Below are 114,807 nucleotides of genomic sequence, written 5' to 3' on the forward strand. Positions count from 1 at the left end.
TCGTCGGTCCTTCCTGCCGAGCCATCAGGCTCGACTCATCGGACCGAGATCAGATCCACCGGAACACCGACAGTCCCCTGGTCCCAGCTCCGAGAGATCGAAATCCGCCATCGGCCGGCTCAATTCATGTCGTGACAACACCGCGAACCGGGAGAGGGACTTGAACGCGCCGGCAAGTTCCGGATCGTCGGCGAAGGTCAGCGTCAGCTCATACGAAGGCATCGGCTCGGCGATCGCGACCAGCGGCGCATACATGTTGCACACTACGGTTCGTTCAGTGCCCGAATAGGCGATGGTGCACCGAAAGAAGTTGCCGAACAGGCTAGTCGAAGGCGGAGGGGAGACGACCCCTCCGGCTATTCGTGCCACTGCGTAGCAAACATTGCGGAACTCGCTCTCGTCCAACCGGTCCAACGGTGGTTCTCCGAGATGCCGGAAGCCGGTTATTCCACGAGGTAGGCGCATCAGAACAGTCTTGCGTATATGTTACGTCGGCCTGAGCCATGGCTGCTATCTCCGAACCAGAGGAAGTGTGGCGGCCTCGGCGGTGTAGCGTTTGCCTCCGCCCAGTGGCACCAAGATAAGCGCTGGCCTGGCGGATGCCCTCTGTGCAATTCCGCACCATCATCCAGAGGGAGTGCGGTTCGGGGCTATGCCCGAACACTGAGCCGTCAGGATGGCTGGTTACGGAACTCGTCCCAGTGGAGGCGTAACCACTTCTTCTGCTTCTTGTCTGGTTCGATTGCGAATCCTCGGCCGTGGAGTTCGGAGTAGATCGAAAACTGTCGGAGTTCGAAACTGACGTCGATTCGACTGTCTCCGTTGACCGCGATCAAGCCGCGATCGAACAGCGTGTGAAGGTCTCTGCGGAGTAGGAGGCCGCCGTGAGGGTCATGGTGCCCAACATGGGCGTAGCTGTACAGGTGGCAGGCGTCCAACGCTGGTTCGGGTAATGGTCCAGAGAACGCGCAGACGGAGCCGAATCGGCGTAACAGTTCGGCGCGAAACCCTGTTTGACCGAGACGCACTCGCACTGGCCGAATCGTGTGGCCACCGCGCAGTTGCGTCGCAGTGGCCTCCAGCGGCACCAGTGGATTACCGAAGTCGGACGAGAGCCGCACTGCCGTGAGAAAATGGGACCACTGCAGTTCGCGAAAGCTGTTCTGAGACTTCGGCTTGACGCAAAGCGCACGCAGCTCGTCGGCGCGCAGGGATCCAGGCAGGGGAACCCAACTTTGGCCATGATTGGAACGGAACGTCTCGACCTCGACAGTTTCGATCACGGGGTTGTCGAAGGTGTCCTTGCAGTCGTAGCAGCGATAGACCGGAGTCAGTGTGGTGCGACGCTCCAGATTGGTCTTTCCGCATGTTCTACAACGCGAGATATCCTTTGTGCCGCGACCGCGCTCGATAGATTCGATTACCGAAATTCCGAGCAGCTCGGACTCATCCCACAACGCGATGATGTCGCCGACTTTGACGCGCTGGTGGTTGGGAACGCGGTTGTCCCAGCTGTAGTGGTTGGCCGCATCGTCGTCGTAGCGGGTGTCGGCGCCAAGACGACGGTAGTCCTGCTTCAACAGCGCGAGCCACGCTCGTCGGCCGGCTTGCTCGTCTAGTTCGGACAAACTCCCAGTACCTCTGGCGCAACCGAAGCGTCTCCCGTTTGAAACGCACCTAATTCGTACTGGTCAATCGTACATTGGGGCGCAGGCGGTAGGGCGACGAAACGCCGTGTCAGGGGTACGCGCCCAAGAACCCACGGCGTCCAAGAGGTGTTGCTTTTCGGTGTCCGGCTGCTGCTGCGCGACAAGCGAATTGCCGATACGGCAGCTGTCAGACCTGTCGTATGAGCACATCGAACTTGGGGGCATCGGGCCACGTCGGGCGGAGAGTGCCGATTCGGGACCAGCCCCACCTTGCATATGTGCGGTAGGCGCGCTCGTTGTCCGGTCGGACCAGCAGGGTCGCGCGCTGTTCGGGCCTGCCGCTGAGCAATTCGTCGTGTAGTGCGCGTGCGACTCCTCGGCCCGTGAACTTCTTGCGCACCATGATCTCGCTGAGCGCGAAGGTGCGGTCGCCGCTCTCTGCGGTGAAGGGGGCCAGGTCGCCCGCGTCGAGCTCGAGTCCGGACCACCATCGAGTGTCCGGGCCGAGCGGCCAGCCCCATGCTTGTCCTGCCGGCTCGTCGCCGATTCGGGCGATGACCAACTCGAAGCCCCGGCCTCGGCTCGGGTCGGTGTAGGTGTCGAAGCGGTGCATGAATGCTTCGGGCGCTTCGAATTCCTCGCCGGATTCGATGGCGTCGATGTAGGAATCTCGGAAGATCTGCTCGACTTGGTCTCGGACCGCTCGTGCTTCGGCGGCCGTGTAGTGCTGGAAAGTCAGGCCGTCGATCGAAGGTGGGGCGACACTCATGAGACGCCTATCGCTCGGCGCTGGAGGTTGTCGTAGCGCCTGGCGAATTCGTCATCGGGGATGCTGTCTGTGATCGCGCGGACCGGGGCCAGCAGTCGTAGGGTGCGGGTGGAGGATACGGTGCTCTCCAGTTCGGTCAGGACGGAAAGGCCGTGGGCCACGGCATTGTTGATGTCGCCCGTCCTGCCGAGTGCTGCGGCCAAACCCGCGCGGTAATTGGCGCGGTTGCGGATTCCGGTCTCCGCTGTGTCTTCGTCGGCGACCAGCAGGGCCAGTGCCTTCTCGGGCTCGCCGAGGTCGCCCAGCCCGCGGGATTCTTGTGACCGAATCTCGCTCGCGTTCACGAATCGTAGCCATCGCGGGCACTCGGAAAGCGGTTCGTGGGCGATGGCGGCGTCCAGTTCGCGCCACGCGGTCGCAACTGCACGATCGAATGCCACCCTGTCGCGCAGGATTGCGTGGGCCAATGCTTCGCGGATCGCGATCAGGGCATGGATTCGGCCGGGCGGTCGGCCACGGGTGAGTTGGCGTGCGCGCTCCAAATGGGCGAGTGCACGGTGCGGGCTGCCATCCCCGGTTCGGCTGAGTGCTATCGATTGATGTGCGGCGTTCAGGCATACGTGGACTGTCAGATCGTTGTCACCGGCCTGATTGGCCAGCGCGAACGCGTCGGCGCAGCACTGGCGAGCGAGTGGGTGGAGGTCGGCGTCATAGGCCATCCAACCGGTGATCGTTGCCAATTCGCCGGCGGCACTCATGAACAGGCATCCAGCCCGATCGGAGAAGGCGCCGGTTTCGAGCAGCCGCTTGGCGATCGCGAGGTCTCCGAGGCCGGTCATCACAAGAGGGGTGCCGCCGACTGCCTGCTCGCGCCGAGCGAGTTCAGTCACGCGTTCGGCCAACCGGCGGGCGTCGCCTACCCCCACAGTGTGGGAAAAGCGTGGCGCGTCGGCGGCTGCCGTCAGGGCAGCGACACCCATGAACACTCCGAATTCGCGCCGCTTCACCTCGTCCTCGATTCCGTAGGTGCTCAGCTCCTCGTGCTCACCCAGGTTATCGGTTGTGCAGGTCGGAATCTCGGTGTCGCGAACACGATGCGGGAGTTCGTCAGGTGCGACGGCGACGGTGAAGCGATCCTGTTGCTCATCGGTGAGCCGAGACAACTCCACGTCCAGCGCTGCGGCCGAATCGCCGCGCACCGGACGCTCATGAGTTGCCCTCTCCCACTTGCGAATGGTCGGCGGTTGAAACCCCAGTCGTTCCGCGAACTGTTCCTGCGTAAGTCGAAGTGCGACCGTGCGAAGTGCACGTACCTCCGCGCCGGTCCATGTGCTGACGATCATCATTGCCCCCGATCGACACCCTCAACGGCCAGTAGCGGAAGCGTATTACTTCGGTGCGGTTCCATGCCTTCGGTTTGCGTCGTTTCTCCGTGAAGCTCGAATCGGCCCCGCCGCCGGGTCGATGTCCGGATATCTGTGACGCCATCCACAACCGGCGGTGATCCTCGGCGGCGGGTGCTTGCCAACGAAAACCGAAGGAGCCGAATGTATCTCATTGTGACCATGGGGAGGTCGGTATGACGCTTCCTACCGCTTATGTCGCGTCGGGTGAACTGCCGAAGGGGCCGCCTCGCGCTCTCGGCTATATCGACCGGACCTTGCCGGGGTGGCCGGCGAATGAGCAGCTGGTGCTCGCGCATGCGGTGAAGTTGGGGTACGCGTTGGTGCGGGTGGTGTTTCGGACGGCTGGGGATATCGATGATCCGATCATGCGGCTGCTCGATCGGATAGGTGGGTACAACGTGGCGGCGGTTGTGGTTCCGAGCGTGGAGCATCTCGGGGAGCGGCTCCGAATTGTCTGCGCCGCATGTGATGTGGAGGTGGTTGAGCCGGAGGTTACCTATGCGCGGGCGCGCCCCACTATTCCTTCGGAGCCGGCTTCGCGTGATCCGAGGGGCGAGTCGGGTGATTGAGATGTCTGGTGGGGCGTTGGTCACATCGGTGGTGACGGTTGTCGGTGTGGCGGCATTGGCGGTGGCCGGAGTTTCCTGTGCTTGGCCGGATATCGGGGGCGATCAGCGGTTCGGCGAAAGCGCACATCCTGCTGTGAAAGCTGTTGTACGCCCCAATATTCTGTGGTTCTCGTTGACGCACGCCGCCCGGTCATCGGCGCCGACAGTGGTGGAGGCGCACGAGGATATGCAGCTGCACTTGGAATGTGATCCCGGCTTGTGCGCCGTGAAGGCGGTAGCGATGAGGACTCTCGTGGCCGCCGGGCGGGTGCGGCCGGACCGATCCCGGCGGCTGTGAGAGTCGGCGGCCTGCTTCGCGCACGGCGGTGCGCCCGGCCGGTGGTCGGGTGTCAGGCCGCGCTGGTGTCGGGTGGACGTGAAAGCGACTGCAACCAGCGCTCGTGCTGTTCGCGCTCGCGTTGTCGGCGTTGTAGTCGTTCCCGTTCGTCGCGTAGGTGGATGCGCGTGAGTATCGCGGCTAGGAGTTCGTCGGGGTGGTGGCGGTGGTTGATGCGGGGTGTCCGACTGGGGTCGATGTGTTCGGGCGCGATCCAGGCGGTCCGGCCGGGGAACGGGGAAAGCTCGTTCTGTGCAACGGTTTTCCAGCCGCCGGGTCCGTCGTGGATCAGGGCGTGGCAGGCGTCGCAGGCTAGGACGAGGTTGGTGATATCGGTGGGGCCGCCTTTGGCGTAGTCGCGGATGTGGTGGGCGGCGCAGAGGCTGGCGGGGGCGTCGCAGCCGGGGCGGGAGCAGCCGCGCAGGGCGGCGATCAGCGCCAGGCGTTGGGTCGGGGAGGCGAGTCGTTTCATGCGGCCGAGGTGCAGGGGGAGTCCGGCGTGGTCGAAGATCGCCAGGTAGGGGCGGGATCGTTCGGCCAGTCGCAGCGCCTCGCGGATCGGCACGCCGCCGCCGGTGGCTGTGGTCGCGGAGCCCGAATCCTTCTCCAGATCTTCGAGTTTCATCGTCAGCACGGTGGTCACCGGCATGCCGCGGTGGCGGCCGAGGTCTTCGGCGATCAGGCCGGAGCGCAGGATCGCGGTGAGTGCGTCGTGGTTGCGTTGGGCGGCGCTGCGGTGATCGGATCGCGCTGCCTCGGCAAGCATCGCCGGGTCGGCGGTGTCGATCTCGACGGCGGGGCTGTTCGGGTCCTCCGGGTTGCAGACGCCGGGGCGTGCGTACTTGGCCAGCAGTGGGTCCAGTAGGGCACGCAGCACCGGGTCGATGTCGCCGCGCACGGGGGACATGCCGTCGGGGCGTTGCCGGCCCACGACGATGCCTCGCATTCGTGCGCGGTCGTGGTCGGTGGTGAGGCGGCCGTCGGGGTCCAGGTGGGCCAGGATTCGGTCGCCGACCTTGCCGATGTCGTCCGGCGAGCCGGATCGCGCGAACTCCGCCAACAGGTGTTCTGCGGCTTCGCGATCCGCGTCGGCTACGCCTCGGGGCACTCGGTTCATGACCTGCGCGATCCCGCGCACGTGATCGGCGGAGACCTCACCGTGTGCCAAAGCTGCTGCGGTGCACGGCAATTGCGGGTCTCGCACCTGGCCGTCGAGATCGTGGAAGGTTCCTACCCAGCGCACCGCGTTGACGCGGCTGCCGGCGTCGGCGCTGGATATCCGTAGCGTCTCCATCAGGAACCGCTTCACCGTCTTCGCGCCGGTCCGGGACGGCAGGGATCGCTCGTCGGCTTCGATCAGCAGGCGATGGTGCATCGCTGCCAGTCGGCGCGTGCAACTCTCCACATCCCGCATCGCCTGTATCAGTTGTTCATCCGACAGCGGTATCAGTGCTTGTTCGGACAGCTGGGAAACCACAGCGAGCAGCGGTCTCGCGACCTGCTCGACGTCCTCCCCGGCGTTCGAATACATGTTCGAATTCTATCAAGAAGGGGTGGGGTGTGCACCCCTTCGGTCTGTGTGGATTTCGGAACACATTCTGAACAAGTGACCGAAAGGGCTTGTGTCGCAGATGGATTCACACACGAAAAGGCGCAAGAGCTCGAAGTCATCGACAACGCTCAGTGACCCCAACCCACGTCTCAGAGCGGAATAACCCGGCAGTCGTTGCCGCATTCGCCCTCGGCAGCCACCTGCCCGGGTGCGGCGACGCGGTGCAGGATCGCCCGCGTGGGCGCGATGACGAGCTGGTCGTCTTCCAGCGTGCCGAGACCGTCGACGATCAACGAGTAGCCCGTCGGTTCTCGCGGCGCCCACACCAGGCTGACCGCCGGGCGGGCCGCGACGTTGTTCCGGGTATGGCTGCCGGGCGCGGCCACGTGCAGTCGGCCGGAGTGTGGAACCGGATGCGCCGGCACGACGCGGGGAAGAGAATTGTCGCCGATGGTGATGAGGTGGGCGAGGTCGTAGTCGGCGATCACCCGCGCGAGCTCATCCGTTTTCACCTCGGGATTCATGTATCGAGCGTACTGCGGGAACGGGCGGCGAACCGCTCGGTGAAGCGGGCCAAGCCTTCACGCGAGCTGCGTCAACAGCACTACCCCGAGCGTGCACATCGTCCCCGCCACGAAGACGTCGAGCACTCGCCACGCGGCGGGTAGCGACAGCACCGGCGCGAGGAGCCGAGCCCCGTAGCCGAGCCCGGCGAACCACACTCCGCTCGCGACCATCGCGCCGACACCGAAGGCCCACCGCAACGATCCGTGCCCGGCGGCGACCGAGCCGAGCAGCAGCACGGTGTCCAGATAGACGTGCGGGTTGAGCCAGGTCATCGCCAGGCAGACCAGGATCGCGGTGCGGAGGGATGCGGTGGCATCGCCGGTGGTCGCGAGGGCGGCGGTGGCGGGGCGCAGTGCGCGGCGGGCCGCGGGAGCGCCGCAGGCGATCAGGAAGCATCCGCCGGCGAGTCCGGCGACGGTCAGTGCTGCCGGATACGCGCTGACCAGCGCACCGAGACCGCCGACACCGCACACGATCAGAATGGCGTCGGAGACGACGCAGATGACGACCACGGCCGCCACGGCTTGCCTGCGTACACCCTGGCGCAGGACGAACGCGTTCTGCGCGCCGATGGCGACGATCAGGGATAAGCCGGCACCGAATCCGGCGAGGGCCGCCGAGAAGATACCGCTGTTCACGCAGCCGACGGTATGGGTGTTGACGTAATCAGTACAGCTAAAGGTTCTTAACTATCATTAGCAACCGTGATGTCCGAACTTCCGGTAGATCAGGTCCGCACACTGCTCGCCGTCGTGGACGAAGGCACATTCGATGCCGCCGCGGCCGCGATGCATCTGACGCCCTCGGCGGTGAGTCAGCGGATCAAGGCGCTCGAACAGCGAACCGGCCGCGTGCTGCTGATGCGCACGAAACCGGTGCGGCCCACCGAATCCGGCCAGGCGGTCGTGCGTTTCGCGCGGCAACTGGCCGCCTTGCAGGACGCGGCGCAGCGAGAGTTGGGGATCGCCGGAGATGCCGAGTCCACCACGCTGTCCATCGCGGTCAACGCCGATTCACTGGCGACCTGGTTCCTGCCAGCCCTGTCGCAGGTGCCGCAGGATCCGCCGGTCTGCTTCGATCTGCATCGCGAGGACGAATCCCACACCGCCGCACTGCTGCGGGAGGGCACGGTGATGGCGGCGGTGACATCGCTGGCCGAACCGGTGACCGGATGTACGGCACGGCTCTTGGGTCTGGCGCGGTACCTGCCGGTCGCGAGCCCGGAATTCGTCGAGCGTCATTTCGCGGCAGGGCCTCTGGAGCAGCGGCTTCCCGAGGCGCCGGTCATCGTTTTCGATCGCCGGGACGAGTTGCAGGATCGCTACGTCCGCACCGTCACCTCCGGCAAGGCGGGTGCGAGCCGGCTCCGGCATTACGTACCCACCTCGGAAGGCTTTCGCGACACCATCGTCGCGGGGCTCGGGTGGGGATTGGTCCCCGAAACGCACGCCGACCCACTGCTGCGTGCGGGCGCTTTACGGAATTTCGCACCGGAGCAGTGGGTCGATGTGCCGCTCTACTGGCAGCAGTGGAAGTTGGACGTGCCGGCCCTCGCGCTGGTCGCGCAGACGATCGGCATGGCGGCGGCCGACTATCTTCGACAGTGAAAAGAATTCACCCGCAGTGGTTTCCGTGTTGGAATCCGAGCCCGTGCGGCTTCGTCAGTCGATCAGCTGCGGTGCCACCGTCCGCGAGCCGTCCGCGGCGAGAACGGCTTTCGGCGATGCCGAGGTGAGCAACGCGATCCCGACCGCGAGCAACCAGATGATCGTGAACCCGGAAACCGTTGCGGTAGTGCCCCATCCGTTCGCGGCGTAGAAGTTCACCGGAGAGTTCCCGAAGAACATCGACGGTGCGAACGCCACGTTCACCACTGCTAGGACCGCGGCCGACCGCCCCGCCCACGCGGGCAGAATCCGCGTGCGCAGAATCGTGACAGCGGCCGTGGTCATGAACAGGGCGGTCAGGAGCCGGCTGACCGTTCCGTACAGCACATAGGTGCCGGACACGGTGACGGTGGGATCGATCGGTTCGGTTGCCTGGATCGTGGCGCCGATCTCGAGGCCCATGGAGACGAAAGCGACTGTGGCCCAGATCAAACCGGCGGTCGAGGCCAGTGAGCCGAGCCATTCGTAGCGGCGATCGGCGGCCTTCACCAGGTGCCCGAAGGTGGACATGAACACCACCACGCCGAGGAGTCCGACGAGGCCGATCAGGCCGCGGGTCAGGATGTTCCAGTCCGGGGGCGGGCCCTCGTAGACGAAGTAGAGCGGCAGTTCGACGAGCATGAGCGCGGCGCCGCAGACAGCGGCGATACCCGCCGTGCGGCGGAGGGTTTCGGTGTGCACGGAGCGTCCTTCCGATCGGCGGCAATAGTAAGTATATGGCTTATACTATATCGACCATACTAAACTCCGGAAGGATGATTATTCGACGACGGGATGCGCGCTGATGACCGATCGGGAGGTGCCCGACCATCTGGCCCGGCTGTGGCGGCTGCCGGTGGACACCAAGCTCGGCCGTCCGGCCGCACTCGATGTGGACCGGGTGGTGGCGACGGCGATCCAACTGGTCGACCGAGACGGTCTCGCCGCCGCGACGCTGCCGAAAATCGCTGCGGCTCTCGGTGTTACGCCGATGTCGCTCTACCGCCACATCGGATCGAAGGACGAACTGCTGGGCTTGATGTCCGATGCCGGAATGGGTGCGCCACCCGAATTGCCCAGCGGCTCATGGCGTTCGATGCTGCGCGCCTGGGCGTTCGCTCAACTCGAGCGGCACCGCGCCCGTCCCTGGCTCACCGAACTGCCGATCACCGGACCGCCGAGTGGACCGAACACTGTGGCCTGGATGGACGCCGGGCTGTGCGCACTGCGCGACACCACGCTGGACTGGCCGGCGAAGGTCGGGGCCATCATGGTGGTCAGCGGATACGTCCGCGAGGCGTTCGTCACCGCGCGCCAACTCGAACACGCCATGGCGGCAGCCGATCTCGACCCGGCCGGCGCCCTGCACGACTACAGCCGCAATCTGCGCGCACTGGTGGATCGAGAGCGGCTGCCCGATATGGCCGCACTGCTGGACTCGGGACTGTTCGACGCCATCCAGCCCGCCGAGGCCGACCCCGCCTCCGAGTTCACTTTCGGTCTCGACCTGGTCCTCGACGGCGTGGCGGCGACGATCGCCGCGAACAGCCGGTAACGGCGAACGGCCCGGCACCGTGCAGGTGCCGGGCCGCGAATCAGCTGCCGATCAGCTGCTGCCGAACCACCCCGGCGGAACGACCTGACGGAAACCGTTCCAGCCGTTGCCGTGCCGGTCCCACGGGTTGCAGTCGTCGCCGCGGTGGTGGCGGTCCCAATCGCCGCGGCGGTCCCAGTCGCCACGGTCCCGGCCGTCCCACGGGCCGTGCCCGCGACCCGGATGTGCGATCTCGGTGGCCGCCGGGGCGCTCACGACCTCGGCCTGGGCCGGAATGGCAAGCGCGGCAAGCGGCGCGGCCACGATGGCGCCGGCAACGGCGATGCGCGCCGCCGTGCGCTTGGTGCGATGTTCGGTTCTGGCAATCACGGTGAATCCTTCCAATCAGTTACACCGCACGCAGTCTCTCGCAAATCGGACACCGCGTCACGGGTGGTGGCACGAGGTTCAGGGCGGAATCGGCCGCGAGGATGACGGGGACTCAGGGTTGACCCTCAGTCCTGCGATTCAGCTGCTGCCGAACCACCCCGGCGGGTAAACGGGCCTATACCAGGAGTAGTACGGCCGATACCACGAATTCCAGCCGTACAGATAGTCCAGCGGTATCGGATCGAACGGTGTCACCTCCGGGTAGTACCAGCCGACCGAACTCGGCTCGCTCACCGGCGCCTGCGCCGAACCCTGCCCGGCGGTCGCGGTGACCATGCCGATCAGAATCAAGCCCGCTATCGCCGTCCTCGCCAGGATTCGGCGTACCCGGACGGACGTGGCAGTCGCGAACACGACCAGCCCCTTTCAACTCGCTTGTCCCGCAACCCTCGCCGATTTCGGCGCGAACGTCACGGCCGCGATACGCCCAGGGCTGAGAAGAGACTCAGCTCACATCACGCGCCCCGCCGTCCGGATTCGCGCGGTCGATGTGCCAGCTGCGGATCCGCCGCGGATGAATGCGAATGATGGTGTGCGCGAACCAGTCCGGCGCCACCGGAGGCGTCTCCACATCGAGGATCTCGCCGACGCCACGGATCTCCATTCCACGCCCCCAGCCGGGCTTCACCTCGGCCGGATCGTCCGGCGTCATATCGTCGACGACCAGGCTCACATTCGGATTACCCCGCACATTGCGGTAGCGCTGCGCGCTCGGACTCGGCCCGCCGATATCGATCGTGCCGTCGTCGTTCACCCGAAATCCCACCGGAACCAGCTGTGGCCGCCCGTCCGCCGTCACAGTGCCCAGCCGGCCCAGCGACTGGGAGGTCAGATAGGTGCGTTCGGCCGCGGTGAAAGTCATGCCGCCACGTTAAGAGCTCGAGTGTGGTTGAGGTCAAGTGGTCCGCGGGCTCGGCTGGTCGGCCGCTTTCGTGAGGTGGAAGTGGGTGACGTTGTCGCCCTGGCGGGCGGGGGACGCGGTGTAGCCGGGAAGGCTGCCGAGGCCGTCGTAGAGGCGTTCGCCGGCGCCGAGGAGAGTGGGGACGAGAGCCAGGTGGAGGTCGTCGACGAGTCCGGCCCGCAGGAAGCGGCGAACGGTCGCGGCTCCGCCGCCGAGGCGGACGTCCTTGCCTCCGGCGGCGGAGAAGGCTCGTGCCAGCACGTTTTCGGGGGTGTCGTCGACGAAGTGGAAGGTGGTGCCGCCGTCCATCTCGAGCGCCGGGCGCGGGTGGTGGGTGAGGACGAAGACCGGGTGGTGGTAGGGCGGGTTGGCGCCCCACCAGCCGGTCCAGGAATCATCGGGCCATTCCCCGCGAACGGGCCCGAACATGTTGCGGCCCATGATGGTCGCGCCGACATTCGCTTCACCGGCGGCGAGCTGTTCGTCGTCGATTCCGGTGCTGCCGCCGTCCTGGCCGATCATCCGCCGGCCGGTGCGGGTGACGAAAACCCATTCGTGCAGGCGTTCGCCGCCGACGCCGAGCGGATGATCCGGACCTTGGTCGGGACCCGCGACGTACCCGTCCAGTGAGATCGAGAGATTGTGGACACGAAGACGGGGCATGGCGGGTCCTCTCGCGAAGTGCTTGCTGATTGCAATTGCTCTGCACTCTACCGCCGGTGCTTGTCAGCTGCAATCAGTTGTCAGGCCGTGTGCAGGCCCGCCGACCACGCGAATGCGGTCAGCGTGGGGTCGAGTGGCGCTGCGGTGAGCCGATTGCCCAGTGTGGACAGCGTGTAGGTGCCGATCCCCAGCACCACCTCGAGGGCCTGTTCGGTGGTGTAGCCGTGGAAAGGAAATCGCTCGCTCGTTCGGCGGGGACGTTGCCGGCGGTTTCGACGACGGTGAGGGTGAACTCCTGGAGTGCGGCCAAGCGGGGATCGGGGAGGGGTCGCTGTTCGCGCAGCGCGGTGATCAGTTCCGGGTCGGCGCCGATCTCGGTCAGCTTCGCGGTGTGCATGGCGACGCACAGGTGACATTCGTTGCGCGTGGCCATCGTCATCACCAGCACCTCGCGCGACAGTTGGTCGAGGGTGCTGCCTTCGAAGAGCGCGTTGAGTTTCATGAAGCCGTCGAGCAGTCGTGGCGACGTCGCCATTTTCCCCACCGCGGCGGGGAGGTAGCCGAAGTGCGCGGCGGTCGCGGTCATCGTGCGACGGGCCTCGGCGGGCGCGGAGTCGAGGGTGTGGGTGGGGAAGTGCATGCGTCGATCCGTTCGAGTTAGACAACCAAGTTGCCTAAACAGTAAACCGGGTTGTCGAATTGAGCAAGCCTGGACGGCCGCCGGGGCGGAGCCGGTCAGCTCCCGAACCACCCCGCGACGTCGAGCCGGAACGATTCCGGCGGGACCATCGTGCGCAACGCGGCCTCCATATCGCGCACGCGCTGGGCGCCCAGTTCGTGCACCCAGCGGCGTCGCAACCGCTCGAAGATCTCGGCCGACTGCCGCAGCGCGTCGATTCCGCGCGGGGTCAGGCAGACGATCTTGCACCGGGCGTCGTCGGGATCCTCGACACGTTCGGCATAGCCCAGCGCGGTCAGCTTCTCGACCGTCTTGCCCGCCGCCTGCTTGGAGACGCCCAGCTTGCGGCCGATATCGCTGGCCGTCGCCCCCTGCACTCCGATCGCCTGCATCGCGAATCCGTGGGCCGGGCGCATATCGGGATGCCCCCGCTCCGCCAGCTCGGCATGCAATTCGTCGATGAGCGAGCGGAACCCGGCGAACAGCAGTAGCGGCAGCTCGAACCCGGGGCTGTCGACCGGGGCCCTCCCGCGTTTTCCGACAACCATGTTGACGAGGGTAGTCGCCGTGAGGGAGGCCGACGCGAGGCGCCACCCGTGGGCGCGTGTCACCGGTCGCGGCCGGTCCGGTGGTGTTCAATACACCTGGAGTGCTCCGGAACGAGTGCCCGCGTTGTTCTGCCGAATGCCCGGAGGCGCGATGACCACACGGCCACACCGGATTCCCGCCTGTCCTCCCGCGCCGCGACATGCTCGGGGCCTCGCACGCCGGCTCGCGCCAGTGCTGGCTCTCACCGCGATCCTCGCGGCGTGCAGTGGACCTGGCGCCGATGTCTCCGAATCACACGCTCCCGCAACGGTTTCGACGGCTCCACTGAGCTCGGTCGCCGTGGTCACGCACGGCAGCCCCGGCGACGCGTTCTGGAATGTGGTGAAGAACGGCGCCGAGGCGGCCGGTAAGGATCTGGGCATCCGGGTCGAATACAACTCCTCGGGGGATCCGGGGGAGCAGGCCAAGCTGGTGGACAACGCGGTGGCCCAGCATGTGGACGGATTGGTGGTGTCGATGGCCAATCCGCAGGCGCTGCGCCCGTCCGTCGAGCACGCCGTCGCGGCGGGAATTCCGGTCGTCACGATCAACTCCGGCGAAGCCGAGAGCGCGGCTGCCGGTGCGATCGGGCATGTCGGCCAGAGTGAGCGACAGGCGGGAACGGCCGCCGGCAAACGCCTGCGTGAGGCCGGCCGGGCCAGGATGCTCTGCGTCATCCACGAGGCCGGCAATATCGGCGCCAACGACCGCTGCGCCGGCGCGATCGACGGATTCGGCGGAAATGCCACCACCTTGCAGGTCGACATCAACAACCCGGCCGATGCGCAGTCGCGGATCAAGGGAGCGTTGGAGGCCGACCACGCGATCGACGCGGTGCTGACCCTCAATTCGCAGATAGCCGCCCGCGCGGTCGACGGGGTGCGTGAATCCCATTCCCGCGCCGCCGTCGCCACCTTCGACCTGAATTCCGATGTGGTGAGCGCGATCCGGGCCGGCACCCTGCTGTTCGCGGTCGACCAGCAGCAGTACGAACAGGGATATCTGCCGGTCGTGATGCTGCAGCTGTATCGGCGCAATCTCAACACCGTCGGTGGCGGGATGCCGGTGCAGACCGGACCCGCCTTCGTGGACAAGACCAACGTCGACGCCATCGCCGCCCTCGTGGCACAAGGCACGCGCTGAGCAGGGAGCTGTCATGACCGACACCGCAACGGTTTCCGAAGCCACCGCCCCCGCCGCGATCCGGCCGTCGCTGCTGAACCGGCTGATCGTCCGCCCCGAAATCGGCGCCGGTCTGGGCGCGCTGGTGGTATTCGTTTTCTTCGCCGTGATCACCGACCGGTTCCTCAGCCCTCTCGGGGTGGCCACCTGGCTCGACGACGCCTCGACGCTCGGCATCATGGCCGTCGCGGTGGCACTGCTGATGATCGGCGGCGAATTCGATCTCTCCGCCGGGGTGATGACCGCGTCGACGGCCTTGGTGACCGCCATGCTCGCGGTACACGCCGGATGGAATGTCTGGCTCGCGCTGGGTGTTTCGCTGCTCTTCGCGCTCGCGGTCGGCGCGCTGAACGGGTGGGTGGTGATGCGCACCGGCCTGCCCAGTTTCATCGTCACACTGGGTACTTTCCTGGCTCTGCAGGGCCTCAACCTCGGCGTGACACGGTTGGTCACAGGGACCGTGCAGGTGTCGGGCATCCGTTCGGTGCCCGGATACGCCTCGGCCGGTTGGGTTTTCGCCGCGACGACGAATCTCGGTGACGCCCGCATCCAAGCGTCGGTGCTGTGGTGGATCGCCGTCACCGCGGTGGCGACGCTGGTGCTGGTGCGCACCCGCTTCGGCAACTGGATCTACGCGGTCGGCGGTTCGCTGCCCAGCGCTCGTGCCGTCGGTGTCCCGGCGGCGCGGACCAAGATCCTGCTGTTCATGGGCACCGCCTTCGCGGGCTGGATCGTCGGCTCCTGCAATCTGCTGCGGTTCGCGAGTGTGCAGGCGAACCAGGGCGTGGGACTGGAATTCCAGTACATCATCGCCGCGGTCGTCGGCGGCTGCCTGCTCACCGGCGGATTCGGATCGGTGCTGGGCGCGGCCATCGGCGCGCTGATCTTCGGCATGGCCCGGCAGGGAATCGTGTTCGCGCGCTGGGACAGCGACTGGTTCATGCTCTTCCTCGGGGTGCTGCTGCTCGCCGCGGTTCTGGTCAACGACGCCTTCGCCAAGCGCGCGGAAAGGTTGCGCCGATGACTCCTCAGCACACGGCGGCGCAGACCACAGCCGCGCCGCTGATCGAGACGGTGAACATCGGGAAGAGCTACGGCGGCGTCGTCGCCCTGTCGGATATCTCGATGGTCGTTCGCGCCGGGGAGGTCACCTGCGTCCTCGGCGACAACGGCGCCGGGAAGTCGACCCTGATCAAAATCCTCGCCGGCGTTCATCGCCACGATGCCGGTGAGCTGCGCATCGACGGTGAGCCGACCCGGTTCTCCTCGCCACGCGAGGCGTTGGACCGCGGTATCGCCACCGTCTACCAGGACCTGGCGGTCGTACCGCTGATGAGTGTGTGGCGCAATTTCGTCCTCGGCTCGGAACCGACCCGCGGCGCCGGGCCCCTTCGCCTGCTGGATCGAGCGACCGCGCGCGAGATCACGCGAACCGCGTTGTCGGACATGGGAATCGAGATTCGCGATCTCGAGCAGCCGGTCGGCACGCTGTCGGGCGGGCAGCGGCAGTGTGTGGCGATCGCCCGTGCGGTGCATTACGGCGCGAAGGTCCTCATCCTCGACGAACCGACCGCCGCGCTCGGCGTCAAACAGTCCGGCGTGGTGCTGCGATATGTCGCGCAGGCCCGTGATCGCGGCCTCGGAGTCGTGCTGATCACGCACAATCCGCATCACGCCTATCCGGTCGGCGACCGATTCCTGCTGCTGCGGCGCGGCCGCGCACTCGGCGGCTACGACAAGTCGCAGATCGACCTGCCGGAGCTGACCCGGCAGATGGCCGGCGGCGCGGAACTGGAAGCGCTGCAACATGAATTGCGTCGTCCGCTGCCGGAGTGAGCGGCGGTCGGCGTGGCGGGCGCGAGCGCTGGACTGTCGGTGGGGGTCCGGTTACCCTCTGCCTGGCCCGACGTCGAGAAGTAAGTGAGAAGCGTAGTTGCACGGCACGGTGAAGTGGTTCGACAGTGAGAAAGGCTTCGGTTTCATAATCCCGGATGCCGACGGGGCGGAAGTTTTCGTCGAATACACCGAGGTTCACGGCGACGGTTTCCGGCGATTGGTGCAGGGCCAGCGCGTCGAGTTCGACGTACGCCACACCAAGGCGGGCCCGGAAGCCGAGGGCGTCCGAATCGAGCCGATGCGCCGACTGTGGCCCGACCCACACGAACTGTGACCTGTCGGGCAGATCACTATTCCCGAAAACGAGTTAACGCGCCTTTCTGAGCCCTCGATATGTTGATCGTCAGTTTGTACGACTGAATTGAAACAACGAAGAGGTATTTATGATCCCCGTTATCATCGACACCGGTAGTGCTGCTGTGAACGGCCTGTTCGACACCCTGGGCGCCGCCTTCCACGGCCTGGTCAACACCCTGTGGACCGGCTCTTTCGGTGGCTGATCACTGATTTCGGTCGCATGATGCGACCTCGGGTCGACCCCGGACCGCAGTGTCCGGGGTCGACCCATTTCTGCGGCCGGGCGACCGCACACGCACGATTCCCGCCGCTCGCCGCGACGCGACGAGCGCGGCCCGCCGCGCTATCACGGGACAATTACAGCGTGCCCCACGCGAAAAGCTGACTTTTCGCTCCGGGTGCGGTTTCCCTCCCCCGGGGTGACCACTGTGGTGGCGCGACGGCGCAGTCCGTGGCAGGCTTGATCACTGAGACCGGCCCGACCGTGAAGTTGGTCGGTTCGGCTCGTCTACAGAAGGTATGAAATGGCGCAAGGCGTAGTGAAGTGGTTCAACAGCGAGAAGGGCTTCGGGTTCATCGCTCAGGACGACGGTGGTCCCGATGTGTTCGTGCACTACTCGGCTGTGAGCGGTAGTGGATTCCGGTCCCTCGACGAGGGGCAGCGCGTGGAGTTCGAGATCGGCCAGGGCCAGAAGGGCCCGCAGGCTCAGAACGTAAGCGTTCTCTGATCGAGTCCGCTGACTGCGCGCCACTTTACGTAGCGTGAACTGTCCGCGACTTACACTGGGGCCCCGTATCTTTCGAGATGCGGGGCTCTTTCGCGTCCGGGGCCCGATGCGCTGCGGCCCGGGGTCGGCGGCGGTGTGAGGGCGGCTGCCTACCGGGCGGTACACCGGCGCCGAAGCGCGACCATTAAGCTGGTCCGCGGTAAATGCCGACCTCTTTCCCCAGGAGTGCCCCACAGTGAGCCAAAATGGCCGTCCTGTTGTTCTGATCGCCGACAAGCTCGCCCAGTCGACCGTCGATGCGCTCGGTGACGGTGTCGAGGTTCGCTGGGTCGACGGCCCCAATCGACCCGAGCTGCTGGCCGCCGTGCCCGAGGCCGACGCGCTGCTGGTCCGTTCGGCCACCACCGTCGACGCCGAGGTGCTCGAGGCCGGCAAGAACCTCAAGATCGTCGCCCGCGCCGGCGTCGGCCTCGACAATGTCGACGTGCCCGCGGCCACCGAGCGCGGTGTCATGGTCGTCAACGCGCCGACCTCCAACATCCACACCGCCGCCGAGCACGCCGTCACCCTGCTGCTGGCCGCCGCCCGCCAGATCCCGGCAGCCGACGCCACCCTGCGCGAGCACACCTGGCAGCGCAGCAAGTTCAACGGTGTCGAGATCTTCGGCAAGACCGTCGGCGTCATCGGCCTGGGCCGCATCGGCCAGCTGTTCGCGCAGCGCCTGGCCGCTTTCGAGACCAAGGTCATCGCGTACGACCCCTACACCTCCCCGGCCCGCGCCGCCCAGCTGGGCATCGAGCTGCTGAGTCTGGACGAGGTGCTCGAGCGCGCCGACTTCATCTCCATTCACCTGCCCAAGACCCCTGAGACCAAGGGCATGCTGAACAAGGAGACCCTGGCCAAGACCAAGAAGGGCGTCATCATCGTCAACGCCGCCCGTGGCGGTCTGATCGACGAGCAGGCCCTGGCCGACGCCATCACCTCCGGCCACGTGCGCGCCGCCGGCATCGACGTGTTCGAGACCGAGCCGTCGACCGACAGCCCGCTGTTCGAGCTGCCACAGGTCGTCGTGACCCCGCACCTGGGCGCCTCCACCGCCGAGGCCCAGGACCGCGCCGGAACCGATGTCGCCAAGTCGGTGCAGCTCGCCCTCGCGGGTGAGTTCGTGCCCGGTGCGGTGAACGTCGCCGGTGGTGCGGTCAACGAGATCGTCGCCCCCTGGCTGGACATCGTGCGCAAGCAGGGTGTGCTGCTGGGCGCCCTCGCCGACGAGCTGCCGGTCTCGCTCGAACTCCAGGTGCGCGGCGAGCTGTCCTCGGAAGAGGTTGCGGTGCTGGAACTCTCGGCGCTGCGCGGTGTGTTCTCCGCGCACGTCGAGGACGCGGTCACCTTCGTCAACGCCCCGTCGCTGGCCGCGGAACGGGGTCTCGAGGCCTCCGTCACCACCCACAGCGAGAGCCCGACCCACCGCAGCCTGGTCGACCTGCGCGCCGTATTCGGCGACGGCCGCACCCTGAACGTCGCCGGCACCCTGACCGAGCCCGCTCAGGTCGAGAAGATCGTCAACATCAACGGCCGCAACTACGACATGCGCGCCGAGGGCCTCAACCTGGCGATCCTCAACTACGACGACCGCCCGGGTGCCCTGGGCAAGATCGGCACCAAGCTGGGCGAGGCGGCCATCGACATCAAGGCCGCTCAGCTGAGCCAGGACATCGACCAGGAAGGCGCGACGGTCATCCTGCGCGTCGAGGAGTCCGTCCCGGCCGAGGTGCAGTCCTCGATCGCCGAGGCCGTGGGTGCCGCGAAGGTCGTCCAGGTCGACCTGAGCTGAGACGTTCCGGGCCGGAATCGGCTCGGCCGCAGTACGTTACAGTGCGCGCGAATCCAACCGCCATGGCGCGGACCGGGATTCGCGCGCATTGTGCGTTTCGGCAGATGTGACCGGTTGTGTGCCGGTGAGATTCGTGCTGGTGATTCGGGGAGCCCGTGCCGTCGGATCCCACTCATTGGGAGCGGCTTGCCCTGGTTATCGGGGTGATTCGGGGGACCGATAGTGTGACGGTGTCGGCGATCCGGCCGGGCGCAACGCCGCCGATCGACCGCCCTTGGCTGATTCGGCCGCATACGTGTTGCGAGCCGCGAGCAGGAACGAACGGAGCGTTGTCATATGAAGCTGGCTGTCATCGCCGGTGACGGTATCGGGCCCGAGGTCATCGCCGAGGCGCTCAAGGTACTCGACGTGGTCGTGCCCGGGGTCGAGAAGACCGAGTACGACCTGGGCGCCAAGCGCTACCACGCGACCGGCGAGGTGCTGCCGGAGTCGGTGCTGCCGGAGCTGAAGCAGCACGATGCCATCCTGCTGGGCGCGATCGGTGATCCCTCGGTCCCCAGCGGCCTGCTCGAGCGCGGTCTGCTGCTGCACACCCGCTTCGCGCTCGACCACCACGTGAACCTGCGTCCGTCGAAGCTGTACCCGGGCGTCACCAGCCCGCTGTCGGGTGATCCGGAGATCGACTTCGTCGTCGTGCGCGAGGGCACCGAGGGTCCGTACACCGGTACCGGCGGCGCGATCCGCGTGAATACCCCGCACGAGGTGGCCACCGAGGTCTCCACCAACACCCGCTTCGGCATCGAGCGGGTGGTGCGCTACGCCTTCGACAAGGCCCAGCAGCGCCGCAAGCACCTGACGCTGGTCCACAAGACCAATGTGCTGAGCTTCGCCGGTTCGCTGTGGCAGCGCACCGTCACCGAGGTCGGCGCGGAATACCCCGAGGTCGAGGTCGCCTATCAGCACATCGACGCCGCGACGATCCACATGGTCAACGATCCGGGCCGCTTCGACGTGATCGTCACCGACAACCTGTTCGGCGACATCATCACCGACCTCGCCGCGGCGGTGTCCGGTGGCATCGGCCTGGCCGCCTCGGGCAACATCGACGCCTCGGGCACCAACCCGAGCATGTTCGAACCGGTCCACGGCAGCGCACCCGATATCGCCGGCCAGTCCAAGGCCGACCCGACTGCCGCCATCCTCTCGGTTTCGCTGCTGCTGAACCACCTCGGCCGGTCCGAGGAAGCCGCCCGCATCGAAGCCGCGGTAGCCAAGGACCTCGCCGCCCGCACCGGCACCGCCTCCACGGTCGAAATCGGCGACCGCATCGCCGCGTCCCTCTGAGCTTGTTCCGAACGATCCTCCTGTCGCCAAAACAACGGCGCGACAGGGGGATCGTGGCATGTGCGCGACTTCGACGCGACGTGTCGGAATTGGGGGCCACGAATCGGCGCACAGGAAGAGCGCGTAGTTGCCGTCGCAAAGCAGCCGGGACATGACCCGGTCCTGTGCGCTCGAGGGTTGCGCTGCTGGTTGCCGTCGACCGCCACCGGCTAGCATTGAGCGCAACTGATGCAGGCCATCGACGTGCGCAAAGACCTGGAGGCGGTATGACGGCGGAGCACATCGGGGGTGCCGTCGGATTCGGTCCGTACACCGTGCTCGACTTGCACGAACAACCGGAAGACGGCAAAGGGCTGGAACTCGAGGACGGGTGGTTGATCGAGGTGGCGGCGGGGGCTCGGCACAACTGGATTGCGCGCACCTTGGCGCGGATCGTCGAATCTGCGGCGGGCGAAGCCGAGGTCGTTGTGCTGGAGGGCGGGGAGTGGGAGATCAGTACGCCCAATGGCGTGCGTAAACCCGATGTCTTCGTCATCCCGCGTGAGGTGGCGCGAGCGGCGGTGCTGGATGAGACGCCGAAGTTGATCCCCGGCACCGAATTGTTACTCGTAGTGGAAGTGGTGTCGCCCGGCAGCGGTAGCGAGCGCACGGATCGGGTGCGCAAGGTCCGCGAATACGCGGCACTCGGGATCCCGCAATATTGGATCATCGAGCATCAGCCGCATATTCGAATTCATCGCTCCGTGCTCGGCGATGACGGCTACCGATGGGAGCCGACAGTCCCCGAGGGAAGCCGGTTCAGCGCGGATGTCGAGGCGGACAAGGTTTTTCGCATCGAGTTCGATCCAGCCGCGCTGATCGAGATTTGATCCTGCGGCCCGTACCAGGGGCGGGCGTCGACCGGGACCGCTCGATCCCGGCGTTCCGGCTTCGCCCCTAATCGGTGCCGAGGCCTCTCAGGTTGTAGGTACAACCTCGAAAGTTGTTGGCGGCGTGACATTTCCCCACGGCCGCACTCCGTACTGTGACGGAAAGGGGTGCGGCCGTGGGGAACCCGGATGTCAGCGGTTGCGGACGATCGGCACCACGGGGACGGCGGCTGCCGCGACGATCGCGGCGACCAGATAGGTCGCCGGGAAGCCGGCGGCGGTGATGAGAGCGCCGAAAATCGGTGCGACAGCGGCAGATGCCAGGTTCTGGCCGGTGTTCTGGATGCCCAGGCCGCGGCCGCTCCAGTACGGGCCGGCGATTTCGGCGACGGCGGTGAACGCCAGGCCGTTGTCCGCGACGGTGATCACCGACGCGGCGAACAGGATCGGGATCGCCGCCCACCACCAGTGCAGCCAGGCGGCACCGGCCAGAGCGGCCATCGAGACCACGGCCGCGATCGCCACGGTGTGCAACGGACGCAGGCGGCTGGCGACACGGTCGGACCAGATACCGGCGCCGATGCGCCCGGCGGCGCCCAGAATCTGGGTCGCGGTGACGATCGCCCCGGCCACCGGCAGCGACAGCCCGGCATCGCGATGCAGCCACAGCAGGGCGAACGTCCACAGGGTGGCCTGCGGAACCACCAGTAGCACCGAGACCGCGTGGATGCGCCACAGCGTGGAATCACCCCGATACGGGTTGTCCGGATGCGCGCCGGTGCTCGCCGGGCGGGGCGGGTCGACGATTCCGATCAGACAGCCGATCGCCGCGACACCCGCCATCGCCGCCGGAACCAGAATCGCCGTGGAAAAGCCGTGTGCGGCAGCGACAGCCGGTATCGACATCGCGGCGACCGCGACACCCAGCGGCTGTGCGGTCTGGCGGATACCCATCGCGAGCCCGCGCTGATCGACCGGGAACCAGCCGACGATCACCCGGCCGCTCGCGCCGTTGGTACTGGCAGCGCCCATGCCGGCCAGAAACAGCAGTACGCCCAGGATGCCGTAGTTCGTCACCGTCGCAGCAGCCACACCTGCCACACACATCACGACCGGACCGGCGACCAGGACGGTGCGCTCACCCGCCCGGTCCACGATGTATCCCCAGGCGATCAGCGTGCACACCAGGCCGACCGTCGGCATCGCGACCAGCAGACCCGCTGTGGCCAAGGGCATTCCGCGATCGGTCAGCGCCGGCAACAGGAACGGGGTGCCGTGCACGATGACCGCGCTCGAGGACTGAGCGAAGACTCCGAGCGCGAGCATGGTCCACCGCCGGGTCGCGCGCACGTCTGTCACGGTGGTCATCGCCCTCACCTCGAATCTCATATTTTGGGATCAGAGTCTTACTCTGTGAACCGGCTCTTACCGTACACCCAGGATGTGGCGGGTAGGCAAGTCGAAATTCGTCACATGCGCCCGTCGCAGACCGGGTGGTCGGCCGCGTTCGGGCAGGTGGATAGACTCTTCGCCATGCGTCTAGGTCGTGTTGCCAGCCCCGATGGGGTCGCGTTCGTGAGTATCGAAACCGACGGTTCCGACGAGATCGCTCGTGAAATCGCCGAGCATCCGTTCGGTACCCCGACATTCACCGGCCGTACCTGGCCGCTGGCCGATGTGCGACTGCTGGCCCCCATTCTGGCCAGCAAGGTCGTGTGCGTCGGAAAGAACTACGCCGCGCATGCGGCGGAGATGGGCGGAGCGGCGCCGGAGGATCCTGTGATCTTCCTCAAGCCGAACACCTCCATCGTAGGGCCGAACCTGCCGATCCTGTTGCCGCCCAATTCCTCTCAGGTCGACTACGAGGGGGAGCTGGCGGTGGTGATCGGCCGCCCGTGCAAGGACGTGCCGGCCGCCCGGGCCGCCGACGTCATTCTCGGCTACACCGTCGCCAACGACGTGACCGCGCGTGACCAGCAGCGCCACGACGGACAGTGGACGCGCGCCAAGGGCTACGACACTTTCTGCCCGCTGGGACCGTGGATCGAAACCGAACTCGATCCGGGCGATCTCGAGATCACCACCGAACTCGACGGTGAGGTGCGCCAGCGCAGCCGGACTTCACTTCTGCTGCACGACATTCCGACGGTGATCGAGTGGGTCACCAAGGTGATGACCTTGCTGCCCGGCGATGTCATCCTCACCGGAACGCCGGAAGGTGTAGGACCGATGACGGATGGGCAAACCGTATCCGTGACGGTTCAGGGTATCGGCACCCTCACCAATCCTGTTGCCGCCAAACGTTGATCGAGAGAAGGAACATGACTGACGTACGGGTCCGATTCTGCCCGTCACCCACCGGCACACCGCATGTCGGCCTGATCCGGACCGCGCTGTTCAACTGGGCGTTCGCTCGCCACCACGGCGGCACCTTCGTCTTCCGTATCGAAGACACCGATGCCGCACGCGATTCCGAGGAGTCGTACCACGCGATTCTGGACGCGCTGCGGTGGCTCGGGCTGACGTGGGACGAGGGGCCGGAGGTCGGCGGGCCCTACGGTCCCTACCGTCAGTCGCAGCGGCGTGAGCTTCATCTCGATGTCGTCCAGAGGTTGCTGGCGGCCGGTGAGGCCTATGAATCCTTCTCCACCCCAGACGAAGTCGAGGCCCGTCACCGGGCAGCCGGACGCGATCCGAAGCTCGGTTACGACAACTTCGACCGCGATCTGACCCCCGAGCAGATCGCCGCCTACAAGGCCGAGGGCCGCCCCGCGGTGGTGCGCTTGCGGATGCCCGAGCACGATCTGGTGTGGAACGATCTGGTTCGCGGGGAGATCACTGCCAAGGCCGGGACGGTGCCCGATTTCGCGCTCACCCGCGGCACCGGTGATCCGCTCTATACGCTGGTGAATCCCGTCGACGACGCGCTGATGAAAATCACACACGTGTTGCGCGGGGAAGACCTGCTTTCCTCCACTCCGCGGCAGTTGGCGTTGTATGCCGCATTGCAGCGGATCGGGGTGGCGGAGTTCACTCCGGAGTTCGGTCATCTGCCCTTCGTGATGGGCCAGGGCAACAAGAAGTTGTCCAAACGTGATCCGGAGTCGAATCTCTTCGCGCACCGGGATCGCGGATTCATTCCTGAAGGTTTGCTGAATTACCTGGCTTTGCTCGGATGGAGCCTCGCCGAGGACCGCGATGTCTTCTCCATGGCGGAGATGGTCGATGCGTTCGAGATATCGAAAGTAAATTCGAATCCGGCCCGCTTCGACCAGAAGAAGGCGGATGCGATCAACGCCGAACACATTCGTTTGCTGGATACCGGGGATTTCGCCCGTAGGTTGCGGGAGTTCCTCACCGCGCACGGTCACATCGGCGCCGAAGTGGACGACCGAGTTTTCGCCGCTGCGGCGGAGTTGGTGCAGACCCGGATCGTGGTTCTCGGTGATGCGTGGGATCTATTGAAGTTTCTGTTCGTGCCGGCCGAGGAGTTTGCTGTCGACGAGGCCGCGGCGCAAAAGAATCTGGGGCCCGATGCGGTGCCGGTGTTGCAGGCCGCCGTGGCGGCGCTCGACGGTGTTTCCGGATGGACGCCGCCCGTGCTCGAGGAGGCGCTGAAAAAGGCTCTGGTCGACGATCTGGGGCTCAAACCGCGTAAGGCCTTCGGTCCCGTGCGGGTGGCGGTCACCGGCTCGCACATCAGCCCGCCGCTGTACGAATCGCTGGAACTGCTCGGCCGTGAGGTGACCATGCGGCGGCTGCGGGCCGCGCTGGCGTAGCCGGACCGGCCCCGGTGCCCGACCGATCGGGGGCCGGGGCCGCGCAGGCCGTGAAAAACGGCTCTGACCAGACGATTTGTATAAATACGGGAGGGGTTTGGTACTCTTCTTCTCGGCCCGGAACGAGGGCCTCGAACCGGCAGGGGAGAGGCTGAAAGCCCAGGTCATTGGGGTATGGTGTAATTGGCAACACAGCTGATTCTGGTTCAGCCATTCTAGGTTCGAGTCCTGGTACCCCAGCGGAGAATGTTGATTCGCTTCGTTCGGTCGAGTCGGAACAGCATCCCCGGCGATTTGGTCGCCGGGTCTCGGCCGGTTAAGCTTGCCGAGCCTCCTCGATCGAAAGATCCACGGAGTCTCCCTTCGGGGAAGTCCTCTGGCCCCGTCGTCTAGCGGCCTAGGACGCCGCCCTCTCAAGGCGGTAGCGCGGGTTCAAATCCCGTCGGGGCTACATTCGAAAGCCCTCCAGCGCGAGCTGGAGGGCTTTTCTCGTTCCCGGGTGCGGATCAGTCCTGCACCGGCCAGGTGGATCCACCCGGCGGCATGGCGGGCATACCGAGCTTGCGGTGATCCCAGCTGCGCACCCGTTCCGGCACCACGCGGATCGCGACGCGCTTGTTGAGCATCGCCTCCACCATCGGGCGCAATTCCTCGGTGTAGGGGCCGGTGTAGCGCTCCCAGACGCTGACGCCGACCTTGAACAGCGCCTCCGGGTCCTCCACGATCTCCGCGCGGCCCTCGATCGACACCCCGCGCAACTGGTCGTAGGTGTCGCCCGCCTCGACCAGCACGGTGACGCGGGGATCGCGCCGCAGATTCACCGCCTTCTGCGACTTACCCTTCGTCTCGAACCAGATTTCACCGTCGACCAGGCCGTACCACATCGCCGTGAGATGCGGCGTTCCGTTCTTGCCCAGGCTCGCCAGCGTCATGATGCGGCTGCGTTCCAGGAATTCGGTGATCTCCGTCTCGGACATCACGATCTGTGCGCGTTGGTTCACTCCCATGCGGTCACGATACTTTACGGCGTATGGCCAGGATCACAGCTCGTGATCGGGATCAGAGCCGCTTGTGCAAGGCATCGGCGGCGGCGACGAGGTCGGCGGCCCAGCGCGCGCCCGGGCGCCGGCCCATGCGATCGATCGGGCCGGATACCGAGACCGCGGCGATCACCTGGGACGACCCGTCGCGCACCGGCGCGGAGACGCTGGCCACACCCGCGGACCGTTCGGCGGCGCTCTGTGCCCAGCCGCGGCGGCGGACCTCGGCCAGGGCGCGCTCACCGAAGACCGCGTCGGCCAGCACGCCTCGTTGCAGTTCCGGATCGGCCCAGGCCAGCAGGACCTTCGCGGCCGATCCGGCGGTCAGCGGCAGGCGGGCGCCGACCGGGACGGTGTCACGCAGGCCGGAGGTGGGCTCGAGCGCGGCCACGCAGATGCGGGAGTGCCCGTCGAGCCGGTAGAGCTGCACGCTCTCGCCGGTGATCTCGCGCAGCCGGGGCAGGATGACGGCAGCGGCGTCGAGCAGCGGATCCTCGGCGGTGGTGGCCAGCTCCGACAGCGCCGGACCGGGCCGCCAGGAACCGGCGGCGTCGCGGGCCAGCATGCGATGGGTCTCCAGCCCCACGGCCAGCCGATGCGCGGTGGCCCGGGGCAGTCCGGTGCGGGTGCACAGCTCGTTGAGTCCACACGGTTGTTCGGCCACGGCGTAAAGCACGGCCATGGCTTTGTCGAGCACCCCGATACCGCTATGCTGTCTCATAGAACGATATTAGCGTCTCGCATAGTGAGATTGGCAAGTCCGATCGAACCGGCGAGTACGCACCTCCGGTGGACCTTGGATAGGGGATCCACCTGCGAGTTCGCGATGGCGAAGCCGTCGCAGATAACACAGAGAGGTGGTTGTCATGGCCGAACGGCCACGCACGCTGGCGGAGAAGGTCTGGGATCAGCATGTCGTCGTACGGGGTGCGGGGGAGGGTGCGCAGCGCGAACCCGATCTCATCTACATCGATCTGCACCTGGTGCACGAGGTCACGAGCCCGCAGGCCTTCGACGGGCTGCGGGCGGCGGGGCGCCCGGTGCGCCGGCCGGATCTGACCATCGCGACCGAGGACCACAATGTGCCGACGGTCGATATCGATAAGCCGATCGCGGATCCGATCTCGCGCACCCAGGTGGAAACCCTGCGGCGTAATTGCGAGGAATTCGGCGTGCGGCTGTATCCGATGGGTGATATCGAACAGGGCATCGTGCACGTGGTCGGTCCGCAGCTGGGTTTGACGCAGCCGGGCATGACCGTGGTGTGTGGTGATTCGCACACCTCGACCCACGGTGCATTCGGCGCGCTGGCGATGGGTATCGGCACCAGCGAGGTCGAACATGTGATGGCGACGCAGACGTTGTCGCTGCGGCCGTTCAAGACCATGGCGATCAATATCGATGGCGAGTTGCCGCCCGGCGTGACGAGCAAGGACGTGATTCTGGCGGTCATCGCCAAGATCGGCACCGGCGGCGGGCAGGGTTATGTGCTCGAATACCGCGGCGAGGCCGTGCGCGCCATGTCCATGGAGGCGCGGATGACGATGTGCAACATGTCCATCGAGGCCGGTGCCCGGGCGGGCATGGTGGCCCCCGACGAGGTCACCTACGAATTCCTGAAGGGCCGCGAACATGCCCCCACCGGCGCGGACTGGGATGCGGCGGTGGCGGCGTGGGAGGCGCTGAAGACCGATCCGGATGCCGGCTTCGACGCCGAGGTGCACCTGGACGCCTCGACGTTGACGCCGTTCGTCACCTGGGGCACCAACCCCGGTCAGGGCGCCCCGCTGGGCGATGTGGTGCCGAATCCGGAGGATTTCGCCGACGAAAACGAGCGAGCGGCCGCCGAGAAGGCTCTGACTTACATGGATTTGGAGCCCGGAACTCCGCTTCGTGAGGTGCCCGTGGATACGGTTTTCGTGGGTTCGTGCACCAACGGCCGGATCGAGGATTTGCGGGCGGTGGCGGACGTTCTGAAGGGTCGCAAGGTCGCCGACAGCGTGCGGATGTTGATCGTTCCGGGCTCGATGCGGGTGCGCGCCCAGGCCGAATCCGAGGGTTTGGGCGAGATTTTCACCGCGGCGGGCGCGGAATGGCGCCAGCCCGGCTGCTCGATGTGCCTGGGAATGAATCCGGATCAGCTTTCTCCCGGTCAGCGCTGTGCTTCGACATCGAACCGCAACTTCGAGGGACGCCAGGGTAAAGGCGGCCGTACGCATCTGGTTTCGCCGCAGGTCGCGGCCGCGACAGCGGTCCGGGGCCGGTTGTCGGCGCCGGCGGATCTGAACTGACCGGCCGGAATTCACCTCAGGACTACAGGAGCAACTATGGAACCGTTCAAGGTGCACAAGGGGATCGGCGTGCCGTTGCGCCGGTCGAATGTCGATACCGACCAGATCATCCCGGCGGTCTATCTGAAACGGGTGACCCGAACGGGATTCGAGGACGGCCTGTTCGCCGCCTGGCGTTCGGATCCGGGCTTCATTTTGAACACCAGCCCGTTCGACCGGGGAAGTGTGTTGGTCGCCGGACCGGATTTCGGTACGGGATCGTCGCGAGAGCATGCGGTTTGGGCATTGATGGACTACGGCTTCCGGGTGGTGATCTCTTCCCGCTTCGCCGACATCTTCCGGGGCAACGCCGGTAAGGGCGGCTTGGTGGCCGCGCAGATGTCACAACATGATGTCGAATTGCTCTGGAAGTTGATCGAAGAACATCCCGGCCTGGAATTGATCGTCGATCTCGAGGCACGCACTGTGGCCGCTGGAACCACCGTGTTGCCCTTCGATATTGACGACTACACCCGGTGGCGGCTGCTGGAAGGTCTGGACGACATCGGACTGACACTTCGGCAGGAAGAGGCCATCGAGCAGTTCGAAAAGGCAAGGCCGTCTTGGAAACCGACCACCATTCCAGCGGCTATTTCACGGGACTGAACAGTCTCGAGTGTTAGCTGAGAGCAACCAATCGAGGTTGCTGCGCGTGTGCCACGCCACATGAAATTTGGCGTGGCACATAGACTCTTGCCCATTCAGGGTTTACCGTGGTACCTAGTCGGTCCGACGACGGGCCATTAGTCTGCGGAGGATTCAATGAACAAGGCGGAACTGATCGATGTTCTGACCGAGAAGTTGGGTACTGACAGGCGCACGGCCACTGCGGCAGTCGAGCACATTGTCGACACGATCGTGCGTGCGGTGAACAAGGGTCAGAGCGTCACAATCACCGGATTCGGTGTATTCGAACAGCGCAAGCGGGCGGCACGGGTGGCGCGTAATCCCCGAACCGGCGAGACGGTGAAGGTGAAGCCCACTTCGGTGCCCGCGTTCCGCCCGGGTGCGCAGTTCAAGGCGATCATCTCGGGCAAGCAGAAGATCGCGGCGGCCGGTCCGGCCGTGAAACGCGGTGTGGCAGCGCCGGTGTCGGGTGCGGCGAAGAAGGCCGCCAAGAAGACCACGGCCAAGAAGACCGCCGCGAAGAAGACCACGGCGAAGAAGGCGGCCCCGGCCAAGAAGACGACCGCCAAGAAGACGGCCGCGAAGGCGCCTGCGAAGAAGGTGACCACGGCGAAGAAGACGGCTCCGGCCAAGAAGGCTCCGGCCAAGAAGACTACGGCCACCAAGGCGACAGCCAAGAAGACCGCGGCCAAGAAGACGACCGCGGCCAAGACCGCGGCCAAGAAGGCTCCTGCCAAGAAGACCGCTGCCAAGCGCACGGCGACCAAGCGCACCACGCGGCGATAGCGAGTGACGCGACGACAATGACCCCGGTCCTTTCGGTCCGGGGTCATTGCGTTGTCGGGTTCGACGCGTTTACGGGTCGACCGTGTTTTCTCGGATTCAGTGGGTACGCAGGGACCGATCGAGATGATCGGCGGCGACCAGCCGTCCGTCGGCGATCGACAGCACCCAGACGCTGCCCTTGCGGTTCCGGGCCGGCGGCAGGGTGAGACCGTCGTCGTCCGCCCAGCGCTGCAGCAGATCCGGAATGACCTTGCCCTGACTGCACACGAGCGGAACGATGTCGGGCGAGACCAGTTCCCGCAGCCGGTCCACACCGGCCTGCGGTGCTGCGGCATAACCGCTTTCCGACAGCAGCGGCTCCAGGGTGATATCGAGGCCGAGGGCCTCGGCGACCGGCGCGACGGTCTGCACACAGCGCAGCGGAGGCGCCGAATGGACCGCTCCCGGCCCGAAGGCGAGCAGATTCGGCGTCAGCACCTCGACCTGTGCGCGACCGGCCTTTTCCAGTGGCCGTTGGTCGTCGGGACCGGTGAATCGGTCGCGGCGGCCCGCTTTCGCATGCCGCACCAGCACCAGGGTCGCGGTGTCGGGCGGCAGGCGCAGGAAATTGCGGATGATTCGGCGATCCATCGGGTAGGAGAGTTGGTCCATCACCCGGTCCACCCGGTGCCACCGCAGCTGGTCGACTTCGGAATTGGTGACGAACTCGCCGCCGACGGGTGTGGCCGCCCAATAGTCGACACGCTTGAGTTTGCGATGTCCGGGCACCGGATATGTGACCCGACCGAGATAGCGCCCCAGACGGCAGTTCAGGCCGGTTTCTTCGGTCACTTCGCGCACGGCCGCGACCATCGCGGTTTCGCCCGGGTCGAGCTTTCCTTTGGGCAGCGACCAATCGTCGTATTTCGGCCGGTGTACGAGGGCCACCTCGACCGGTCCGCCGTCGCGGGGCCGCCGCCACACCACGGCGCCGGCGGCGATGATGTTGGCGGTCACCCGCGGATCCGAGATGGTGTCGCCCGAGCCGCTCTCACCTGTACCCACCTCGTCGTAGCTGATCGAACCGCCGGTGTCGCCGAGGCGATCGAGGGCGGTGGCGCCGTCGTCCGGGGACCGATCGAAATCTCGTGTCGCCGAGGATTTCACTGCTGATCCGGCCTCCGCAGTCGCATGAGGAACTCCTGATGGTCGCGCACCTGCACGCCGCGGCTGTCGGCGTCGGGGCTCGGCTGGGCCGCCCAGCTGCCGTCGGGCTGCAGCACCCAGCACCGGGTCGCGGGATCGAGTGCGGAATCGAACACCACCGCCAGCCGCTCGCGCAGCTTCGGATCCTTCACCTGCGCCATGACCTCCACGCGCCGGTCGAGATTGCGGTGCATCATGTCGGCACTGCCGATCCAGTACTCGTCCTGGGCCTGGAAATGCAGGATGCGCGAATGTTCCAGGAAGCGGCCGAGAATCGAGCGCACCTCGATGTTGTCGCTCATCCCGGGCACACCGGGCCGCAGCCCGCAGATGCCGCGCACCACGATCTGCACCGGAACCCCGGCCTGGGACGCGCGATAGAGCGCGTCGATGATCTGCTCGTCGACGATGGCGTTGGCCTTGAGGCGAATACGGGCCGGCACGCCCTGGGCGGCCAGCTCGGTCTCGCGGCGGATCCGCTCCACGATGCCCGAGCGCACGCTGCTCGGCGCGACCAACAGGTTGCGGTAGTTGGCCTTTCGCGAATAGCCGGTCAGCGAGTTGAACAGGTCGGTCAGGTCGGCGCCGATCTCCGGTGCCGCGGTGAGGAGTCCGACGTCCTCGTAGAGCCGCGCGGTCTTCGGGTTGTAGTTGCCGGTCCCGATATGGCAGTAGCGGCGGATGGTGGCACCCTCGCGGCGCACCACCAGACAGGTCTTGCAGTGCGTCTTCAGGCCGATGAGGCCGTAGACCACGTGCACGCCCGCCTGCTCCAGCGCGCGTGCCCATTTGATGTTGGCCTGTTCGTCGAAGCGGGCCTTGATCTCGACCAGCGCGACAACCTGTTTACCGGCCTCGGCGGCGTCGATGAGCGCGTTGACGATGGGAGAGTCGCCGGAGGTGCGGTAGAGGGTCTGCTTGATGGCCAGCACCTGCGGATCGGCCGCCGCCTGCTCGATGAAACGCTGCACGCTGGTGGAGAACGAATCGTAGGGGTGATGCACCAGCACGTCGCCCTCGCGCAGGGCGGCGAAAACGTTTCGCGGCGTTTCTCTTTCGCCGAACGCGGGCGGTGTGGCCGGAACGTAGGGCGCGTCCTTGAGCAGCGGCCGGTCGACGCCGTAGACCTGCCACAGGCACGACAGGTCGAGCAGACCGGGCACCTGGATCACGTCGCCGGGGTCGACGTCGAGTTCGCGCAGCAGCAGTTCGAGCATGTGCTCGGTCATATCGTCGGAAACTTCCAGGCGCACCGGCGATCCGAAGCGGCGACGGGCCAGTTCCCGTTCCAGGGCCTGCAGCAGATCCTCGTCGCGGTCCTCGTCGACCTCGAAGTCGGCGTTGCGGGTGATGCGGAACGAATGGTGTTCCACCACTTCCATTCCCGGGAAGAGCTGATCGAGGTGGGCGGCGATCAGATCTTCCATCGGCAGGAAGGCGGCCAGCCGGGGGACAGCGGTGATGTCGGAATCTCGGCGGGCGCCGGGGGTTTCGTTGAGGGTGCGGCGCACCCGGACGAAGCGGTCGACGTTGTCGGGCACCTTCACACGGGCGAAATGCTCACCGCCGGTCTCGGAATCCTTCACCGTGACAGCCAGATTCAAACTCAGGCCGCTGATGTAGGGGAAGGGATGGGCGGGATCGACGGCGAGCGGGGTCAGCACCGGGAACACCTGGTCGAGGAAGTAGCCGGACAGGCGGCGGCGTTCGTCGTCGTCCAGATCGGCCCAGCCGATGATGGCGATACCCTCGTCGGCCAGTGCCGGGCGCACCTGGTCGAGGAAGACCCGCGCATGGCGTCCGGCCAGTTCCTGGGTGCGCTCGGCGATGAGGGTGAGTTGTTCGGTGGGGGACAGGCCGTCGGCGGAGCGGACCGAGAGTCCGGCCTCGGCGCGGCGTTTGAGGCCGGCCACCCGCACCATGTAGAACTCGTCGAGATTCGAGGAGAAGATGGCCAGGAATTTGGCGCGTTCCAGCAGCGGTTCCGAGGGGTCCTCGGCCAGGGCCAGCACGCGGGCGTTGAAATCCAGCCAGCTCAGTTCTCTATTGAGGTAGCGATCGGCGGGCAACTGTGCCGCGGCGGCCGTGGTGGGCGGTGGCGTGGCCGCCGGCGGGGCCGCCGGTAGCCGGGGCTGTTGCGGGACGGTCTCCGTTTCGCTCACGCTCACGATCATTCCTTACGGCTCGGGTGGTGTCGCGCCCGACACCACCGTTGTGCGGCCTCTCATCGAGGCCTGGCGATCATCTAGCACACATGTGACGGTGCGGCACACCTCCGAATGAGGTTCTCGTGAACACCTACCGGCCAGCCGATGTCGCGCACCAGCGCCGCGGTGGCCGTGCCGACCCCGAGCGACAGCGCGCGGTCGAGATCCTCGGCGGTGTCGACGTCCAGGCGCAGACCGGGCCAGTGCCCGCCCACCTCGACCGCACCCGATTCGCGGTGGCGGCGCGCGGAATCTGCGCCGAAGCGGGGCATCAGGGGCGCGGAATCGGCCGTCGCCGACGGTGCGAGCGAATCCGGCGCGTGGGTGTGGCCCGCCGCGCGGACGAGCAGGGCCGCGGTGCCCCGGCCGGTGTGGTCGACGATCACGGAGCGGCCGCTGCCGGGGGCGGCGGCGAGCATCGATCGCAATTCGTCGGCGTGCACGGCCGGCAGATCGGCCTGCAGCGCAAGCAGATCGACGGCCCCGTGGCGCTCGCGCACGGCGGCGGCGGCCGAGGCCAGTGCGGTGTTCAGGCCGTCGCTGTCCGCGAGCGGCCGTGCGGTTTCGGCGGGCGCCGGTGTATCGGGGAGGGCCGGCGCGGACGGGTCCGGATGGACCGTCGCACCGAGCTCGCGCACGACCGTCGCGACGCGCTGGTCGGGTGTCACCACCGTGACCGAGCCCAGTCCGGCGGCCAGGGCGGCGGCGACCGTATCCGACAGCATGGCCAGCACCAGCCGCGAGCGTTCACCGGCCGGCAATCGGTCGGCGAGTCGGCTCTTGGCTCGGTCGAGGTGCTTGACCGCGATCACGGCGTGGACGGCATCCGGACGCATGCGTTCATGGTCGCACGTTCCGGGTGGTCGCAGGCTGCGAGCAGTGACCGATCGAACACGCGAACCCCCGAGTACCGGATACTCCCGCGGCGGCGAGTGGCATATTGAAACGATGACGAGGGCGGCAGTGATGGGTGCGGGATCCTGGGGTACCGCATTCGCGAAAGTGCTCAACGACGCGGGTACCGAGGTCACGATGTGGGCGCGACGGTCCGAGATCGCGAAGGCCGTGGCGACCGAACATCGCAATCCCGCCTACCTGCCCGACGTGTGGCTCGACGGGATCGCGGCGACCGACGACTACCGGGTGGCCCTCGACGACGCCGACATCGTCGTGCTGGCGGTTCCGTCCCAGTCCTTGCGTCCCAATCTCGCGCACTGGCGCGCGGCGATCCGCTCCGACGCGACGCTGCTGAGTCTGGCCAAGGGCATCGAGACCGGAACCCTGATGCGGATGAGCGAGGTCGTCGCGGAGGTGACCGGCGCGGATCCCGGGCGCATCGCGGTGCTGTCGGGCCCGAACCTGGCCCGCGAGATCGCCGCCGAACAGCCGGCCGCCTCCGTGGTCGCCTGCTCCGACGCCGCACGCGCGGAGGCGGTGCAGCATTCCTGCGCCACCGGCTATTTCCGGCCCTACACCAATACCGATGTGATCGGCTGCGAGATCGGCGGCGCGTGCAAGAACGTGATCGCATTGGCCTGCGGGATCGCCGCGGGCATGGGACTGGGCGACAACTCCGTCGCCAGTCTGATCACCCGCGGGCTCGCCGAGATCATTCGACTGGGTGTGGCCCTGGGTGCGAATCCGGTCACGTTCGCGGGTCTGGCCGGCGTCGGCGATCTGGTGGCAACCTGCACCTCGCCGCTGTCGCGCAACCGGTCCTTCGGCCATGTGCTGGGCGCGGGCGGGTCGATGCGGGCCGCGCAGGACGCGACGCACGGGCAGGTCGCGGAGGGTGTGAAGTCGTGCACCTCGATCCGCGCGCTGGCCGAGACCCACCATGTGGAGATGCCGCTGACCACCGCGGTGCACCAGGTCTGTCACGAGGGGCTCGCGGTTTCCGATGCCGTCGGGCAATTACTCGGTCGGCGGATCAAACCGGAATGAATGATTTCGGTCCGGCCGGGGTACGGTTCGGACTATGACAAACCGGATCAGGGTTGCGGTGGTGTTCGGTGGCCGCAGCAACGAGCACGCGGTGTCGTGCGTTTCGGCCGGCATGGTGCTGACCAACCTGGATCCCGAACGCTACGAGGCGGTGCCCATCGGCATCACCCGCGAGGGCGCCTGGGTGCTCAGCGGCGCCGATGCGCGCGCACTCGCCATTCGCGAACGCGCGCTGCCCACGGTGGACTCGACCGGCACCGTGCTGACCCTGGCCGCCGATCCGAGCCGCTCGGGCGCCCTGGTCGCGCTCGACGGCGCCGAAGCGGTGCTCGGCGTGGTCGACGTGGTGTTTCCGGTGCTGCACGGGCCGTGGGGTGAGGACGGCACCCTGCAGGGGCTGCTGGAGCTGGCGGGGGTGCCCTACGTCGGCCCCGGCGTGCTGGCCAGCGCCACCGGCATGGACAAGGAGTTCACCAAGAAACTGCTTGCCGCGGAAGGACTTCCGGTCGGCACGCAGGTGGTGCTGCGCCCCGGCGCCGACACCGTGAGCGAGGCCGACCGGGACCGGCTCGGCCTGCCGGTGTTCGTCAAACCCGCGCGCGGGGGTTCCTCGATCGGCATCACCAAGGTCGAGGACTGGATCGATCTCGATTCGGCGATCGTCGCGGCTCGTCTGCACGATCCGAAGGTGATCGTGGAAGCCGCCATCGTCGGACGCGAAGTCGAGTGTGGCGTGCTGGAATTCCCGGACGGCCGGGTGCAGGCCAGTGTGATCGCCGAGATCCGGATGCCGGGCGACGACGTTTCCGAGAGCGAAACCGCTTCCGGCACACCGCAATTCTACGATTTCGACACCAAATACCTCGACGACGTGTGCGAGTTCGATATTCCGGCCAAGCTGGACGACGATATGTCGCAACAGATCCGGGAGCTTTCGGTGCGGGCGTTCCGGGCGCTGGACTGCCAGGGGCTGGCTCGGGTCGACTTCTTCGTCACCGAGTCCGGACCGGTGATCAACGAGATCAACACCTTGCCCGGATTCACCTCGATCTCGATGTATCCGCGCATGTGGGATGCCACCGGAATCGACAATCGCACCCTGATCACCACGCTCATCGAGACGGCACTGACCCGGGGCACCGGACTGCGCTGAGCGGCGGCGCGGCCCGCGTAATCTGGGTGGGGTGATGCTCGCGATGACTCTGCCCGGGTTGGCGCTGCTGATCATCGCGGTCGCCTTCGCCGAGGTGGGCTACCGGAAGATGACCGGCCGCGCCGCGCTGCCGTGGATGCGCGATTCCACCGGGCCGAGTGCGGCGGGTATCGGATTCGAGCAGTTCGACGCGTTGTTCGACGCGGGCAAACGGCACGAATTCGAGGAGCGGCAGACGGTTCTCATGCACCGGGAGAATACGGGGGACGGGACTCCCGGTGAGATGGAGATAGATCTGAGCACCGGCCGGGCCCGCCTGCCGCGCGCCTGATCCGCGTCACCGCCCGGACCGGCCGACCTGTGCGGCAACGGCTTTCAGTTCGGAACAGGGTTCGGATCGAGCGGCTTCGCCGGCACGGTCTTGGCGATCGTATTCGAAATCTCCTGCAGCGGAGAGGGTCCCGCCTTGGCGGGCATGGTCACGGCGACATAGGTGCCGCGGTCCACCGCGTACCAGGTGCCCGACGTCACGCCGCTGGTCTGATCGCGCACCTCGAACCAGTTCACGCCGTTGACCACCTGCAGGGCGGACGCCTTGTTGAATTCCAGGGGCCGGTCCAGGCCGCAGCGCAGCACGATCGGATCACCGCCGCCCGACAGCTGCCAGGCCGCGGTCGCGGGCGGAGCCGGTTGGGCGAGTTCGGATTTGGTGTAGTCGTCGCCGAGTGACTCCGGCAGTGCGGCCAGCAGCGCGGTGCAATCCTGGCTCGACGCGGCCGGCGCCGGTACCGAGCCCAGCGCCAGCGGCTCGCGACCGGCGGACTGTCGCGACATGGCCGCGATGACGAGGACGACGACGATCAGCGCCACCGGAAGTGCGACGGCGGTCGCGATCAGCGCCGGATGCAGCTGCGGGCCGGAGTCGTCGGAGGCCTGCTCGGCGGTGGATTCGGTGTCCGACGAGGCATCGCGGTCGGAATCGCCGCGTTCGGTGGGTTCGGACTCGGCCGGCTGCGACTTCGAAGACTCGGCCTCATCGGACTCGCGGGTCTCGGCCGCGGCCGGCGCGGAGTTCTCGGGCCGGTCGGTAGCGGGTTCCGGGTCGGCCGCGGCCGGGAGGCCGGGCTGGGACTCCGGTCGGTCGGGCTGCGGGGTGTCCGCTGTCGGCCGGTCCGTCTCGCTACTCATCCGGGATTCGTCTCCACTTGTGCCGGGCTGGCGTCGCGCCCGGCTGATTGTCTGGGAATACGTGTTCGAGGGTATCGAACGGCCGTCGGCGCGCTCCCGCGGCATCCGGGCGCCGCCGCGCCCGAGGGGAGGCCACAGCGGGCCGGTGCGGCAGCCCGGGCACAGGGTAGCGTCGGAGTGTGGTGTCCCCGGTGACGTGACCGGGTGTGAAGAAGGAGAGCGACATCACCGAGAGCGGCCCGCGCACCGTGCGCGACCTGGGCGAATTCGCATTGATCGAACGGATGAACGCCGGGCGTTCGTTCGGTGGCGGCGTCGAGCTGGGGCCCGGCGACGATGCGGCGGTGGTGGCGGCCCCGGCCGGGCGCTACGTGGTCAGTACCGACATGCTCGTACAGGATCGGCATTTCCGGCTGGACTGGTCGCGGCCGGAGGACATCGGGGCGAAGGCGATCGCGCAGAATGCCGCCGACGTCGTCGCGATGGGTGCCGCGCCCAGCGCGTTCGTGGTGGCGCTGGGCTGTCCCGCCGAGACACCGGTGGCGTTCGTCGACGGATTGGTCGACGGTATGTGGGCGGAGGCGCGGCGGGCCGGGGCCTCGATCGCCGGGGGCGATGTGGTGCGCAGCCCCCAGGTGGTGATCTCGGTGACCGCGTTCGGTGATCCGCGAGGCCGGACCGTGCTGCGCTCGGGGGCACGCGACGGCGATATCGTCGCGGTCGCCGGCCGGCTCGGCTGGTCGGCGGCGGGACTGGCGGCCCTGTCGGCCGGTGCTGCCGGCGCCGAGGGGTTCGCCGATGTGATTGCCGCCCATCGGGTTCCGCGACCGCCGTACTCCGCCGTGCTGGAGTTGACGGACGCCACCGAGATCACCGCGATGACCGATGTCTCCGACGGACTGCTCGCCGATCTGTCCCATATCGCCGAATCCTCCGGGGTGGCGGTCGATGTCGACTCTGCGGCCGTGGCGGATCCGGCGCTGTCGCCGGTCGCGGATGCGCTGCACGCCGATCCGCTCGGCTGGGTGCTCACCGGCGGTGAGGACCATGCCTTCGCCGCCACCTTCGAGGCCGGTACCGCGATCCCGCCGGGCTGGCGGGCGATCGGCCGGGTGTGCACCGGCTCCGGCGTTTTCGTCGACGGAGCGCGGTGGCCGGGGCCGCTGGGCTGGGAGTCGTTCGGAGGGGGCGAACAGCATGCGGTCCGATGAGGCGACGGCGGGTGGTCGGCGTGACGACGCCGAGCCGCGGCGACTATCTTTTCCCGACATGGGCGCGAAACCACTGCCGCAGATCATCGATACGGGCTGGGCCGAGGCATTGGAACCGGTGGCCGACCGGATCACCGAGATGGGCGAGTTCCTGCGGGCGGAGAATGCCGCCGGACGTGGATACTTCCCCAAGGGAGAGAACGTCTTACGCGCCTTCACCCGCCCCTTCGACAAGGTGCGCGTGCTGATCGTCGGACAGGACCCGTATCCGACCCCCGGTCATGCGATGGGCCTGAGTTTCTCGGTGGCGCCGGATGTTTCGCCGGTACCGCGCAGCCTGGCGAACATCTTCTCCGAGTATTCGCGCGACCTCGGCCATCCGACCCCGTCGTGCGGTGATCTCTCGCCGTGGTCGGATCAGGGTGTGCTGCTGCTGAACCGAGTGCTGACGGTCTCGCCCGGCCAGCCCGCATCGCATCGGGGCAAGGGCTGGGAAGCGGTGACCGAGCAGGCAATTCGCGCGCTCGTGGCCCGCGAGCAGCCGCTGGTGGCGATTCTGTGGGGCCGCGACGCCTCGACGTTGAAGCCGATGCTCGGCGATGTCCCGATCATCGAATCCGCCCATCCCTCACCGCTGTCGGCCTCGCGCGGTTTCTTCGGATCGAGGCCTTTCTCCCGCACCAACGAATTGCTCGGTACATTGGGGGCCGCCCCGGTCGATTGGCGCTTGCCCTGACCGCGGCGTAACAGTTCGAGCGAAACAGGAGCAGATGCATGCAGATCACATCCGTGCGCGGTGCCGTAGTCGCCGTCGCCGCCGGTGCGGCGGTCCTCGGCGCACCCGCGATAGCGCAGGCCGCGGGCCTGCCGCTGGAGCCGGCCACCCCGCAGGAAGAGGTCACCACTACTCAGCACGCGGGACCGGTGCTGGCCCTGTGGGATCCGCAGACGGGTTCGTCGTCGCTGTCGTCCAACGTCAATGCGCGCGGTCTGTGCATCTTCCAGAGCATCAGCGCGCAGGGCGGACTCGACTGCTTCAACGGCGCCCAGTAATCGGGCGGCGGGCGATCATCCGGATCTCGCTCGCCAGGGAGAACGGTTCGATTCGGCGGGCCTCGTCGGCGGCGAATCCGAACTTTCGATAGAAATTCCGGGCGCGTGGATTCTCCTCGAACACCCATAACGCGGTGTCGGTGTCGGGGAGGAGAATCGCACGCAGCAATTCCTGCGCGATTCCGGTGCCGTATCGGTCGGCTCGGACGTAGAGCGCATACAGTTCCCGATCGGCGACGCGCGGTTCGTCGCGAGGCGGGCCGGCGTGTGCGAATCCGAGGACGCGATCGCCGGGGGCGCGGGTGTCGTCGAGGGCCAGCACGATGGTGTGGGTCGTTCGGTCCGCCGCCGCGCTCTCGTCGATCGAGTCGATGAGCGCGGCCCACCGGGCGGCACGGCGGTCGACGTCGAAGGCGGCGAGCACGTGGTCGGGCACCAGGCCGCGATAGGCCTCCCGCCACGATTCGATATGGCAGATCGCCAGATCACGGGCGTATTCGGTGGACGCCGCCGCGATCCGCGGGCGGTGCGGGTTCACCATCGCGTCCCGCCGGGTGACGACATGACGCCGGGTGACCACATGACAACGCCCCGGTCACCCTGTGGGTGCGCCGGGGCGTCGAAGATGTCTACGCAGCTCAGCCGCGAACAACCTTTCCGGCCTTCAGGCAGGAGGTGCAGACGTTCATGCGGCGGGTGTTGCCGGGGGCAACCTGCGCACGAACGGTCTGGATGTTCGGGTTCCAGCGACGGTTGGTGCGCCGGTGCGAGTGCGAAACCGACTTACCGAAGCCGGGGCCCTTGGCGCAGACGTCGCAGACGGCAGCCATAGTCGCGAGCTCCTTCATGTCATGGGGGACCGCTGTCGGGGAGACAGCCTGTCCGGAAACTTTATCCTCAATGCCTACCAGCGCTACCGCCGGTCAACGCGACCGGGCAGCGGCCGCGTGAGGCAACCCTGCAAGAGTAGCGGCCGGTCGTATTCGATGTCCAATCGCCCCGGGGGGCGCCGCGTGCGCCGATCCGCGGACGCGTCGCCGGCGCCGCCGGATCCCCGTCCTCACCGGGCTTCGCGTGTCGAGGCTGTCGGTGTGGACGACTACCCTGGCTGGCGGGTTCGACGGTGTGATCGCGGTGGCGGGAAGGACGGTGACGTGCGCGGGGTCCGGGAGAGGCTCGATGCGGCCGCACTGCGGCAGTGGGGCGCGCTGTGTGTGGAACACCTGCTCGCCCATCGCGAGGAGATCAACGCGCTGAACGTCTTCCCGGTGGCCGATTCCGACACCGGAACCAATCTACTCATCACCATGCGCGCCGCGCTCGCCGCGACGGAGATGCCCGGCGATGCCGATCCGCCCGACGACGCCGATCCGCCCGACGATGCCGCCGATCTGCTCGCTGCCACGGCCCGGGCCGCGACCGCCGCGGCGTGCGGAAATTCGGGCATCATCCTGTCGCAGGTCCTGCGGGGGCTGGCCGAATCGGCCGATCGCGACGGTCTCACCGCGGCCACGCTGCGTACCGCGTTGCGCCGGGCGGCGGTACTGGTCCGGGGATCGCTGAGCGAACCGGTCGAGGGCACCATGCTCACCGTGCTGGAGGCGGCGGCGGATCGCGCCGAGGACTGTGCGGAGGAGACGGTCGCCGCGGTGGCCGTGGCCGCCGCCGACGGCGCGGTGAAGGCGCTCGGCGAGACCCCGTCACAACTGGTGGTGCTGCGTGCGGCCGGTGTGGTCGATGCCGGGGCGCGCGGGCTGCTGGTCCTGCTGGACGCCCTCGTGGAGGTGTGTACCGGGAGCGCACCGGCGCGTCCGGTCTACCGGGTGACCGATTCTGCCCCCGCGCAGCGGGCCGCCGGGCCGGCGCGACGCGATGCTCCTGATGTCGATTCGCCGACCGCGCCGACGAACGACACTGCGGCACAGGCGGATTCGCCGGTTCGCCCCGAGGAGATCCGGCCGGAGGCGCTCGCGGGCGGCGGCTCCGCCGCGAGTCGCGGGGCACCGGCGGGTTTCGATCGCGCGCACATCACGAGTGTGCGATCGCGAACGAACGATGCTGCGCTGCCGATGATCTCGCCGCAGAGCGAATCCGGCACGGAAGCCGTCCGGCATGCCGGGGCGGAGTCGGGCCGGCGAAATCGGGCGAGCGTGCCGCAGTACGAGGTCATGTACCGGATCGGCGAGACCGATCCGGCGCGCATCGACCGGCTGCGTCGCGACCTTGCCGCGCTGGGAGATTCGGTGGTCGTCGTCGGCGACGGCGAGGGCAGCTGGTCGGCGCACGTGCATTGCGCCGATGCCGGCGCCGCGGTGGAGGCGGGTCTCGCCGCCGGCGCCCTGGGCAATATTCGGATCGAGGGGTTGTTCGGCACGTCCGTTGCCGCGCAGGGACAGTCCGATCGAGGCATTCTCGCGATCGCCACCGGCGCCGGGGCGGTGCGTCTGTTCGAGGACTCCGGTGCCGTGGTGCTCACCGGTGCGGTGACCGCCGACCGGCTGCTGGCCGCCATCCGCGCGATGCCGCAGCGGGAGGTGCTGGTGCTGCCCAACGGGGCGCTGCCCGCGCCGGAGCTGGTGGCGCTCGGTATGGCCGCCCGGGACGGGTGGCGCGAGGTGATGATGCTGCCCAGCGGCTCCATGGTGCAGGGGCTGGCGGCCCTCGCCCTGCACGACAGCGGCAGCCTGGCCGTCGACGATGCGCTGACGATGTCGCAATCGGCGGCCAGCACCCGGTGGGGTGCGGTCCGCGTCGCCACCGAACGCGCGCTGACCATCGTCGGCACGTGCGAACAGGGCGACGGTCTCGGCCTGGTCGGCCACGACGTGGTCGTCATCGATCCGGACCTGCGCCGGGCCGCCCGCACCCTGCTCGATCGCATGCTCGGGCTGGGCGGGGAACTGGTGACGCTGCTGCTGGGCGCGCAGGCGCCCGCCGGATTGGCGGACGAACTCACCACACACATCACCACGGAATTTCCCGGCGTCGAAGTCGTCACCTACGACGGCGGACAGGCCGTGGACCTGGTCCAGATCGGGGTGGAGTAGATGGCGACACTGAGCGACCGGCTCGACCATGTGCTGGGGGTGAAGGCGGCCGAACCGCTGGCCGACGCCTTCGATATGCATATCGTCGAGGATCTGCTGCGCCACTATCCGCTGCGCTATGCCACCCAGGGGCAGCCGCTCACCGAGGAGGCCCCCGAGGAGGGCGCCCACATCACGGTGGTGGGCCGGGTGAGCAAGACCGAACTGCGGCCGATGCGGCAGCGCCGCGGCAAACTGCTCAAGGTGGAACTGGACACCGGCTCCGCGAAACCGGTGGAGATCACCTTCTTCAACGGCGACAAGGTGAGCTACCTCGTCAAACAGGGCGTCCGGGCCATGATGTCGGGCACCGTGCACTGGTGGCGGCCGGATCGCTGGAACCTGTCGCATCCGTCGTATCTGATCCTGCCCGAGACCGCCGAATCGGTGGACAGTCTCACCTCCGTGCGCGGCGGCGGCGCGCTGCGCGGTCTGGCGGAGAGCGCGAAAGGCGCCGGGGGAGTGGATATCTCGTTCTTCGAACGGGAATACATTCCGGTGTATCCGGCGACCGCCAAGGTGCAGAGCTGGGACATCCTGGCGTGTGTGCGGCAGGTGCTCGACCAACTCGATCCGATCGACGATCCGCTGCCGCAGGATCTTCGCGAAGACCACGAACTGCTCCCCGTCTCGGATGCGCTGCGGCTGATCCATCTGCCCGAACGGAAATCCGATATCGACCAGGCCAGGCAGCGGCTGCGTTTCGACGAGGCGCTGGCACTGCAGCTGGTACTGGCCCAACGCCGCCACGACGCGGCCGGGCGCACCGCGCGGCCGTGCGCGCCGCGTTCCGACGGCATCGCCGCCGAATTCGAACAGCGCCTTCCGTTCGAGCTGACGGCCGGCCAGAACAAGGTGATCGCCGAGATCTCCGGCGACCTGTCGCGCCCGCATCCCATGCACCGGCTGCTGCAGGGTGAGGTCGGTTCCGGTAAGACCATCGTCGCCCTGCACGCGATGCTGCAGGTGGTCGACGCCGGACTGCAGTGTGCGCTGCTGGCACCGACGGAAGTCCTTGCCGCCCAGCACTATCGGTCGCTGCGGACCATGCTCGGCGATCTCGGTGCGGCGGGCGAACTGGGCGCCGCCGACCGGGCCACCAAGGTGGTGCTGCTGACCGGTTCGATGTCGGCGAGTGCGAAGAAGGCGGCACTGCTGGACGTGGTGACCGGGACGGCCGGCATCGTGATCGGCACACACGCGCTGATCCAGGACGCGGTCGAATTCTTCGACCTCGGCATGGTGATCGTCGACGAACAGCACCGCTTCGGCGTGGAGCAGCGAGATGCCTTGCGCGCCAAGGCGAAAGACGGCATCACCCCGCATCTGCTGGTGATGACCGCGACGCCGATTCCGCGCACCATCGCGATGACCACCCTCGGCGATCTGGAAACCTCCACCCTGACCGAGCTACCGCGCGGACGCTCACCTATCACCACCCGAGTAGTGCCCGCCCGGATGAAACCGGCGTGGGTCGAACGCGCCTGGGAACGGATCCGCGAGGAGGTGGCGGCGGGCCGGCAGGCGTATGTGGTGTGTTCCCGCATCGGCGACGAGGAAGACGACGGCGCAGCGAAGAAGGGCGCCAAGTCGAAAGGCAAGAGCCGGAAGCAAGCCGACGACGACACGGGCGAGGCGCCGACCACCCACGCCGCGATCGACGTGTTCGAGACGCTGCGCACCGGGCCGCTGGCCGACCTGCGGCTGGGCTTGTTGCACGGGCGGCTGCCGACCGACGACAAAGACCGCGTGATGCGCTCGTTCAACGACGGCGATATCGACGTGCTGGTCTGCACGACGGTCGTCGAGGTCGGCGTCGACGTGCCCAACGCGACCGTCATGGTCATCGTGGACGCCGATCGGTTCGGCGTCAGCCAGCTGCATCAGCTGCGCGGCCGGGTGGGCCGGGGCAAACATCCGGGTCTGTGCCTGCTCATCACCGAAACCTCGCCGATGGGCACGGCCATGGCGCGGCTGGAGGCGGTGGCCGGCACGCTGGACGGCTTCGAACTGTCGGTGCTCGATCTGCGACAGCGCCGGGAGGGCGATGTGCTGGGTTCCGCGCAGTCGGGTACCGCGCGCAGTTTGAAACTGCTCTCGCTGCTCGACGATCTCGACGTCATCACCACCGCCCAGGTGCTGGCGCGGGAGGTCGTGGACGCCGATCCGGGGCTGACCGACCATCCGGGCCTGGCGAATATGATGCATGCCGCCGTCGACTCCGAGCGGCTGGAATATCTGGCGAAGTCCTGATCACCGGACCGCGGGCGGATACGGCAGATCGACGCTGGAGTTCTCGGTGACCGCCAGCGGGCGGCCGATCTGCGGGAACGCGCGCTGCGGACAGGCGGGCCGCTCGCACACCTTGCATCCGGCGCCGATCGGCACCGCGGCGGCCGGTTCGTCGAGTTGCAGGCCTTGCGAGTACACCAGCCGATCGGCGTATTCGATATCGCAGCCCAGCCCGACCGCGAATTCCTTGGTGGCGGTGCCGAAGCCGTGCGGACTGGGATAGGTCGTGCGCGCGATCCACAGATAGCGCCGGCCGTCCGGCATGGCCGCGACCTGCGTGAGGATCCGGCCGGGATGGGAGAACGCCTCGTGCACCACCCACAGCGGGCAACTGCCGCCCACCCGGGAGAAGTGAAACGCGGTGGCGGACTGGCGTTTCGAGATGTTGCCCGCGCGGTCGGTGCGGACGAAGAAGAACGGCACCCCGCGCTGTCCCTGCCGCTGCAGGGTGCTCAGCCGATGGCAGACCGTCTCGAAGCCGACCTCGAATCGCAGCGAGAGCAGGTCGATGTCGTAGGACAGTTCCTCGGCCGAGCGCAGGAACTTTCCGTACGGCAGCACCACCGCACCCGCGAAATAGTTGGCCAGCCCGACCCGGGCCAGGGCCCGCGATTCACCGACGAGCGACGGGGTGGCGTCGAGAACCTCGTCGAGCAGATCGCCGTGCAGCAGGAAGGCCAGTGTGGTGGCGATCTGGAATGCCCGCTGACCGGGGCGCAGCCGGCGCGCGAGGATGAGGGTGCGCGTCTCGGGGTCGTAGCGCCGCTTCGGGATGGCCGGATCGGCGCCGTCGCCGCGGACCAGCACGGTGACACCGGCCCGCTCCTCGGCGACGCGCGCCAGTTGGCGATCGATCGATCCGATGGTCAGACCGCATTCGTCGAACAGCCGTTCGGCGGCCAGATCCAGCTGGGGAATGTGGTTGTGGTGGTCGTAGAAGAAGTCACGCACATCTTCGTAGGGCATCGGGACACCGGGCGCACCGGTGGGGGTGGCGACCTTCGACGACAAGAGATCGAGCTGATCGGTGGTAGCGCGCAGACGGCGATGCATGGCGACGATGGTCTTGGCGACCTCCGGTAGCCGGGTGGCGAGATCCTCGACCTCCGCGGCGGGCGGGGCGGTACCGCCGGCCGCTTCCACGAGCACCTCGTGCAGGTCCGAGACCAGCCGCGCGTCGGAGTCGGCGGCGAAGAACTGCACATCCAGATCGAAGGTCGAATTGAGTTTCAGGAGAACGGGAATCGTCAGAGGCCGCTGGTCACGTTCGAGCTGATTGAGATAGCTGGGCGAAAGCTCCAACGACTTGGCCAGGGCGGCCTGGGTCATCCGTCGTTCTTCGCGCAACCGCCGTAACCGGGCACCCGCATACATCTTGCGCACGCCGCAGATGCTACCTTCACGCCTTCGCAATCATTGCAATTTCGCTACTAGGCGCGCACAAAAATCTGCTGCTGCAAGGAGTTTTGATCAACTTCGATGATGCGTAGCGTGCGAAGTATGCGGCCGGATCCGGTAGGCACACGATAGTGGAAGTGCTGCTCGGAGGTGGTGAACTACCGGGTGGAAAAGGTTGCCGGAAAAGCTGCTGGGCCCCGAATTTTTCCGGCGGGCCGTCCGGCCGGCGACTCGCGTCCGGGCGAGTCGCCAACCGTGCGGCAGCAGCGCGTCACATCCAACTGCGCATCACGGCATCAGCGCACCAGCGCGGCCGCCTCGACCATATTGCGCAGCGACGCCTCCACCTCGGCGCGGCCGCGGGTTTTGAGGCCGCAGTCCGGATTCACCCACAACCGTTCCGCCGGAACGGCTTTCATCGCCTCACGCAGTGAATTCTCGATTTCGGCCACACTCGGAACCCGCGGTGAGTGGATGTCGTAGACACCCGGCCCGATACCGAGCGCGTACCCGGCGGTGGTGAGATCGTCGAGGATCTCCATATGCGAGCGCGCCGCCTCCACCGACGTGACATCGGCGTCGAGTGCCGCGATCGCGCCGATGATCTCGCCGAATTCGGAATAGCACAGATGGGTGTGGATCTGGGTATCGTCGCGAACCCCGGCGGTGGCCAGGCGGAACGCGCCCACCGCCCAGTCCAGGTACGGCTGCTGATCACCGCGGCGCAGCGGCAGCAGCTCGCGCAGCGCGGGCTCGTCGACCTGGACGATACGGATTCCGGCGGCCTCCAGGTCCACCGTCTCGTCGCGAATGGCCAGCGCCACCTGCCGCGCGGTCTCGGCCAGTGGCTGATCGTCGCGCACGAACGACCACGCCAGAATCGTGACCGGACCGGTGAGCATGCCCTTGACCGGCTTGCCGGTCAGCGATTGGGCGTAGGTGATCCACTCGACGGTCATCGGCGCGGTGCGAACGACATCGCCGTAGAGGATCGGCGGGCGCACGCAGCGGGTGCCGTAGGACTGCACCCAGCCGTGGTCGGTGGCGGCGAATCCGTCGAGTTGTTCGGCGAAGTACTGGACCATGTCGTTGCGCTCGGGTTCACCGTGCACGAGGACGTCGAGCCCCAGATTCTCCTGTAGCGCAATCACATCCGCGATCTCGGCGCGCATCCGCTCGCGATACTGCGCGTCGTCGATCGTGCCGGCGCGCAGCTCGGCGCGGGCGGTGCGGATCGCGGTGGTCTGCGGATAGGAGCCGATCGTGGTCGTGGGCAGCAGCGGCAGGCGCAGCTGTGCGCGCTGCAGCTCGCGACGGCGCTGCGCCGGTGCCCGCTGCGCGCGATCGTCGCCGAGGCCGGCGAGCCGGGCCCGCACGGCCGCGTTGTGCAGGCGCGGATCGCGGCGACGGCTCTCGATCGCGGCGCGCGATGCGGCGAGCTCCGCGGCGACCGCGTCGGTGCCGGCACCGACCGCGTGCGCCAATATCCGCACCTCGTCCATCTTCTCGGCGCCGAACGCCAGCCACGATCGCAGCACCGGATCCAGGCCGGACTCCGCGGCCAGCGAATACGGCACATGCAGCAGCGAACTCGAGGTCGAGACCGCCAGCGCGCCGACCGAACCCAGCAGGGTCGCCAGCTCACTCAGCGCCGTTTCCAGGTCCGTGCGCCAGATGTTGCGGCCGTCCACCACTCCGGCGACCACCAGCTTGTCCGCCAGGGCGGGAACCGCCGCGACCTCGGAAACGGTGGTGCCGGAACGGAAGTCCAGCGCCACGCCCTCGACCGGCGTGGCGGCCAGGGCGCTCAGTGCCGGGCCCGGGGAGCCGAAGTACGTGGCCACCAGGATGCTCGGCCGCCGGTCCCCGGCGCTCACTTCGGCGTAGGTGGTGCGCACGGTGGCGAGCTCGGCCTCGGAGAGGTCGCGCACCAGGGCCGGCTCGTCGATCTGGACCCAGGCGGCGCCCGCGTCGGCCAGCCGGTCCAGCAGCTCGCGGTAGAGCGGGATCAGCTCGGCCAGCCGGTCCATCGGCGCGACGCCGTCGACACCCTTGGACAGGGCGAGGAAGGTCACCGGCCCGATCACCACCGGACGTGCCGGGATGCCCAGCTCACGCGCCTCCCGCAGCTCGCCGAGCAGGGCCGAGGGGTCGAGGGCGAACCGGGTGTCCGGGCCGATTTCCGGCACCAGATAGTGGTAGTTGGTGTCGAACCACTTGGTCATCTCCAGCGGTTCGATGCCCTCGGCGCCGCGCGCGGCCGCGAAATAGCGGTCCAGCGGATCGCCGATGCCGGCGACCCGCGGCGGCAGCGCGCCGAGCATGACCGCGGTATCGAGCATCTGGTCGTAGAACGAGAAGGTGCCCACCGGTACCGCGTCGAGTCCGGCGTCCTTTGCCGCCGACCAGCTCTGCGCGCGCAGTTGCCGGGCGACGCGCTCGAGTTCGGCGGCGTCGATCCGTCCGGCCCAGTAGCTTTCGACGGCACGTTTGAGTTCGCGCCGCGGCCCGATGCGCGGCAGGCCCAGAACCGTTGCGGTGAAACGAGTATGCGTTGTGACAGTCACGGTGTTCTCCAAACTGGAAGCCACAGATCACCGCCGCACGACGGACGAAGCCCCGAAAAACGCTGCCGCACCGGGGTATCCGGTGTGCCACGGGTCCGCCCGCCCGATCCACGAGGCGGTGACCGCCGGATACGGCGTACCCGGCACAACCGGCAGGTCTTCGGACTCACAGGCATCGGTCGTGCGGACCGGTCCGGAGAGGGCCCCGGATGTCGCCTACTGGCCGTCGCTTCCCGGAATGGATCCAGTGCTCATGACGGCGGTCGTTCCTGTTCACCGCTGCGGGACAGTCCCGGATTCTCACCGGGTTCCCTCTCGCCGGCCCGCGAGGACCGGTTTCGACGCTGCGCGCGACGCTCGGGGCTCCAACTCGTCGGCGGCAGCGAACCAGCTGCGTTCCCGAGCGTAATCCACCGCGAGCGGCAGGGGAAACGCCGCCCGCCCGGCCGGATATGTTTCCGCTGGAAGAACACAACTTCGCAGACTCGCCGATCCGGTTTGTGAGGATGGCTGCGAAGCCGTATTCACTGTCCGGCCCCGCTCGCCGGGCAGGTACCTTTATCGAATGTTCTCCAAAGTGCTGGTCGCCAACCGCGGGGAAATCGCCATCCGTGCCTTCCGCGCCGCCTACGAACTCGGCATCGGCACCGTAGCGGTTTTTCCCTACGAAGATCGCAATTCGGTGCATCGCCTCAAGGCCGACGAGTCGTACCAGATCGGTGTCCCCGGACATCCGGTGCGCGCCTACCTCTCGATTCCCGAGATCATCAGCGCCGCCAAGTCCGCCGGCGCCGATGCGGTCTACCCCGGCTACGGCTTCCTGTCGGAGAATCCGGACCTCGCCGCGGCCTGTGCGGCCGAGGGCATCACCTTCATCGGCCCCTCGGCCGAGGTGCTCGAACTGACCGGTAACAAGGCGCGGGCCATCGCGGCGGCGAAGGCGGCCGGGCTCCCGGTGCTGAACTCCAGCGCGCCCTCGGCCGATGTCGAGGAGCTGCTGCGGGCATCGGAGGAGATGGACTTCCCGGTGTTCGTGAAGGCGGTCGCCGGCGGTGGCGGTCGCGGTATGCGCCGGGTGGCGGATCGGGTGCAACTGCGCGAGGCCATCGAGGCCGCCATGCGCGAGGCGGAGTCGGCGTTCGGGGACGCAACGGTCTTCCTCGAGCAGGCGGTGATCAACCCGCGGCATATCGAGGTGCAGATCCTGGCCGATCAGCACGGCAACGTCATGCATCTGTTCGAGCGCGACTGTTCGCTGCAGCGGCGGCATCAGAAGGTGATCGAGCTGGCGCCCGCGCCGAATCTGGAACCCGCACTGCGGATGCGTATTTGCGCCGACGCGGTGGCGTTCGCGCGCCGGATCGGGTACTCGTGCGCGGGCACCGTGGAGTTCCTGCTCGACGAGCGCGGCCATCACGTGTTCATCGAGATGAACCCGCGGATCCAGGTCGAGCACACGGTGACCGAGGAGATCACCGATGTGGATCTGGTGCAGTCGCAGTTGCGCATCGCGGCCGGCGAGTCGCTGGCGGATCTGGGGCTGAGTCAGGACAGCGTGTCGATTCACGGTGCCGCGCTGCAGTGCCGGATCACGACCGAGGATCCGGCCAACGGATTCCGTCCCGACACCGGCCGCATCACCGCCTACCGATCGCCCGGCGGCGGTGGCATCCGGCTCGACGGCGGTGCGAATCTCGGCGCCGAGGTCGGCGCCCACTTCGACTCCATGCTGGTCAAGCTGACCTGTCGCGGCCGCGACTTCGGCGCGGCGGTGGCGCGGGCCCGGCGCGCGGTGGCGGAATTCCGCATCCGCGGCGTGGCCACCAACATCCCGTTCCTGCAGGCCGTGCTCGACGATCCGGATTTCCGCGCCGGACGCATCACCACCTCGTTCATCGACGAGCGGCCCGAGCTGCTGACCCAGCGCGGTTCGGCCGACCGCGGCACCCGCATCCTGCGCTATCTGGCCGACGTGACCGTGAACAAGCCGCACGGTGAGCGGCCGACGGCGGTCTACCCGCACGACAAGCTGCCGGCGATCGATCTGAGTGCGCCGCCGCCGGAGGGCACCCGCCAGCGTCTGCTCGAACTGGGACCCGAGGGTTTCGCGCGGTGGTTGCGGGAGCGCGACGCGGTCGGCGTCACCGACACCACGTTCCGCGACGCCCATCAGTCGCTGCTCGCGACGCGGGTGCGCACGCGCGGATTGCTGACCGTCGCCGGGCACGTGGCGCGGATGACCCCGGAACTGCTCTCGGTCGAATGCTGGGGTGGCGCGACCTACGATGTGGCGCTGCGCTTCCTGTACGAGGACCCGTGGGAGCGGCTGGCCGCGCTGCGGGAGGCGATTCCGAACATCTGCCTGCAGATGCTGCTGCGCGGGCGCAACACCGTCGGGTACACGCCGTATCCGGAGCAGGTGACGCGGGCGTTCGTGCGAGAAGCGACCGGTACCGGTATTGATATCTTCCGGATCTTCGACGCACTGAACAATGTGGATCAGATGCGGCCGGCGATCGACGCGGTACGCGAGACCGGCACCGCGCTGGCCGAGGTCGCGATGTCCTACACCGGTGATCTGTCGAATCCGGACGAGAACCTCTACACCCTCGACTACTACCTGAAGCTGGCCGAGCAGATCGTCGAGGCCGGCGCGCACGTGATCGGCATCAAGGACATGGCCGGGCTGCTGCGGGCGCCGGCCGCGCACACGCTGGTGACCGCGCTGCGCAGCAACTTCGATCTGCCGGTGCACGTGCACACCCACGACACTCCGGGCGGGCAGCTCGCCACCTACCTGGCCGCCTGGCAGGCCGGCGCCGACGCCGTGGACGGGGCGAGCGCGCCGATGGCAGGCACCACGAGCCAGCCCGCGCTCTCGGCGATCGTCGCCGCGGCCGCGCATTCGCCCTACGACACCGGGCTGAACCTCGATGCCGTCTGCGACCTCGAGCCGTACTGGGAGGCACTGCGAAAGGTCTACGCGCCCTTCGAGTCCGGGTTGCCGGGGCCGACCGGGCGGGTGTACCACCACGAGATCCCCGGCGGGCAGCTGTCGAATCTGCGGCAACAGGCCATCGCGCTCGGGCTGGGCGACCGGTTCGAAGAGGTCGAGGCCAAATACGCGGCCGCCGACCGGCTGCTGGGCCGGCTGGTGAAGGTCACCCCGTCCTCCAAGGTGGTCGGCGATCTGGCCCTGTCGCTGGTCGGATCGGGCGTGGACGTGGACGATTTCGCCACCGACCCCGCGCGCTACGACATCCCGGACTCGGTCATCGGTTTCCTGCGTGGCGAACTCGGCACCCCGGCGGGCGGCTGGCCCGAACCCTTCCGCAGCCGCGCCCTCGAAGGTCGCGGCCCGGCGAAGCCGGAAGTGCCGCTGACCGCGGAAGACGCCGCGGCACTGGACGGTTCGTCACAGCAGCGCCGAGAGACGTTGAACCGATTGCTGTTTCCCGCTCCGACCGCGGAATTCCTGGCGCATCGGGAGAAGTACGGCGACACCACCGGATTGTCGGCGAACCAGTTCTTCTACGGTCTGCGCCACGGTGAGGAACACCGCGTCGAACTGGAGAAGGGCGTCACCCTGCTCATCGGCCTCGAGGCGATCTCGGAGCCGGACGAGCGCGGCATGCGCACGGTGATGTGCATTCTCAACGGGCAGCTGCGTCCGGTGCAGGTGCGCGACCGCTCGATCGCCAGCGAGGTTCCGGTGGCGGAGAAGGCCGACAAGAACAACGCCGGCCACATCGCCGCACCCTTCGCCGGTGTCGTCACCCTGACCGTCGGCGAGGGCGATACGGTCGCCGCCGGTGACACGGTCGGCACCATCGAGGCCATGAAGATGGAGGCCGCCATCACCGCACCCCGCGCCGGAGTCGTCGCCCGGGTGGCGATCGGCACGGTGCAGCAGGTGGAAGGCGGCGACCTGCTGGTGGAACTGCGCATGAACGAGACATCGGCCGAATGACGATGCCGGTCATCCACATTCGTGCGCGGGGCGAGGGCCGGCCGTGATCGGTCACGGACCGGCTCGCGCATGCGCTCGGCTTGCCGTGGCGGGGGGATCGCGGTGACCCGGATCGTCGCGGGCACGGCCGGTGGTCGGCGACTGCGGGTTCCGCCCGCGGGGACCAGGCCGACCTCGGACCGGGTGCGGGAAGCGCTGTTCAACGCGCTTTCCGCGCGCATGGATTTCGACGGCATCCGGGTGCTCGACCTCTATGCCGGGTCCGGCGCCCTCGGTCTGGAGGCGCTGTCGCGCGGTGCGTCCCATGCGCTGCTGATCGAATCCGATCGCAAGGCGGCCGCGGTGATTCGCGGCAATATCACGGATCTGGATGTGCCCGGCGCCGAATTGCGCCTGGGCACAGTCGCTTCCGTGCTGGCGACAGCACCCGCCGAACCGTACGACCTGGTGCTGTCCGACCCGCCCTACGCGGTCGCCGACGCCGCTGTCGAGGCCGACCTGCGGGCGTTGTCGGCCAACGGCTGGTTGTGCGGGGACGCGCTGATCGTCGTCGAGCGGTCGGCGCGATCACCGGAAACGGCATGGCCCGCAGGCTATTCGGCGTTGAAGTCGCGCCGATACGGCGAAACTCGCGTCGATCTGGCGGAATACCACGGATAATCCCGGCCTCGGGCTCGGTCGACGGTCGTTCCGCCGGCAAGGCCTGCCGCCGCGGTGGCTCCCGCCGCCACGGCGACCGACTCAGCCGCGGCGTTCGGCGATGCGGGCGAGCAGGCGTTTGTGCACGGCCGGCGGCAACATGCCGGTGACGTCGCCGCCGAAGGTCGCCACCTCCTTGACCAGGGAGCTGGACAGGAAGCTCAGCGCCGGGTTGGTGGCCAGGAAGTAGGTGTCGACGCCCGAGAGGTGCTTGTTCATCTGGGCCATCTGCATCTCGTATCCGAGATCGGTGGCATCGCGCAGACCCTTGACCATGGCGGTGATGCCCTGTTCGCGAGCGAAATCGACCAGCAGCCCGTACCAGGATTCGATCCGTACGTTGGGCAGATCGGCGGTCGCCTCGCGCAACATCTCGATCCGCTCGTCGACGCTGAACATGCCCTGCTTGCTCTTGTTGATCATCACGGTCACGACGACCTCGTCGAACTGCGCAGCCGCGCGCGAGATGACGTCGATATGCCCGTTGGTCACCGGATCGAAGGACCCGGGACACAGTGCTCCAGCCATGCAGCGACGCTAACAGGTCGGGGCGGGCCGAGCCGATCGTGGTCGTCACAGCGCACGCAGCCGCAGTGGCGTCGGCGGCGGGAGGGGCGCGGGGCGGATGTAACCGCGGGGGCGCTGCTCGCGGGACCGGCTCAGCGCAGCGTGCACGCGTTCCGCGGTGCCTCCCGTACTCAAACCGCGCCAGGTGGTGCGGACCGGCTGAAATCCGTAGCGCCGCAACACCGCATCCGGCGGGCGGCGCGACAGACTGCCATGCGCCCCCGCTCTGCTCGGGCGGTGCCCATCGACCTCGAGCACCACCCCGGTTCGGCCGAGATACAGGTCGGCCGTCCCCAGCACTCTCCCGTCCTCGGCATGGATCACCCCACCCGCGGACGCCGGCGGGAAGCCGAGCAGCCGCAGCAACACCCGGATCCGGGAGTGGTCGACTCCGGCGCTGCGCGGATCGAGGAAACCGACCACGTGCCGGGCGCCGTCGACGCCGCGCCGGCCCCGGGCGCAGGCCATTTCGCGCGCCAATGCCAATGCGGTGATGCCGAATTCGCGAGCGAGGGCATCGCCGACGACGACCGCCGATTCGAACGGAAGGGTGCGAGCCAGATCGACGACCGTGCGGGCGGGACTGGTGACCAGCAGCCCGTGCCGTTCGGCCACCACGGCGACGGGCGCGCAATGCACCTGCAGATTCGGTTTGATGCGCCCGCCGTGGCGTCGATTGCGTGTCACGTGCACGCGGTCCAGCAGTGCTGGCGACATCGGCGCACCCAGCACGACCGCCGCCGATTGGTGGCTCACCACGGCATCGGCCGCCATCTCCGGCAGCAGTGCGGCCACCGCCAGCCGGTGCCGTGCCACGCCGTCCAATTCCGCGAGGAGCGAGGCCTCGGCGTACGCCCCGCGCCGCACCCGCCGCCAGCTCCCGATCGCGCACCGCCGCCGGATCTCGTCGTCGCCGACCCCCGCCGAGACCGCGTCTCGGCGCCGGTGCAGTCCGGCGACCCCGCCCTGGACCGTTGACCGGCTTGCGCGGCACAAGGTTTCGGCACGCGTGTCGCGGTGCGTCATTGCGGGTCCTGGTACGGCCGGGTGCGGCGCGGGCGAGGGAGAAGAGGACAGGGGACCGGTACCCGCGGGCGCGGGGAGGTGGCCGAGCGCAGACCGGCCCGCCAGATGATGGGGCTTCCCGGACAGTGGTTCTCCGAACGGTGGTGCATTGCCGAACCTCCCACGATGAGAACTCGCAACGACGTTTGCTGAGTTAGGACGTGGGGTACGGAGACTCGGTTCCTTGCACAGATGACCAGGTTGCAGCCGCACCCCGTCCAGGAAGGCCCGGCGATCGGAACACCGCGATCAGAACAGTCAGAACACCCAGAGCCGCAGCGTGAGGAAGCGCAGGGTGCCGACTCCGGCGGTGATGCCGATGACGGCGATCGCCTCGGCGACGTCGTCGAGGCCGGGCGCCGCGATGTCGAGCACCGCCAGCGCCCCCGAGGTGATGGCGAGTCCGGCCAGCGCCAGTCCACCGCCCTCGAGTTGGGCCGCGAGCCAGCCGACCCGGTCGGCGGCGTGGAAGGTGAGGCGGCGGTGCAGTTCGTTGGCGAGTGCCGTGCTGACGATGGATCCGGTCAGGTTGGCCAGCTGCGGCCCGCCGCTGTAGCAGGCCAAGAAGAGCAGGAAGTAGCCGATATTGCTGAAACCGCCGACCAGCGCGAACCGGACGAGTTGCGACAGCCAGTGGTCCCCGCGCAGATAGTCGGCGAAGCGCGAGGCGAGGCGGCCGGCAACGGGCGGGGACTGCTGGGGCTCCGGCGTCTCGGTCGGCAGTTCGCTGCGCACGATGGATACGCCCGGATCGGGCTGTGGGTTCACCCACATACCCGGAGGTGCCGGATAAAGGACAACCATTGTCGTTCCGATCGCACAGTGCCGGACGCCGAGGGTGACGGGTTCCGGCTGGTCTACCGCTCAGTAGAAAAAGATAGCACCAAGCGGAGAGATTTCCTCCACTTGATTTGTGTGGGATAGGAAACACCATCCGACACACCGAAGGTGATCTGGGCAGACACGCGGGATGCGGGCACACTGGGCCGAGAGCAGTAGTTCGGCACGAGAGTGGGGTCAGCAGGATGTATCGCGTATTCGAGGCACTCGACGAACTGGTCGCGATCGTCGAAGAGGCGCGGGGTATCCCGCCGACTCGCAATTGCATCGTGCCTCGCGGTGATGTGCTGGAACTGCTCGACGACGTGCGTGAGGCGCTGCCCGGCGAACTCGACGACGCCCAGGACGTGCTCGACCACCGCGACAAGATCGTCTCCGATGCCCGCAATACCGCCGACGCCACGGTGACCGGCGCGAACGACCAGGCCGAACAGACCGTCGCCGGCGCCCGCGAGGAGGCCGACCGGCTGCTGGCCGACGCCAAGGCCCACGCCGACCGGATGGTCGCCGAGGCCCGCGCGCATGCCGATCACCTGGTCGCGACCGCGCAGGCCGAGGCCGATCGCATCGTGACCGACGGCAAGGCCGAGTACGAGGCGCTCACCGGCCGCGCCCGCACCGAATCGGAGCGGATGATCGCGGCGGGCCAGGCCTCCTACGACCGATCGGTGGCCGAGGGGCAGGCCGAACAGGAGCGCCTGGTCTCGCAGACCGAGGTGGTGCGGGCCGCGCACGCCGAATCCGCGCGCCTGATCGACGCCGCGCAGACCGAGGCCGACCGGCTGCGCGAGGAATGCGATCACTATGTCGATTCCCAGCTCGCCGATTTCGAGGAGACGCTGCACTCGACGCTGCGGACGGTGGGCCGTGGTCGCCAGCAATTGCGTTCGGGGACCGGCATTCCGGACTACGCCGCCGACTTCCGGCGCTGATCTGCCCGCGCTCGTTCCGGGATTTGGGGGGATCGGCGCAGTTCGCGTACTGTGGAGTGGTTGCCCAAACCCCCTCGAAACGTGAGTGAGTGTCCGATGTCCGCCCAGTCCGGTCCCGGTTCGCGTCGTCGTCAGACCGACGCGGATTTCGTGCTGGACACCCGCAGTCTGGGGCGCGCCCCGGGCTCGATCCGGCGGGTGCATCGGGTCGTCACCGCCCCCGAGAAGATCGGCTTGGACCTGATCGCGATCCCGGCCGGTGCCGAGATCGACCTCGATCTGACCCTGCAGGCGGTCTCGGAGGGCGTGCTGGTCACCGGTTCGGTGTCGGCGCCCATCGAGGGGGAGTGCTCGCGCTGCCTGGAGTCGTTCACCGACGATCTGGAACTCGAGATCACCGAACTGTTCGCCTATCCGGACAGCGCGACCGAGCAGACCACCGAGGAAGACGAGATCTACCGGCTCGTCGACGACATGATCGACATCGAGCCGGTGGTCACCGACGCCGTCGGTCTGGAATTGCCGCTGCAGCCGCTGTGCGAACCCGATTGCGCCGGGCTGTGCCCGGAATGCGGTGTCCGGATGGCGATTGCGGGTCCGGATCACACGCATGAGATACTGGACCCTCGCTGGGCGGGGCTTGCGAAATTCGCGAGCGAAACCCCCAGCTCCGGCGTCTCCGACGCCCCATCAGACGTAGACCGATCTCTTGCCGACCGCCATGGTTCGGCAAGTTCGACGACAGAGGAGAAGTAGTCGTGGCCGTTCCGAAGCGCCGGATGTCTCGTGCCAACACCCACTCGCGGCGCAGCCAGTGGAAGGCCACCGCGCCGACCCTGATCACCTGCCCGAACCGGGCGTGCGGTCAGAAGACCCTCCCGCACATCGCGTGCCCGAACTGCGGTACCTACAAGGGCCGCCAGGTCACCTCGGCCATCTGATCTGCCGATCGGGTAGCCGCGAAGTGACCGCCGGTAAGGACGAAGCGGACGCACCCGCAGCGGGCGATGCCGCTGACCACGCCAGCCTTCTGGAAGCGCTCGGCGTGGAGGTGCGTCCGGACCTGCTCCGGCTGGCGCTCACCCACCGTTCCTACGCCTACGAGAACGGTGGGCTGCCGACCAACGAACGCCTGGAATTCCTGGGCGATTCGGTTCTCGGTCTGAGCATCACCGAGCGCCTGTACCTCGAGCATCCGGAGAAATCCGAAGGCGAGCTCGCCAAACTGCGCGCCAGTGTGGTGAACATGCATGCCCTGGCCGAGGTCGCGCGCGGCCTGGGTGAGGGCGGCCTCGGCCGTCATCTGCTGCTCGGTAAGGGCGAGGAACTCACCGGCGGCCGGGACAAGGCGAGCATTCTCGCCGATGGGATGGAGTCGCTGCTGGGTGCGGTCCATCTGCAACACGGCATCGAGGTCGCGCGCGGAGTCGTGCTGCGGCTGTTCGCCGAACTGCTCGAACGCGGTCCCCGGATGGGCGCCGGCCTGGACTGGAAGACCAGTCTGCAGGAGCTCACCGCGGAACGCGGCATCGGCGTGCCCAGCTACGAGATCACCTCGACCGGTCCCGACCACGACAAGGAATTCACCGCCACCGCGGTGATCGGTGGCCAGGCCTACGGGCAGGGCGTCGGCCGGTCGAAGAAGGAAGCCGAGCAGAAGGCCGCGGGCGCTGCGTGGCAGGCGCTCACCGCGGACGGTTCCGCCGAAGCCGGTGACTGATGCCCGAACTGCCCGAGGTCGAGGTGGTCCGGCGCGGACTCGAGGAGCACGTCGTCGGCCACGTCGTGGAATCGGTCCTGGTCAAACATCCGCGGTCGGTGCGCCGCCACGAACTCGGCGGTGACGATCTGGCCGGCCGGATGGCGGGCCTGCGGATCGAATCCGCCCGCCGCCGCGGCAAATTCCTGTGGCTGACCTTCGACGATCCCGATGCCGCACTCGTCGTCCACCTGGGTATGAGCGGGCAGATGCTCGTACAGTCCGCGCAGGCGCCGCTGGAGAAGCACGCGCATATCGTCGCCGGACTCGACAACGGCACCCAGCTGCGCTTCATCGATCAGCGCACCTTCGGTGGCTGGGCGCTGAACCGGCTCATCGCTCTCGACGGTGAGGAACTGCCGGAATCGGTCGCCCACATCGCGCGCGATCCGCTCGACCCGCGTTTCGACACCGAGGCCGTGGTCGCGCGGATGCGGACCAAATCCTCCGAGATCAAGCGGGTGCTGCTGGATCAGACGGTGGTCTCGGGCATCGGCAACATCTACGCCGACGAGGCGTTGTGGCGAGCCCGCATCCACGGCGAACGCCCCGCCGCGGCGCTCACCCGGCCCGCGCTGCGGCGGCTGCTGAGCGAGGTGCAGGCGGTGATGGGTGCGGCCCTCGACGCCGGCGGCACCTCCTTCGACGCGCTGTATGTCAACGTCAACGGCAATTCCGGATACTTCGAGCGGTCGCTGGCCGCCTACGGCCGCGAGGACGAACCGTGCCGTCGCTGCGGCGCGCCGATCCGCCGCGAGAAGTTCATGAACCGCTCGTCCTACTCCTGTCCGCGCTGCCAGCCGAAGCCCCGGCGATAGCGGCGAGCACGCGCTAAATTTGCGGTGTGTCCGATAAAGCCACTTCGTACGAAGGGAGAGCGGATGCGCAAGCTCACCTACTTCGTGGCCTCGACCATCGACGGGTATATCGCCACCTCGGACGGATCGGTCGACTTCTTCCCGGTCGGCGGTGACCACGGCCCCGCCATCACCGCGCAGTATCCGGAGACGTTACCGACCAAGATCCGGGAATCGCTCGGGATCGACAGTCCGGGCGAAAGTTTCGACACCGTGATCATGGGTCGCAAGACCCACGATTTCGGGGTGCGGACCGGCACGTCGAGCCCGTATTCACATCTCCGGCAGTTCGTCGTGTCGACCACCCTGCCCGGCGATCCGGATCCGGACGTCGAGCTGATCTCCTCCGACCCGCTGGGGCGCGTGCGCGGGCTCAAGCAGGAGAAGGGCTCGGGTATCTGGTTGTGCGGCGGCGGTGAACTGGCACAGGCGCTGCTGCCGGAAATCGACCAGATCTTCCTCAAGTTGTATCCGATCGTGCTGGGGCACGGCCGGCCGCTGTTCGGCGCGGGACCGCGGCTGCCCGAGCCGGCGCTGTTCCGGGTGCTCACCGGCCGGGTGTTCGAGGACGGAGTGTCGTTCATCAAATACAGCCGGTTGCCCTAGTGGGCGGCCAGGTTCCGGATCCGGTGGCCGCGCTGCGCGAGATCGCGTTCTGGATGGAACGCGATCTCGCGCAGACCCATCGCGTCAAGGCCTACCGGCGGGCGGCCGATGTGGTGGCCGACCTCTCGGACGCCGATTTCGAGCGTTACCGCGAATCCGGTGCCTGGCAGGAACTTTCGGGCATCGGCCCGAAGACCGCGGCGGTGATCGAACAGGCGTCCGCCGGCGCCGTACCGCAGCGACTGACCGAATTGCGTTCCGCCGCAAAGCCGATCGCACCCGCCGGTGGCGAGGTCCGCGCGTTGCTGCGGGGCGATCTGCACACCCACTCCGACTGGTCCGACGGCGGCAGCCCGATCGAGGAGATGATGCGCACCGCGCAGGCGCTGGGCCACCAATACTGTGCGCTGACCGATCATTCGCCGCGTTTGAAAGTCGCCAACGGACTCTCCGCGGAGCGGTTGCGCCGCCAGCTGGACGTGGTCGCCGAACTCAACGAGCGGCTCGCGCCGTTTCGCATTCTCACCGGTATCGAAGTCGACATCCTCGACGACGGCACCCTCGACCAGCAGGCCGAGCTGCTCGCTCGCCTGGATGTCGTTGTGGCCAGCGTGCATTCGAACCTGCGCGCCGACTCGGCGACCATGACCAAACGCATGGTGTACGCGGTGGCGAATCCGAACGTCGACATCCTCGGCCACTGCACCGGGCGATTGGTCGCCGGTAATCGCGGCATCCGGCCGGAATCGTCGTTCGACGCCGAACTCGTCTTCGAGGCTTGCCGCCGTTACGGGACGGCCGTGGAAATCAACAGCCGTCCCGAACGGCTCGATCCACCGAGCCGGCTGTTGCGCCTGGCCGTGGAGATGGGCTGCTACTTCAGCATCGATACCGATGCGCACGCCCCCGGCCAGCTGGATTGGCAGGGCTACGGCTGTGAACGCGCCGCGGCGAACGAGGTCCCGGCCGATCGCATCATCAACAGCCTGCCGTTGGATGAACTCCTGGCGTTCACCGCGCGGTGACCCCTCGCGGCGAACCGGGCCCGCTCAGAGGATCGCGAATGCGACGACCATGCCGATCGCCAGATGCGCGGCGGCCACCAGCAGCGACTGAATCTGGTAGCTGGACGATTTCAGCAGATCGCCGATGTGCAGGCCGACCAGCCATTCGAGCAGCCGGATGGAGACCACCTGCGCGATGATGCCCACCAGCCCGTAGATGCCGGTGGCGATCAGGCCCTCGACGAGCCGGCCGCCGGAGGAGTAGATCGCCAGCACCACGATCAACGCCATACTCACCATGCCCGCGGAGGCGATGACGACCGCGTTCGGATTACCGGCGGCGACCATCTTGCGCAGCGGTCCGGGCGTGGAACTGTCGATGGCCTGGAATCCGATCAGCATCAGGGCCAGACCCAGCACCGCGTACAGCGCGATCGCGCCGACGCCGTGCCCGACGGAGCTCCAATACCCTGATTCGAGCGCGAGGGTGGACGACACAGATTCCTCCGGTGATGTTGATCGAGTCGCTGAATGCTACTTGGTCGGAATGCGATGCGGAACGAAGGTGGAGCCGTCGTCGGTGATCAGGCCGGGGGATTCGCGGATGCCGAGACCGGCCGAGGTGTCGCCGACGATCCAGGCGCCCAGGACCGGCCGCAGGCCGTCGAAATCCGGTAGCGGATCGAGAAGTTGGTAGACGAACCCCTCCTCGCCGTACACGCCGCCGGTCGAGGTCTCCATCCCGGCGCCGACGATGGTCATATTGGCGCCCTCGCGGCCCAGCTTCGGTTTGCGGATGTACTCGGTGAGCTCGTGCGGGTCGTCGAGATAGGCCGGCAGCAGATTCGGATGCCCGGGATACATCTCCCACAGCACCGCCAGCAGCGCCTTGTTGGACAGCAGCGTCTTCCAGAGGGGTTCGACCCAGGCGGTCTCGGGGATGGAGTCCACCACGCGCTTGCCGAAATCGTCGTCGAGCGCCCACTCCCACGGATACAGCTTGAAGATCGAACCGATCGGCGCCTCGGCCAGATCGACGAAACGCTCCAGCTCGGTATCGAATCCGATCTCCTCGATCGGCAGTGCGATGGTGTCGAAACCGGCCTCGGCGGCGGTCTCCTGCATATACGCGGTGGTCACGTTGTCCTCGCCGGAGGCGTCGGCCGAGGACCAGGTGAAGTGCAGCTGATTGGTGGGCAGCTGGTCGAGCAGCTCGCCCCAGCGCTCGACCAGGCGCTCGTGCAGCGAATTCCACTGGTCGTCGTCGGGGTAGACGTCGGTGAGCCAGTGCCACTGCACGATGGCCGCTTCCAGCAGCGAGGTCGGCGTATCGGCGTTGTACTCCAGCAGTTTCGCCGGACCGCGGCCGTCGTAGCGCAGATCGAAACGCCCGTAGACGTAGGGGTCGCTGCGATGCCACGACTTCTTGATCGGCTCCCAACTCCATTCGGGCAGGCCGAAATCGGCGAAGCGCTCGGTGAGCACGATCTGCTCGACCGCGTGCAGGCACATCGAGTGCAGCACCTCGACCTGGGCCTCGAGCGCGAGGATCTCGTCGAGATCGAATTCGTAGTGCACCGATTCGTCCCAGTACGGGCGCGACTGTCCGTTCGCGTCGCGGCCGGGCGAGCCGAATACCAGCCCTTGATCGGCGATGATCTTCTGCCAGCCGGTACGTTGCCGGTTGCGCATCCGACGCATCTAGGAGCCTCCACTGGTGGAACCGGATTTACTGCCGAGACCGCCTCGTACGACGGTCCCGCTCTTGGTGCTCACGGTGGCCTTCTTCGGCGCGACCGTGCTGCCGCCGACGGGCGCGCGCCCGACGGTGTTGTTGCCGCCGTAGTAGTAGCGGTACTGGTGGCCGTTGTAGAGGAAGATGCCCGGTCCCAGGCCGCCACCGCCGTAATAGCCGCCGGTACTCGCGTAGGACTGGGCGCGCACACAGTCGTCGTCGGGTACGACCTGCTGTTGCCCGTTGTCGTCGGTGATGCAGTAGGCGGTCACGTTCGCGGGCCGGTGTGCGGCCTGGTAGGCGAGATATCCGGTGCCGACCACCGCGGCGATGCCGGCCACCGCCACGCCGCCGATGAGCAGCCGTTTGCGCTTGCGCCGCTTGGTTTCCGCGGCCTCCGCCGCGGCCCGCTCCGCCTCTTCGGCGCGTTTGCGGGCCTTGTCGCGCGCCCGCGCCTCGGCCACCGTCGGCGGGCGGGGCTGGGTGACGCCGGCCTCCTGCCGCTGCATACTTCCGCGCAGGCGCCGGGGCCTGTCGGATTCGCCTGCGGCGCCAGAATTTTCACCCTCGGGATCGGCCGGCCCACCGGCGTCGGCGCCGAAAGCGTTGTCCGACAGCGGGTTCGGCGCACCGGGGGTGGCCAGGCCGGGAATCGTCGAGGCCGGGTCGGGGAAGCCGGGCAGGATGGGCGTGCCGGGGAGAGTCGGCGCGGTCCGCGGATTCGGGAGGGTGGGGTCCGGTTCGCCCAGGCGTCTCGTCGGTTCCGCCTCGGATGCGCCGGTTTCGCGCTCGCCTTCGGGCTGCGCGCCGAAACGCACCGTCGGATCCGAGGCGCCGATTCCCTTCGACTCGCCGGATTCCGTGCCGCCCCCGGTGCTGTCTTCTCCCGCGGACGGGGTGTCGCGGGGGCCGTGCGAATCCCGATCCCCGGATCCGCCGCCCGGCTCATGTGTTGCCAACGATCGACTCCTGTATCCCCGCCGCTACCGTTCCTCGAAGCCTGTTATTCCGCCGAGGGCGGCGCCCCAGTTTTCCACAACCAGGTCGACTCGACCAGGCGTGTCACCCGACCGCAACAATGCCAGCAAACGCTCGCACGCCGGTCGCGGACCCTCGGCCACCACGTGCACGCGCCCGTCCCGGGTGTTGCGGGCGTGGCCCACCAAACCGAGCTCCAGCGCCCGCGCTCGCGTCCACCAGCGGAACCCGACGCCCTGAACCAGGCCGTGCACCCAGGCGCTGAGCCGGACGGGGTCGGGGCTCACGAGTCGATCTTGTCGATCTGGAACGTCAGATTCACCGTGGTGCCCGCCTTCAGCGTCCGTCCCACCGTGCACACCTTGTCGATGGCGCGCTGCACGGTGACCAGCAGGCGCTGGCGCCCGGCCTCGTCGAGTTCGGACAGGTCCAGTTCGACGATCTCGTTCAGTTCCGGATACACCTCGTTCTCGCGGTCGGCGTCGCCGGAGACGCGGATCGTGGTGTCGTAGGTCTCGCCCAGCCGGTTGGACAGCGGGAAGTCCGAACTCATCCCGGTGCAGGCGGCCAGCGCGATCTTCAGCAGCTCGCCCGGGGTGAAGACGCCCTCGACGCCGTCGGAGCCGATGAGTACCTCGGCTCCGCGCGAGCTGCGCCCGGTGTAGCGGCGGGTGCCGGTCCGCTCCACCCACAATTCGGTCACCGGCTTCGGCGCCTTGGCCTGCGGGGCGGCCGCGACGGTCGCGGGCTGCGCAGCGGCGGCGGCGGCGGCGGCGGTGGGTGCGGCGGAGTTGGCGGTCTGTTCGGACATACCGTCGATCCTGCCATCGTGCCCGGCGTATCCGCACCGCACACCGGCTTTCACCACGGCCTGCGGAGGCCGTTGTGTCCGATATCACCGGTTCTGCCGGGCGTCGCCGGGCCCGGGTCAGGCTTGGAATCGGTACCCCATACCGGCCTCGGTGAGCAGATGTTTCGGCTGGGACGGGTCGTCTTCGAGCTTGCGCCGCAGCTGCGCCAGATACACCCGGAGATAGTGGGTTTCGGTCGCATACGTCGGGCCCCACACCTCGCGCAGCAGTTCCCGGCGGCCCACCAGTTTGCCCTGATTGCGCACCAGCATTTCCAGCACACCCCATTCGGTGGGCGTGAGGTGGACATCGCGGCCGCCGCGGATGACCTTCTTCGCCGCGAGATCGACGGTGAACGAGGACGTTTCCACGATCGGCGCCGACTCCTCGGCCGTCGAGGCGGAACGCCGCACCGCCGCCCGCAGGCGGGCCAGCAGTTCGTCCATGCCGAACGGTTTGGTGACGTAGTCGTCGGCGCCGGTGTCGAGGGCCTGCACCTTGTCCGAGGAATCGGTGCGGGCGGACAGCACGATCACCGGCATCGAACTCCAGCCGCGAATTCCGGCCAGTACCTCGACACCGTCGATATCGGGCAGGCCGAGATCCAGCACGACCACGTCGGGGTGTTTCTCCGCGGCCGCCCGCAGGGCCGCAGCGCCGGTGGCGGCGGTGATCACCTCGTAGCCACGCACCGACAGATTGATCCGCAGCGCGCGCAGGATCTGCGGTTCGTCGTCGACGACCAGCACGCGGGTCGCGGCCGGCGGTCGTTCGGCCGATGTCACGACGCCTCCTGTGTCTTGCGGGACACCCGCACCCGGTCGGCGGCGCGAGCGGGCTGCGCAGTGTTGCTCACGACGCCTCCTGTGTCTCTCCTGCCGGCAACTCGATCACCATGGTCAGCCCACCTCCCGGCGTCGGTTCGGCGTGTACGGTCCCGCCCATCGCCTCGACGAATCCGCGGACCACCGACAGGCCCAGGCCCACACCGGTCGAATTGTCGCGGTCGCCCAATCGCTGGAACGGCTCGAACATCTGGTCCTCGAGTCCGGTCGGAACGCCCGGACCGTAGTCGACCACTGTGATGGATACCCGGCCGCCGTCGCGTTCGGCGCCAACCCGCACCGGTGTGTCGGGGACCGTCGTTCCGGCCGGCGCCGAGTAGCGCAGCGCGTTGTCGATCAAATTGGCCAGCACCCGTTCCAGCAGGCCGCTGTCGGCATAGACCGACACCTCGCCGACTTCGACCTTCACCCGGTCCATCGCCGCCTGCCGCACACCGCGGGTCCCCATCCCGACGCCGACGACCGCGCGGTTGACCACCTCCTCCAGGTAGACCTGTTTGAGGTTGGGTTCCACGGCGCCGGCCGCGAGCCGCGAGGAGTCGAGCAGATTGCCGACGAGCGCGGTGAGCTGATCGGTGGATTCCTCGATGGTTTCCAGTAATTCGGCGGTATCTGCGGGGGAGAACTGCACGTCCTCGCTGCGCAGACTCGATACCGCCGCCTTGGCCGCGGCCAGCGGCGTGCGCAGGTCGTGGCTGACCGCCGACAGCAGTGCGCGGCGCAGCCGGTCGGCCGCCATCACACCGGCGGCCGCCTGGGCCTGGTCGGCGAGTTCACGCTGGCGCACGAGCCCGGCCGCCTGCCCGGCCACCGCGGCGAGCACCCGGCGGTCCCCGGGTGTCAGCGCGCGCCCGCTGAGCAGCAGCCAGTGTTCCTCGTCGCCGGCTCCGATCGCGGTATCGGCGGCGCCGGGGGTGCGCGCCGGATTGTCACCGACGCAGGCGATCACCTCGGCGTCGCTGACGAAACTCACCGCCCGCTGACGGTAGATCTCGCGGGCGCGCTCGAGCAGATCGGGCAGGTCGGCGCCGTGCAGGATCGCGCCGGCGAACAGGGTCAGCAACTCGGCTTCGCGCGAGGCCGTGCGTGCCTCGCGGGTGCGATTGGCCGAGATGTCGACCAGCGCCGCGACCGCCACGGCAACCCCCGCCATCACGACGATGGTGAGGAAATTGTTGGGTTCGGCGATGGTGAGGCTGTGGCGTGGGGTGGTGAAGAACCAATTCAGCAGCAACCCGCCCAGCACCGCCGACAGCGCGGCCGGCGCGACACCGCCCAGCAACGCGACCGCGATCACGCCGATGAAGTACATCGCGCTCTCACCGGCCAGATCCAGTCGCGAATCCAGCCACAGATAGCAGACCAGGGTGATCAGGGTGGGCACGACCAGCGCGGCCAGCCACGACACGGTCGGTCGCTGCCGCCGCAGCAGGGCCGACCAGCGCAGCCCTCGTTGCGCTTCCTCGTGGGTGACCATGTGGACGTCGATGGTTCCCGAGCGCTGCACCACGGTCGCGCCGATGCCCTGGTCGAGAATCCGCGCCCACCGCGAGCGCCGTGAGGTGCCCACCACCAGCTGGGTGGCGTTGACCTGCCGGGCGAAATCCAGCAGGGCGTTCGGCACGTTCTCGCCGGTCACCGTGTGCAGGCTGGAACCGAGCCCGGCGGCGAGCTCACGCAACCGGTGCAGCCGTTGCGCCGATACCCCGGCCAGCCCGTCGCCGCGCACGACGTGCACGACAATCAGCTCGGCACTGGATTTGGTGGCGATGCGGCTCGCGCGGCGCACGATCGTCTCCGATTCCGGCCCGCCGGTCACCGCGACGACCACGCGTTCGCGCGCCTCCCAGGTCGCGGTGATCTTGTGGTCGGCACGGTACTTGGCCAGCGCCGCGTCGACCTGATCGGCCAGCCACAACAGGGCCAGTTCGCGCAGCGCGGTGAGGTTGCCGGGCCGGAAGTAGTTGCGCAGCGCCGCGTCGACCTTGTCGGCGGTATAGACGTTGCCGTGGGAAAGCCTGCGCCGCAATGCCTCCGGGGTGATGTCGACCAGTTCGACCTGGTCGGCGCCGCGTACCACCCAATCCGGGACGGTTTCGCGTTGCACCACGCCGGTGATCTGCTCGACGACGTCGTTGAGGCTGTCCAGATGCTGGACGTTGACCGTGGAGATGACATCGATACCGGCGTCGAGCAGTTCGTGGACGTCCTGCCAGCGCTTCTCGTTCTTCGATCCCGGCACGTTCGTATGCGCGAGTTCGTCCACCAGGGCCACGGCCGGCGCCCGCCGCAGCACCGCGTCGAGATCCAGCTCGGGCAGGGTCGTGCCGCGGTAGGTGCGCATCGCCGGCGGTATCCGTTCGATGCCCTCGAGCAGTTCCGCGGTCTTGCTGCGGCCGTGGGTCTCCACCACCGCGGCGACCACGTCGCGGCCACGGCTTATCCGCCGATGCGCCTCGCCGAGCATCGCGTAGGTCTTTCCCACGCCGGGCGCGGCCCCGAGGTAGATGCGTAGTTGTCCGCGCTTCACAGGTCCATCATCGCGCGATTCGGACGACGTGGACGGCGCGAAACCCGGACGACCCGGGTGGTTCGCCCGCCGGCAACGCGCAGACCCAGCGCGCAGCTGACGAAGACGATGATCACCATCGCCGCGACCGCGAAATCCGGCACTGTCTTCTCCTCACGACCCCGATGATTGCCGATGTGCCGGTCGACTGGGCGAACCGGACAACACACTGTGCACCTGCGCGGGCGATCGTTCGCCGATCTTGACGCTTTCTTGACGAGGCCGGTGCCGACTTTGACGGCGCGTTCGCGGACGTCGGAGGGACGTAAGCACCTCGTCAAAGCCGTCGTCCGCGCCGCTAAGAAGCCGTCAAGGCCGTCGAGAACGGACCGTTCGAGGCGCTTGACTCTCTGGCGGCGCATCCGCTCCGGATGCCGTCAACAGAGAGGTTTGCACTTATGTCTGTCGCGGTGTTCACCGTCGTGACCGTGGCGATCTTCGCCCTGCTCGGCCTGCTCCAACGGGGGGTGGAACGGCTGTGATCGAGAACATCGTCGGTCTGATCCTGGCGCTCGGCGTCGCCGTCTACATGATCGCGGCGCTGCTGTTCCCGGAGAGGTTCTAGGTGAGCACAACCACTGCCGGGGTCGTCTTCGTGGCGACCCTGATCATCGCGCTCGCGGCGGTCCACCTCCCGCTCGGCGACTACATGTACCGGGTGTATTCGGGCACGAAACACTCGCGTGCCGAACGCCTCCTCTATCGCGCCATCGGGGTCCAGCCCGGAGTGGAGCAGACCTGGGGCGTCTACGCCCGCAGCGTGCTGGCCTTCTCCGCGGTGAGCGTCCTGGCGCTGTTCTTCCTGCAGCTGATTCAGGGCCACCTGCCGTTGCATCTGCACGAGCCCGGGACCGAGATGACCGCGGCGCTGGCATGGAATACCGCGATCAGCTTCGTCACCAACACCAACTGGCAGAACTACGCCGGTGAGTCGACGCAGGGACATCTGGTCCAGATGGCGGGCCTGGCCGTGCAGAACTTCGTCTCGGCCGCGGTCGGGATGGCAGTCGCGGTCGCGCTGGTGCGCGGGTTCGCTCGCCGCCACACCGGCGACCTCGGCAACTTCTGGGTCGACCTCGTGCGCGGCACCCTCCGGATCCTGCTGCCCATCGCGTTCGTATTCGCGATCGTGCTCGTCGCCGGTGGCGCGATCCAGAACTTCCACCTGCACGATCAGGTCGCGCAGACGATCACCGGTGCGACGCAGACGATTCCGGGCGGGCCGGTCGCCTCGCAGGAAAGCATCAAGGAGCTGGGCACCAACGGTGGCGGCTTCTTCAACGTCAACTCCGCGCACCCGTTCGAAAACCCGACGGCCTGGACCAACTGGGTCGAGATCTTCCTGATCCTGCTGATCGCCTTCTCGCTGCCGCGGACCTTCGGCCGCATGGTGGGCAGCACCAAGCAGGGTTTTGCGATCGCGTCGGTGATGGGCGTGCTCGCGCTGATCAGCGTGACGCTGACCAACTTCCTGCAGTTGCGCCATCACGGCACCGTGCCGACGGCGGTCGGCTCGGCGCTTGAGGGCGTCGAAACACGGTTCGGCGTAGCCGATTCCGCGACCTTCGCCGCGTCCACGACGCTGACCTCCACCGGTGCCGTCGACTCCGCCCACGATTCCTACACCAGCCTCGGCGGCATGATGACCATGGTGAACATGCAGCTGGGCGAGGTCGCGCCCGGCGGTGTCGGATCGGGTCTGTACGGGATGCTGATCCTGGCGGTGATCACCGTATTCGTCGCCGGGCTGATGGTCGGGCGCACACCGGAATATCTCGGCAAGAAGATCACCCCGCGCGAAATCAAGTTCGCCGCATCGTATTTCCTGATCACTCCGCTGATCGCGCTGGTGGGTACCGCGATCGCGATGGCGTTGCCGGGCGAGCGCGCGGCCATGGCGAACTCCGGTCCACACGGCCTGTCGGAGGTGCTCTACGCCTTCACCTCGGCCGCCAACAACAACGGCTCGGCCTTCGCCGGGCTCAGCGGCAACACCGTCTGGTGGAATACCGCCCTCGGCCTGGCGATGGTGTTCGGCCGGTTCGTTCCCATCATCGTGGTGCTCGCGCTGGCCGGATCGCTGGCCGCCCAGGGCCATACGCCCGAATCGATCGGCACGTTGCCGACGCACCGGCCGCAGTTCGTCGGCATGGTGGCCGGCGTGACGCTGATCCTGGTCGCCCTGACCTTCCTGCCCATGCTGGCGCTCGGGCCGCTCGCCGAAGGAATCCACTGACATGACCGCTCCGACAACCGATTCCGTGGCCACCCCGCGCGGTGCCGAGCCTTCCTCGCGCCGGAAGTCCCGGGGCATGTTCGATCCGGCGCTGCTGGCGCGGTCGCTGCCCGAGGCCCTGCGCAAACTGGATCCGCGCACGCTGTGGCGCAATCCGGTGATGCTGATCGTGGAGATCGGCGCCCTGTGGTCCACGATCCTCGCCGTCGCCCATCCCACGGTCTTCGCGTGGGCGATCGTGATCTGGCTGTGGCTGACGGTGATCTTCGCCAACCTGGCCGAGGCCGTCGCCGAGGGCCGCGGTAAGGCCCAGGCCGATACGCTGCGAAAAGCCAAGACCGACACCGTCGCCCGGCGGCTGGTGAACTGGCATCCGGGCGCCGAGGCGCCGGTCGAGGAGCGGGTTCCCGCACCCGAACTGCGGCGCGGCGACTGTGTCGTGGTCGAGGCCGGGCAGGTGGTGCCGGGTGACGGCGACGTCGTCGAGGGCATCGCCTCGGTCGACGAATCGGCGATCACCGGGGAATCCGCGCCGGTGATCCGCGAATCCGGCGGCGACCGGTCCGCGGTCACCGGCGGCACCACCGTGCTCTCGGACCGCATCGTCGTCGAGATCACCCAGGAGCCGGGCGGCAGTTTCATCGACAAGATGATCGCGCTGGTCGAGGGCGCCAGCCGGCAGAAGACACCCAACGAGATCGCGCTGAACATCCTGCTGGCCGCGCTGACGATCATCTTCGTGTTCGCGGTCGTGACGTTGCAGCCGCCGGCGATCTTCTCCAAGGTGAACAATCCGGGGGTCGGCGACAGCGCGGCGCTGAACGCGCACGGCATCACCGGCATCGTCATGGTGTCGCTGCTGGTCTGCCTGATTCCCACCACGATCGGCGCATTGCTGTCGGCGATCGGCATCGCGGGCATGGACCGCCTCGTTCAGCGCAATGTGCTGGCGATGTCGGGTCGCGCGGTCGAGGCCGCCGGCGATGTGAACACGCTGCTGCTCGACAAGACCGGCACCATCACCCTCGGCAACCGGCAGGCGTCGGGCTTCGTCGCCATGCCGGGCGTCACCGAGGACGAGATGGCCGACGCCGCACAGCTTTCCAGCCTTGCCGACGAAACACCCGAGGGCCGCTCGATCGTGGTGTTCGCGAAATCCGCATACGGCAAACGCGAACGCACCCCTGGTGAGCTCGCGGGCGCGAACTGGGTGGAGTTCACCGCCCAGACCCGGATGTCGGGCGTGGATCTGCGGGATGGACATCAGTTGCGCAAGGGCGCCGCGAGTGCGGTCACGGAATGGGTTCGGGTCCATGGTGGTTCGGTGCCGGAGGACGTCGGGCGGACCGTGGACGGCATCTCCGCCTCCGGCGGCACACCGCTGGTGGTCGGCGAACTGCTCGACGGGAAAGCCCGGCTGCTGGGTGTGGTCCATCTGAAGGATGTGGTGAAACAGGGCATGCGGGAGCGCTTCGACGAGATGCGCCGCATGGGGATTCGCACCGTGATGATCACCGGCGACAACCCGCTGACCGCCAAGGCGATCGCAGACGAGGCCGGAGTCGACGACTTCCTGGCCGAGGCCACTCCCGAGGACAAGCTGGCGCTGATCAAGAACGAACAGGCCGGCGGGCGCCTGGTCGCCATGACCGGCGACGGCACCAACGACGCTCCGGCGCTGGCGCAGGCCGATGTCGGCGTCGCGATGAACACCGGAACGTCGGCGGCCAAGGAAGCCGGCAACATGGTCGATCTGGATTCGGATCCGACCAAGTTGATCGAGATCGTCGAGATCGGCAAACAGTTGCTGATCACCCGGGGCGCGCTGACGACCTTCTCCATCGCCAACGACATCGCGAAGTACTTCGCGATCATTCCCGCGCTGTTCGTGGCGTTGTTCCCCGGTCTGGACGTGCTCAACGTGATGCGGTTGCACAGTCCGCAGTCGGCGATCCTGTCCGCGGTGATCTTCAACGCGATCGTCATCGTGGCGCTGATCCCGCTGGCTCTGCGCGGCGTCGACTATCGCCCCTCGAGTGCGTCGAAACTGCTCAGCCGCAATCTCGCCATCTACGGGGCGGGCGGCATCGTCGCCCCGTTCATCGGCATCAAACTCATCGACGTTGTCGTCCGATTCCTGCCTGGGATGTCCTGATATGCCTTCGTTCTCGATGCGATACACCACCTGGTTCCGTCAGCATCTGGCCGCTGTGCGGGCACTGCTCGTGCTGACGGTGATCACCGGAATCGCCTATCCGCTGGCCGTATTCGCGGTCGCGCAGTTGCCGGGCCTGCACAACAGGGCCGAAGGTTCGCTCGTCCACCGCGACGGGAAGCTGGTGGGCAGCAGCCTCATCGGTCAGGCGTTCACCGACGGCAACGGCGCGGCGCTGTCGCAGTACTTCCAGACCCGCCCCTCGAATTCCGCCCCGGCCGACGGCAGCCGCCCCGACGGCTACGACCCCACCAACACCGGCTTCGGCAACAAAGGTCCCGAGGACGTCGTCGACACTCTGGCCGCCGACCCGTCGCAGACGAAGACCGGTTTGCTGACCACGGTCTGCACGCGCAGCAAACAGGTCGGCGAGCGCGAGGGCGTCTCCGGGGCGCGACCGTTCTGCACACCCGGCGGGGTCGGTGCGGTGCTGGCGGTCTTCGGCCCCCGCGACAGCCACGGGCAGGTCACCGCCCCCACGAAGGTCGTCAGCGTGAACGAGGCGTGCCCGGCGACGCCGTTCCAGGACGCCTACCGCGGGGTCCGGGTGGACTGTGCCCAGCCCGGAACGGACTATTCGGCCGGGCTGATCGTCCCCGTCCGCGGTGACGCGCCGGCCGATACCCCGGTGCCCTCCGACGCGGTCACCGCGTCGGGGTCCGGACTGGATCCGCACATCTCACCGCGCTACGCGCAGATCCAGAGCGCGCGGGTGGCGGCCGCCCGGGGTGTCACGGCCGAACAGGTCGCCGCTGTGGTGGCGGCACATACCGACGGTCGGGACCTGGGCTTCCTGGGAGAGCCCAGGGTCGACGTCCTCGGCCTGAATCTCGAGCTGGACCAGCGCTACCCGGTGCGGCGCTGAGGCTCGGTGCCCGCGAACACGACGTGCCGTGGCGATCGGTGCCGGTGGCGATCAGGAGTGCAGCGCGCTGCCGGCCACCCACTGATCCCACGGCACGATCCAGTCGCCGTTGTTCCACGACGGCAGCGGCGGGCCGCTGGTGTTGCGAACCTCGACCACATCACCCGGAACCGCGAAGTTGTAGAACCAGCGAGCGTTGTCCAGGTTCAGGTTCAGACAGCCGTGCGAGGTGTCGGTATTGCCCTGCGCCCACACCGTGGAGTCGAGCTGGTGCAGGTAGATCCCGTCGCCACTGATCTGGGTGGCCCAGCCGATCGCCTCCTTGTAACCCAGGCGCGAGTTCACCGGCAGGCCGTAGCTGGAGGAATCCATGATCACCGGATTGCCCTTGCCCATCACGGTGTAGATGCCCGCGGGGGTGTTGAAGTAGATCGTCTTGCCGCCGACCTGCTCGCTGCCGCCGCGTCCCATCGAGGTGGGCATGGTGCGGATCAGTTTGCCGTTCTCGAACACCTGCACTTCGTGGGTGTTGTCGTCGGCGATGGAGACGTGCGAGTCGCCGATGGTGAAGCTGGTCTTGGAGTCCTCCTGGCCGAACAGGCCGGGACCCAGCTGCGCGCCGAAGATGTTCGCCGCGACGGTGACCTTGGTGCCGGGCTGCCAGTACTGCTGCGGGCGCCAGTGCGCGTTCTTGTCGTCGAGCCAGTACCACGAACCCTGGACCTGCGGTTCGGTCGTGACCGAGAGCCGCTTCTCGGCCGCCGCGCGGTCACCGACCGCCTCGTCGAAGTGGGCGACGATGACCGTGCCCACACCGTAGGTTCCGCCCTCGGCCAGCGGCTGTCCGCCGGTGGTGGTCAGATACGCCTTGACCTGGTTGCTGGGAGTGAGCGTGGTGAACGACGACGTCATCGGACCGCTGGGTCCGGTGACGGTGATGCCCTTGGCGGTCATGGTGTAGTTGTGCCCGTAACCGAGCGGAACCTTCGGTTTCCACGCGGTCCGCTCCGGATTGAGCGTGCCGTCGACCTGTTTGCCTTCTTCGTTGGTCAACGTCACATCCGTGAGGATGCCGTCGGTTGCGCTCACCTCGATGGTGCCGAGCGGATCGACGTCGGCACTCCCCGTGGCCGGGACCATCGCAATGGCCGGCGCGGCGGGCCCCGGGGTGCCCCGCGTCGGATTCGACGCGGGATCCGGGGATGACGAGCACGCGGCCATCAGCGTTGTCACCAGGGCGATAACCCCGAGCGCAACACTGAATCGGCAGCGGCGAGTGGACATGGTGTCTCCTGCGTTAGCCGTGCGCCTGGGCAAGCCCCCGCAGCGCACCAATCGCCTTACTGTCTCGGTACGTAGTTTACGGGGCTTTTTCAGGTGCTTGCACCTCGGTGGTGTTGCCCCGTGTTTACGCATCGTCGCGCCGGGTACTCCAGTTACTGTTGTGTGCCCAGTGGGCGCTCAGTGACCGATCGACCGGCGTGCCCGGCGTCGTGTGGTCCGCCACCGATGTCTGTTAGGGATGTGTGGTTATGAGAGAACGGTGCGAGACCACAGGCTGCGCGGCCGCTCGCACTGCTGAGGAACGGACGGGTCGGGGAACCACGCTCCGATGACGCGCAGCTGGACGAGGTGTGACGATGAGTGCAAATTTGATGATCGTAGAGGACGACGACCGGGTCCGCAGTGCGCTGCGGCTGGCCATGGAGGACGAGGGCTACGACGTCGCCGAGGCCGAGGAGGCCGAGGATGCGCTCGAACATCTGCGTGACAACGGCGCACCGGATGTGATGATCGTGGATCTGATGCTGGGGGAGATGGACGGATTCACCTGTATTCGTGAGATTCGTCGCGATCACGACGTGCCGATCATCGTGGTCAGCGCGCGTGACGACACTCACGACGTGGTGGCCGCCTTGGAGGCCGGCGCCGACGACTTCGTCACCAAGCCGTTCGAGATCAAGGAGATCACCGCGCGGATGCGGGCGCTGCGCCGCCGCGCCCAGCAAACCGTGGAGCCGCCGGCCCCGCAGGAGGTCGTGCTCGACGCCTATCCCGAAGCGCCGCTGGTGCTTTCGGCCGACGGCGGCACCGTGCACCGCGGCGACGAGGAGTTGCACCTCACCCTCACCGAATTCCGGCTGCTGTGCGAACTGGCCGAGACTCCCGGGCGGGTGCTGTCGCGCAGCGTCCTGCTCGAAAGGGTCTGGGACCGTGGGTTCTTCGGTGACGAGCGGATCGTGGACGTGCACGTCCGGCGGCTGCGGACCAAGATCGAGCGCGACCCGTCGGAGCCGGCGATCGTGGTAACCGTGCGCGGGCTCGGCTACCGCCTCGATGTGCAGCGCTAGATTTCCGCGCCTGCCCCGCCGCCAGATTCTGCGCGGTCGCGTGATCGTCGCTTTCACCGTCACGGGCCTGGTCTCGGCCTTGCTGGCGGTGTTGATCGCGAGGATCGACGGCGGCGGATGGGGCACCGCACTGGCCTGCGCGCTCGGCGGCACCGTGATCGGCGCGATCTTCGGAATCTGGCTGTCGCACCGTTTGCTGGAACCGTTACGCCAGGTCACCGGCACCGCGGCCAAGATCGCCTCCGGTGAGCTCGGCACCCGGTTGCCCGATACCGACGATCCCGATCTCGCCCCGACCGTGGACGCGTTCAACACCATGGTCGACTCGCTGCAGAACCGCATCGATCGCGAGCGCCGGCTGGTCGGTGACGTGAGCCACGAGCTCCGCACCCCGCTGACCACGCTCACCACCAGCGTCGGAGTGATGTCGCGCTACGAGGATCAACTGCCGGAACGGTCGCGGCGGGCGCTGGAGCTGGTCCGCGCCGAACTCGACCATCTGCGCAGATTGCTCGACGATCTGCTGGCGCTGGCCCGGGCCGAGGCGCGCATGCACGGCGCCGACGCCGAACCGCTGTCGGTGCGCGAACTGCTCACCCACACCCTCGCGGAAATGCATTATTCACCGGAACTGCTGACCGTCGCCGACGACGGAATCGTGACCGGGCGAAAGCTCGAACTCGAGCGTGCCCTGGTGAATTTGCTCGAAAATGCGCAGCGGCACGGTGGCGGAGTGATCGCGGTGGGCGTCGCGCGCGCCGGCGACGAAATGGTGATCACGGTCGACGACGCCGGTCCGGGAGTCGCCCCGCAGGATCGGCAACGCATCTTCGAAAGATTCGTGACCGTCCGCCGCGGGAAACGGTCGGGCACCGGCATCGGATTGGCTTTGGTGGCCGAAACGGTGGCCGCCCACGGCGGCCGCGTGAAATGTGACGACCGTCCCGGCGGCGGGGCGCGATTCATGGTGTGGTTGCCCACCGTGACGAAATTCACCGATCATACTTCTGTAACACAACCGTAAAGTAGTCGCACGATAGACCTCAACGTTCGCGGGCAATTCTGAAGAGGTGATGCAGACCCGAACGCGGAGTATGTCATTCAGTTCTCCGGCAACCGACGAGCGGAACGGCCGTCGGAACGTTTCGACCCAGACGCTGATTCGTCGGCCGCGGGTGGACGACGGAGCGCGGATGTGGCGAATCGCAGTGGATTCCCAAGTGCTCGACGCCAATTCGAGTTACGCGTATCTGCTCTGGAGTCGTGACTTCGCCTCGACCACCGTCGTAGCCGAAATCGACTCGGAGATAGCAGGATTCGTCACCGGATATCTGCGCCCGGAATCGCCGGACACACTGTTCATCTGGCAGGTAGCCGTCGATCACGCCTTCCGCGGCCGCGGAGTGGGCGTAGCAATGCTGGATCGGCTCGTCGAAGACGTTGCCGACCAAGGTGTTTCGAAGTTGGAGACAACCGTTTCGCCGGACAACGAGGCCTCGCTGGCGATGTTCGCGTCACTGGCCCGGCGCCGTGACGCGGAAATGACGCGGGAGACGTTGTTCGAGCCAGAAGATTTTCCGGACGGGCACGAATCGGAGGACCTGTACCGGATCGCGCCACTGCAGAGTGACGCAAAACGATAGGAAGGATCATCGATGACCACCGCTGAGATGACCGTTTTCGAATCGCTCGAATCGAATGTCCGTGGATATTGCCGTTCCTGGCCCACGCTGTTCGACACCGCCTCCGGCGCTTGGCTGCGCGACGGTAGCGGACGTGATTACCTCGATTTCTTCGCGGGCGCCGGAGCGCTCAACTACGGGCACAACAATCCCGTTCTCAAAGAAGCATTGATCGATTACATCGCCCGTGACGGAATTACGCACGGACTCGATATGTCGACCGTCGCGAAGCGTGAATTGCTCGAGACGATCAACAAGGTTCTGCTGGATCCGCGCGGCCTCGATTACAAGGTCCAGTTCCCCGGCCCCACCGGTGCGAACGCGGTGGAATCGGCGCTGAAACTGGCCCGCAAGGTGACCGGCCGCACGTCGATTCTGAATTTCACCAACGCATTCCACGGCATGACCCTCGGTGCGCTCTCGGTGACCGGTAACGCGACCAAGCGCGCGGGCGCCGGAGTACCGTTGAATCACGTGAATCCGATGCCCTACGACGGGTATCTGGACGGCACCGACGATCTGGCATGGATGGAGCGGGTCCTCGATGACAATTCCTCCGGTGTGGACAAGCCCGCGGCGGTGATCGTGGAAACCGTGCAGGGTGAGGGCGGCGTGAACGTCGCTCGGGCGCAGTGGCTTCGGCACCTGTCGGAGCTGTGCGCCGCGCGCGGAATTCTGCTCATCGTCGACGACGTGCAGATGGGCTGCGGCCGGACCGGTCCGTTCTTCTCCTTCGAGATCGCCGGCATCACCCCGGACATCGTCACGCTGTCGAAGTCGATCGGCGGCTACGGCCTGCCGCTGGCGCTGGTGCTGATGAAGCGCGAGCTGGACCAGTGGGCGCCCGGTGAGCACAACGGCACCTTCCGCGGCAACAACCCGGCGTTCGTGACCGCCCGCGTGGCGCTCGAGCACTACTGGACCGACGACCGTCTCGAGGCCTCCACCGCCGCCAAGGGCGAGAAGATCCGAAAGTCGTTCGAGGCGCTCTCGGAGAACTTCGAGGGTGTCTCGACCCGCGGACGCGGGCTGGTGCAGGGACTGGTGTTCGACGACGCCTCGGAGGCGGGCAAGGTCAGCAGCATCGCCTTCGAGGAGGGCCTGCTGGTGGAGACCTCCGGCGCCGAAGACCAGGTGGTCAAGCTGCTGCCGCCGCTGACCATTACCGACGACGAACTCGACCATGGCCTGGGCATCCTGGACCGGGCGGTCGACATGGCCCGAGGAGGCAACTGACCATGATCGTGCGTACCACTGCCGAGATCACCGGAACCGACCGCGACGTCGCGGCCGAGGACTGGCGCAGCAAGCGGATCATCCTCGGCGGCGACGGGGTGGGTTTCTCCTTCCACGAGACGACGATTCAGCCGAACACCGTGCACGAGTTCCACTACCAGAACCACGTCGAAGCGGTGTGGCTGGTGGAGGGCGAGGGCACGCTCACGGATCTGACCAACGACGTCACCTACGACCTGGCGCCGGGAACGATGTACCTGCTCAACGGGCACGAGCGGCATCGGGTCGAGACCCGCACGCTGATGCGGATGCTGTGTGTGTTCAATCCGCCGGTCACGGGCAAGGAAGTTCACGACGAGAACGGTGTCTACCCGTTGGTGGCCGTAGGCGAGTAGTGATGTAGTGAGGAGGACGACGCCGCGATGACGTTGGCGGAGAGTCGAATCGACCGCTATCGGACCAGAACGGCCGTAGCGGTACCGCCGGTGGAGCGCACCGACCCCACGGTGTGGGGCACGGTGACCTCGCCGGAGCTGCAGAATTTCGATGCCGATGGGTACGCGATCCTCGACGAATTGCTGACCCCGATGGAGGTGGCCGATATCGCCGCCGACATCGATCGGCTGGCCGCCGATCCGGTGTTGCGTGCCGACGAGCGGGTGATCATCGAGAAGAAGTCGAACAGCGTCCGCTCGATCTTCGAGGTGCACAAGATCAGCGCCGTGGTAGCGGAGCTGGTGCGTGACGAGCGGATCGTCGGGATGGCTCGCCAGATTCTCGGTTCCGAGGTCTACATCCATCAGAGCCGGGTCAACTACATGCCCGGATTCGAGGGTGCCGGTTTCTACTGGCATTCGGATTTCGAGACCTGGCACGCCGAGGACGGGATGCCCTCACCGCGTGCGGTGAGCCTGTCGATCGCGCTGACCGACAACTACCCGTTCAACGGCAGCCTGATGCTGCTGCCGGGCTCGCACCGGCAGTTCATGCCGTGTCAGGGTGAGACTCCCGACGAGCACTACCGGGAATCGTTGCGCGAGCAGCAGATCGGGGTGCCCGCGCAGGAGGATCTGGCCCAACTGGCCGACAAGTACGGCATCGCGCAGTTCACCGGCGCACGAGGTTCGGCGCTGCTGTTCGATTCCAACATCATGCACGGCTCCTCGAACAACATCACCCCGTTCCCGCGGTCGAACGTCTTCCTGGTGTTCAACAGCGTGGAGAACACCCTCGAAGAACCGTATTCGGCCGGGCATCCGCGGCCGACCTACATCGCCTCGCGCGATTTCACCCCCGTGCGCTGAGCGGGGGTGACCCGATCACGTCGGGACCGATGATTGGCACGGGTTCGCTCCCGACGGTGGCGGGGCGAGCCCGGCATCCCCGGCGCGTTTTCGGCCGGAATCCGATTCGGATTCCGGCCGAAAACATGTCCGGGGCGCGGCGGTATGGGACCGCGCCCCGAAGATCGTGCGCGCCGCTCAGTCCCGCGTCAGCGCGGCGTAGCGGGCGATGTGCTGGTCCGCGGAACCCCATTCGGTGCGAATCGCGGTGAGCCGCTTGAAGAAATGCCCGATCGCGAGTTCCTCGGTCATGCCCATCGCGCCGTGCAGTTGCACCGCGTGCTGGCCGATGAAGCCGGCAGCGCGGGCGACGGTGGCCTTGGCCGCGGCCGCGGCCCGGGCGCGGACCTTCGGTTCGGCGTCGAGTTTCAGCGTCACCAGATAGGTGGCGGCCACGGCCTGTTCCAGCTCCAGATGCATATCGACCATGCGGTGTTGCAGCACCTGGAAACTGGCGATCGGCACGCCGAACTGGCGGCGCTGCTTGCTGTATTCGACGGTGTCGGCGAGTACCCGCCGCATGCCGCCCACGGCCTCTGCGCAGATGGCGGCGATCGCCTCGTCGATCGAGCGCTCGACCGACGCGTCGGCCGTTCCCTCGTCGCCCAGCAGCGCATCGGCGGGAACCCGGACGGCGTCGAGAACCAGATCGGCCGCGCGGCGTTCGTCGATCGTGCGATACGGATGCTGCGTCAGACCGGCCGCATCGGCCGGCACCAGGAACAGCGACAGCCCCGCCGCGTCGGAGGTGCGTGCCGTCACCAGCAGGTGGGTCGCCAGCGGCGCAGTGGTCACCACCGCCTTGGCGCCGTCGAGGACCCAGTCGTCGCCGTCGCGGCGAGCGGTCGTGGCGACGCGCGCGGGGTCGTAGCCGGAGTCGGCTTCCAGGGCGGCGAAGGCCGTGATCACGGAACCGTCGACGATGCCGCGCAACAGTTCCTCGGCCCGGGCGCCACCCGCGCGGCGCAGCAGTCCGCCGCCCAGGACGGCGGTGTCGACATAGGGTTCGACGACCAGGGCGCCGCCGAGCGCCTCGGCGATGATCATGGTCTCGATGGGGCCGCCGTCGAATCCGCCCACGCTCTCGGGCAGGGCGGCGCCCAGGATGCCGACCTCCTCGGCGAAGCCGCGCCAGATCTCGGGCTGGTGACCGGCGCCGACCCGTGCCGCGGCCCGGCTTTTCTCCAGATCGTAACGGGCGGCGAGAAATTCGGTGACCGTGTCACGGAGCAGTTGCTGTTCGGCAGTGAATTCGAAGTCCATCTCTCACAGTCCCAGGGTTGCCTTGGCGATGATGTTGCGCTGAATCTCGTTGCTGCCCGCGTAGATCGAGCCCGCGCGGTCGTTGAAGTACCGCAGCGGCGCGACGGCCTGCCACGGTTCGCCGCTGAGATATCCGTCGGCGGGAGCGACGAAGTCGGCGACCGGACCGCCCGGCATGGCAGCGTGCGGCTGATAGGCGCGCCCGCGCGGACCGGCGGCCTCGAGGGCCAATTCGGTGAGCCGCTGGCTCAGTTCGGTGCCCAGGATCTTGATCGTGGAGGCGGCCGGGCCCGGATCCTTACCCCGCGAAATCGCCGACATCGTGCGGTATTCCAGGATCTCCAGCACGTCGGCGCGGATGCGCGCGTCGGCCAGTTTCGCCGCGAAGGCCGGTTCGTCGAGCAGACTGCCGCCGGCGAAGCCGAGCTGTCCGGCGGCGTGCTCGGCCAGCGATTCGGCCAGCACCTGCAGCGCGGGACCGTAGGCCGAACCGCCGCGCTCGAAGTTCAGCAGGTGTTTGGCGACCGTCCAGCCCTCGTCGATGCGGCCGATGACGTTGGTCTTCGACACCCGCACCTGATCGAAGAACACCTGGTTCTGGACCTGTTCGCCCGAGGTCATGACCAGCGGCCGGATCTCGATGCCGGGGGTGTCCATCGGGATCAGCACGAAGGTGATGCCCTGCTGTTTGCGTTCCAGTTTCGAGGTGCGGACCAGGGCGAAGATCCAGTTCGCCTCGGTGGCGTGCGTGGTCCAGATCTTGGAACCGGTGCACACCAGATCGTCACCGTCGGACACCGCGGCCATGGTCAGCGAGGCCAGATCGGAACCGGCCTCGGGCTCGGAATAGCCCTGGCAGAAGAACACTTCGCCGGTGAGGATGCGCGGCAGGAAGTAGTCCTTCTGTTCGGGGGTGCCGAAGGCGATGATCGCGTGCGCGACCATCCGGATGCCCATGGGCGAGAGCGCGGGCGCGCCCGCGAGGGTGGATTCACGATCGAAGATGTAGTGCTGCGTCATGCTCCAGTCACAGCCGCCGTGGGCGACCGGCCAGGCCGGTGCGGCCCAGCCACGGGCGTGCAGGATGTGCTGCCACTGCATGCTGGCCTCGTGATCCGGGTACACGCTGGTGGCGAGCTGACCGGCGCGACGTAGTTCCGGGGTCAAATTCTCGTCCAGGAAGCGCCGCACCTCGTCGCGAAACGCCAGATCGGTGGGCGACCAGTCCAGATTCACGAAGAACTCCTTGTGCGATAAACGGGCCTCTACCTTCTCATTTACTTCGGGTCGAACGCAAATGGTCGTTAACTTATTGCGATTGCGGGCAGTGTGCCGGGGCGGTGGCGGGCTGGTGGGTGACGGCGTGTCGGAACGCGAAACCCGTGCCGGGACTTGCGATCTTGCGCATGGTGTGAGGAAAGATGTGGGTCCATGTACGCATCTCGAGTACTTCGTCTGTTCGTGCGCGCCGTTCCGGCCGTGCTCGTCACGCTGATCGCCGCGGCCACCTTCGCGGTCGCCGGTGGCGTCGCCTCCGCTCAGCCGCTGCCGGGCGTGCCCGCGCTGCCCGGCGCCGTCACCCGACTGGTGATCGCCCCCGGCCAGAACAGCACCGGCGGCAGCGGCACCGTGGCCGAGGGCAAGTTGGACAACTACTCCATCGCGTCCGCGCAGGGGCAGAAGCTGATCTTCGACGTCACCTCGAACAACGGCAACGCCCGGGTGACCGTCGGCCCGCTGGTCGGCCCGATGGCCGCCACCGAGGTTCCGCACGCCGAGATCGTCGCCGACGGCCTCGACTACCAGATCACCGTCACCTCCGCCGACGGCTCGCCCAGCGACTACACGCTGACCGTCACCGCCGCCTGATTCCGGCCCCGATTCGACGGATGCCGGGCGAACACGTTCGCCCGGCATCCGTCCGGCAACGAGGCCCGACCGGGTAGCCTGACCGACTGTGCACCTGAAGAGTCTGACGCTGAAGGGATTCAAATCCTTCGCGTCCGCGACGACGCTGCGGCTCGAGCCCGGCATCACCTGTGTGGTGGGGCCGAACGGGTCCGGTAAATCGAACGTCGTCGACGCGCTGACCTGGGTGATGGGGGAGCAGGGCGCCAAGGCGCTGCGGGGCGGCAAGATGCAGGACGTCATCTTCGCCGGGACCGCCGGACGGGCGCCGCTGGGCCGCGCCGAAGTCACGCTGACCATCGACAATTCCGACGGCGCACTGCCCATCGACTACTCCGAGGTCTCGATCACCCGCCGGATGTTCCGCGACGGCGCCGGTGAATACGAGATCAACGGCAACTCCTGCCGGCTGATGGATGTCCAGGAACTGCTCTCGGACTCCGGCATCGGCCGGGAAATGCACGTCATCGTCGGCCAGGGCCAGCTGTCGGCGATTCTGGAATCGCGCCCCGAGGACCGCCGCGCCTTCATCGAAGAGGCCGCGGGCGTGCTCAAGCACCGCAAGCGCAAAGAGAAGGCGGTGCGCAAACTCGATGCGATGCAGGCCAACCTGGCTCGTCTGACCGACCTCACCACCGAACTGCGCCGTCAGCTCAAACCGCTGGGCCGCCAGGCCGAGGTGGCCCGGCGCGCGGCCACCGTCCAGGCCGAATTGCGCGATGCCCGGCTACGACTGGCCGCCGACGATCTGGTGGCGCGCCGGCGTGAACTGGAAAGTCAGCAGAGCAAGGAAGCCTTCGCCCGCGAACAGCAGATCAACGTGCAGGCGGAACTGGATGCCGCCAATGCCGCGCTGGCGCAGCAGGAATTCCAGCTCTCGCGGCTCACTCCCGGCGCCGAGGCGGCCGCGCAGACCTGGTTCCAGCTCTCGGCGCTGGTGGAGCGGGTCAACGCGACCATCCGGATCGCCCGGGACCGGGCTCGCAACCTCACCATCGAACAGCCCACCGGGACCGGCCGCGATCCGGAACAGCTCGAGGCCGAGGCGGATCGGGTGCAGGCCGAGGAGGCCGAACTGCTCGAGGCGGTCGAGGTGGCCACGGCGACCCTGGAGGCCGCTCGCGATCAGTTGCTCGATCGTGAGCAGGCCGCCAAGGCCGCCGAACAGGCCCACCTGGCCGCGGTGCGCGCCATCGCCGATCGGCGTGAGGGCCTGGCTCGTCTTGCCGGTCAGGTGGATACGCTGCGCCACCGCGCCCAATCGGCCGACGGCGATATCGCCCGGCTGTCGGAGTCGCTGGCCGCCGCCCGGCAGCGCGGGGATGCCGCCGAGGCCGAATTCGAGGCCGTGCAAACCGAATTGAGCGAACTCGACGCCGGTGAGGAAGGTCTCGACGCCGCCTACGAACACGCCGCCCAGGCGCTGGAACTGGCCGATGCGCGGGTTACCGAACTGCGCGAACGCGACCGCGAGGCCGGGAAGAAGGTCGCCTCGCTCACCGCCCGCATCGAGGCGCTGACCATGGGCCTGGCCCGCAAGGACGGCGGCGCCTGGCTGCTGGACAACCGCGCCGACGGTTTGCAGGGCCGGCTGTCGGCGATGGTGCGGGTGCACAGCGGATTCGAGGCGGCCGTGGCCGCCGCGCTCGGGCCGCTGGCCGACGCTATCGCCGCCGACGCGCACCCCACCGCGCAGGCGGCGGTGCGGGCGCTGAAGGAGGCCGACGGTGGCCGCGCGGCCGTTGTCTACGGCGGTGCGGCGCAACCCGGTGGCGAGATCGGTGATCTACCCGCGGGAGTGCGCCCGCTCGTCGAGGTGGTCGATTGTCCCGACCGGCTGCGGGGTGCGGTCGCGGCCCTCACCGCCGGCACCGTGGTCGTCGACGATCTGGCGCAGGCGGCCGAAGTTCTCTCCGCCCGGCCGGAATTGCGGGTGGTGACCCGCGACGGGGATCTGAGCGGTTCGGGCTGGGTGCTCGGCGGCTCGGACCGCGCGCCTAGCCAGATCGAGGTGCAGGCCGAGATCGACGCCGCCGCGGCCGAACTGGTGTCGTGGCAGCGGCAGGCCGAGGAGGTCGAGGCCGCGCTGTCGGGTGCGCTGGCCGAGCAGAGCGATCGCAAACAGGCCGTCGACCAGGCGTTGCTGGCCTTGCACGAATCCGATCAGGCGTTGGTCGCGATCTACGACCGGCTGGGTCGCCTCGGCGCGACGGCGCGCAGCGCCCAGTCCGAATACGAGCGGCTGCTGACCCAGCGCGCCGAGGCCGAAACCGCGCGCGACCAGAATCTGACGGCCCTGGCCGAACTCGAGGGCCGGCTGCGTCATGCCGAATCCGAACAGTCCGATCTGGATTCCGATGCCGACGCGGGCACCGACACCGCCGGGCAGGAGCGCGAACAGGCCGCCGCGGCGCTGGCCGAGGCCCGTGCCATGGAGGTGGAGGCCCGGCTGTCGGTGCGCACCGCCGAGGAGCGCGCGGAATCGGTACGGGGCAAAGCGGATTCGCTGCGTCGTGCGGCCCGCGCCGAACGCGAGACCCGCGCCCGGGCCGAACGAGCCCAGGCCGCCCGCCGCCGTGCCGCCGAGGTGGCGGCGGTGGTCGCCGAATCGGCCGAGCGGATCGCCGCGGAGCTGGAAACCGTGGTGGGCGAGGCGGCCGCGCGGCGCGACGAGCTGGTTCGCCGGCGCACCGAATGCGCCGGGCAGGTGGATCAGATCAAGGAGCGGGTGCGGGCGCTGAGCACGCAACTGACGCAGCTGACCGATGCCGTGCATCGCGACGAGGTGGCGCGGGCCCAATCCGCGCTGCGCATCGAACAATTGGAGACCACCATCGCCGAGCAGTTCGGCATCGCGCTGGACGAACTCGTCGCCGAATACGGTCCGCATGTGCCGATGCCGCCGACCGCCCTGGAGATGCAGGAGTACGAGCAGGCCCGCGAGCGCGGCGACCAGGTGAGCGCGCCGCAGGAAATGCCCTACGACCGCGCGACCCAGGAGCGCCGCGTCAAACGCGCCGAGAAGGATCTCGCCACCCTCGGCAAGGTGAATCCGCTGGCGCTGGAGGAGTTCGCGGCGCTGGAGGAGCGCTACAACTTCCTGTCGACCCAGCTCGAGGACGTCAAGAAGGCCCGCCAGGACCTGCTCGATGTGGTGGCCGAGGTCGACGCCCGCATCCTGCAGGTGTTCACCGAGGCCTACGAGGACGTGGAACGCGAATTCGTGCAGGTGTTCGGCCGCCTCTTCCCCGGCGGCGAGGGACGGCTGCTGCTGACCGACCCCAGCGATATGCTCACCACCGGCATCGAGGTGGAGGCCCGGCCGCCGGGCAAGAAGGTCAAGCGGCTCTCGCTGCTGTCCGGTGGCGAGAAATCCCTTGCCGCCGTGGCATTTCTGGTGTCGATCTTCCGGGCCCGGCCGTCGCCGTTCTACGTGATGGACGAGGTCGAGGCGGCGCTGGACGACACCAACCTGCGCCGCCTCATCGGCCTGTTCGAACAGCTGCGGGAGAAGTCGCAGCTGATCGTCATCACCCACCAGAAGCCGACCATGGAAATCGCCGACGCGCTGTACGGGGTGAGCATGCGTGGCGACGGCATCACCCAGGTCATCTCGCAGCGGATGCGCGGGGAGAATCTGGTCGGCGCGACGACCTAGTCGCCCGCCGCGAACCGGGATTTCAGGACCGCGGCGCCGGTGCCGCCCAGCCACGTTTCCAGGCTCTGCAGGCCGGGGTGGATCGAGCGGATCTGCTCGATATCGGCATGCCAGCCGTGGCCCTGATGGGCCAGGCGCCAGGTGTTGCCGATCTGTTCACCCAGTGCGTCGGCTTCCGCCTCGGTGATTTCGCGATACCGCACCGGATATCCGGTCGCGCGGGAGATCAGTTCCGCGGCGGCAGTGGGGGCCACGGCGTCGCCGGCGAGTTCGAGTGTCCGGCCGGAGAATCGTCCGGGGTCGGAGAAGGCCAGCGCGGCCACCGCGGCGATATCGTCGACCGCGATCATCTGGGCCGGCCGATCGGCTGGAAACAGGTGGACGTTGACCCCGTCCACGAAGCCGTCGAGCGGCATACCCTGCGCCAGGTAGTTCTCCATGAACCGGACCGGGCGCAGCACGGTGTAGCGCATGCCGCTGTCGGCCAGTGCCTGCTCGATCTGCCGCTTTCCGGAACTGCCCCAGGAGGTCTCGTTGTCGAAGGAGGCCACGCCGGTGAACACGATGTGGTCGGTTCCGGCGTGCCGGGCGGCATCGATCACGGCGGCGCCGCGGGTCGCCTCCAGGTCGACATCCCAGCCGTCGGGCCCGAAGGCCGCCGGTGGCACGAGGAAGACGCCGCGAGTTCCGGCCACCGCCGCGGTCAGGGTGGCCGGGGCGTCGAAGTCGCCGACGGCCACCTGCGCGCCCAGTGCGGCGAGTTCGCGCGCTCCGGCGGCGGCCGGATCGCGGACCAGGATGCGGACCGGGACGTTGCGGGCGAGCAACGCGCGGGCTGTCGCGCCGCCCTGTTTGCCGGTCGCGCCGGTGACGAGAACGAGGTTGTCGTGGACGGTCATGTCGGAGGAACCTTTCGATAGAATCGGGTCGGTCGACCCGTATTCGCACGATAGGAACAGCGTTGTCGTCTCCGCCATCCGCAGATGTGGGGTTTCGTTACGACCTGCGCGCCCCGGCGCCAGGAGTGCCGGGGACCCGAATCGACGCTCGCCGCAACCGCGCTCGCGTCCTCGCCGCCGCGCAACGAGCCTTCGCCGAATCCGGAACGTCGGTGTCGCTGGCCGAGATCGCCCGCCGCGCGGGGGTGGGGGCCGGGACCGTGCATCGCCATTTCCCGACCAAGACCGACCTGCTCGAGGCGGTGCTACAGCAACGGATCGATCGGCTCACCGCCCGGGCGCTGGCACTGCGCGACGATCCGGATCCCGCGGCGGCCTTCCTGGGATTCTGCGCCGAGGTCGTCACCCGCACTCCGGGCAACAAGGCGATGTGCGATCTGCTCGACGCCGACGACGGCTGGCCGCGGACGCTGCTGCGGGATGCGGGGGAGCGATTTCACCTGGCTCTCGGGCAGCTGCTGGAGGCGGCGCGGCGCTCCGGTGGAGTGCGCGCCGACCTGACTCTCGCCGACGTGCTGGCCATCTTCACCGGATGTGTTGCCATGCAACGCGTTTCGAACACGCGGGACGAACTGTCCCGCCCCGCCGCCATGCTGCTGGCGGCGATGCGCACCGAACCGGCCGTAACGAAACCGGAAAACTCTTCACCCGGGCGTAACGAAACCGTGGCGGATACCGCGAATCGTGACGGTCGGAGTTGTCCGATCTGCGGGGCGGAATTGGCGCACGCGGAGACCGGACGGCCCGCCCGGTACTGCTCGTCCGCGTGCCGGCAGAAGGCTCACCGGCTGCGCCGGGCGGCGCGTGTGACGGGAAGAAATTCTCCAGCCGCCGAGTGATCCCCGGCCTTGTGGATTCGTCCATTCCCCGCAGGAGAACCGGCCCTTACGCCTGGCTGCCCGGAATGTCGTGTGCCGTGCGCGGGGTGGACGACAGCCCGTCGAACACTATGGCGAGCACTCGGTCCACCGCTGCCGGATAGGACTCGCCGGGCTGGGCGTAGACCTGCAGGGTCATGATGAGACCGACTTCGGTGGAACCGATGTCGGTGCGCAGGTCGCCGTCCTGCTGAGCTCGGCGGATCAGCGCGTCGATCCGATCCAGAACGGAGGCGCGCACCGCGCCCACCCGCGAATCGGTGCGGACCATCGCGTGGACGGCCGGTTCGATGGCCGCGGCCAGTGCGCCCAGGCGCAGTAGCGCGCACTCACGCAGGAATCGGCACAACCCGGCCCATGCGGTCGCCTCCTGCGCACCTGCCGATTCGGCCATGCGGGCGAGGCGGTCCAGGTGTGCTTGCGCGGTGGCGACCACCAGGGCGTCGCGGTCGGGAAACCGGCGATACAGCGTGCCGACTCCGACCCCGGCGCGATCGGCGATCAGCTTCATCGGCACATCGGTGCCGCGTTCGGCGAAGACGTCCAAGGCGGCGAGCAGGATGTGATCGCGATTGCTGCGAGCGTCGGCGCGCAGGGAATCCGGGTGGGTCGGTTCCAGGACCATCGGCGGCTCCAGTCGTGCTCAACAAGTGGACGAATTGCGTCCACTTAATCTACCATCAACCTAAGCGGACGAAATTCGGCCACTTGAGAGAGGTGGCGACATGGTTGAGGTGCTCGTTTCCGGAGCCGGAATCGCGGGATCGACGCTGGCCTACTGGCTGAGCCGATACGGATTCGAGGTGACCGTCGTCGAGCGGGCCGCCGGATCGCGGTCCAGCGGTAATCCGGTCGATGTGCGCGGACCGGCGCTCGAGGTGGTGACCGCTATGGGCGTCCTGCCCGAATTGCGCGCGGCCGCAACGGATGTGGACCGGTTACGGTTCGTCGACGCGCGCGGCCGGCGCCGCGCATCCATGGGGGTGGGCGATCGAGACCGCGGTGAGGTGGAGCTCGCCCGCGCGGATCTGGCCACCATTCTCGCCGCCGCCTCCGGCGACCGCGTCCGGATGCGGTGGGGCGACGGCATTTCCGAGATCGAGCAGTCCGGCGCGGGGGTTACCGTCGGCTTCGAATCGGGGGAGCGAGCGCACTACGACTACGTGCTCGGCGCCGACGGACTGCATTCGGCGGTTCGGCGGCTGACCTTCGGCGACGACCGGGAATTCGTGCGGCACATGGGGATCTACATCGCCACTGTCCCCGTCACGCGGTCCGCGAGCGAGCACGAGGTGGTCATGTACAACTCGCCGGGCCGATCGATATCGGTCCATCCCGCGGGCGGCCGTCCGATCGCGGCCTTCATGTTCCGGCGGGCGCCGGTGGCCGGTCTGGACCACCGCGACAGCGAGGCGCAGCGTCGATTGCTGGTCGCGGAATTCGCGGGGCGGATGGGACCGTTCGAGGATGTGCTCGACGAGGTGCGCGCCGGCGGTGACCTCTACTTCGACGCCGTCAGCAAGGTATCGCTGCCGCGCTGGTCGCGGGGCCGGGTCGCCCTCGTGGGAGACGCGGCCTCATGCCTGTCGCTGTTCGGCGACGGATCGAGCCTGGCCATCGCGGGTGCGCACACCCTGGCCGAGGAGCTCGCGACAGCGCCGCACGACCCGGCCGCGGCATGGGGACGCTACGAGCAGCGGCATCGCGATCGGATCGGCGCGGCACATCGAGGGGTTCGATTCGCTTCGGCGCTGATGGTGCCGGGATCGCGTCCGGCCATCGGGCTGCGCAATACCGCGGTCCGCCTGTTCGCGGCCGCCTGACCATCGCGCCGCGCGCCGAACCTCTCGGTCGCCGGGAGCGCGATGCTCAGGCTCGATCGACGGGCCGGTGAGCGATCACAGCAGATCGCTGACGTCGTCGGGGACGTCGACGGCGTATTTGCGCAAGGTTTCCATCGGCACGACCTCGAGCGCGTTCTCGTGGGTCGCGGCCAGAACGACCGGCGCGGCCACCCCGTCCTCGTGGGCGTGCAGCCACCGGACCGCGACCACACACCAGCGGTCGCCGGGTTGCAGTCCGGGGAAGTTGTTCTCCGGACGTGGGGTGAGCAGATCGTTGCCGATCGATTTCTGATGCTCCAGGAACTCCTGGGTCACGACGGTGCAGACGGTGTGGCTACCCAGATCCTCGGGGCCGGTGCTGCAGCAGCCGTCCCGGTAGAAGCCGGTGAGAGGATCGGTGCCACACTCCTCCAGCGGTCCCCCAAGCACATTTCGATCGGTCACGAGCCGATCCTATTGTCTCTGTGTCGGATTCGCCGCGCCTTGGGCGGTTGGTATCCGGACGGTTGCCGGTGATGCGTGGCCGGACGCCCTATCGTCCGACGTCGTCGGCGTGTCGGGGGTTCGCGGATCGTTGCGCGGAGAGTGACGAATCACCCGTACCGCCGCGGGCGCAACACCTGCCTGCCGCCACGCGGGGGCGTTCGCGGGTTCTGACAGGATGGGAGCCGTGACTGCGCAAGCCTGGATTCTGATCGCCGCGATCGTCGCCGTACTACTGGTGGCGTTCGTTGCCGGATTCGTCCTGTACAAGCGCCGCCGAGTGAGCATCACCCCGGCGGAGGAGCAGGACAAGCAGCTGACCGACCGGTCGGGTGGCTATACCGCAGCCGGTGGCTTCAATTTCAGTCAGAGCGGCGCGGGCTCGGGCACACTGACGCCACCGCGCCCCGAACCGGTCCCGATCGAACGCACCGACGACGAAGGTCAGCCGCATGTCGGCGACGACGCCGCCATCCCGCGCGACTCGGTGCGCCGGACCATCACCGACGTGCGGTTGCCCGAACCGGAGACCCTTGCCGACCGCCCGGCGGACGGGGCGAGCGCGACCGCGCCGACCGTCGAGCCGGAAACGACGGAAACACCCGGCGACGGCGTGGCCGCGCCCGAAGCACCGGCCGAGGCGGCCCCGGTGGAAGCCCCGGCCGAAGCTCCCGCCGCGCCGCCCTCGACCGACGGCGCCGCCACGATCGCGCCCGCCCCCGTCGAGCCGCCCGAGACCGCTCCGGCGGATTCGGCCCCGACCGCACCCGCCCCGACCGCGCCGACGCCCACCGCCCCGACACCCACGGCCCCGGTGCCCGAGCCCGCCGCGGTCGAGGAGATCGAACCCACCGCCGGGCGCCTCACCCGCCTGCGCGGGCGGCTGTCACGGTCGCAGAACGCGGTCGGCAAGAGTCTGCTCGGTCTGCTCGGCGGTGGCGACCTCGACGAGGACTCGTGGGAAGAGATCGAGGACACCCTGGTCATGGCCGACCTCGGCACCTCGGTCACGACGACCGTGGTCGAGCGACTGCGCGAGGAGTTGGCCGCGCGCAGCGTGCGCACCTCCGAACAGGCCCGGCAGGTGCTGCGGGATGTGCTGATCGAGGCCCTGCGCCCGGACCTGGATCGTTCGATCCGGGCGCTGCCGCATGCCGACCACCCGTCGATTCTGCTGGTCGTCGGCGTGAACGGCACCGGTAAGACCACCACCACCGGCAAATTGGCGCGCGTGCTCGTCGCCGACGGCCGTCGCGTGCTGCTCGGCGCCGCCGACACCTTCCGCGCCGCCGCCGCCGACCAGCTCCAGACCTGGGGCGAACGGGTCGGCGCCGACACCGTGCGCGGCCGCGAGGGCGCGGATCCGGCATCGGTGGCCTTCGACGCGGTCAGCGCCGGTATCGAGGAGGGGGTCGACGCGGTCCTGGTCGACACCGCGGGCCGGCTGCACACCAAGACCGGTCTGATGGACGAGCTGGGCAAGGTCAAGCGCGTGGTGGAGAAGAAGGCCGCCGTCGACGAGGTCCTGCTCGTGCTCGACGCGACCGTCGGGCAGAACGGGCTCACCCAGGCCCGGGTCTTCGCGGAGGTCGTCGACATCACCGGCGTGGTGCTCACCAAACTCGACGGCACCGCCAAGGGCGGCATCGTCTTCCAGGTGCAGCACGAGCTCGGTGTGCCGGTGAAACTGGTCGGCCTCGGCGAAGGCGCCGACGATCTGGCTCCCTTCGAACCGTCCGCATTCGTCGACGCCCTCCTCGGGTAGCGGCGAGAAGCAAAACGGCAGTTCCTCCTCATTTCGACACGGTCCTCACAGTGCGCCGACATGCGCTGTGTGCGCGCCGAAACCTGGTAGCAACACGGGAAGCTGATCCGTTCACGCATGCGAAACATCGCGGCGGCACGGATGAAACACCCGATCGCGACCCTTCTGTGCAGGCTCGTTTGCCGCAGTTCGGCCGGGCCCGAGATGAGGAGGAACAAGGTGGCGTATCCCTTGCTCGGTGTGCCCGACACCGGCGACACCGCGTGGATGCTGGCGAGCTCCGCGCTCGTTTTGTTGATGACCCCGGGACTGGCGTTCTTCTACGGCGGCATGGTCCGCTCGAAGAACGTGCTCAACATGATCATGATGAGCATCAGCGCGATGGGCATAGTCGGCGTGCTGTGGTCGCTCTACGGCTTTTCCGAGGCATTCGGTGACAACAAACTAGGCCTGATCGGCAACCCTGCCCAGTTCTTCGGGCTCAAGGGCCTGATCGGCACCAACGCCGTCAAGGCCAGCCCGGCCGACCCGTCGACCGGTGCGTCCGCGGTGGATCAGGTGAACATTCCGCTGGCCGGCACCATCCCGATGACGGTGTTCGTGGCCTTCCAGCTGATGTTCGCCATCATCACCGTGGCCCTGATCTCGGGTGCGGTCGCCGACCGCATGAAGTTCCGCGCGTGGGTGGTCTTCGCGATCGCGTGGTCGACCATCGTCTACTTCCCGGTCGCGCACTGGGTCTTCGACTTTGACGTCAAGGACGCCGCGGGCAACATCGTCCACCACGGCGGCTGGATCGCGAACAAGCTGCAGGCCATCGACTTCGCCGGTGGTACCGCGGTGCACATCAACGCCGGTGCCGCGGGCCTGGCGCTGTGCCTGGTGCTCGGCAAGCGCAAGGGCTGGCCGAAGACGCCGATGCGCCCGCACAACCTGCCCTTCGTCATGCTCGGCGCCGGTCTGCTGTGGTTCGGCTGGTTCGGGTTCAACGCCGGTTCCTCGGTGAGCTCCAACGGCCTGGCCGGTTCCACCTTCCTGACCACCACCTTCGCCACCTGCGCCGCGATGCTCGGCTGGCTGGTCGTGGAGAAGTTCCGCGACGGCAAGCCCACCAGCCTCGGCGCCGCCTCGGGCATCGTCGCGGGTCTGGTCGCGATCACCCCGTCCTGCTCGTCGGTGAACGTGCTGGGCGCGCTGGTGATCGGCGCGGTGGCCGGTGTGCTGTGCGCGCTGGCGGTCGGCCTGAAGTTCAAGCTCGGCTTCGACGACTCGCTCGACGTGGTCGGTGTGCACCTGGTCGGCGGTGTGGTCGGTACGCTGCTGATCGGTCTGTTCCTCGCCCCGGAATCGGGCGCGGCCTCCGGCGGCGCGAAGGGCTTGTTCTACGGCGGTGGTTTCGATCAGCTCGGCAAGCAGGCCGTCGGTGCCTTCACCGTGCTGGCGTTCTCCTTCGTCGTCTCGCTGATTCTGGGTCTGATCATCAAGTACACGATCGGCATTCGTGCTTCCGAGGAAGACGAGTTCAAGGGTATGGACGAGTCGGAGCACGCGGAGACGTCATACGATTTCGCTGCTGTGGGTGGCACGGCACGTACCGCCGTCAAGGAGGCATGACGCAATGAAACTGATCACTGCAATCGTCAAACCGTTCACACTCGAGGACGTCAAGTCCGGGCTCGAGCAGGCCGGTGTGCTGGGAATGACGGTCAGCGAAGTCCAGGGGTACGGCCGCCAGAAGGGGCACACCGAGGTTTACCGCGGCGCGGAGTACTCGGTCGATTTCGTGCCGAAGGTCCGGGTCGAGGTCGTCGTGGACGACGCCTCGGTCGAGAAGGTCGTCGAGGTGATCGTCGAGGCCGCGCGCACCGGAAAGATCGGTGACGGCAAGGTCTGGGTGACCCCCGTCGAATCGGTGATCCGGGTCCGAACCGGTGAACGCGGTGCCGACGCACTATAGGAGATGAACGATTCGGGCAGCCCCGCTCCCTGGCACCGGCCGGGGACGGGGCTGCCCGCATGAACGGGTGGTGGTTGCGGGTATGAGTGCAGACGAATTGTCCCAGGGCGCCAAGGATCTGGTGGCCGCACGAGATCAACTGCTCGACGGTGGTGATGCCCGGCGGCCCAGGCTGAGCGCCGAGGCGCTGCGGCAGGCGCTGGTCGACCTGCACGAGCTGTGGTTGACCACGAAGGGCGCGGAGCTGGGCATCACCGCCGACAGCGGGCTGGCCGTGGTGGCGGTCGGCGGACTGGGACGGCGCGAGATGCTGCCGTATTCCGATCTGGATCTGATGCTGCTGCACGACGACGTGGACCCGGCGCGGGTCGCCGAGGTGGCCGACCGGCTCTGGTATCCGCTGTGGGACGCCCACATCAAGCTCGACCACAGCGTGCGGACCGTGCCGCAGGCGCTGCGGGTGGCTGCCGACGATCTCACCGCCGCGCTGGGCATGCTCGATGCCCGCCACATCGTCGGCGACGCGGAGTTGAGCAATCTGCTCATCGGTGGCGTGCGCCGCGAATGGCGGACCGGAATCCGTTCCCGCTTCGGCGAATTGGTGGAGCAGACGCAGGCGCGGTGGAAGCGCAACGGTGAGATCGCGCACCGGGCCGAACCGGACCTCAAGAACGGGCGCGGCGGTTTGCGCGATATCCAGCTGCTCGACGCGCTGGCCATCGCCCAGCTGACCGACGCCATGCCCGGCCTGGGACCCGACGTTCCCGGCGGTGGTCTCGAGGCCGCCCATCGCCGGTTGCTCGACGTGCGTACCGAACTGCACCGGGTGGCCGGGCGTTCCCGTGATCAGCTGCGCGCCCAGGACGCGGACGAAATCGGCGCCGCCCTGCGCATCGGCGATCGATTCGATCTGGCGCGCACGCTCAGCGATGCGGCGCGCACGGTCGTCTATTCGGTCGACGTCGGCCTGCGCACCGCGGCCAACGCGCTGCCGCGCCGCGGTCTGGCCCGATTGCGGCGCCTGCCCGTGCGCCGCCCGCTCGACGAGGGCGTGGTCGAACATGCCGGTGAGGTGGTGCTGGCCCGCGACGCCCGGCCGCAGCGCGATCCCGGCCTGATCCTGCGGGTCGCCGCGGCCTCGGCGCGCACCGGCCTGCCGATGTCGGCGACCACCCTCAATCGCCTCTCCGAGGATGCCCCCGAACTGCGCGAGCCGTGGCCGCGGGAGGCGCTCAACGATCTGCTGGTGCTGCTCGGCGCCGGCCGCGGGACCATCGACGCGGTCGAGGCCCTGGATCGAACCGGCTTGTGGGGCAGGCTGTTTCCGGAATGGGGGGCAGTGCGCGATCTGCCGCCCCGCGATGCCGTGCACACCTGGACCGTCGACCGCCACCTGGTCGAGACCGTCGCCTACGCCGGTGCGCTGAGCACCCGGGTCGCCCGGCCGGACCTGCTGCTGCTCGGAGCGTTGCTGCACGATATCGGCAAGGGCCGCACCGAGGATCACAGTGTGGTGGGTGCCGAACTGGCCGATCGGATCGGTCAGCGGCTGGGCCTGTGGCCCGACGATGTCCACAGCCTGGCGACGATCGTGCGGCATCATCTGCTGTTGCCGCAGACCGCGACCCGGCGCGATCTCGACGATCCGGCGACCGCCGCCGGTGTGGTGGAGGCGCTGGGCGGTGACCGGCAGTTGCTGGAGCTGCTGCACACCCTCGCCGAGGCCGATTCGCTGGCGACCGGCCCGGGCGTGTGGGGGGAGTGGAAGGCCTCCCTGATCGCGGAACTGGTGCGCCGCGGCCATGCCGCGATGGCGGGAGAGCCCGCACCACAACGGGTTTCGCCGACGCCGGCGGTGGTCGACGCGGCCGTGCTGGACAGGGCCGCGGCCGGTGGCGTGCACGTGGAACTGACTCCCGGCGACGGACGCTACATTCACCACGTGACGGTCGTCGCCCCCGATACTCCCGGCCTGCTCTCGGAGGCGGCCGGGGTGCTCGCCCTGCATTCCCTGCGGGTGCTGTCCGCGACGCTGGCGGCCTCGGGTGACACCGCGATCGACACCTTCGTGGTGACACCGACCTTCGGCAATCCGCCCGACGCCGGACTGTTGCGCCAGGAGCTGATCCGCGCGATCAACGGCGATCTGAAGCTGGCCTCCGTGCTCGCGGACAAGGAGCGCGACGCGGCGGCTCGAACCAGTCCGTACGCCCAGGCCGAGCCGAGGGTGATCTGGATCGAGGTCGACCGGCCCGGTGAGTTGGTGCTCGAACTGCGTGCCGAGGACCGCATCGGCCTGCTCAGCCGGTTGGCCGCGGCATTGGCCGCCCAGGGCGCGGATGTGCGGTGGGCGAAGGCCGACACGATGGGCTCGGTGGTGGTCGACTCGTTCGGCCTCGGTCTGGGCGAGGACGACACCCCGCAGCGCCGCCGTGCCATCGAGGCGGCACTGCTGGGGGTCGTCCCGCATCAGGAGCCGAAGAAACCGAGCGAAACGGACACCGCCACGGGTGCCGGTTAGGTTTACCAACCTTCGCCCGGTTATCGGGGCAACCTGGTCGTTTGGTCCGTAACGCGGTAACCAGATCGTTGCGGCAACCTCTGCTGGATGTGATGTCCGCCACTCTACGATCTGGTGTAGATCGTGAAGTTGATCGTGATCGCAAGCTGTTCGAGCTGTTGCTGTACCTGTCCGGCGAGTTGGGTGCGTTGAGGGGAGCAGGTCGATGGCAAACGAAGTCGTGTCCTCATCCATGATCACCAGCGATTCGACCCACCACATCGCTCGCTGTGTCGGCGGCGACCACTGGGTGGTGTCCTGGCTTCCGGGCCGCACGCTGACCGGCGGGCAGGCGGTGGCGGCCATGAAGCTGGCCGGCGCGCTCGTCGACGGTGCACCCGGTGACGCCGACTGGGCGACCCTGGACGCCATGGCACTGCCACTGGGTCTGACCGGCCGCGAGGCCGTCTATCTGGTGGCCTACGAACAGCACGACTTCAGCCGGGCCCCGCGGCCGCGGCACAGCGCGCTGTCCTGACCGCAGGCCGGTGACGAGCCCGCCGCCCGGCCGGCGGCGGGGCTTCGACTAGGGCGAATCCACCGATCGCGGAGTTGCCCGTACCCTGGTAACCCGAGTGACGTCCCTCGACGAGACCAGGAGCGCGATCGGTGTTCGAATCCCTTTCCGACCGGTTGACCGGTGCCCTGAAGGATCTGCGTGGCAAGGGGCGTCTGTCACCGGCCGATATCGACGCGACCGCGCGCGAGATCCGGCTCGCCCTGCTCGAGGCGGACGTGGCGCTGCCGGTGGTGCGGGAGTTCATCGCCCGCGTCAAGGAACGCGCCAAGGGCGCCGAGGTGTCGGCCGCGCTGAACCCCGCGCAGCAGGTCGTGAAGATCGTCAACGAGGAATTGATCGGCATCCTCGGTGGCGAGACCCGGCGCCTGCAGTTCGCGAAGAACCCGCCCACGGTCGTCATGCTCGCCGGTCTGCAGGGTGCCGGTAAGACCACACTCGCGGGCAAGCTCGCGAAATGGCTGAAGGGCCAAGGGCATACGCCTTTGCTGGTGGCCTGTGACCTGCAGCGGCCGGGTGCCGTCACCCAGCTGCAGGTGGTCGGCGAACGAGCCGGTGTGCCGGTGTTCGCCCCGCATCCGGGCACCTCGATCGGTGGCGGCGACAACGCCCTGGGCGTCACCGCCGCCGACCCGATCCGCGTCGCCGAGGCCGGTGTCGAGGAAGCGAAGCAGAAGCACTACGACATCGTCATCGTCGACACCGCGGGCCGCCTCGGTATCGACGAGGAGTTGATGCGCCAGGCCGCCGGCATTCGCGACGCGGTGCACCCGGACGAGACGCTGTTCGTCCTCGACGCCATGATCGGCCAGGACGCGGTCAGCACGGCGGAGGCCTTCCGCGACGGTGTCGGTTTCACCGGTGTCGTGCTCACCAAGCTCGACGGTGACGCCCGCGGTGGCGCCGCGCTGTCGGTCCGCGAGGTCACCGGCGTCCCGATCCTGTTCGCCTCGACCGGTGAGAAGCTCGAGGACTTCGACGTCTTCCACCCCGACCGCATGTCGAGCCGCATTCTCGGCATGGGCGATCTGCTCACCCTGATCGAACAGGCCGAACAGGTCTACGACCAGCAGCAGGCCGAGGAGGCCGCCCGCAAGATCGGCTCCGGCGAGCTCACCCTCGAGGACTTCCTCGACCAGATGCTGGCCATCCGCAAGATGGGCCCGATCGGCAACCTGCTCGGCATGCTGCCGGGCGCCGGCCAGATGAAGGATGTGCTGGCCCAGGTCGACGACAAACAGCTCGACCGGGTGCAGGCCATCATCCGCGGTATGACCCCCGCCGAGCGGGCCAACCCCAAGATCATCAACGCCTCTCGCCGCCTGCGCATCGCCAACGGTTCCGGCGTCACCGTCTCCGACGTGAACCAGCTGGTCGACCGCTTCTTCGAAGCCCGCAAGATGATGGCTGCGATGGGCCGGCAGATGGGCCTGCCGGGGTCGCGGCGAAACGCCAAGGGCAAGAAGGGGAAGAAGGGCAAGAAGGGCGGACGTGGCCCGACTCCGCCGAAGGGCATGCGCGGAGGATTCCCGGGCATGCCGGGGATGCCGGGCGGAATGCCGGGGATGCCCGCCGCGGGGATGCCGGATCTGTCCAATATGCCCAAGGGGCTGGACGAACTGCCGCCGGGCCTGGAGGGTTTCGACCTGTCCAAGCTGAAGTTCCCCAAGAACTGAGTCCTATCGACCCGCTCCACTCGCCGCGGCGTGACGCCGCGGCGAGCCGGATGTCATAGTGCGCGCCGGAGGAAGTCGCGGATGTATGCCGCTATCTCGTCGCCGTGTGTCTCCAGTGCGAAATGTCCGGCGTCGAGCAGATGCAGCTCGGCATTCGGGAGATCACGCAGGTAGGCCTCTGCCCCGGCGGCACCGAACACCTCGTCGTTACGGCCCCAGGTGATGAGGGTCGGAGGCTGGTGGGTGCGGAAGTACTGCTGATAGGCGGGATACCCGTCCAGATTGAACTGGTAATCCCAGAACAACTGCAGCTGAATCGCGTCGTTGCCGGGCCGATCCAGCTTGGCCTGGTCGAGTTGCCAGGCTTCCGGAGCCAGCCGGTCCATCCGGTCGGCGGGTACGCCGTGGGTGTACTGCCATTGAGTCCACTTGGGCTCCAACAGTTCTCGGACCGCCGCTTCGTTGGCTGCCCGGTCCTTCGCATGGGCGAACAGGACATCCCAGAACGGGGTGAAGCCTTCGAGGTACGCGTTGCCGCTCTGCGAGATCAGCGCCGTCACCCGCTCTGGATTGCGGCTTGCGATCCGCAGCCCGATCGGGGCGCCGTAATCCTGGATGTAGAGCGAGAAGCGCCGCACGCCCAGCTGATCGAGTAGCTCTTCGGTGATGTCGGCGAGCTGGTCGAAGCTGTAGTCGAATTCGTCGAGGCCCGGCGCGGCCGAGTTGCCGAACCCGATGAAGTCCGGCGCCACGAGGTGGAACTCGTCGGACAGCTCGGACATGAGGTGGCGGAACATGTGCGAGCTGGACGGGAAGCCGTGCAGCAGCACGAGGGTCGGACGGTCCGGATTTCCGGCTTCCCGATAGAACACCTCGAGTCCACGGACCGTGGTCGTGTGCTGTCGGGTGGCGAAGGCGGACATGGTGATTCCTTTCGATCGGAAGATCCGTCATCGGGAGAACGAGCGTTCTCGGCGGACTCCGGTAGCATAGGAGAACGATGGTTCTCACGCAAGGGAGACGGTTGTGCAGGGTGAAGCGGATGCCGCGCGGGTCCTCGACGCGGCCGACCGGCTGTTCAACGAACGCGGAATTCAGGGCGTCGGTATGGACGCGATCCGAGATGCCGCGGATGTGCCGCTGAAACGGCTCTACCGCGACTTTCCCTCGAAGTCCGATCTCGTGCACGCGGTCTTGACGCGGCGCGACAACGACGTGCGCACCGCGCTCGCGCGGTACGTCGACGACAACGCGAGCACTCCCCGGGAGCGGGTGCTCGCGGTGTTCGACTTCCTGTACGAGTGGTTCAGCGGGCCCGATTTCCGCGGCTGCCTGTTCATCAATACGGTGGGGGAACTGGGCGGCACATCCGATGAGGTCGGCTGGATCGCCGCCCGGCACAAGCGTGCGGTGCGTGACTATCTGGCTGATCTCGTGACCGAGTGTGCGCTGCCCGAATCCGTGGCCGACCAGTTGCTGATCATCGCCAACGGCGCGATGGTCACGGCCGCGATGCACGACGACCCCGAGGTGGCGCGACAGGCGCGAGCCGTCGCCGACATCCTGCTGCGCGCGGCCCGCCCCGTCGGCGAATGAGGTGACGACTATCGCCGACCGGCCTCGCCGCGGAAGTCCCGGTAGGTTGGGATCGGGCGGCGATCGGCTTCCGGCGATGTGGTGAGGAGCGATATGCGGATGCATCTGCGTGGGGTGGTCCTTCCCGGCGACGAGGTGCGCGATCTGTGGGTCCGCGACGGGCTGATCTCCTTCGAACCGGTGCGTGACGCCGAAACCGTGTGTGACACAGGGTGGATCGTGCCGGGGCTGGTCGACGCGCACTGCCACGTCGGCATTCGCTACGGCGGCGGGCACGAGGATCGCGAGGGCGCGATCGCGCAGGCGGAGGTGGAACGCGACGCGGGTGCGCTGCTGCTGCGCGATGCCGGATCCCCCATCGACACCCGCTTCATCGACGATCATCACGAACTGCCGAAGATCATCCGGGCCGGCCGCCACATCGCCCGTCCCAAGCGGTATATCCGCGAACTGGGCATCGAACTGGACGACGAGCGCGACCTGCCCGATATCGTTGCCGAACAGGCCCGCTTCGGCGACGGCTGGGTCAAGATCGTGGGCGACTGGATCGATCGGTCCGCCGGTGATCTGCGGCCGTTGTGGAGCGACGCGATCCTGAAGGAGGCCATCGACGCCGCGCACCGGGAGGGAGCCCGCGTCACCGCGCACGTCTTCGGTGAAGACGCGCTACCAGGGTTGATCAACGCCGGAATCGACTGCCTCGAGCACGGCACCGGACTCACCGACGACACCATCGAGATGATGGCCGAACACGGCACCGCCCTGGTGCCCACGCTGGTGAATATCGACACCTTCCCCGATATCGCCGACAGTGCGGCCAAATTCCCGGTCTACGCCGCCCATATGCGCGATCTGCACCGCCGGGTCCGCGACACCGTCGCCGACGCCCACGCGGCGGGGGTGCCGATCTACACCGGCACCGACGCCGGCGGTTCGATCCGGCACGGCCGCATCGCCGACGAGATCGACGCGCTGGCCGGTGCCGGGCTGTCGCGGCACGAGGCGCTGGCCGCGGCCTCGTGGCGGGCCCGGGAGTGGCTCGGCCGACCGGGTATCGAGGACGGCGCACCGGCCGATTTCGTCGTCTACCGCACCGATCCGCGGTCGAGTCGCGATGCGCTCGACGCCCCGGCCTACGTCGTCCTGCGCGGGCGGGTGTACCCGGGCCGGGATCCGGTCACCGGACACCGGTAGGGCCGTCGGGGCGACGAACGGCCCGGCAACGGCGCTGGTCACCGACCTGCGCGTGCTCGGGGAAACGGCCCGCTCGATGCGGGGCGATTTCTCCGGGCGCGGGCGCGTCTGGCACAATGAACGACCGTCCTCGTTGACGACCGCGACTCGCTCGCGGTTCCGTATTCGGGGACAGTGTCAGCCCGTCTCCGGTTACGTACCGCGCGGCGGTCACACACTCAACGCAAAACCGGGTCCGCACCCCGTGCGGGCTGCTGAATTGCGCCGTGACCACTCAGGCTGCCCTCGGGCGGCCGCCATCGAAAGGCATTGATACAGCCATGGCTGTCAAGATCAAGCTGACCCGTCTGGGCAAGATCCGTAACCCCCAGTACCGCATCGTCGTCGCCGATGCGCGCACCCGCCGCGACGGCCGCGCCATCGAGAACGTCGGCAAGTACCACCCGAAGGAAGAGCCCTCGCTGATCGAGGTCGACTCCGAGCGCGTGCAGTACTGGCTGGGCGTCGGCGCGCAGCCGACCGAGCCGGTCAAGCGTCTGCTGGAGATCACCGGCGACTGGCAGAAGTTCAAGGGCCTGCCGGGCGCCGAGGGCACCCTGAAGGTCAAGGCCGCCAAGCCGAGCAAGCTGGACCTGTTCAACGCTGCCCTGGCCGCCGCCGACAGCGAGCCGGTCGCCGAGGCCGTCACCCCCAAGAAGAAGAAGTCCAAGGCCGCCGAGGGTGAGGCCGAGGCCGCGACCGAGGCTGCCGAGTAATGAGTGCGGTCGTCGCCGATGCCGTCGAGCACCTGGTGCGCGGCATCGTCGCCAATCCGGACGACGTGCGCGTCGATCTGATCACCAGCCGGCGTGGACGCACCGTCGAGGTCCACGTCCACCCCGATGATCTGGGCAAGGTGATCGGCCGCGGCGGTCGTACCGCGACCGCGCTGCGCACCCTGGTCGCCGGCATCGGTGGCCGCGGTATCCGGGTCGACGTGGTCGATACCGATCAGTAGATGGAACTGGTAGTCGGGCGGGTCGCCAAATCGCACGGTGTGCGCGGCGAACTCGTGGTCGAGGTACGTACCGACGAACCCGAACTCCGCTTCGCTCCCGGCGCCCGCCTGCGTGGCCGGGCGCCGAGAAGCGAAGCGGTGGACATATTCACGGTGGAGTCGGCCCGAGAGCATTCGGGCCGGCTTCTCGTTCGTCTCGAGGGTGTCGGCGACCGTACCGCCGCGGATGCGTTGCGCGGCACTCTGTTTCTCGTCGATACCGCGGAACTCCCGCCGTCGGAGGATCCCGACGAGTTCTACGACCACGAACTCGAAGGTCTGAGCGTTCGGCTCGCGGACGGCACCGAGATCGGCACCGTGAACGAGGTCCTGCATTCGGCCGCGGGCGAACTGCTGTCGATCCGGGCCGGTGCGGGCGCCGGCGGGCGTGCCGGCCGGGAAATCCTGGTGCCCTTCGTGACCGCGATCGTGCCGACCGTGTCGGTCGCCGAGGGCCTGATCGTGATCGACCCACCCGAAGGCCTGCTGGACGAGGAGTAGCGATGGGCACCGGAGCCGACGATCCCGCGCAGCGCTCGTCAGCTCTGCGCATCGACGTCGTCACCATCTTCCCCGAATATCTCGAGCCGCTGCGGACGGCGTTGCTGGGCAAGGCGATCGAGAAGGGCATCGTCGAGCTCGGCGTGCACAATCTGCGGCGCTGGACCCACGACGTGCACCAGTCGGTCGACGACGCTCCCTACGGGGGCGGGCCGGGCATGGTCATGAAACCCGTCGTCTGGGGTGACGCGCTCGACGAGGTGTGCCCGGACGAGGCGTTGCTCGTCGTGCCGACCCCGGCCGGAGTGCCGTTCACCCAGGAAACCGCCCAGCGCTGGTCCGCCGAATCGCATCTGGTCTTCGCCTGCGGCCGCTACGAGGGGATCGATCAGCGCGTCTTCGACGATGCCGCCCGCCGGGTCCGGGTGGAAGAGGTCAGCATCGGCGACTACGTCCTGATCGGCGGGGAAGCCGCCGTGCTGGTGATGGCCGAGGCGGTGGTGCGCCTGATCCCCGGCGTCCTGGGCAATCAGGCCTCCCACCAACAGGATTCGTTCTCCGACGGGCTGCTCGAAGGTCCCAGCTACACCCGGCCGGTGAGCTGGCGCGGACTCGATGTGCCCGAGATTCTGCTGTCGGGCAATCACGCGCGCATCGACGCGTGGCGCCGTGAACAGTCACTGCGGCGCACCCGGGAGCGCCGCCCGGATCTGCTGCCGCCGGAGTAGCCGAAAACTCTGCGCGACAGGACTTCACCGGTCGAGGCGTCGCATTCGCCGTGTCGCCGCATCGCGTGCAGGACGTGGCCGACGCGCCCATACGGGGTGCGGATGTGTGGTCGCCGGGGTTGCCCAGTTCGTTCGCAGTCACGAGGTCGGCGAGGCTGTGGCCAGCCGGTTTTCGGTCATTTCCGTTCGCGGCGCGCCGGCACCGGGTGCGGCTGCGTGCGCACCGGGCGCTCCACCTGGTCCGCTGTCGGAGGCCGACGGTAGTGTCAGCCAGCGTGACGACAGCCTCCGAACCCGTCAGCACCGAAGCAACCACCGGCACGGAAGCCGCCGCCCCTGGAAAGGTGCGCCTGGCCAGTGTCGGCAGGCGGATCGCCGAGGAGCTCTCGGTCCGTGACGAACAGGTCCGTGCCGCCGTAGAGCTGCTCGACGGCGGGTCGACCGTGCCGTTCATCGCCCGCTACCGCAAGGAGGTGACCGGCGGGCTCGACGACGCGCAGCTGCGGCAACTGGAGGAGCGGCTGCACTACCTGCGCGAACTCGACGAGCGCCGGAACTCGATCCTGGAATCCATTCGCGGACAGGGCAAGTTGGATGCCGCGCTGGAACAGCAGATCATGCTCGCGGAGACCAAGGCCCGCCTCGAGGACATCTACCTGCCCTACAAGCCGAAGCGGCGCACCAAGGCGCAGATCGCCCGCGAGGCCGGACACGAACCGGTCGCGGACGCCCTCATCGGCGACCCCACCACCGATCCGTCCGGCTACACCGCCGAACAGCTCGACGGGGCCCGCGCGATTCTGGTCGAGCGATTCGCCGAAGACGCCGACCTCGTCGGTGAACTGCGCGAATTGATGTGGGAGCGCGGCCAGGTCACCTCGCGGGTCCGGACCGGCAAGGAAGAGGCCGGGGCCAAATTCGCCGACTACTTCGAGTTCAGCGAACCGTTCGCCAAACTGCCCTCGCACCGCATCCTGGCGCTGCTGCGCGGCGAGAAGGAAGACGTGCTGAGCCTGTCGCTCGAATCCGATACCGAGGAACCGGAGCCGGGGCAGCGCACCATCTACGAGGGCCGGATCACGCACAAGTTCGGCATCACCGACCAGGGGCGCCCGGCCGACACCTGGCTGCTCGACACCGTGCGCTGGGCGTGGCGGACCAAACTGCAGGTCAGCCTCGGCATCGATATCCGGATGCGGTTGCGGCAGTCCGCCGAGAAGGACGCCGTCGACATCTTCGCCGCCAACCTGCGTGACCTGCTGCTCGCCGCACCCGCCGGCACCCGCACCACCATGGGCCTGGACCCGGGCTACCGCACCGGCGTGAAGGTGGCCGTGGTGGACGGCACCGGCAAGGTGGTGGCCACCGAGACGATCTATCCGCACAAACCGCAGGGCCAGACGGAGAAGTCGCTGGCGGTGCTCGGGGCGCTGGTGGCGCGGTTCGACGTGGAGCTCATCGCGATCGGCAACGGCACCGCTTCCCGGGAGACCGATGCCCTTGCCGTGGAACTGATTTCGCGGATCGGTGCGACGCCCGGCGCGCGGAAGCCGACCAAGATCGTGGTCTCGGAAGCGGGCGCCTCGGTGTATTCCGCCTCCGCGTACGCCTCGCAGGAACTGCCGGAACTGGACGTCTCGCTGCGCGGCGCGGTTTCGATCGCGCGGCGGCTGCAGGATCCGCTGGCCGAACTGGTGAAGATCGAGCCGAAGTCCATCGGCGTCGGCCAGTACCAGCACGACGTCTCCGAGACCCTGCTGGCCCGGTCGCTGGGCGCGGTGGTCGAGGACGCGGTGAACGCGGTCGGTGTCGACGTCAACACCGCCTCCGTGCCGCTACTGTCCCGTGTCTCCGGCATCGCCTCCTCGGTCGCGGAATCGATTGTCGCGCATCGCGATCAGAACGGCCCGTTCCGCAGCCGCACCGCGCTGCTGGAGGTTCCGCGGCTGGGCCCCAAGGCATTCGAGCAGTGCGCGGGCTTCCTGCGCATCCGCGGCGGCGACGACCCGCTGGACTCCTCGGCCGTGCACCCCGAGGCCTATCCCGTGGTGCGCCGGATCCTGGAGGCGACCGGACGCGACGTGCCCGGCCTGATCGGCAACACCTCGGCCCTGCGGGCACTGCGGCCGGGCGAATTCACCGACGAGAAATTCGGTGTGCCGACCGTCACCGACATCATCGCCGAACTCGAGAAGCCCGGCCGTGACCCGCGTCCGGAATTCAAGACCGCCGAATTCGCCGCCGGCGTGGAAAAGGTCGCCGACCTCGAACCCGGCATGGTGCTCGAAGGTGTGGTGACGAACGTGGCCGCCTTCGGCGCCTTCGTCGATGTGGGTGTCCATCAGGACGGTCTCGTCCACGTCTCGGCCATGTCGCATTCGTTCGTCCGCGATCCCCGCGAGATCGTGAAATCCGGTGACGTGGTGAAGGTGAAGGTGCTGGAGGTCGACGTCGCCCGCCAGCGCATCGGCCTGAGCCTGCGTCTGGACGACGAGCCCGGCGCGGGCAAAGCCGAGAAGGGCGGCGCGGGCCAGCGCGGCGGGCAGAACCGGGGTGGTCAGCCGCGCGGCGGCCAGGGCAATCAGGGCCGCGGCGGCCAGGATCGCGGAGGCCAGGATCGCGGAGGCCAGGATCGCGGCGGACAGAACCGTGGCGGTGGCCAGAACAAGGGACAGGGCCGCAATCAGCAGCGTCGCGGTGCGCCCGAACCGTCGGGCTCGATGGCGGATGCGCTGCGCCGCGCCGGTTTCGGGCGGTAAGCCTCGGCGGCCGCCGCATTCGGGTTTGCCCCGACTGCGGCGGCCGGGTACGGGACAATGGAGTCGCGGGGTCAGGTCTCGATGATCGGCCTCGCGGGGCATCACTACCCCGACACCCCGGTTCCGAATGAGGGGACGACGGCTGTGCGGCGCTGGTTCGACGACGCGATCCTCGCGGAGGGACGCCTGCCGTTGCTGTGCTTCCTGCTCGGCTTCATCGTCGGATTCCTGTTGATCCGGCTCAGTGTGCGGATGATTCGCAAGCAGGTGCGCTGGTGGCCAGGCAACCTGCGCGCCGGCAACGTGCACATTCACCACATGGTGTTCGGCGTGGTGCTGGTTCTGGCCTCGGGACTGGGATTGGTCGCGACCTACAACACCGGGGTCGGCACGATCTCCGCGCTCGCCTCGACCTTCGGTGTCGGCGCGGCGCTGGTGCTCGACGAATTCGCGCTGATCTATTACCTGCGCGACGTGTACTGGGAGGAACAGGGACGCACCTCCGTCGATGCGGTGTTCGTCGCGGTCGCGGTCACCGGGTTGCTGTTGCTCGGCTTCCACCCGCTGTGGCTGCTCGACGTCAACGACATCCGGCACGACAACAGCGTCGCGGGACGCAGTTTCCTCGGCATCTTCGCGCTGGTGAATCTGGTGCTGGCCGCGATCGTCATCGCCAAGGGCAAGATCTGGACCGGATTGTTCGGCATGTTCTTTCTGCCGCTGCTGGTCGTGGGCGCACTGCGGCTGAGCCGGCCGGGTGCGCCGTGGGCCCGCTGGCGCTACGGCGAGCGCCGCCGCCTGATGTACCGGGCGGTCGTGCGCGAACGCCGGTACCGGCGGCCGGTGATCCGGGCCAAGATCTTCGTGCAGGATCTGGTCGCCGGCAAACCCGATGTCGCGCACGTCCGCAGTGCGGCCGAGCAAGAATTGGCGCGTACCGTGGTCCCCGCTCCGCCCGCCCACCTGCGGACCAGAGCGATGCGGGCCACCATGCACGACGGACCGGACCGCACCGGGCCTGCCGCCGCGCCGCCACCGGCGGGTACGCCGGGACCGGCCGACGCGGGCGACCTGACGGCGGCCCACCCACAGCACACCGGACATTGACGCCGGGACGACGCGGATCCCGGGGGCGATTTTTCCCGCAGCGGCCTGATCTGGCACAATGCTCAGGTTGCTCTGGGCGCATTCGACCCGGCGCACCGCCCAATATCCGGAGCACGAACCGGCCGAGCAGTTGCCGCCAGGTTCCTCTGTTCACGCGAACTTCCAAAGGACGGAAATGAACACCCTCGACTTCGTCGACGAAAAGTCGCTGCGCACCGATATCCCGGACTTCCGCCCGGGTGACACGGTGAACGTGCACGTGAAGGTTATCGAAGGTAACAAGGAGCGCATCCAGGTCTTCAAGGGTGCGGTCATCCGCCGCCAGGGCGGCGGCATCCGCGAGACCTTCACCGTGCGCAAGGTGTCGTTCGGCGTGGGTGTCGAGCGCACCTTCCCGGTACACAGCCCCAACATCGACCACATCGATGTGGTGACCCGCGGTGACGTCCGCCGGGCCAAGCTGTACTACCTGCGCGATCTGCGCGGCAAGGCCGCCAAGATCAAGGAGAAGCGCTGAACATCAGGGCTCTGCCCGTTCACGCCCGCCCCCGGTCCTCGCGACCGGGGGTTTTCCTTTTACCGGCCGGGATATGCCCGCCTTCTCGGCACGCAGGGTGCGCCGGGGCGACGACGAACATGGCTGCGGGATAACCTGTTCGGCGTGGCAGACGAAAGCGAGTCGGTGGCGGTGCCCGGAGCCGATGACAAACGTGCCGGTGGCGAACGCAAAGACGAGTCCGCATCGCGCAGTCGGCGCGGCAGGCGCAAGCGGAAGCAGCGGCCCTTCTGGCAGGAACTGCCGATCCTGATCGTCATCGCCGCCGTGATCGCGGCGCTGGTGGTGAATTTCATCGGCCGGCCGTATGTGATCCCGTCACAGTCGATGGAACCGACGCTGCACGGCTGCACCGGCTGCACGGGCGACCGGATCTATGTCGAGAAGCTGAGCTACGACTTCGGTGATCCCAAGCCCGGCGACGTCGTGGTATTCGTCGGCCCGAGCGGTTCGTGGAACAAGTCCTACCACTCCAACCGCTCCAGCAATGTCGTCGTGCGCGGCGTGCAGAACTTCTTCTCGTTCTTCGGACTGGTGCCGCCGGATGAGAACGACTTGGTCAAGCGCGTGATCGCGACCGGCGGTCAGACCGTGCAGTGCTGCGATGCGCAGGGCCGGGTGATGGTCGACGGTAAACCGCTCGACGAGCCGTACGCGCACTACATCTACCCCTATCAGCCGGGGCTGGCCTATGCGACCAAGGTGGCCGGCGGGCTGTCGATCGACCCGCGCGGCCGCGAATTCGGCCCGGTGAAGGTGCCCGAGGGCAATCTGTGGGTGATGGGCGACAACCGCAACGAATCCGCGGACTCGCGCGCCCATGTCGACGACGAGTACTCCGGCACCGTGCCGGTCGACGCAGTGCGCGGTAAGGCGGTGTTCAAGATCTGGCCGCCGAGCCGGATCGGCCCGGTCCGGTCACAGAATCCGCAGACGAACTGAGGCGCGCGGCGCGAGATAATCGAGTCACGGGATAGTCGAACGGTAGGTGCAGTGGCGGACACATCGCGACGCACGACGCGCAACGGTAAGGGCGGCAAGATCATCCGGCCGGTGGTTCGCACAGGAGACTGGCCGCCGCGAGTGGTGATGCGGCGAGCCGGTGGCCTGCGCACGCTGGAAGCGGCGCTGATCCGCAGTGGTCTCGGTCCGGTCGCGGGTGTCGACGAGGCGGGCCGGGGGTGCTGCGCCGGTCCGCTCGTGGTCGCGGCCTGTCTGCTCGCGCCCAAGGCCTACGATTCCCTTGCGGGACTGGACGATTCGAAGAAGCTGACCGAGGCCGTGCGCGAGCAGCTGTATCCGGTGATCGTGCGCCGGGCGCTGGCTTGGAAGGTCGTGGTGATTCCCGCGTGGGAGATCGACGCGATCGGCATCCATGTCGCCAATATCGAGGGCATGCGCCGGGCGGTGGCGGGTCTGGAGGTGCGGCCCGGCTATGTACTCACCGACGGCTTCCGGGTGCCGGGTATCAGCGTCCCGTCGCTGCCGGTGATCGGTGGTGACGCGGCGGCGGCCTGTATCGCCGCGGCCAGCATCCTCGCCAAGGTGACGCGCGACCGCATCATGGTCGCGATGGACCGTGACCTGCCCGGATACGGCTTCGCCGCGCACAAGGGCTACAACACGCCCGAGCATCTGGCCGCGCTGGAGCGGCTCGGGCCCAGTGACGAACACCGCCGGTCGTGGCGCAATGTCCGGGGCACCGAGGCCGCGGAGACCGGGCGGGTGGCTGCCGATACCGCCCATGCGGGATGATGTGAGCACGCTACACGCGTTCGTGGCGATAGAGGAGGATATTCCACCCGATGAGCGAGCGGAGCGAGGCATGAGCGCCGAGGACCTCGAGAAGTACGAAACCGAGATGGAACTCTCGCTGTATCGCGAGTACAAGGACATCGTCGGTCAATTTTCGTACGTCGTCGAGACCGAACGCCGCTTCTATCTGGCCAATTCTGTCGAGTTGCGCCCGCAGAACGCCGACGGTGAGGTGTATTTCGAGGTGCGGATGTCGGATGCGTGGGTGTGGGATATGTATCGGCCCGCCCGCTTCGTCAAACACGTCCGCGTGATCACGTTCAAGGACGTGAACATCGAGGAACTGGAGAAGCCGGACCTGCGCCTCCCCGAATAGCGCGCAGGTAGCGAGAGCGGGCCCGACCTGGGGAGATCGGTCGCCGGCCCGGCTGGTGATCCACAGCCCGGGGTTCATCCACAGGCTTTCTGTTTCCGCAGGTGAGACCGGCGGACCGTAGTTTCGCCGACGGCATGCTGAGCAGGTGGCACACAATCTGGCGCTCGGCGCCCACGGAGAAGAACTGGCCGCGCAGTTCCTGCAGGGGGCCGGGATGCGGATCGTCGAACGAAATTGGCGGTGTCGCTACGGCGAATTGGATCTCATCGCCCGGGAAGCGGACACCACGGCCTTCGTCGAGGTCAAGACCCGTTCCGGGCTGGGGTTCGGCACACCGGCCGAGTCGGTGACCTTCGCCAAACAGCAGCGCATTCGCCGGCTCGCGCTGCTGTGGCTTGCCGAACAGAGCGGACCGTGGCGGCGGGTCCGCTTCGATGTGGTGTCGGTCCTGCTGCTCCCCGGCCGGGACGCGCGGATAGAGCACGTCCGGGCGGCGTTCTGATGGCCCTGGGACGTGCTCATTCGGTGGCCGTGACCGGGGTGGACGGACAACTCGTCGAGATCGAAGCCGATATCGGGCAGGGATTGCCGTCGGTCCATCTGGTCGGGCGCCCGGACACCACCTTGCAGGAATCGCGGGACCGGGTCCGGGCCGCGGTCGCGAACTCGGGGGAGAAGTGGCCCGACGGCCGCGTCGTTCTCGCCCTGTCGCCCGCCACGTTGCCGAAGGTCGGCAGCGTGTACGACCTGGCATTGGCAGCGGCCGTGCTGCACGCCGGTGATTCGGTGCCCGGGTCGAAGCTCGCCGGTACGGTCCTGCTCGGCGAACTGGCCCTCGACGGCCGGGTGCGGCGGGTGCGGGGCATTCTTCCCGCCGTGCTGGCGGCGCGGACCGCCGGTCGCAGGACCGTCGTGGTGCCCGAGTCGGTGCTCGGTGAGGCCGGGCTGGTGGACGGGGTCACTGTGCTCGGGGCGCCGACACTGCGCGCGCTGATCGACTGGTTGCGCGGGGAGGGCGAACTGTCGGCGCCGGACGGTAGCTACACCGCCCCGCGGCGAAGTATCGGCGATCTCAACGAGGTGGTCGGACAGGACGAGGCTCGCTGGGCATTGGAGGTGGCCGCGGCCGGCGGCCACCATCTGTTGCTGACCGGCCCGCCCGGCATCGGCAAAACCATGTTGGCGCAACGTCTTCCGGGGCTGTTGCCGGCGTTGACGGAATCGGAGTCGCTGGAGGTCACCGCCATCCATTCGGTGGCCGGGACGCTGTCCGACGATCATCCGCTCATCACGACGGCACCGTTCGTGGCACCGCACCATTCGACCTCCGTATCGGCGATGGTGGGCGGTGGTTCCGGATCCGCACGGCCGGGTGCCGTCAGCCGGGCGCATCGCGGCGTCCTCTTCCTCGACGAATGCGCCGAAATCGGCACCAAGGTGCTGGAGGCGTTGCGAACCCCGTTGGAGGAGGGCGAGGTTCGCATCGCCCGTCGTGACGGCGTGGCGCGATACCCGGCGCGATTCCAGCTCATTCTGGCGGCGAATCCGTGTCCGTGCGCTCCGGCCCGCGACGTCGACTGCATCTGTGCACCGCTGGCCCGCCGCAGGTATCTGGGCAAACTGTCAGGCCCGCTCATGGATCGCATCGACATCTGGGTCCAGATGCATGCGCACGCCGCCGGGACGTTCACTTCCTCCGACGCCGAATCCAGTGTGGTCGTGCGGGAACGGGTCGAGCTGGCGCGCCGGGCCGCGACGCGGCGCTGGTCCGAGTACGGGTGGACCGTCAACGCTGAGGTACCGGGACATGTGCTGCGCCAGCGCTTCCGGCTGCCGGCGGATGCGCTGGCGCCGGTGGAGAGCGCGCTGCGTCAGGGCCGGATGTCCGCCCGGGGTGCGGACCGGGCGATCCGAGTCGCCTGGACCGTCTGCGACCTACGCGGGGGAGAAGTGCCGTCGGCGCAGGACGTGCTGCAGGCGTTGAACTTTCGGCAACGCGGCGCGTCCTGAAGCGTCGAGCGTTGCCGGTCGGCGCCCATCGCGTGGGCGTGGGCGTGGGCGTGGGTACGGATGACCGAATGCGGAGTTAAGGGAGGGAATTGATGATCCGTCGATCGATGGGCCGCGTGGGGACGGTGGTCGCCGAGCGCGCTCGGAGTCGGGAACAAGCGGAGAGCCACAGCGTGTTTCGCAGGACGGGCGACGACACGACCGCGATACGGGCCTGTCCGGTTCCGCGACACCACCCGCGACATGCGGGCCGCGTCCGTGGCGACGCGGAGGTGTGGCGGTGACCGGTCACAGCGTCGGCGGGGGCGGCGATTCGGGTGGTGGCGTCGCGTCCCTGGTGACCGTCGACGCGGACGAACAACGGCTGGCGTGGGTCTATCTGTCCCGTGTGGTGGAGGGCCCGTGTCCGGCGTTGTCGGCGCTCATCGCACGAGTCGGCGTGGTGGAGGCCGCACGTGCGGTGCGGGAATGCGATCTGCCCGCATCGCTGCGCGGTCCGACCGAACGCCGGCGCGAGATCGACCGTGCCGAGCGTGATCTCGAGCTGATGGCGCGCATCGGCGGACGGGTGATCACGCCGGACGATCCGGAGTGGCCGGAGTGGCGCCTGCTGGGCCTGACGCAACTCGACCCGGCCCGCGACGACGGCGCCGGGGTGCCGCTGGTGCTGTGGGCCCGCGGTCCGTTGTCGCTGCAGCAGTACACCGAACAGGCCATCGCCGTGGTCGGCGCTCGCTGCTCCTCGGGATACGGCGAACAGGTCACCGCCGAACTCGCGGGCGAACTGGCCGCGCACGGCTGGACGATCGTGTCCGGTGCCGCCTTCGGCATCGACGGGATGGCGCATCGCGCGGCGCTGGCCGTCGGCGGCAACACGATCGCCGTGCTGGCCTGCGGGATCGACCGGCCCTATCCCGCTCAGCACGAACGCCTCCTGGCCGAGATCGCCGAAACGGGTGTGGTGGTGAGCGAATATCCGCCCGGCGCAGCCGCTCACAAACACCGGTTCCTGGCCCGGAACCGCCTGATCGCCGCCCTGTCCGACGGGGTGCTGGTGATCGAGGCGGGCATGCGCAGCGGCGCGCGCAATACCGCGAAATGGGCGCGGCGCCTGGGCCGTCCGGCCCTCGCGGTGCCGGGGCCGATCACCGCCGCGGCGTCGGTCGGCTGC

Annotated in this window: 111 protein-coding genes, 2 tRNA genes and 1 riboswitch (1 of these 114 only partly in view); of the genes, 70 read left to right on the plus strand and 43 right to left on the minus strand. The window is 67.9% G+C overall.

Translation table 11 applies throughout. The features are described from left to right. Window positions 1-24 precede the first annotated feature (24 nt). The 4 genes from A5789_RS37115 to A5789_RS34225 form a co-directional block, all read right to left on the minus strand. Window positions 25-405 (minus strand): hypothetical protein, encoded by a 381-nt coding sequence (locus tag A5789_RS37115; RefSeq protein ID WP_155525548.1) that lies wholly within the window; start codon window positions 403-405, stop codon window positions 25-27. A 266-nt stretch (window positions 406-671) separates the two neighbouring features. Then, the gene (locus tag A5789_RS34215; RefSeq protein ID WP_063015169.1) at window positions 672-1,628 is read right to left on the minus strand and encodes an HNH endonuclease; all 957 of its coding nucleotides are present in this window, start codon (window positions 1,626-1,628) and stop codon (window positions 672-674) included. A 208-nt stretch (window positions 1,629-1,836) separates the two neighbouring features. After that, window positions 1,837-2,418 carry a GNAT family N-acetyltransferase gene (locus A5789_RS34220; protein WP_063015170.1) on the minus strand — a complete coding sequence of 194 codons (582 nt, stop codon included), beginning with the start codon at window positions 2,416-2,418 and terminating at the stop codon, window positions 1,837-1,839. Next, window positions 2,415-3,764, minus strand: coding sequence for a helix-turn-helix transcriptional regulator (locus A5789_RS34225; protein ID WP_155525547.1), 1,350 nt, complete (start codon window positions 3,762-3,764; stop codon window positions 2,415-2,417). The genes A5789_RS34220 and A5789_RS34225 overlap by 4 nt, the downstream gene beginning before the upstream one ends. 233 nt (window positions 3,765-3,997) lie before the next feature. Here A5789_RS34225 and A5789_RS34230 point away from each other — a divergent pair, with 233 nt between their 5' ends. After that, window positions 3,998-4,393, plus strand: a complete 396-nt coding sequence (locus A5789_RS34230; protein ID WP_064903869.1) for a hypothetical protein — start codon at window positions 3,998-4,000, stop codon at window positions 4,391-4,393. A gap of 389 nt (window positions 4,394-4,782) precedes the next feature. On the opposite strand, the gene A5789_RS34235 is transcribed toward A5789_RS34230, so the two are convergent. From A5789_RS34235 to A5789_RS34245, 3 genes are all read right to left on the minus strand, one after another. Then, window positions 4,783-6,300, minus strand: a complete 1,518-nt coding sequence (locus A5789_RS34235; RefSeq protein WP_064903871.1) for an HNH endonuclease signature motif containing protein — start codon at window positions 6,298-6,300, stop codon at window positions 4,783-4,785. Between the two features lie 170 nt (window positions 6,301-6,470). Beyond that, window positions 6,471-6,845, minus strand: a complete 375-nt coding sequence (locus A5789_RS34240) for a hypothetical protein (RefSeq protein ID WP_064903873.1) — start codon at window positions 6,843-6,845, stop codon at window positions 6,471-6,473. 57 nt (window positions 6,846-6,902) lie between these two features. Further along, window positions 6,903-7,526 (minus strand): LysE/ArgO family amino acid transporter, encoded by a 624-nt coding sequence (locus A5789_RS34245; protein WP_064903875.1) that lies wholly within the window; start codon window positions 7,524-7,526, stop codon window positions 6,903-6,905. Between the two features lie 69 nt (window positions 7,527-7,595). On the opposite strand from A5789_RS34245, the gene A5789_RS34250 reads away from it, so the two are divergent. Beyond that, entirely contained in the window at window positions 7,596-8,495 is a 900-nt protein-coding gene (locus A5789_RS34250) for a LysR family transcriptional regulator ArgP (protein WP_064903877.1), read from the plus strand. Between the two features lie 54 nt (window positions 8,496-8,549). Here A5789_RS34250 and A5789_RS34255 read toward each other — a convergent pair whose 3' ends face one another. After that, the gene (locus tag A5789_RS34255; protein WP_197516796.1) at window positions 8,550-9,236 is read right to left on the minus strand and encodes a hypothetical protein; all 687 of its coding nucleotides are present in this window, start codon (window positions 9,234-9,236) and stop codon (window positions 8,550-8,552) included. A 103-nt stretch (window positions 9,237-9,339) separates the two neighbouring features. Here A5789_RS34255 and A5789_RS34260 point away from each other — a divergent pair, with 103 nt between their 5' ends. Continuing rightward, window positions 9,340-10,089, plus strand: a complete 750-nt coding sequence (locus tag A5789_RS34260) for a TetR/AcrR family transcriptional regulator (protein WP_082941153.1) — start codon at window positions 9,340-9,342, stop codon at window positions 10,087-10,089. 51 nt (window positions 10,090-10,140) lie between these two features. Here A5789_RS34260 and A5789_RS34265 read toward each other — a convergent pair whose 3' ends face one another. From A5789_RS34265 to A5789_RS34290, 6 genes are all read right to left on the minus strand, one after another. Continuing rightward, window positions 10,141-10,458 (minus strand): hypothetical protein, encoded by a 318-nt coding sequence (locus A5789_RS34265; protein WP_155525546.1) that lies wholly within the window; start codon window positions 10,456-10,458, stop codon window positions 10,141-10,143. A 138-nt stretch (window positions 10,459-10,596) separates the two neighbouring features. Beyond that, window positions 10,597-10,872 (minus strand): hypothetical protein, encoded by a 276-nt coding sequence (locus A5789_RS34270; RefSeq protein ID WP_146098619.1) that lies wholly within the window; start codon window positions 10,870-10,872, stop codon window positions 10,597-10,599. Between the two features lie 91 nt (window positions 10,873-10,963). Beyond that, window positions 10,964-11,380, minus strand: coding sequence for a PPOX class F420-dependent oxidoreductase (locus A5789_RS34275; protein ID WP_064903881.1), 417 nt, complete (start codon window positions 11,378-11,380; stop codon window positions 10,964-10,966). 33 nt (window positions 11,381-11,413) lie between these two features. Next, entirely contained in the window at window positions 11,414-12,082 is a 669-nt protein-coding gene (locus tag A5789_RS34280) for a dihydrofolate reductase family protein (protein WP_064903883.1), read from the minus strand. A 118-nt stretch (window positions 12,083-12,200) separates the two neighbouring features. Next, window positions 12,201-12,722, minus strand: a complete 522-nt coding sequence (locus A5789_RS34285; RefSeq protein ID WP_227462706.1) for a carboxymuconolactone decarboxylase family protein — start codon at window positions 12,720-12,722, stop codon at window positions 12,201-12,203. Between the two features lie 95 nt (window positions 12,723-12,817). Continuing rightward, on the minus strand, window positions 12,818-13,309 hold the full coding sequence (locus A5789_RS34290; protein ID WP_064903885.1) for a MarR family winged helix-turn-helix transcriptional regulator: 492 nt from the start codon (window positions 13,307-13,309) through the stop codon (window positions 12,818-12,820). Window positions 13,310-13,541: 232 nt separating this feature from the next. Between A5789_RS34290 and A5789_RS34295 the strand changes: the two genes are divergently transcribed. The 8 genes from A5789_RS34295 to A5789_RS34330 all read left to right on the plus strand — a co-directional run bounded on the left by A5789_RS34295 (window position 13,542) and on the right by A5789_RS34330 (window position 21,499). Next, the gene (locus A5789_RS34295; protein WP_227462705.1) at window positions 13,542-14,492 is read left to right on the plus strand and encodes a substrate-binding domain-containing protein; all 951 of its coding nucleotides are present in this window, start codon (window positions 13,542-13,544) and stop codon (window positions 14,490-14,492) included. Between the two features lie 13 nt (window positions 14,493-14,505). Then, window positions 14,506-15,555, plus strand: coding sequence for an ABC transporter permease (locus tag A5789_RS34300; protein ID WP_064903887.1), 1,050 nt, complete (start codon window positions 14,506-14,508; stop codon window positions 15,553-15,555). Next, window positions 15,552-16,367: an ATP-binding cassette domain-containing protein gene (locus A5789_RS34305; protein ID WP_051755122.1), complete on the plus strand. Its 816-nt coding sequence runs from the start codon at window positions 15,552-15,554 to the stop codon at window positions 16,365-16,367. The genes A5789_RS34300 and A5789_RS34305 overlap by 4 nt, the downstream gene beginning before the upstream one ends. Window positions 16,368-16,464: 97 nt before the next feature. Beyond that, window positions 16,465-16,701, plus strand: coding sequence for a cold shock domain-containing protein (locus A5789_RS34310; RefSeq protein WP_064903889.1), 237 nt, complete (start codon window positions 16,465-16,467; stop codon window positions 16,699-16,701). Window positions 16,702-17,248: 547 nt separating this feature from the next. Next, a complete protein-coding gene (locus A5789_RS34315) occupies window positions 17,249-17,452 on the plus strand; it encodes a cold-shock protein (RefSeq protein ID WP_030512990.1) in 204 nt (67 codons plus the stop codon). Window positions 17,453-17,687: 235 nt separating this feature from the next. Continuing rightward, complete coding sequence (gene serA / locus A5789_RS34320) at window positions 17,688-19,286, plus strand: phosphoglycerate dehydrogenase (RefSeq protein WP_063015185.1); 1,599 nt, start codon at window positions 17,688-17,690, stop codon at window positions 19,284-19,286. Window positions 19,287-19,622: 336 nt separating this feature from the next. After that, entirely contained in the window at window positions 19,623-20,630 is a 1,008-nt protein-coding gene (locus tag A5789_RS34325) for a 3-isopropylmalate dehydrogenase (protein WP_030512992.1), read from the plus strand. 266 nt (window positions 20,631-20,896) lie between these two features. Further along, window positions 20,897-21,499 (plus strand): Uma2 family endonuclease, encoded by a 603-nt coding sequence (locus A5789_RS34330; protein ID WP_063910798.1) that lies wholly within the window; start codon window positions 20,897-20,899, stop codon window positions 21,497-21,499. 192 nt (window positions 21,500-21,691) lie between these two features. Here A5789_RS34330 and A5789_RS34335 read toward each other — a convergent pair whose 3' ends face one another. Further along, window positions 21,692-22,867 (minus strand): MFS transporter, encoded by a 1,176-nt coding sequence (locus A5789_RS34335; protein ID WP_064903891.1) that lies wholly within the window; start codon window positions 22,865-22,867, stop codon window positions 21,692-21,694. A gap of 165 nt (window positions 22,868-23,032) precedes the next feature. On the opposite strand from A5789_RS34335, the gene A5789_RS34340 reads away from it, so the two are divergent. The 4 genes from A5789_RS34340 (at window position 23,033) to A5789_RS34355 (ending at window position 25,729) form a co-directional block, all read left to right on the plus strand. Next, entirely contained in the window at window positions 23,033-23,806 is a 774-nt protein-coding gene (locus tag A5789_RS34340) for a fumarylacetoacetate hydrolase family protein (RefSeq protein WP_030512995.1), read from the plus strand. Window positions 23,807-23,820: 14 nt separating this feature from the next. Further along, window positions 23,821-25,278, plus strand: coding sequence for a glutamate--tRNA ligase (gene gltX / locus A5789_RS34345; RefSeq protein WP_064903893.1), 1,458 nt, complete (start codon window positions 23,821-23,823; stop codon window positions 25,276-25,278). 168 nt (window positions 25,279-25,446) lie between these two features. Beyond that, window positions 25,447-25,518 (plus strand) — tRNA-Gln (locus A5789_RS34350). 138 nt (window positions 25,519-25,656) lie between these two features. Further along, window positions 25,657-25,729, plus strand: a tRNA-Glu gene (locus A5789_RS34355). A 55-nt stretch (window positions 25,730-25,784) separates the two neighbouring features. Here the strand turns inward: A5789_RS34355 and A5789_RS34360 are convergent. Together A5789_RS34360 and A5789_RS34365 are read right to left on the minus strand one after the other, a co-directional pair. Beyond that, window positions 25,785-26,285 (minus strand): pyridoxamine 5'-phosphate oxidase family protein, encoded by a 501-nt coding sequence (locus A5789_RS34360; protein ID WP_063015189.1) that lies wholly within the window; start codon window positions 26,283-26,285, stop codon window positions 25,785-25,787. Window positions 26,286-26,337: 52 nt separating this feature from the next. After that, window positions 26,338-27,039, minus strand: coding sequence for an IclR family transcriptional regulator (locus A5789_RS34365; RefSeq protein ID WP_030512998.1), 702 nt, complete (start codon window positions 27,037-27,039; stop codon window positions 26,338-26,340). 145 nt (window positions 27,040-27,184) lie between these two features. On the opposite strand from A5789_RS34365, the gene leuC reads away from it, so the two are divergent. The 3 genes from leuC (at window position 27,185) to A5789_RS34380 (ending at window position 30,061) form a co-directional block, all read left to right on the plus strand. Beyond that, a complete protein-coding gene (gene leuC, locus A5789_RS34370; protein WP_064903894.1) occupies window positions 27,185-28,609 on the plus strand; it encodes a 3-isopropylmalate dehydratase large subunit in 1,425 nt (474 codons plus the stop codon). 36 nt (window positions 28,610-28,645) lie between these two features. Next, window positions 28,646-29,254 (plus strand): 3-isopropylmalate dehydratase small subunit, encoded by a 609-nt coding sequence (gene leuD, locus A5789_RS34375; RefSeq protein WP_063015191.1) that lies wholly within the window; start codon window positions 28,646-28,648, stop codon window positions 29,252-29,254. A gap of 156 nt (window positions 29,255-29,410) precedes the next feature. Beyond that, complete coding sequence (locus A5789_RS34380; protein WP_063015192.1) at window positions 29,411-30,061, plus strand: HU family DNA-binding protein; 651 nt, start codon at window positions 29,411-29,413, stop codon at window positions 30,059-30,061. 96 nt (window positions 30,062-30,157) lie between these two features. On the opposite strand, the gene A5789_RS34385 is transcribed toward A5789_RS34380, so the two are convergent. From A5789_RS34385 to cofC, 3 genes are all read right to left on the minus strand, one after another. Beyond that, window positions 30,158-31,057 carry an NUDIX hydrolase gene (locus A5789_RS34385; RefSeq protein ID WP_082941174.1) on the minus strand — a complete coding sequence of 300 codons (900 nt, stop codon included), beginning with the start codon at window positions 31,055-31,057 and terminating at the stop codon, window positions 30,158-30,160. Between the two features lie 146 nt (window positions 31,058-31,203). Further along, window positions 31,204-33,420, minus strand: coding sequence for an RNA degradosome polyphosphate kinase (locus tag A5789_RS34390; protein ID WP_063015193.1), 2,217 nt, complete (start codon window positions 33,418-33,420; stop codon window positions 31,204-31,206). 71 nt (window positions 33,421-33,491) lie between these two features. After that, on the minus strand, window positions 33,492-34,289 hold the full coding sequence (gene cofC, locus A5789_RS34395) for a 2-phospho-L-lactate guanylyltransferase (RefSeq protein WP_064903896.1): 798 nt from the start codon (window positions 34,287-34,289) through the stop codon (window positions 33,492-33,494). A gap of 112 nt (window positions 34,290-34,401) precedes the next feature. On the opposite strand from cofC, the gene A5789_RS34400 reads away from it, so the two are divergent. From A5789_RS34400 to A5789_RS34410, 3 genes are read left to right on the plus strand one after another with little or no spacing between them, the layout of a single operon-like run. Beyond that, window positions 34,402-35,397 (plus strand): NAD(P)H-dependent glycerol-3-phosphate dehydrogenase, encoded by a 996-nt coding sequence (locus A5789_RS34400; RefSeq protein ID WP_063015204.1) that lies wholly within the window; start codon window positions 34,402-34,404, stop codon window positions 35,395-35,397. Window positions 35,398-35,431: 34 nt separating this feature from the next. Then, a complete protein-coding gene (locus tag A5789_RS34405; protein WP_064903898.1) occupies window positions 35,432-36,550 on the plus strand; it encodes a D-alanine--D-alanine ligase family protein in 1,119 nt (372 codons plus the stop codon). Window positions 36,551-36,584: 34 nt separating this feature from the next. Next, complete coding sequence (locus A5789_RS34410) at window positions 36,585-36,881, plus strand: DUF6191 domain-containing protein (RefSeq protein ID WP_227462704.1); 297 nt, start codon at window positions 36,585-36,587, stop codon at window positions 36,879-36,881. Window positions 36,882-36,925: 44 nt separating this feature from the next. Here A5789_RS34410 and A5789_RS34415 read toward each other — a convergent pair whose 3' ends face one another. Beyond that, a complete protein-coding gene (locus A5789_RS34415; protein ID WP_082941155.1) occupies window positions 36,926-37,738 on the minus strand; it encodes a DUF3515 domain-containing protein in 813 nt (270 codons plus the stop codon). A gap of 284 nt (window positions 37,739-38,022) precedes the next feature. Here A5789_RS34415 and A5789_RS34420 point away from each other — a divergent pair, with 284 nt between their 5' ends. From A5789_RS34420 to A5789_RS34430, 3 genes are read left to right on the plus strand one after another with little or no spacing between them, the layout of a single operon-like run. Next, window positions 38,023-38,949 (plus strand): thiamine-phosphate kinase, encoded by a 927-nt coding sequence (locus A5789_RS34420; RefSeq protein WP_228794139.1) that lies wholly within the window; start codon window positions 38,023-38,025, stop codon window positions 38,947-38,949. A 58-nt stretch (window positions 38,950-39,007) separates the two neighbouring features. Beyond that, window positions 39,008-39,685: a uracil-DNA glycosylase gene (locus tag A5789_RS34425; protein WP_063015206.1), complete on the plus strand. Its 678-nt coding sequence runs from the start codon at window positions 39,008-39,010 to the stop codon at window positions 39,683-39,685. A 38-nt stretch (window positions 39,686-39,723) separates the two neighbouring features. Further along, on the plus strand, window positions 39,724-40,002 hold the full coding sequence (locus A5789_RS34430) for a hypothetical protein (protein ID WP_030513011.1): 279 nt from the start codon (window positions 39,724-39,726) through the stop codon (window positions 40,000-40,002). Here A5789_RS34430 and A5789_RS34435 read toward each other — a convergent pair. Continuing rightward, window positions 39,986-40,582, minus strand: coding sequence for a GNAT family N-acetyltransferase (locus A5789_RS34435; protein ID WP_155525545.1), 597 nt, complete (start codon window positions 40,580-40,582; stop codon window positions 39,986-39,988). The two genes, A5789_RS34430 and A5789_RS34435, sit on opposite strands and share 17 nt — an antisense overlap. 58 nt (window positions 40,583-40,640) lie before the next feature. Continuing rightward, window positions 40,641-40,832, minus strand: coding sequence for a 50S ribosomal protein L28 (rpmB, locus tag A5789_RS34440; RefSeq protein ID WP_011210730.1), 192 nt, complete (start codon window positions 40,830-40,832; stop codon window positions 40,641-40,643). A gap of 261 nt (window positions 40,833-41,093) precedes the next feature. Between rpmB and A5789_RS34445 the strand changes: the two genes are divergently transcribed. Together A5789_RS34445 and recG are read left to right on the plus strand one after the other, a co-directional pair. Further along, the gene (locus A5789_RS34445; RefSeq protein WP_227462703.1) at window positions 41,094-43,049 is read left to right on the plus strand and encodes a DAK2 domain-containing protein; all 1,956 of its coding nucleotides are present in this window, start codon (window positions 41,094-41,096) and stop codon (window positions 43,047-43,049) included. Further along, entirely contained in the window at window positions 43,050-45,341 is a 2,292-nt protein-coding gene (gene recG, locus A5789_RS34450; protein WP_064903902.1) for an ATP-dependent DNA helicase RecG, read from the plus strand. Here recG and A5789_RS34455 read toward each other — a convergent pair whose 3' ends face one another. Beyond that, window positions 45,342-46,754: a short-chain fatty acyl-CoA regulator family protein gene (locus A5789_RS34455; protein WP_051755208.1), complete on the minus strand. Its 1,413-nt coding sequence runs from the start codon at window positions 46,752-46,754 to the stop codon at window positions 45,342-45,344. 320 nt (window positions 46,755-47,074) lie between these two features. Beyond that, window positions 47,075-49,345, minus strand: coding sequence for a 5-methyltetrahydropteroyltriglutamate--homocysteine S-methyltransferase (gene metE, locus A5789_RS34460; protein WP_064904005.1), 2,271 nt, complete (start codon window positions 49,343-49,345; stop codon window positions 47,075-47,077). A 133-nt stretch (window positions 49,346-49,478) separates the two neighbouring features. Continuing rightward, window positions 49,479-49,697, minus strand: a riboswitch (cobalamin riboswitch). Between the two features lie 213 nt (window positions 49,698-49,910). Between metE and A5789_RS34465 the strand changes: the two genes are divergently transcribed. Both A5789_RS34465 and rsmD read left to right on the plus strand, forming a co-directional pair. Continuing rightward, the gene (locus tag A5789_RS34465; protein ID WP_064922721.1) at window positions 49,911-53,315 is read left to right on the plus strand and encodes a pyruvate carboxylase; all 3,405 of its coding nucleotides are present in this window, start codon (window positions 49,911-49,913) and stop codon (window positions 53,313-53,315) included. A 102-nt stretch (window positions 53,316-53,417) separates the two neighbouring features. Further along, window positions 53,418-53,975 (plus strand): 16S rRNA (guanine(966)-N(2))-methyltransferase RsmD, encoded by a 558-nt coding sequence (gene rsmD / locus A5789_RS34470; RefSeq protein WP_064903906.1) that lies wholly within the window; start codon window positions 53,418-53,420, stop codon window positions 53,973-53,975. A gap of 81 nt (window positions 53,976-54,056) precedes the next feature. Here rsmD and coaD read toward each other — a convergent pair whose 3' ends face one another. The 3 genes from coaD to A5789_RS34485 form a co-directional block, all read right to left on the minus strand. Further along, on the minus strand, window positions 54,057-54,542 hold the full coding sequence (coaD, locus tag A5789_RS34475) for a pantetheine-phosphate adenylyltransferase (protein WP_030513019.1): 486 nt from the start codon (window positions 54,540-54,542) through the stop codon (window positions 54,057-54,059). Window positions 54,543-54,587: 45 nt separating this feature from the next. Further along, the gene (locus tag A5789_RS34480) at window positions 54,588-55,607 is read right to left on the minus strand and encodes a hypothetical protein (protein WP_156747623.1); all 1,020 of its coding nucleotides are present in this window, start codon (window positions 55,605-55,607) and stop codon (window positions 54,588-54,590) included. Window positions 55,608-55,904: 297 nt separating this feature from the next. Continuing rightward, window positions 55,905-56,420 carry a GtrA family protein gene (locus A5789_RS34485; RefSeq protein ID WP_082941159.1) on the minus strand — a complete coding sequence of 172 codons (516 nt, stop codon included), beginning with the start codon at window positions 56,418-56,420 and terminating at the stop codon, window positions 55,905-55,907. Between the two features lie 251 nt (window positions 56,421-56,671). Between A5789_RS34485 and A5789_RS34490 the strand changes: the two genes are divergently transcribed. The 7 genes from A5789_RS34490 (at window position 56,672) to A5789_RS34520 (ending at window position 61,665) form a co-directional block, all read left to right on the plus strand. Continuing rightward, window positions 56,672-57,418, plus strand: a complete 747-nt coding sequence (locus A5789_RS34490; RefSeq protein ID WP_063018054.1) for a DivIVA domain-containing protein — start codon at window positions 56,672-56,674, stop codon at window positions 57,416-57,418. Between the two features lie 96 nt (window positions 57,419-57,514). Beyond that, entirely contained in the window at window positions 57,515-58,174 is a 660-nt protein-coding gene (locus tag A5789_RS34495; RefSeq protein ID WP_063018052.1) for a DUF177 domain-containing protein, read from the plus strand. A 2-nt stretch (window positions 58,175-58,176) separates the two neighbouring features. Beyond that, on the plus strand, window positions 58,177-58,359 hold the full coding sequence (gene rpmF / locus A5789_RS34500; RefSeq protein WP_030513024.1) for a 50S ribosomal protein L32: 183 nt from the start codon (window positions 58,177-58,179) through the stop codon (window positions 58,357-58,359). A gap of 23 nt (window positions 58,360-58,382) precedes the next feature. Beyond that, a complete protein-coding gene (rnc, locus tag A5789_RS34505) occupies window positions 58,383-59,138 on the plus strand; it encodes a ribonuclease III (protein ID WP_063029135.1) in 756 nt (251 codons plus the stop codon). Continuing rightward, window positions 59,138-59,995, plus strand: a complete 858-nt coding sequence (gene mutM / locus A5789_RS34510; RefSeq protein WP_030513026.1) for a bifunctional DNA-formamidopyrimidine glycosylase/DNA-(apurinic or apyrimidinic site) lyase — start codon at window positions 59,138-59,140, stop codon at window positions 59,993-59,995. The genes rnc and mutM overlap by 1 nt, the downstream gene beginning before the upstream one ends. Window positions 59,996-60,058: 63 nt before the next feature. Continuing rightward, window positions 60,059-60,640 carry a dihydrofolate reductase family protein gene (locus A5789_RS34515; protein WP_030513027.1) on the plus strand — a complete coding sequence of 194 codons (582 nt, stop codon included), beginning with the start codon at window positions 60,059-60,061 and terminating at the stop codon, window positions 60,638-60,640. Next, entirely contained in the window at window positions 60,640-61,665 is a 1,026-nt protein-coding gene (locus A5789_RS34520; RefSeq protein WP_082941160.1) for a PHP domain-containing protein, read from the plus strand. Before A5789_RS34515 ends, A5789_RS34520 begins: the two co-directional genes overlap by 1 nt. 24 nt (window positions 61,666-61,689) lie before the next feature. On the opposite strand, the gene A5789_RS34525 is transcribed toward A5789_RS34520, so the two are convergent. The 8 genes from A5789_RS34525 to A5789_RS37120 all read right to left on the minus strand — a co-directional run bounded on the left by A5789_RS34525 (window position 61,690) and on the right by A5789_RS37120 (window position 68,726). Next, the gene (locus A5789_RS34525) at window positions 61,690-62,142 is read right to left on the minus strand and encodes a DUF350 domain-containing protein (protein ID WP_063018046.1); all 453 of its coding nucleotides are present in this window, start codon (window positions 62,140-62,142) and stop codon (window positions 61,690-61,692) included. A 36-nt stretch (window positions 62,143-62,178) separates the two neighbouring features. Beyond that, window positions 62,179-63,345, minus strand: coding sequence for a glutathionylspermidine synthase family protein (locus tag A5789_RS34530; RefSeq protein ID WP_063018044.1), 1,167 nt, complete (start codon window positions 63,343-63,345; stop codon window positions 62,179-62,181). Beyond that, window positions 63,346-64,338, minus strand: a complete 993-nt coding sequence (locus tag A5789_RS38190; RefSeq protein ID WP_227462701.1) for a hypothetical protein — start codon at window positions 64,336-64,338, stop codon at window positions 63,346-63,348. It lies immediately after the preceding gene. A gap of 24 nt (window positions 64,339-64,362) precedes the next feature. Next, entirely contained in the window at window positions 64,363-64,644 is a 282-nt protein-coding gene (locus tag A5789_RS34540; protein WP_030513032.1) for an acylphosphatase, read from the minus strand. Continuing rightward, a complete protein-coding gene (locus A5789_RS34545) occupies window positions 64,641-65,168 on the minus strand; it encodes an OsmC family protein (RefSeq protein ID WP_082941176.1) in 528 nt (175 codons plus the stop codon). Before A5789_RS34545 ends, A5789_RS34540 begins: the two co-directional genes overlap by 4 nt. A gap of 117 nt (window positions 65,169-65,285) precedes the next feature. Further along, window positions 65,286-65,993 carry a response regulator gene (locus tag A5789_RS34550; protein ID WP_063018042.1) on the minus strand — a complete coding sequence of 236 codons (708 nt, stop codon included), beginning with the start codon at window positions 65,991-65,993 and terminating at the stop codon, window positions 65,286-65,288. Window positions 65,994-66,060: 67 nt separating this feature from the next. Further along, complete coding sequence (locus tag A5789_RS34555; protein ID WP_064903908.1) at window positions 66,061-68,583, minus strand: sensor histidine kinase KdpD; 2,523 nt, start codon at window positions 68,581-68,583, stop codon at window positions 66,061-66,063. Continuing rightward, window positions 68,580-68,726: a hypothetical protein gene (locus A5789_RS37120; RefSeq protein ID WP_156055458.1), complete on the minus strand. Its 147-nt coding sequence runs from the start codon at window positions 68,724-68,726 to the stop codon at window positions 68,580-68,582. Before A5789_RS37120 ends, A5789_RS34555 begins: the two co-directional genes overlap by 4 nt. Before the next feature lie 374 nt (window positions 68,727-69,100). On the opposite strand from A5789_RS37120, the gene kdpF reads away from it, so the two are divergent. Genes kdpF through A5789_RS34575 form a run of 4 tightly spaced genes read left to right on the plus strand, consistent with a single transcriptional unit; the run spans window position 69,101 to window position 73,938 of the window. Further along, complete coding sequence (gene kdpF, locus A5789_RS37125; protein WP_104363013.1) at window positions 69,101-69,187, plus strand: K(+)-transporting ATPase subunit F; 87 nt, start codon at window positions 69,101-69,103, stop codon at window positions 69,185-69,187. After that, the gene (gene kdpA, locus A5789_RS34565) at window positions 69,188-70,858 is read left to right on the plus strand and encodes a potassium-transporting ATPase subunit KdpA (RefSeq protein WP_064903910.1); all 1,671 of its coding nucleotides are present in this window, start codon (window positions 69,188-69,190) and stop codon (window positions 70,856-70,858) included. 1 nt (window position 70,859) lies between these two features. Further along, a complete protein-coding gene (gene kdpB / locus A5789_RS34570; RefSeq protein WP_064903912.1) occupies window positions 70,860-73,013 on the plus strand; it encodes a potassium-transporting ATPase subunit KdpB in 2,154 nt (717 codons plus the stop codon). A 16-nt stretch (window positions 73,014-73,029) separates the two neighbouring features. Further along, window positions 73,030-73,938, plus strand: a complete 909-nt coding sequence (locus tag A5789_RS34575; protein ID WP_064904013.1) for a potassium-transporting ATPase subunit C — start codon at window positions 73,030-73,032, stop codon at window positions 73,936-73,938. 51 nt (window positions 73,939-73,989) lie between these two features. Here the strand turns inward: A5789_RS34575 and A5789_RS34580 are convergent, their stop codons facing one another. Next, window positions 73,990-75,222, minus strand: a complete 1,233-nt coding sequence (locus A5789_RS34580) for an Ig-like domain-containing protein (protein ID WP_030513040.1) — start codon at window positions 75,220-75,222, stop codon at window positions 73,990-73,992. Between the two features lie 356 nt (window positions 75,223-75,578). On the opposite strand from A5789_RS34580, the gene A5789_RS34585 reads away from it, so the two are divergent. The 6 genes from A5789_RS34585 to thpD all read left to right on the plus strand — a co-directional run bounded on the left by A5789_RS34585 (window position 75,579) and on the right by thpD (window position 80,511). After that, window positions 75,579-76,289 carry a response regulator transcription factor gene (locus A5789_RS34585; protein WP_030513041.1) on the plus strand — a complete coding sequence of 237 codons (711 nt, stop codon included), beginning with the start codon at window positions 75,579-75,581 and terminating at the stop codon, window positions 76,287-76,289. Next, the gene (locus A5789_RS34590; protein WP_063018034.1) at window positions 76,276-77,313 is read left to right on the plus strand and encodes a HAMP domain-containing sensor histidine kinase; all 1,038 of its coding nucleotides are present in this window, start codon (window positions 76,276-76,278) and stop codon (window positions 77,311-77,313) included. The genes A5789_RS34585 and A5789_RS34590 overlap by 14 nt, the downstream gene beginning before the upstream one ends. Before the next feature lie 169 nt (window positions 77,314-77,482). Further along, on the plus strand, window positions 77,483-77,932 hold the full coding sequence (ectA, locus tag A5789_RS34595) for a diaminobutyrate acetyltransferase (RefSeq protein WP_228794116.1): 450 nt from the start codon (window positions 77,483-77,485) through the stop codon (window positions 77,930-77,932). A 12-nt stretch (window positions 77,933-77,944) separates the two neighbouring features. Continuing rightward, on the plus strand, window positions 77,945-79,207 hold the full coding sequence (gene ectB, locus A5789_RS34600) for a diaminobutyrate--2-oxoglutarate transaminase (protein ID WP_030513044.1): 1,263 nt from the start codon (window positions 77,945-77,947) through the stop codon (window positions 79,205-79,207). 2 nt (window positions 79,208-79,209) lie between these two features. Further along, window positions 79,210-79,602, plus strand: a complete 393-nt coding sequence (locus A5789_RS34605; protein ID WP_030513045.1) for an ectoine synthase — start codon at window positions 79,210-79,212, stop codon at window positions 79,600-79,602. Between the two features lie 27 nt (window positions 79,603-79,629). Further along, entirely contained in the window at window positions 79,630-80,511 is an 882-nt protein-coding gene (gene thpD, locus A5789_RS34610; protein WP_063018028.1) for an ectoine hydroxylase, read from the plus strand. Between the two features lie 177 nt (window positions 80,512-80,688). Here thpD and A5789_RS34615 read toward each other — a convergent pair whose 3' ends face one another. Then, window positions 80,689-81,813 carry an acyl-CoA dehydrogenase family protein gene (locus tag A5789_RS34615; RefSeq protein WP_064903916.1) on the minus strand — a complete coding sequence of 375 codons (1,125 nt, stop codon included), beginning with the start codon at window positions 81,811-81,813 and terminating at the stop codon, window positions 80,689-80,691. 3 nt (window positions 81,814-81,816) lie between these two features. After that, a complete protein-coding gene (locus A5789_RS34620) occupies window positions 81,817-83,049 on the minus strand; it encodes an acyl-CoA dehydrogenase family protein (RefSeq protein WP_063018024.1) in 1,233 nt (410 codons plus the stop codon). 195 nt (window positions 83,050-83,244) lie between these two features. Between A5789_RS34620 and A5789_RS34625 the strand changes: the two genes are divergently transcribed. Continuing rightward, window positions 83,245-83,682, plus strand: a complete 438-nt coding sequence (locus A5789_RS34625) for a hypothetical protein (RefSeq protein ID WP_146098618.1) — start codon at window positions 83,245-83,247, stop codon at window positions 83,680-83,682. 88 nt (window positions 83,683-83,770) lie between these two features. Further along, on the plus strand, window positions 83,771-87,379 hold the full coding sequence (gene smc / locus A5789_RS34630; protein ID WP_064903917.1) for a chromosome segregation protein SMC: 3,609 nt from the start codon (window positions 83,771-83,773) through the stop codon (window positions 87,377-87,379). On the opposite strand, the gene A5789_RS34635 is transcribed toward smc, so the two are convergent. Continuing rightward, window positions 87,376-88,278, minus strand: a complete 903-nt coding sequence (locus A5789_RS34635) for an NmrA family NAD(P)-binding protein (RefSeq protein ID WP_082941161.1) — start codon at window positions 88,276-88,278, stop codon at window positions 87,376-87,378. The two genes, smc and A5789_RS34635, sit on opposite strands and share 4 nt — an antisense overlap. An 86-nt stretch (window positions 88,279-88,364) precedes the next feature. On the opposite strand from A5789_RS34635, the gene A5789_RS34640 reads away from it, so the two are divergent. Beyond that, the gene (locus A5789_RS34640; RefSeq protein WP_227463054.1) at window positions 88,365-89,177 is read left to right on the plus strand and encodes a TetR/AcrR family transcriptional regulator; all 813 of its coding nucleotides are present in this window, start codon (window positions 88,365-88,367) and stop codon (window positions 89,175-89,177) included. A 46-nt stretch (window positions 89,178-89,223) separates the two neighbouring features. Here A5789_RS34640 and A5789_RS34645 read toward each other — a convergent pair whose 3' ends face one another. Then, the gene (locus tag A5789_RS34645; RefSeq protein ID WP_064903921.1) at window positions 89,224-89,841 is read right to left on the minus strand and encodes a TetR/AcrR family transcriptional regulator; all 618 of its coding nucleotides are present in this window, start codon (window positions 89,839-89,841) and stop codon (window positions 89,224-89,226) included. A 100-nt stretch (window positions 89,842-89,941) separates the two neighbouring features. Between A5789_RS34645 and A5789_RS34650 the strand changes: the two genes are divergently transcribed. After that, a complete protein-coding gene (locus tag A5789_RS34650) occupies window positions 89,942-91,039 on the plus strand; it encodes an FAD-dependent oxidoreductase (RefSeq protein ID WP_064903923.1) in 1,098 nt (365 codons plus the stop codon). Window positions 91,040-91,114: 75 nt separating this feature from the next. Here A5789_RS34650 and A5789_RS34655 read toward each other — a convergent pair whose 3' ends face one another. Continuing rightward, window positions 91,115-91,504: a DUF2237 family protein gene (locus A5789_RS34655; protein ID WP_030513055.1), complete on the minus strand. Its 390-nt coding sequence runs from the start codon at window positions 91,502-91,504 to the stop codon at window positions 91,115-91,117. A 217-nt stretch (window positions 91,505-91,721) separates the two neighbouring features. Between A5789_RS34655 and ftsY the strand changes: the two genes are divergently transcribed. From ftsY to ffh, 6 genes are all read left to right on the plus strand, one after another. Continuing rightward, window positions 91,722-93,308 carry a signal recognition particle-docking protein FtsY gene (ftsY, locus tag A5789_RS34660; protein WP_228794119.1) on the plus strand — a complete coding sequence of 529 codons (1,587 nt, stop codon included), beginning with the start codon at window positions 91,722-91,724 and terminating at the stop codon, window positions 93,306-93,308. A gap of 204 nt (window positions 93,309-93,512) precedes the next feature. Then, entirely contained in the window at window positions 93,513-94,922 is a 1,410-nt protein-coding gene (locus tag A5789_RS34665; RefSeq protein ID WP_030513057.1) for an ammonium transporter, read from the plus strand. Between the two features lie 4 nt (window positions 94,923-94,926). After that, window positions 94,927-95,265: a P-II family nitrogen regulator gene (locus tag A5789_RS34670; RefSeq protein ID WP_030513058.1), complete on the plus strand. Its 339-nt coding sequence runs from the start codon at window positions 94,927-94,929 to the stop codon at window positions 95,263-95,265. A gap of 82 nt (window positions 95,266-95,347) precedes the next feature. Then, window positions 95,348-97,786 (plus strand): [protein-PII] uridylyltransferase, encoded by a 2,439-nt coding sequence (locus tag A5789_RS34675; RefSeq protein WP_082941162.1) that lies wholly within the window; start codon window positions 95,348-95,350, stop codon window positions 97,784-97,786. A gap of 205 nt (window positions 97,787-97,991) precedes the next feature. Continuing rightward, the gene (locus tag A5789_RS34680) at window positions 97,992-98,303 is read left to right on the plus strand and encodes a hypothetical protein (protein ID WP_063018393.1); all 312 of its coding nucleotides are present in this window, start codon (window positions 97,992-97,994) and stop codon (window positions 98,301-98,303) included. Window positions 98,304-98,434: 131 nt separating this feature from the next. Further along, window positions 98,435-100,018, plus strand: coding sequence for a signal recognition particle protein (gene ffh, locus A5789_RS34685; RefSeq protein WP_030513061.1), 1,584 nt, complete (start codon window positions 98,435-98,437; stop codon window positions 100,016-100,018). 53 nt (window positions 100,019-100,071) lie between these two features. Here ffh and A5789_RS34690 read toward each other — a convergent pair whose 3' ends face one another. Continuing rightward, entirely contained in the window at window positions 100,072-100,941 is an 870-nt protein-coding gene (locus A5789_RS34690) for an alpha/beta fold hydrolase (RefSeq protein ID WP_064903927.1), read from the minus strand. 103 nt (window positions 100,942-101,044) lie between these two features. On the opposite strand from A5789_RS34690, the gene A5789_RS34695 reads away from it, so the two are divergent. From A5789_RS34695 to dprA, 15 genes are all read left to right on the plus strand, one after another. Beyond that, complete coding sequence (locus A5789_RS34695; RefSeq protein WP_063018389.1) at window positions 101,045-101,614, plus strand: TetR/AcrR family transcriptional regulator; 570 nt, start codon at window positions 101,045-101,047, stop codon at window positions 101,612-101,614. 99 nt (window positions 101,615-101,713) lie between these two features. Beyond that, entirely contained in the window at window positions 101,714-102,808 is a 1,095-nt protein-coding gene (locus A5789_RS34700) for an amidohydrolase family protein (RefSeq protein WP_064904019.1), read from the plus strand. A gap of 320 nt (window positions 102,809-103,128) precedes the next feature. Then, window positions 103,129-103,563 carry a 30S ribosomal protein S16 gene (gene rpsP, locus A5789_RS34705; RefSeq protein WP_030513065.1) on the plus strand — a complete coding sequence of 145 codons (435 nt, stop codon included), beginning with the start codon at window positions 103,129-103,131 and terminating at the stop codon, window positions 103,561-103,563. Further along, window positions 103,563-103,805 carry an RNA-binding protein gene (locus tag A5789_RS34710; RefSeq protein WP_036503663.1) on the plus strand — a complete coding sequence of 81 codons (243 nt, stop codon included), beginning with the start codon at window positions 103,563-103,565 and terminating at the stop codon, window positions 103,803-103,805. The genes rpsP and A5789_RS34710 overlap by 1 nt, the downstream gene beginning before the upstream one ends. Then, window positions 103,806-104,345, plus strand: coding sequence for a ribosome maturation factor RimM (rimM, locus tag A5789_RS34715; protein WP_063018387.1), 540 nt, complete (start codon window positions 103,806-103,808; stop codon window positions 104,343-104,345). Window positions 104,346-104,389: 44 nt separating this feature from the next. Then, a complete protein-coding gene (gene trmD, locus A5789_RS34720; protein WP_030513068.1) occupies window positions 104,390-105,073 on the plus strand; it encodes a tRNA (guanosine(37)-N1)-methyltransferase TrmD in 684 nt (227 codons plus the stop codon). 275 nt (window positions 105,074-105,348) lie between these two features. Next, window positions 105,349-107,832: a Tex family protein gene (locus tag A5789_RS34725; protein WP_082941163.1), complete on the plus strand. Its 2,484-nt coding sequence runs from the start codon at window positions 105,349-105,351 to the stop codon at window positions 107,830-107,832. Window positions 107,833-107,976: 144 nt separating this feature from the next. Continuing rightward, window positions 107,977-108,939, plus strand: coding sequence for a hypothetical protein (locus A5789_RS34730; RefSeq protein WP_082857414.1), 963 nt, complete (start codon window positions 107,977-107,979; stop codon window positions 108,937-108,939). Window positions 108,940-109,114: 175 nt separating this feature from the next. Then, window positions 109,115-109,456, plus strand: coding sequence for a 50S ribosomal protein L19 (rplS, locus tag A5789_RS34735; RefSeq protein ID WP_030513071.1), 342 nt, complete (start codon window positions 109,115-109,117; stop codon window positions 109,454-109,456). 144 nt (window positions 109,457-109,600) lie between these two features. After that, window positions 109,601-110,437 carry a signal peptidase I gene (lepB, locus tag A5789_RS34740; RefSeq protein ID WP_169812472.1) on the plus strand — a complete coding sequence of 279 codons (837 nt, stop codon included), beginning with the start codon at window positions 109,601-109,603 and terminating at the stop codon, window positions 110,435-110,437. A 111-nt stretch (window positions 110,438-110,548) separates the two neighbouring features. Then, window positions 110,549-111,250: a ribonuclease HII gene (locus tag A5789_RS34745; protein ID WP_255401827.1), complete on the plus strand. Its 702-nt coding sequence runs from the start codon at window positions 110,549-110,551 to the stop codon at window positions 111,248-111,250. A 70-nt stretch (window positions 111,251-111,320) separates the two neighbouring features. Then, window positions 111,321-111,626, plus strand: coding sequence for a DUF2469 domain-containing protein (locus tag A5789_RS34750; protein WP_011210678.1), 306 nt, complete (start codon window positions 111,321-111,323; stop codon window positions 111,624-111,626). 145 nt (window positions 111,627-111,771) lie between these two features. Beyond that, window positions 111,772-112,128 carry a YraN family protein gene (locus A5789_RS34755; protein ID WP_063018385.1) on the plus strand — a complete coding sequence of 119 codons (357 nt, stop codon included), beginning with the start codon at window positions 111,772-111,774 and terminating at the stop codon, window positions 112,126-112,128. After that, window positions 112,128-113,636, plus strand: coding sequence for a YifB family Mg chelatase-like AAA ATPase (locus A5789_RS34760; RefSeq protein ID WP_064903929.1), 1,509 nt, complete (start codon window positions 112,128-112,130; stop codon window positions 113,634-113,636). The genes A5789_RS34755 and A5789_RS34760 overlap by 1 nt, the downstream gene beginning before the upstream one ends. A gap of 337 nt (window positions 113,637-113,973) precedes the next feature. Then, a protein-coding gene (gene dprA / locus A5789_RS34765; RefSeq protein WP_064904023.1) for a DNA-processing protein DprA crosses the window boundary here: on the plus strand, window positions 113,974-114,807 show its 5' portion. The gene runs 303 nt beyond the window's last position; 834 of the gene's 1,137 nt are visible here — the first part of the coding sequence; the start codon lies at window positions 113,974-113,976; its stop codon lies off the right edge, out of view.

The organism is Nocardia sp. 852002-51101_SCH5132738 (genome assembly GCF_001665695.1).
Classification (GTDB): domain Bacteria; phylum Actinomycetota; class Actinomycetes; order Mycobacteriales; family Mycobacteriaceae; genus Nocardia; species Nocardia nova.

Coding starts and splice junctions, on each gene's coding strand:
- A5789_RS34220 (WP_063015170.1), bottom strand. CDS start 2,418: ATGAGTGTCGCCCCACCTTCGATCGACGGCCTGACTTTCCAGCACTAC.
- A5789_RS34225 (WP_155525547.1), bottom strand. CDS start 3,764: ATGATGATCGTCAGCACATGGACCGGCGCGGAGGTACGTGCACTTCGC.
- A5789_RS34230 (WP_064903869.1), top strand. CDS start 3,998: ATGACGCTTCCTACCGCTTATGTCGCGTCGGGTGAACTGCCGAAGGGG.
- A5789_RS34235 (WP_064903871.1), bottom strand. CDS start 6,300: ATGTATTCGAACGCCGGGGAGGACGTCGAGCAGGTCGCGAGACCGCTG.
- A5789_RS34240 (WP_064903873.1), bottom strand. CDS start 6,845: ATGAATCCCGAGGTGAAAACGGATGAGCTCGCGCGGGTGATCGCCGAC.
- A5789_RS34250 (WP_064903877.1), top strand. CDS start 7,596: ATGTCCGAACTTCCGGTAGATCAGGTCCGCACACTGCTCGCCGTCGTG.
- A5789_RS34260 (WP_082941153.1), top strand. CDS start 9,340: ATGACCGATCGGGAGGTGCCCGACCATCTGGCCCGGCTGTGGCGGCTG.
- A5789_RS34275 (WP_064903881.1), bottom strand. CDS start 11,380: ATGACTTTCACCGCGGCCGAACGCACCTATCTGACCTCCCAGTCGCTG.
- A5789_RS34280 (WP_064903883.1), bottom strand. CDS start 12,082: ATGCCCCGTCTTCGTGTCCACAATCTCTCGATCTCACTGGACGGGTAC.
- A5789_RS34285 (WP_227462706.1), bottom strand. CDS start 12,722: ATGCACTTCCCCACCCACACCCTCGACTCCGCGCCCGCCGAGGCCCGT.
- A5789_RS34290 (WP_064903885.1), bottom strand. CDS start 13,309: ATGGTTGTCGGAAAACGCGGGAGGGCCCCGGTCGACAGCCCCGGGTTC.
- A5789_RS34300 (WP_064903887.1), top strand. CDS start 14,506: ATGACCGACACCGCAACGGTTTCCGAAGCCACCGCCCCCGCCGCGATC.
- A5789_RS34305 (WP_051755122.1), top strand. CDS start 15,552: ATGACTCCTCAGCACACGGCGGCGCAGACCACAGCCGCGCCGCTGATC.
- A5789_RS34315 (WP_030512990.1), top strand. CDS start 17,249: ATGGCGCAAGGCGTAGTGAAGTGGTTCAACAGCGAGAAGGGCTTCGGG.
- A5789_RS34325 (WP_030512992.1), top strand. CDS start 19,623: ATGAAGCTGGCTGTCATCGCCGGTGACGGTATCGGGCCCGAGGTCATC.
- A5789_RS34330 (WP_063910798.1), top strand. CDS start 20,897: ATGACGGCGGAGCACATCGGGGGTGCCGTCGGATTCGGTCCGTACACC.
- A5789_RS34335 (WP_064903891.1), bottom strand. CDS start 22,867: ATGACCACCGTGACAGACGTGCGCGCGACCCGGCGGTGGACCATGCTC.
- A5789_RS34340 (WP_030512995.1), top strand. CDS start 23,033: ATGCGTCTAGGTCGTGTTGCCAGCCCCGATGGGGTCGCGTTCGTGAGT.
- gltX (WP_064903893.1), top strand. CDS start 23,821: ATGACTGACGTACGGGTCCGATTCTGCCCGTCACCCACCGGCACACCG.
- A5789_RS34360 (WP_063015189.1), bottom strand. CDS start 26,285: ATGGGAGTGAACCAACGCGCACAGATCGTGATGTCCGAGACGGAGATC.
- A5789_RS34365 (WP_030512998.1), bottom strand. CDS start 27,039: ATGAGACAGCATAGCGGTATCGGGGTGCTCGACAAAGCCATGGCCGTG.
- leuC (WP_064903894.1), top strand. CDS start 27,185: ATGGCCGAACGGCCACGCACGCTGGCGGAGAAGGTCTGGGATCAGCAT.
- leuD (WP_063015191.1), top strand. CDS start 28,646: ATGGAACCGTTCAAGGTGCACAAGGGGATCGGCGTGCCGTTGCGCCGG.
- A5789_RS34380 (WP_063015192.1), top strand. CDS start 29,411: ATGAACAAGGCGGAACTGATCGATGTTCTGACCGAGAAGTTGGGTACT.
- A5789_RS34390 (WP_063015193.1), bottom strand. CDS start 33,420: ATGATCGTGAGCGTGAGCGAAACGGAGACCGTCCCGCAACAGCCCCGG.
- cofC (WP_064903896.1), bottom strand. CDS start 34,289: ATGCGTCCGGATGCCGTCCACGCCGTGATCGCGGTCAAGCACCTCGAC.
- A5789_RS34400 (WP_063015204.1), top strand. CDS start 34,402: ATGACGAGGGCGGCAGTGATGGGTGCGGGATCCTGGGGTACCGCATTC.
- A5789_RS34405 (WP_064903898.1), top strand. CDS start 35,432: ATGACAAACCGGATCAGGGTTGCGGTGGTGTTCGGTGGCCGCAGCAAC.
- A5789_RS34410 (WP_227462704.1), top strand. CDS start 36,585: ATGCTCGCGATGACTCTGCCCGGGTTGGCGCTGCTGATCATCGCGGTC.
- A5789_RS34415 (WP_082941155.1), bottom strand. CDS start 37,738: ATGAGTAGCGAGACGGACCGGCCGACAGCGGACACCCCGCAGCCCGAC.
- A5789_RS34420 (WP_228794139.1), top strand. CDS start 38,023: ATGAACGCCGGGCGTTCGTTCGGTGGCGGCGTCGAGCTGGGGCCCGGC.
- A5789_RS34425 (WP_063015206.1), top strand. CDS start 39,008: ATGGGCGCGAAACCACTGCCGCAGATCATCGATACGGGCTGGGCCGAG.
- A5789_RS34430 (WP_030513011.1), top strand. CDS start 39,724: ATGCAGATCACATCCGTGCGCGGTGCCGTAGTCGCCGTCGCCGCCGGT.
- rpmB (WP_011210730.1), bottom strand. CDS start 40,832: ATGGCTGCCGTCTGCGACGTCTGCGCCAAGGGCCCCGGCTTCGGTAAG.
- recG (WP_064903902.1), top strand. CDS start 43,050: ATGGCGACACTGAGCGACCGGCTCGACCATGTGCTGGGGGTGAAGGCG.
- A5789_RS34455 (WP_051755208.1), bottom strand. CDS start 46,754: ATGTATGCGGGTGCCCGGTTACGGCGGTTGCGCGAAGAACGACGGATG.
- A5789_RS34465 (WP_064922721.1), top strand. CDS start 49,911: ATGTTCTCCAAAGTGCTGGTCGCCAACCGCGGGGAAATCGCCATCCGT.
- coaD (WP_030513019.1), bottom strand. CDS start 54,542: ATGGCTGGAGCACTGTGTCCCGGGTCCTTCGATCCGGTGACCAACGGG.
- A5789_RS34480 (WP_156747623.1), bottom strand. CDS start 55,607: ATGACGCACCGCGACACGCGTGCCGAAACCTTGTGCCGCGCAAGCCGG.
- A5789_RS34485 (WP_082941159.1), bottom strand. CDS start 56,420: ATGTGGGTGAACCCACAGCCCGATCCGGGCGTATCCATCGTGCGCAGC.
- A5789_RS34490 (WP_063018054.1), top strand. CDS start 56,672: ATGTATCGCGTATTCGAGGCACTCGACGAACTGGTCGCGATCGTCGAA.
- A5789_RS34495 (WP_063018052.1), top strand. CDS start 57,515: ATGTCCGCCCAGTCCGGTCCCGGTTCGCGTCGTCGTCAGACCGACGCG.
- mutM (WP_030513026.1), top strand. CDS start 59,138: ATGCCCGAACTGCCCGAGGTCGAGGTGGTCCGGCGCGGACTCGAGGAG.
- A5789_RS34515 (WP_030513027.1), top strand. CDS start 60,059: ATGCGCAAGCTCACCTACTTCGTGGCCTCGACCATCGACGGGTATATC.
- A5789_RS34530 (WP_063018044.1), bottom strand. CDS start 63,345: ATGCGTCGGATGCGCAACCGGCAACGTACCGGCTGGCAGAAGATCATC.
- A5789_RS34545 (WP_082941176.1), bottom strand. CDS start 65,168: ATGTCCGAACAGACCGCCAACTCCGCCGCACCCACCGCCGCCGCCGCC.
- kdpB (WP_064903912.1), top strand. CDS start 70,860: ATGACCGCTCCGACAACCGATTCCGTGGCCACCCCGCGCGGTGCCGAG.
- A5789_RS34575 (WP_064904013.1), top strand. CDS start 73,030: ATGCGATACACCACCTGGTTCCGTCAGCATCTGGCCGCTGTGCGGGCA.
- A5789_RS34580 (WP_030513040.1), bottom strand. CDS start 75,222: ATGTCCACTCGCCGCTGCCGATTCAGTGTTGCGCTCGGGGTTATCGCC.
- A5789_RS34585 (WP_030513041.1), top strand. CDS start 75,579: ATGAGTGCAAATTTGATGATCGTAGAGGACGACGACCGGGTCCGCAGT.
- A5789_RS34590 (WP_063018034.1), top strand. CDS start 76,276: ATGTGCAGCGCTAGATTTCCGCGCCTGCCCCGCCGCCAGATTCTGCGC.
- ectA (WP_228794116.1), top strand. CDS start 77,483: ATGTGGCGAATCGCAGTGGATTCCCAAGTGCTCGACGCCAATTCGAGT.
- ectB (WP_030513044.1), top strand. CDS start 77,945: ATGACCACCGCTGAGATGACCGTTTTCGAATCGCTCGAATCGAATGTC.
- A5789_RS34605 (WP_030513045.1), top strand. CDS start 79,210: ATGATCGTGCGTACCACTGCCGAGATCACCGGAACCGACCGCGACGTC.
- thpD (WP_063018028.1), top strand. CDS start 79,630: ATGACGTTGGCGGAGAGTCGAATCGACCGCTATCGGACCAGAACGGCC.
- A5789_RS34615 (WP_064903916.1), bottom strand. CDS start 81,813: ATGGACTTCGAATTCACTGCCGAACAGCAACTGCTCCGTGACACGGTC.
- A5789_RS34625 (WP_146098618.1), top strand. CDS start 83,245: ATGTACGCATCTCGAGTACTTCGTCTGTTCGTGCGCGCCGTTCCGGCC.
- A5789_RS34635 (WP_082941161.1), bottom strand. CDS start 88,278: ATGACCGTCCACGACAACCTCGTTCTCGTCACCGGCGCGACCGGCAAA.
- A5789_RS34645 (WP_064903921.1), bottom strand. CDS start 89,841: ATGGTCCTGGAACCGACCCACCCGGATTCCCTGCGCGCCGACGCTCGC.
- A5789_RS34650 (WP_064903923.1), top strand. CDS start 89,942: ATGGTTGAGGTGCTCGTTTCCGGAGCCGGAATCGCGGGATCGACGCTG.
- ftsY (WP_228794119.1), top strand. CDS start 91,722: ATGGGAGCCGTGACTGCGCAAGCCTGGATTCTGATCGCCGCGATCGTC.
- A5789_RS34665 (WP_030513057.1), top strand. CDS start 93,513: ATGAGGAGGAACAAGGTGGCGTATCCCTTGCTCGGTGTGCCCGACACC.
- A5789_RS34670 (WP_030513058.1), top strand. CDS start 94,927: ATGAAACTGATCACTGCAATCGTCAAACCGTTCACACTCGAGGACGTC.
- A5789_RS34675 (WP_082941162.1), top strand. CDS start 95,348: ATGAGTGCAGACGAATTGTCCCAGGGCGCCAAGGATCTGGTGGCCGCA.
- A5789_RS34680 (WP_063018393.1), top strand. CDS start 97,992: ATGGCAAACGAAGTCGTGTCCTCATCCATGATCACCAGCGATTCGACC.
- A5789_RS34690 (WP_064903927.1), bottom strand. CDS start 100,941: ATGTCCGCCTTCGCCACCCGACAGCACACGACCACGGTCCGTGGACTC.
- A5789_RS34700 (WP_064904019.1), top strand. CDS start 101,714: ATGCATCTGCGTGGGGTGGTCCTTCCCGGCGACGAGGTGCGCGATCTG.
- rpsP (WP_030513065.1), top strand. CDS start 103,129: ATGGCTGTCAAGATCAAGCTGACCCGTCTGGGCAAGATCCGTAACCCC.
- A5789_RS34710 (WP_036503663.1), top strand. CDS start 103,563: ATGAGTGCGGTCGTCGCCGATGCCGTCGAGCACCTGGTGCGCGGCATC.
- rimM (WP_063018387.1), top strand. CDS start 103,806: ATGGAACTGGTAGTCGGGCGGGTCGCCAAATCGCACGGTGTGCGCGGC.
- rplS (WP_030513071.1), top strand. CDS start 109,115: ATGAACACCCTCGACTTCGTCGACGAAAAGTCGCTGCGCACCGATATC.
- A5789_RS34750 (WP_011210678.1), top strand. CDS start 111,321: ATGAGCGCCGAGGACCTCGAGAAGTACGAAACCGAGATGGAACTCTCG.
- A5789_RS34760 (WP_064903929.1), top strand. CDS start 112,128: ATGGCCCTGGGACGTGCTCATTCGGTGGCCGTGACCGGGGTGGACGGA.